The 115,343-nt window shown below is 43.3% G+C and carries 115 protein-coding genes, 1 tRNA gene and 3 pseudogenes (1 of these 119 running past the window's edge); 25 read left to right on the top strand and 94 right to left on the bottom strand.

The annotated features are described in order from the left end of the window. Positions 1–547 carry the 5' end (the start) of a ribonuclease Y gene (locus tag FZ941_RS05500; RefSeq protein WP_148887142.1) on the bottom strand. Its footprint begins 1,067 nt before the window's first position, so 547 of the gene's 1,614 nt are visible here — the first part of the coding sequence; its start codon is at positions 545–547; the stop codon falls past the left edge of the window. 276 nt (positions 548–823) lie between these two features. Between FZ941_RS05500 and FZ941_RS05490 the strand changes: the two genes are divergently transcribed. After that, entirely contained in the window at positions 824–1,306 is a 483-nt protein-coding gene (locus FZ941_RS05490; RefSeq protein WP_148887140.1) for an S-ribosylhomocysteine lyase, read from the top strand. A 96-nt stretch (positions 1,307–1,402) separates the two neighbouring features. Here the strand turns inward: FZ941_RS05490 and FZ941_RS05485 are convergent, their stop codons facing one another. The 6 genes from FZ941_RS05485 to FZ941_RS05460 all read right to left on the bottom strand — a co-directional run bounded on the left by FZ941_RS05485 (position 1,403) and on the right by FZ941_RS05460 (position 7,313). Beyond that, positions 1,403–2,092: a response regulator transcription factor gene (locus FZ941_RS05485; protein WP_148887139.1), complete on the bottom strand. Its 690-nt coding sequence runs from the start codon at positions 2,090–2,092 to the stop codon at positions 1,403–1,405. Positions 2,093–2,101: 9 nt separating this feature from the next. After that, positions 2,102–3,526 carry an NADP-dependent phosphogluconate dehydrogenase gene (gene gndA, locus FZ941_RS05480; RefSeq protein WP_148887138.1) on the bottom strand — a complete coding sequence of 475 codons (1,425 nt, stop codon included), beginning with the start codon at positions 3,524–3,526 and terminating at the stop codon, positions 2,102–2,104. A gap of 162 nt (positions 3,527–3,688) precedes the next feature. Further along, the gene (locus tag FZ941_RS05475; protein ID WP_005592424.1) at positions 3,689–5,152 is read right to left on the bottom strand and encodes a flotillin family protein; all 1,464 of its coding nucleotides are present in this window, start codon (positions 5,150–5,152) and stop codon (positions 3,689–3,691) included. Positions 5,153–5,333: 181 nt separating this feature from the next. Further along, a complete protein-coding gene (locus FZ941_RS05470; protein ID WP_148887137.1) occupies positions 5,334–6,017 on the bottom strand; it encodes a Bax inhibitor-1/YccA family protein in 684 nt (227 codons plus the stop codon). 19 nt (positions 6,018–6,036) lie between these two features. Then, complete coding sequence (locus FZ941_RS05465) at positions 6,037–6,528, bottom strand: HD domain-containing protein (protein ID WP_148887136.1); 492 nt, start codon at positions 6,526–6,528, stop codon at positions 6,037–6,039. Positions 6,529–6,572: 44 nt separating this feature from the next. Further along, positions 6,573–7,313 (bottom strand): RNA methyltransferase, encoded by a 741-nt coding sequence (locus FZ941_RS05460; protein ID WP_148887135.1) that lies wholly within the window; start codon positions 7,311–7,313, stop codon positions 6,573–6,575. Positions 7,314–7,454: 141 nt separating this feature from the next. Here FZ941_RS05460 and FZ941_RS05455 point away from each other — a divergent pair, with 141 nt between their 5' ends. Beyond that, the gene (locus FZ941_RS05455; RefSeq protein ID WP_148887134.1) at positions 7,455–7,733 is read left to right on the top strand and encodes an acylphosphatase; all 279 of its coding nucleotides are present in this window, start codon (positions 7,455–7,457) and stop codon (positions 7,731–7,733) included. 81 nt (positions 7,734–7,814) lie between these two features. Continuing rightward, complete coding sequence (yidC, locus tag FZ941_RS05450; protein WP_148887133.1) at positions 7,815–8,735, top strand: membrane protein insertase YidC; 921 nt, start codon at positions 7,815–7,817, stop codon at positions 8,733–8,735. A gap of 270 nt (positions 8,736–9,005) precedes the next feature. Here yidC and FZ941_RS05440 read toward each other — a convergent pair whose 3' ends face one another. After that, positions 9,006–9,941: a dihydroorotate oxidase gene (locus tag FZ941_RS05440; protein WP_148887132.1), complete on the bottom strand. Its 936-nt coding sequence runs from the start codon at positions 9,939–9,941 to the stop codon at positions 9,006–9,008. Between the two features lie 222 nt (positions 9,942–10,163). On the opposite strand from FZ941_RS05440, the gene gdhA reads away from it, so the two are divergent. Beyond that, positions 10,164–11,510, top strand: coding sequence for an NADP-specific glutamate dehydrogenase (gdhA, locus tag FZ941_RS05435; RefSeq protein ID WP_148887131.1), 1,347 nt, complete (start codon positions 10,164–10,166; stop codon positions 11,508–11,510). Positions 11,511–11,606: 96 nt separating this feature from the next. On the opposite strand, the gene FZ941_RS05430 is transcribed toward gdhA, so the two are convergent. From FZ941_RS05430 to FZ941_RS05395, 8 genes are all read right to left on the bottom strand, one after another. Further along, a complete protein-coding gene (locus tag FZ941_RS05430) occupies positions 11,607–12,251 on the bottom strand; it encodes a TetR/AcrR family transcriptional regulator (protein WP_148887130.1) in 645 nt (214 codons plus the stop codon). 16 nt (positions 12,252–12,267) lie between these two features. Beyond that, complete coding sequence (locus tag FZ941_RS05425; RefSeq protein WP_148887129.1) at positions 12,268–13,272, bottom strand: NADP-dependent oxidoreductase; 1,005 nt, start codon at positions 13,270–13,272, stop codon at positions 12,268–12,270. Between the two features lie 209 nt (positions 13,273–13,481). Further along, positions 13,482–13,850, bottom strand: a complete 369-nt coding sequence (locus tag FZ941_RS05420; protein ID WP_148887128.1) for an EXLDI protein — start codon at positions 13,848–13,850, stop codon at positions 13,482–13,484. A gap of 311 nt (positions 13,851–14,161) precedes the next feature. Then, positions 14,162–14,902, bottom strand: a complete 741-nt coding sequence (locus FZ941_RS05415; RefSeq protein WP_187418387.1) for a D-alanyl-D-alanine carboxypeptidase family protein — start codon at positions 14,900–14,902, stop codon at positions 14,162–14,164. Beyond that, positions 14,899–15,588, bottom strand: coding sequence for a histidine phosphatase family protein (locus tag FZ941_RS05410; RefSeq protein WP_148887127.1), 690 nt, complete (start codon positions 15,586–15,588; stop codon positions 14,899–14,901). The genes FZ941_RS05415 and FZ941_RS05410 overlap by 4 nt, the downstream gene beginning before the upstream one ends. A 116-nt stretch (positions 15,589–15,704) precedes the next feature. Further along, positions 15,705–16,397, bottom strand: a complete 693-nt coding sequence (locus tag FZ941_RS05405; RefSeq protein WP_148887126.1) for a histidine phosphatase family protein — start codon at positions 16,395–16,397, stop codon at positions 15,705–15,707. A gap of 110 nt (positions 16,398–16,507) precedes the next feature. Then, the gene (locus FZ941_RS05400; RefSeq protein WP_148887125.1) at positions 16,508–17,845 is read right to left on the bottom strand and encodes a PFL family protein; all 1,338 of its coding nucleotides are present in this window, start codon (positions 17,843–17,845) and stop codon (positions 16,508–16,510) included. A gap of 11 nt (positions 17,846–17,856) precedes the next feature. After that, entirely contained in the window at positions 17,857–18,123 is a 267-nt protein-coding gene (locus FZ941_RS05395; RefSeq protein WP_005590918.1) for an ACT domain-containing protein, read from the bottom strand. A gap of 447 nt (positions 18,124–18,570) precedes the next feature. Between FZ941_RS05395 and FZ941_RS05390 the strand changes: the two genes are divergently transcribed. Further along, positions 18,571–21,690 (top strand): LPXTG-anchored zinc carboxypeptidase, encoded by a 3,120-nt coding sequence (locus FZ941_RS05390; RefSeq protein ID WP_398587558.1) that lies wholly within the window; start codon positions 18,571–18,573, stop codon positions 21,688–21,690. A gap of 162 nt (positions 21,691–21,852) precedes the next feature. Here the strand turns inward: FZ941_RS05390 and FZ941_RS05385 are convergent, their stop codons facing one another. Both FZ941_RS05385 and FZ941_RS05380 read right to left on the bottom strand, forming a co-directional pair. Next, positions 21,853–22,047 carry a hypothetical protein gene (locus FZ941_RS05385; protein ID WP_148887124.1) on the bottom strand — a complete coding sequence of 65 codons (195 nt, stop codon included), beginning with the start codon at positions 22,045–22,047 and terminating at the stop codon, positions 21,853–21,855. Positions 22,048–22,220: 173 nt separating this feature from the next. Continuing rightward, positions 22,221–22,985 carry a class I SAM-dependent methyltransferase gene (locus FZ941_RS05380; RefSeq protein ID WP_148887123.1) on the bottom strand — a complete coding sequence of 255 codons (765 nt, stop codon included), beginning with the start codon at positions 22,983–22,985 and terminating at the stop codon, positions 22,221–22,223. Between the two features lie 163 nt (positions 22,986–23,148). On the opposite strand from FZ941_RS05380, the gene FZ941_RS05370 reads away from it, so the two are divergent. Continuing rightward, positions 23,149–23,370 carry a tyrosine-type recombinase/integrase gene (locus FZ941_RS05370; protein ID WP_316246083.1) on the top strand — a complete coding sequence of 74 codons (222 nt, stop codon included), beginning with the start codon at positions 23,149–23,151 and terminating at the stop codon, positions 23,368–23,370. A gap of 87 nt (positions 23,371–23,457) precedes the next feature. Here the strand turns inward: FZ941_RS05370 and FZ941_RS05365 are convergent, their stop codons facing one another. The 26 genes and pseudogenes from FZ941_RS05365 to FZ941_RS05245 form a co-directional block, all read right to left on the bottom strand. Beyond that, positions 23,458–24,339 carry a class II fructose-bisphosphate aldolase gene (locus FZ941_RS05365; protein WP_045498845.1) on the bottom strand — a complete coding sequence of 294 codons (882 nt, stop codon included), beginning with the start codon at positions 24,337–24,339 and terminating at the stop codon, positions 23,458–23,460. 182 nt (positions 24,340–24,521) lie between these two features. Next, a tRNA-Leu gene (locus tag FZ941_RS05360) sits at positions 24,522–24,607 on the bottom strand. Positions 24,608–24,738: 131 nt separating this feature from the next. Then, positions 24,739–25,089 carry a 30S ribosome-binding factor RbfA gene (gene rbfA / locus FZ941_RS05355; RefSeq protein ID WP_005590924.1) on the bottom strand — a complete coding sequence of 117 codons (351 nt, stop codon included), beginning with the start codon at positions 25,087–25,089 and terminating at the stop codon, positions 24,739–24,741. A gap of 176 nt (positions 25,090–25,265) precedes the next feature. Beyond that, positions 25,266–28,067 (bottom strand): translation initiation factor IF-2, encoded by a 2,802-nt coding sequence (infB, locus tag FZ941_RS05350; RefSeq protein ID WP_148887121.1) that lies wholly within the window; start codon positions 28,065–28,067, stop codon positions 25,266–25,268. Between the two features lie 16 nt (positions 28,068–28,083). Beyond that, positions 28,084–28,383, bottom strand: a complete 300-nt coding sequence (locus FZ941_RS05345) for a YlxQ-related RNA-binding protein (protein ID WP_148887120.1) — start codon at positions 28,381–28,383, stop codon at positions 28,084–28,086. After that, positions 28,376–28,672: an RNase P modulator RnpM gene (rnpM, locus tag FZ941_RS05340; RefSeq protein ID WP_148887119.1), complete on the bottom strand. Its 297-nt coding sequence runs from the start codon at positions 28,670–28,672 to the stop codon at positions 28,376–28,378. Before rnpM ends, FZ941_RS05345 begins: the two co-directional genes overlap by 8 nt. Before the next feature lie 11 nt (positions 28,673–28,683). After that, positions 28,684–29,934, bottom strand: coding sequence for a transcription termination factor NusA (gene nusA / locus FZ941_RS05335; RefSeq protein WP_187418386.1), 1,251 nt, complete (start codon positions 29,932–29,934; stop codon positions 28,684–28,686). Positions 29,935–29,995: 61 nt separating this feature from the next. Further along, the gene (rimP, locus tag FZ941_RS05330) at positions 29,996–30,484 is read right to left on the bottom strand and encodes a ribosome maturation factor RimP (protein WP_187418391.1); all 489 of its coding nucleotides are present in this window, start codon (positions 30,482–30,484) and stop codon (positions 29,996–29,998) included. A 146-nt stretch (positions 30,485–30,630) separates the two neighbouring features. Next, the gene (gene pknB, locus FZ941_RS05325) at positions 30,631–32,508 is read right to left on the bottom strand and encodes a Stk1 family PASTA domain-containing Ser/Thr kinase (protein ID WP_125387445.1); all 1,878 of its coding nucleotides are present in this window, start codon (positions 32,506–32,508) and stop codon (positions 30,631–30,633) included. Next, on the bottom strand, positions 32,505–33,245 hold the full coding sequence (locus FZ941_RS05320; protein ID WP_045498827.1) for a Stp1/IreP family PP2C-type Ser/Thr phosphatase: 741 nt from the start codon (positions 33,243–33,245) through the stop codon (positions 32,505–32,507). Before FZ941_RS05320 ends, pknB begins: the two co-directional genes overlap by 4 nt. Positions 33,246–33,263: 18 nt before the next feature. After that, positions 33,264–34,580, bottom strand: coding sequence for a 16S rRNA (cytosine(967)-C(5))-methyltransferase RsmB (gene rsmB / locus FZ941_RS05315; protein WP_187418385.1), 1,317 nt, complete (start codon positions 34,578–34,580; stop codon positions 33,264–33,266). Then, positions 34,570–35,508, bottom strand: coding sequence for a methionyl-tRNA formyltransferase (fmt, locus tag FZ941_RS05310; RefSeq protein ID WP_148887115.1), 939 nt, complete (start codon positions 35,506–35,508; stop codon positions 34,570–34,572). The genes rsmB and fmt overlap by 11 nt, the downstream gene beginning before the upstream one ends. 100 nt (positions 35,509–35,608) lie before the next feature. After that, positions 35,609–38,014 carry a primosomal protein N' gene (locus tag FZ941_RS05305; RefSeq protein WP_148887114.1) on the bottom strand — a complete coding sequence of 802 codons (2,406 nt, stop codon included), beginning with the start codon at positions 38,012–38,014 and terminating at the stop codon, positions 35,609–35,611. A 65-nt stretch (positions 38,015–38,079) separates the two neighbouring features. Beyond that, positions 38,080–38,394 carry a DNA-directed RNA polymerase subunit omega gene (gene rpoZ / locus FZ941_RS05300; protein WP_005590937.1) on the bottom strand — a complete coding sequence of 105 codons (315 nt, stop codon included), beginning with the start codon at positions 38,392–38,394 and terminating at the stop codon, positions 38,080–38,082. Positions 38,395–38,420: 26 nt separating this feature from the next. Continuing rightward, positions 38,421–39,053 (bottom strand): guanylate kinase, encoded by a 633-nt coding sequence (gene gmk, locus FZ941_RS05295; protein WP_187418384.1) that lies wholly within the window; start codon positions 39,051–39,053, stop codon positions 38,421–38,423. 112 nt (positions 39,054–39,165) lie between these two features. Then, positions 39,166–39,699: a DUF177 domain-containing protein gene (locus FZ941_RS05290; protein WP_148887113.1), complete on the bottom strand. Its 534-nt coding sequence runs from the start codon at positions 39,697–39,699 to the stop codon at positions 39,166–39,168. Positions 39,700–39,843: 144 nt separating this feature from the next. Continuing rightward, positions 39,844–41,229 carry an amino acid permease gene (locus FZ941_RS05285; RefSeq protein WP_148887112.1) on the bottom strand — a complete coding sequence of 462 codons (1,386 nt, stop codon included), beginning with the start codon at positions 41,227–41,229 and terminating at the stop codon, positions 39,844–39,846. Between the two features lie 185 nt (positions 41,230–41,414). Further along, positions 41,415–41,608 (bottom strand): annotated as a pseudogene (locus tag FZ941_RS05280) (hypothetical protein); the annotation flags it as partial. After that, positions 41,605–42,348 (bottom strand): GNAT family N-acetyltransferase, encoded by a 744-nt coding sequence (locus FZ941_RS05275; RefSeq protein ID WP_148887111.1) that lies wholly within the window; start codon positions 42,346–42,348, stop codon positions 41,605–41,607. The pseudogene FZ941_RS05280 and the gene FZ941_RS05275, both read right to left, overlap by 4 nt. Continuing rightward, positions 42,345–43,037 (bottom strand): glycerophosphodiester phosphodiesterase family protein, encoded by a 693-nt coding sequence (locus FZ941_RS05270; protein ID WP_262366275.1) that lies wholly within the window; start codon positions 43,035–43,037, stop codon positions 42,345–42,347. The genes FZ941_RS05275 and FZ941_RS05270 overlap by 4 nt, the downstream gene beginning before the upstream one ends. A gap of 23 nt (positions 43,038–43,060) precedes the next feature. Further along, a complete protein-coding gene (locus FZ941_RS10755) occupies positions 43,061–43,315 on the bottom strand; it encodes a hypothetical protein (protein WP_262366274.1) in 255 nt (84 codons plus the stop codon). 9 nt (positions 43,316–43,324) lie between these two features. After that, entirely contained in the window at positions 43,325–44,023 is a 699-nt protein-coding gene (locus FZ941_RS05265; RefSeq protein WP_148887110.1) for a 3-oxoacyl-ACP reductase, read from the bottom strand. Beyond that, the gene (locus FZ941_RS05260) at positions 44,016–44,252 is read right to left on the bottom strand and encodes a DUF2829 domain-containing protein (RefSeq protein WP_002899859.1); all 237 of its coding nucleotides are present in this window, start codon (positions 44,250–44,252) and stop codon (positions 44,016–44,018) included. The genes FZ941_RS05265 and FZ941_RS05260 overlap by 8 nt, the downstream gene beginning before the upstream one ends. Positions 44,253–44,347: 95 nt before the next feature. Beyond that, positions 44,348–45,493, bottom strand: a complete 1,146-nt coding sequence (locus FZ941_RS05255; protein ID WP_148887109.1) for a site-specific integrase — start codon at positions 45,491–45,493, stop codon at positions 44,348–44,350. Positions 45,494–45,677: 184 nt separating this feature from the next. Next, positions 45,678–46,637 (bottom strand): Abi family protein, encoded by a 960-nt coding sequence (locus tag FZ941_RS05250; RefSeq protein WP_187418383.1) that lies wholly within the window; start codon positions 46,635–46,637, stop codon positions 45,678–45,680. Between the two features lie 365 nt (positions 46,638–47,002). Further along, on the bottom strand, positions 47,003–47,959 hold the full coding sequence (locus FZ941_RS05245; RefSeq protein WP_148887107.1) for a helix-turn-helix transcriptional regulator: 957 nt from the start codon (positions 47,957–47,959) through the stop codon (positions 47,003–47,005). A gap of 153 nt (positions 47,960–48,112) precedes the next feature. Here FZ941_RS05245 and FZ941_RS05240 point away from each other — a divergent pair, with 153 nt between their 5' ends. The 11 genes and pseudogenes from FZ941_RS05240 to FZ941_RS10750 all read left to right on the top strand — a co-directional run bounded on the left by FZ941_RS05240 (position 48,113) and on the right by FZ941_RS10750 (position 54,804). Then, positions 48,113–48,331 carry a helix-turn-helix domain-containing protein gene (locus FZ941_RS05240; RefSeq protein ID WP_148887106.1) on the top strand — a complete coding sequence of 73 codons (219 nt, stop codon included), beginning with the start codon at positions 48,113–48,115 and terminating at the stop codon, positions 48,329–48,331. 14 nt (positions 48,332–48,345) lie between these two features. Continuing rightward, entirely contained in the window at positions 48,346–48,972 is a 627-nt protein-coding gene (locus FZ941_RS05235) for a Rha family transcriptional regulator (protein WP_148887105.1), read from the top strand. Between the two features lie 323 nt (positions 48,973–49,295). After that, a complete protein-coding gene (locus FZ941_RS05230; RefSeq protein WP_148887104.1) occupies positions 49,296–49,727 on the top strand; it encodes a hypothetical protein in 432 nt (143 codons plus the stop codon). 163 nt (positions 49,728–49,890) lie between these two features. Further along, positions 49,891–50,106 (top strand): hypothetical protein, encoded by a 216-nt coding sequence (locus tag FZ941_RS05225; RefSeq protein ID WP_148887103.1) that lies wholly within the window; start codon positions 49,891–49,893, stop codon positions 50,104–50,106. Further along, positions 50,093–50,425 carry a DNA-binding protein gene (locus FZ941_RS05220; RefSeq protein WP_148887102.1) on the top strand — a complete coding sequence of 111 codons (333 nt, stop codon included), beginning with the start codon at positions 50,093–50,095 and terminating at the stop codon, positions 50,423–50,425. Before FZ941_RS05225 ends, FZ941_RS05220 begins: the two co-directional genes overlap by 14 nt. Then, positions 50,418–50,699, top strand: a complete 282-nt coding sequence (locus FZ941_RS05215) for an XRE family transcriptional regulator (protein ID WP_148887101.1) — start codon at positions 50,418–50,420, stop codon at positions 50,697–50,699. Before FZ941_RS05220 ends, FZ941_RS05215 begins: the two co-directional genes overlap by 8 nt. Positions 50,700–50,833: 134 nt before the next feature. After that, a pseudogene (locus FZ941_RS05210) lies at positions 50,834–51,696 on the top strand (primase alpha helix C-terminal domain-containing protein). 19 nt (positions 51,697–51,715) lie between these two features. After that, complete coding sequence (locus FZ941_RS05205; RefSeq protein WP_148887100.1) at positions 51,716–53,215, top strand: DNA primase family protein; 1,500 nt, start codon at positions 51,716–51,718, stop codon at positions 53,213–53,215. Between the two features lie 334 nt (positions 53,216–53,549). Beyond that, the gene (locus FZ941_RS10595; protein WP_187418382.1) at positions 53,550–53,726 is read left to right on the top strand and encodes a hypothetical protein; all 177 of its coding nucleotides are present in this window, start codon (positions 53,550–53,552) and stop codon (positions 53,724–53,726) included. 11 nt (positions 53,727–53,737) lie between these two features. Next, a complete protein-coding gene (locus FZ941_RS05200) occupies positions 53,738–54,196 on the top strand; it encodes a hypothetical protein (RefSeq protein WP_148887099.1) in 459 nt (152 codons plus the stop codon). A 98-nt stretch (positions 54,197–54,294) separates the two neighbouring features. Beyond that, on the top strand, positions 54,295–54,804 hold the full coding sequence (locus FZ941_RS10750) for a hypothetical protein (RefSeq protein WP_262366277.1): 510 nt from the start codon (positions 54,295–54,297) through the stop codon (positions 54,802–54,804). A gap of 252 nt (positions 54,805–55,056) precedes the next feature. On the opposite strand, the gene FZ941_RS05190 is transcribed toward FZ941_RS10750, so the two are convergent. Beyond that, the gene (locus FZ941_RS05190) at positions 55,057–55,410 is read right to left on the bottom strand and encodes a type II toxin-antitoxin system PemK/MazF family toxin (protein ID WP_148887097.1); all 354 of its coding nucleotides are present in this window, start codon (positions 55,408–55,410) and stop codon (positions 55,057–55,059) included. Continuing rightward, positions 55,394–55,609 (bottom strand): type II toxin-antitoxin system PemI/MazE family antitoxin, encoded by a 216-nt coding sequence (gene mazE / locus FZ941_RS05185; protein ID WP_148887096.1) that lies wholly within the window; start codon positions 55,607–55,609, stop codon positions 55,394–55,396. Before mazE ends, FZ941_RS05190 begins: the two co-directional genes overlap by 17 nt. 134 nt (positions 55,610–55,743) lie before the next feature. On the opposite strand from mazE, the gene FZ941_RS05180 reads away from it, so the two are divergent. After that, the gene (locus FZ941_RS05180) at positions 55,744–56,178 is read left to right on the top strand and encodes a DUF1492 domain-containing protein (protein ID WP_148887095.1); all 435 of its coding nucleotides are present in this window, start codon (positions 55,744–55,746) and stop codon (positions 56,176–56,178) included. Between the two features lie 1,082 nt (positions 56,179–57,260). Here FZ941_RS05180 and FZ941_RS05175 read toward each other — a convergent pair. The 20 genes and pseudogenes from FZ941_RS05175 to FZ941_RS05075 form a co-directional block, all read right to left on the bottom strand. After that, complete coding sequence (locus tag FZ941_RS05175; RefSeq protein WP_148887094.1) at positions 57,261–57,719, bottom strand: GNAT family N-acetyltransferase; 459 nt, start codon at positions 57,717–57,719, stop codon at positions 57,261–57,263. Between the two features lie 15 nt (positions 57,720–57,734). Next, on the bottom strand, positions 57,735–58,160 hold the full coding sequence (locus FZ941_RS05170; RefSeq protein WP_148887093.1) for a GNAT family N-acetyltransferase: 426 nt from the start codon (positions 58,158–58,160) through the stop codon (positions 57,735–57,737). Positions 58,161–58,316: 156 nt separating this feature from the next. Beyond that, positions 58,317–58,586, bottom strand: coding sequence for a hypothetical protein (locus tag FZ941_RS05165; RefSeq protein ID WP_148887092.1), 270 nt, complete (start codon positions 58,584–58,586; stop codon positions 58,317–58,319). 41 nt (positions 58,587–58,627) lie between these two features. Then, entirely contained in the window at positions 58,628–60,028 is a 1,401-nt protein-coding gene (locus tag FZ941_RS05160) for an amino acid permease (RefSeq protein WP_148887091.1), read from the bottom strand. 130 nt (positions 60,029–60,158) lie between these two features. Continuing rightward, positions 60,159–62,147, bottom strand: coding sequence for an FtsX-like permease family protein (locus tag FZ941_RS05155; protein WP_148887090.1), 1,989 nt, complete (start codon positions 62,145–62,147; stop codon positions 60,159–60,161). Further along, entirely contained in the window at positions 62,140–62,907 is a 768-nt protein-coding gene (locus tag FZ941_RS05150) for an ABC transporter ATP-binding protein (RefSeq protein WP_005590953.1), read from the bottom strand. Before FZ941_RS05150 ends, FZ941_RS05155 begins: the two co-directional genes overlap by 8 nt. Positions 62,908–63,434: 527 nt before the next feature. Further along, the gene (locus FZ941_RS10745) at positions 63,435–63,566 is read right to left on the bottom strand and encodes a hypothetical protein (RefSeq protein WP_262366273.1); all 132 of its coding nucleotides are present in this window, start codon (positions 63,564–63,566) and stop codon (positions 63,435–63,437) included. 417 nt (positions 63,567–63,983) lie between these two features. Beyond that, positions 63,984–70,766 (bottom strand): annotated as a pseudogene (bgaA, locus tag FZ941_RS05135) (LPXTG-anchored adhesin/beta-galactosidase BgaA). Between the two features lie 248 nt (positions 70,767–71,014). After that, positions 71,015–71,362, bottom strand: a complete 348-nt coding sequence (locus tag FZ941_RS05130; protein ID WP_148887089.1) for a class Ib ribonucleoside-diphosphate reductase assembly flavoprotein NrdI — start codon at positions 71,360–71,362, stop codon at positions 71,015–71,017. Between the two features lie 9 nt (positions 71,363–71,371). Then, positions 71,372–71,719 (bottom strand): hypothetical protein, encoded by a 348-nt coding sequence (locus FZ941_RS05125; protein ID WP_187418381.1) that lies wholly within the window; start codon positions 71,717–71,719, stop codon positions 71,372–71,374. A gap of 175 nt (positions 71,720–71,894) precedes the next feature. Then, positions 71,895–72,461 (bottom strand): TetR/AcrR family transcriptional regulator, encoded by a 567-nt coding sequence (locus FZ941_RS05120; protein ID WP_148887088.1) that lies wholly within the window; start codon positions 72,459–72,461, stop codon positions 71,895–71,897. Positions 72,462–72,644: 183 nt separating this feature from the next. Next, positions 72,645–73,046 carry a DUF3021 domain-containing protein gene (locus FZ941_RS05115; RefSeq protein WP_148887087.1) on the bottom strand — a complete coding sequence of 134 codons (402 nt, stop codon included), beginning with the start codon at positions 73,044–73,046 and terminating at the stop codon, positions 72,645–72,647. Between the two features lie 10 nt (positions 73,047–73,056). Further along, a complete protein-coding gene (locus FZ941_RS05110; protein ID WP_148887086.1) occupies positions 73,057–73,512 on the bottom strand; it encodes a LytTR family DNA-binding domain-containing protein in 456 nt (151 codons plus the stop codon). Between the two features lie 20 nt (positions 73,513–73,532). Further along, positions 73,533–74,396, bottom strand: coding sequence for an ABC transporter permease (locus FZ941_RS05105; RefSeq protein ID WP_148887085.1), 864 nt, complete (start codon positions 74,394–74,396; stop codon positions 73,533–73,535). Further along, positions 74,397–75,263, bottom strand: a complete 867-nt coding sequence (locus FZ941_RS05100) for an ABC transporter ATP-binding protein (RefSeq protein ID WP_148887084.1) — start codon at positions 75,261–75,263, stop codon at positions 74,397–74,399. It abuts the gene before it with no gap. A 149-nt stretch (positions 75,264–75,412) separates the two neighbouring features. Continuing rightward, positions 75,413–77,413, bottom strand: a complete 2,001-nt coding sequence (locus tag FZ941_RS05095) for an ABC transporter permease (RefSeq protein WP_148887083.1) — start codon at positions 77,411–77,413, stop codon at positions 75,413–75,415. Then, positions 77,394–78,173, bottom strand: a complete 780-nt coding sequence (locus tag FZ941_RS05090; protein WP_148887219.1) for an ABC transporter ATP-binding protein — start codon at positions 78,171–78,173, stop codon at positions 77,394–77,396. The genes FZ941_RS05095 and FZ941_RS05090 overlap by 20 nt, the downstream gene beginning before the upstream one ends. An 83-nt stretch (positions 78,174–78,256) precedes the next feature. Further along, entirely contained in the window at positions 78,257–79,015 is a 759-nt protein-coding gene (locus FZ941_RS05085; protein ID WP_148887082.1) for a TraX family protein, read from the bottom strand. A 111-nt stretch (positions 79,016–79,126) separates the two neighbouring features. Continuing rightward, complete coding sequence (locus tag FZ941_RS05080) at positions 79,127–80,107, bottom strand: sensor histidine kinase (RefSeq protein WP_148887081.1); 981 nt, start codon at positions 80,105–80,107, stop codon at positions 79,127–79,129. After that, complete coding sequence (locus FZ941_RS05075) at positions 80,091–80,777, bottom strand: response regulator transcription factor (RefSeq protein WP_037615348.1); 687 nt, start codon at positions 80,775–80,777, stop codon at positions 80,091–80,093. The genes FZ941_RS05080 and FZ941_RS05075 overlap by 17 nt, the downstream gene beginning before the upstream one ends. 205 nt (positions 80,778–80,982) lie before the next feature. On the opposite strand from FZ941_RS05075, the gene FZ941_RS05070 reads away from it, so the two are divergent. Both FZ941_RS05070 and FZ941_RS05065 read left to right on the top strand, forming a co-directional pair. After that, the gene (locus FZ941_RS05070; RefSeq protein WP_148887080.1) at positions 80,983–82,242 is read left to right on the top strand and encodes an NRAMP family divalent metal transporter; all 1,260 of its coding nucleotides are present in this window, start codon (positions 80,983–80,985) and stop codon (positions 82,240–82,242) included. A gap of 119 nt (positions 82,243–82,361) precedes the next feature. After that, positions 82,362–83,588 (top strand): DUF2974 domain-containing protein, encoded by a 1,227-nt coding sequence (locus FZ941_RS05065; protein ID WP_148887079.1) that lies wholly within the window; start codon positions 82,362–82,364, stop codon positions 83,586–83,588. Positions 83,589–83,790: 202 nt separating this feature from the next. On the opposite strand, the gene FZ941_RS10740 is transcribed toward FZ941_RS05065, so the two are convergent. Continuing rightward, entirely contained in the window at positions 83,791–84,918 is a 1,128-nt protein-coding gene (locus FZ941_RS10740) for a hypothetical protein (protein WP_262366272.1), read from the bottom strand. 163 nt (positions 84,919–85,081) lie between these two features. Beyond that, complete coding sequence (gene metG / locus FZ941_RS05055; protein WP_148887078.1) at positions 85,082–87,079, bottom strand: methionine--tRNA ligase; 1,998 nt, start codon at positions 87,077–87,079, stop codon at positions 85,082–85,084. Between the two features lie 190 nt (positions 87,080–87,269). Here metG and FZ941_RS05050 point away from each other — a divergent pair, with 190 nt between their 5' ends. Both FZ941_RS05050 and FZ941_RS05045 read left to right on the top strand, forming a co-directional pair. After that, positions 87,270–88,097 carry an exodeoxyribonuclease III gene (locus tag FZ941_RS05050; protein WP_148887077.1) on the top strand — a complete coding sequence of 276 codons (828 nt, stop codon included), beginning with the start codon at positions 87,270–87,272 and terminating at the stop codon, positions 88,095–88,097. An 11-nt stretch (positions 88,098–88,108) separates the two neighbouring features. Further along, complete coding sequence (locus FZ941_RS05045) at positions 88,109–88,495, top strand: VOC family protein (RefSeq protein WP_148887076.1); 387 nt, start codon at positions 88,109–88,111, stop codon at positions 88,493–88,495. Between the two features lie 65 nt (positions 88,496–88,560). On the opposite strand, the gene FZ941_RS05040 is transcribed toward FZ941_RS05045, so the two are convergent. From FZ941_RS05040 to FZ941_RS04995, 10 genes are all read right to left on the bottom strand, one after another. Further along, on the bottom strand, positions 88,561–89,655 hold the full coding sequence (locus FZ941_RS05040) for a nucleotidyltransferase (RefSeq protein WP_148887075.1): 1,095 nt from the start codon (positions 89,653–89,655) through the stop codon (positions 88,561–88,563). A 1-nt stretch (position 89,656) separates the two neighbouring features. Beyond that, complete coding sequence (locus FZ941_RS05035; RefSeq protein WP_148887074.1) at positions 89,657–90,391, bottom strand: class I SAM-dependent methyltransferase; 735 nt, start codon at positions 90,389–90,391, stop codon at positions 89,657–89,659. 74 nt (positions 90,392–90,465) lie between these two features. Next, the gene (gene rsfS, locus FZ941_RS05030) at positions 90,466–90,831 is read right to left on the bottom strand and encodes a ribosome silencing factor (RefSeq protein WP_148887073.1); all 366 of its coding nucleotides are present in this window, start codon (positions 90,829–90,831) and stop codon (positions 90,466–90,468) included. A gap of 9 nt (positions 90,832–90,840) precedes the next feature. Next, positions 90,841–91,344 carry a cysteine hydrolase family protein gene (locus tag FZ941_RS05025; protein ID WP_148887072.1) on the bottom strand — a complete coding sequence of 168 codons (504 nt, stop codon included), beginning with the start codon at positions 91,342–91,344 and terminating at the stop codon, positions 90,841–90,843. Next, complete coding sequence (gene yqeK, locus FZ941_RS05020; RefSeq protein ID WP_148887071.1) at positions 91,341–91,940, bottom strand: bis(5'-nucleosyl)-tetraphosphatase (symmetrical) YqeK; 600 nt, start codon at positions 91,938–91,940, stop codon at positions 91,341–91,343. The genes FZ941_RS05025 and yqeK overlap by 4 nt, the downstream gene beginning before the upstream one ends. Continuing rightward, positions 91,937–92,569, bottom strand: coding sequence for a nicotinate-nucleotide adenylyltransferase (locus FZ941_RS05015; RefSeq protein ID WP_125382135.1), 633 nt, complete (start codon positions 92,567–92,569; stop codon positions 91,937–91,939). Before FZ941_RS05015 ends, yqeK begins: the two co-directional genes overlap by 4 nt. Before the next feature lie 28 nt (positions 92,570–92,597). After that, positions 92,598–92,909, bottom strand: a complete 312-nt coding sequence (yhbY, locus tag FZ941_RS05010; protein ID WP_002896287.1) for a ribosome assembly RNA-binding protein YhbY — start codon at positions 92,907–92,909, stop codon at positions 92,598–92,600. 98 nt (positions 92,910–93,007) lie between these two features. Continuing rightward, positions 93,008–94,114, bottom strand: a complete 1,107-nt coding sequence (gene yqeH / locus FZ941_RS05005) for a ribosome biogenesis GTPase YqeH (RefSeq protein WP_148887070.1) — start codon at positions 94,112–94,114, stop codon at positions 93,008–93,010. Positions 94,115–94,116: 2 nt separating this feature from the next. Then, the gene (locus FZ941_RS05000; RefSeq protein ID WP_187418380.1) at positions 94,117–94,644 is read right to left on the bottom strand and encodes a YqeG family HAD IIIA-type phosphatase; all 528 of its coding nucleotides are present in this window, start codon (positions 94,642–94,644) and stop codon (positions 94,117–94,119) included. Positions 94,645–94,828: 184 nt separating this feature from the next. Beyond that, positions 94,829–95,488, bottom strand: coding sequence for a hypothetical protein (locus FZ941_RS04995; protein ID WP_262366271.1), 660 nt, complete (start codon positions 95,486–95,488; stop codon positions 94,829–94,831). Positions 95,489–95,684: 196 nt separating this feature from the next. Here FZ941_RS04995 and FZ941_RS04990 point away from each other — a divergent pair, with 196 nt between their 5' ends. Next, the gene (locus FZ941_RS04990; RefSeq protein WP_148887069.1) at positions 95,685–96,311 is read left to right on the top strand and encodes a TVP38/TMEM64 family protein; all 627 of its coding nucleotides are present in this window, start codon (positions 95,685–95,687) and stop codon (positions 96,309–96,311) included. A 203-nt stretch (positions 96,312–96,514) separates the two neighbouring features. Here FZ941_RS04990 and brpA read toward each other — a convergent pair whose 3' ends face one another. From brpA to FZ941_RS04955, 5 genes are all read right to left on the bottom strand, one after another. Beyond that, on the bottom strand, positions 96,515–97,747 hold the full coding sequence (brpA, locus tag FZ941_RS04980) for a biofilm formation/cell division transcriptional regulator BrpA (RefSeq protein ID WP_148887068.1): 1,233 nt from the start codon (positions 97,745–97,747) through the stop codon (positions 96,515–96,517). 6 nt (positions 97,748–97,753) lie between these two features. After that, the gene (locus FZ941_RS04975; RefSeq protein ID WP_148887067.1) at positions 97,754–98,275 is read right to left on the bottom strand and encodes a GNAT family N-acetyltransferase; all 522 of its coding nucleotides are present in this window, start codon (positions 98,273–98,275) and stop codon (positions 97,754–97,756) included. Next, positions 98,268–98,708 (bottom strand): tRNA (adenosine(37)-N6)-threonylcarbamoyltransferase complex ATPase subunit type 1 TsaE, encoded by a 441-nt coding sequence (tsaE, locus tag FZ941_RS04970; protein ID WP_015605349.1) that lies wholly within the window; start codon positions 98,706–98,708, stop codon positions 98,268–98,270. Before tsaE ends, FZ941_RS04975 begins: the two co-directional genes overlap by 8 nt. Before the next feature lie 197 nt (positions 98,709–98,905). Further along, entirely contained in the window at positions 98,906–100,327 is a 1,422-nt protein-coding gene (locus FZ941_RS04960; RefSeq protein ID WP_148887066.1) for an NCS2 family permease, read from the bottom strand. A 164-nt stretch (positions 100,328–100,491) separates the two neighbouring features. Further along, positions 100,492–101,094 carry a DUF1361 domain-containing protein gene (locus FZ941_RS04955; RefSeq protein WP_148887065.1) on the bottom strand — a complete coding sequence of 201 codons (603 nt, stop codon included), beginning with the start codon at positions 101,092–101,094 and terminating at the stop codon, positions 100,492–100,494. Between the two features lie 162 nt (positions 101,095–101,256). Here FZ941_RS04955 and FZ941_RS04950 point away from each other — a divergent pair, with 162 nt between their 5' ends. Beyond that, positions 101,257–102,069 carry a Cof-type HAD-IIB family hydrolase gene (locus tag FZ941_RS04950; RefSeq protein WP_148887064.1) on the top strand — a complete coding sequence of 271 codons (813 nt, stop codon included), beginning with the start codon at positions 101,257–101,259 and terminating at the stop codon, positions 102,067–102,069. 119 nt (positions 102,070–102,188) lie between these two features. On the opposite strand, the gene FZ941_RS04945 is transcribed toward FZ941_RS04950, so the two are convergent. From FZ941_RS04945 to FZ941_RS04930, 4 genes are read right to left on the bottom strand one after another with little or no spacing between them, the layout of a single operon-like run. Further along, positions 102,189–103,055 carry a cysteine ABC transporter substrate-binding protein gene (locus FZ941_RS04945; RefSeq protein WP_125372023.1) on the bottom strand — a complete coding sequence of 289 codons (867 nt, stop codon included), beginning with the start codon at positions 103,053–103,055 and terminating at the stop codon, positions 102,189–102,191. An 11-nt stretch (positions 103,056–103,066) separates the two neighbouring features. Beyond that, the gene (locus tag FZ941_RS04940) at positions 103,067–103,825 is read right to left on the bottom strand and encodes an amino acid ABC transporter ATP-binding protein (protein ID WP_005591017.1); all 759 of its coding nucleotides are present in this window, start codon (positions 103,823–103,825) and stop codon (positions 103,067–103,069) included. Next, positions 103,826–104,503 carry an amino acid ABC transporter permease gene (locus tag FZ941_RS04935; RefSeq protein ID WP_005592385.1) on the bottom strand — a complete coding sequence of 226 codons (678 nt, stop codon included), beginning with the start codon at positions 104,501–104,503 and terminating at the stop codon, positions 103,826–103,828. Beyond that, a complete protein-coding gene (locus FZ941_RS04930; RefSeq protein ID WP_148887063.1) occupies positions 104,463–105,143 on the bottom strand; it encodes an amino acid ABC transporter permease in 681 nt (226 codons plus the stop codon). Before FZ941_RS04930 ends, FZ941_RS04935 begins: the two co-directional genes overlap by 41 nt. Positions 105,144–105,360: 217 nt before the next feature. On the opposite strand from FZ941_RS04930, the gene lctO reads away from it, so the two are divergent. Beyond that, complete coding sequence (gene lctO, locus FZ941_RS04925) at positions 105,361–106,497, top strand: L-lactate oxidase (RefSeq protein ID WP_148887062.1); 1,137 nt, start codon at positions 105,361–105,363, stop codon at positions 106,495–106,497. Positions 106,498–106,667: 170 nt separating this feature from the next. Here lctO and FZ941_RS04920 read toward each other — a convergent pair whose 3' ends face one another. From FZ941_RS04920 to FZ941_RS04885, 7 genes are all read right to left on the bottom strand, one after another. After that, complete coding sequence (locus FZ941_RS04920; RefSeq protein WP_148887061.1) at positions 106,668–106,961, bottom strand: helix-turn-helix domain-containing protein; 294 nt, start codon at positions 106,959–106,961, stop codon at positions 106,668–106,670. Further along, positions 106,951–107,316: a type II toxin-antitoxin system RelE/ParE family toxin gene (locus FZ941_RS04915; RefSeq protein WP_148887060.1), complete on the bottom strand. Its 366-nt coding sequence runs from the start codon at positions 107,314–107,316 to the stop codon at positions 106,951–106,953. Before FZ941_RS04915 ends, FZ941_RS04920 begins: the two co-directional genes overlap by 11 nt. 537 nt (positions 107,317–107,853) lie before the next feature. Continuing rightward, a complete protein-coding gene (locus tag FZ941_RS04910) occupies positions 107,854–108,699 on the bottom strand; it encodes an aldo/keto reductase (protein WP_148887059.1) in 846 nt (281 codons plus the stop codon). Between the two features lie 11 nt (positions 108,700–108,710). Then, a complete protein-coding gene (locus tag FZ941_RS04905) occupies positions 108,711–108,899 on the bottom strand; it encodes a hypothetical protein (RefSeq protein ID WP_005591029.1) in 189 nt (62 codons plus the stop codon). 217 nt (positions 108,900–109,116) lie between these two features. Further along, positions 109,117–110,283 (bottom strand): N-acetylglucosamine-6-phosphate deacetylase, encoded by a 1,167-nt coding sequence (nagA, locus tag FZ941_RS04900; protein WP_148887058.1) that lies wholly within the window; start codon positions 110,281–110,283, stop codon positions 109,117–109,119. Positions 110,284–110,584: 301 nt separating this feature from the next. After that, positions 110,585–112,216, bottom strand: a complete 1,632-nt coding sequence (locus FZ941_RS04890) for a Na/Pi cotransporter family protein (RefSeq protein WP_148887057.1) — start codon at positions 112,214–112,216, stop codon at positions 110,585–110,587. 396 nt (positions 112,217–112,612) lie between these two features. Beyond that, positions 112,613–115,343: LPXTG cell wall anchor domain-containing protein (locus FZ941_RS04885; protein WP_148887056.1), on the bottom strand; the 2,731-nt coding region annotated here is incomplete at its 5' end.

The following is a 115,343-nucleotide window of genomic DNA, read 5'->3' as shown; positions in this document are numbered from 1 at the left end:
TGTCCTCGGTCTTGGTCAAGATAATCTCACGCGCTTCCGTCTGAGTCAGGGATGCTACCCGCTCAAGCTCAGCTTCTTTTTGCTGCTCTAGCTCAGCTACTTGTGCTTCACGCGCATCAATGTGTTTAGCTTTATCAGTAAGACTTTGTTCTTTGTGCTTCAAAGTCTTTTCCTTGTTGGTTAAATTGTCATCTTTGCGGTCAAGACTAGTTGCGCGCTCTGTTAAGCGGCTTTCAATTTGTTTTAACTCTTGACGCTCAGACTTAAATTCTGCATCAACCTCTTCACGATATTTTCTGGCTTCTTCTTTTGCCTCCAAAAGTGCTTCTTTTTTAAGCGAACTGGTTTCGCGCATCGCTTCTTTGACAATCAAATCCGCTTCGCGTTCTGCCTGACCGCGTAAATTGGTTGCTTCTTGTTCAGCATTTAAAAGAGTAAGTTCCGCGGCTTCTTTAGATGCTTTCATCTTAACCGCAATCCCTACATACCCAATCACTAAACCAAAGATGGCAGCAAAAACAAAAGCAGCTATCGTATATAAGCCCATGTTTTTACTCCAAATCTATTTAATTATTGAATTCAAAATTCCTTATTATTCTATCATAAATAGCAGAAATTCACAAATCAATTTTTTGAAAAAGAAGACCGTTTTTTGCCTATTATTGGGCGAAAAGGCGCTAAATCAAAGAATTTAATATATAAAATTTTTTTATTTCCTAACTCTTATTTTTTTATGCTATAATCAAAAGGAAGTGTTTGAAATGTCGCTTTTAATTTTGAACTCGATTTTGGGTTCCAATTTTAAAATTTTAAGGGAGAAATCATGTCTAAAGAAGTTATCGTTGAAAGTTTTGAGCTTGACCATACAATCGTAAAAGCACCCTATGTTCGTCTCATTGGCGAGGAAACTGGTCCAAAAGGAGATATTATCTCTAACTTTGATATTCGCTTGGTGCAGCCAAATGAAGACTCTATTCCGACGGCTGGCCTGCATACCATCGAGCATTTACTAGCTATGCTCATTCGCAAGCGGATTGACGGTATGATTGACTGCTCACCTTTCGGTTGCCGAACAGGCTTCCATATGATTATGTGGGGACAGCACTCAACAACCGAGATTGCCCAAGTCATCAAATCTTGCTTAGAAGAAATCGCTGAGACAACTACTTGGGAGGATGTCCCTGGCACCACCATCGAATCTTGCGGTAATTACAAGGATCACAGTCTTTTTTCTGCCAAAGAATGGGCGAAACTCATTCTCAGCCAAGGAATCTCTGACAATGCTTTCGAGCGCCATGTCCTCTAAGCAGAGGGATTTTAATCTTCTAGGATTTTATTATTTGCGCTAAAAGCGGAAAAAATCAACCCGCCCTTCTGAAAACAGAGGGCGGATTTGTTCTTTTTATTCCTGCATAGCATAGCCAATGCCACGGACAGTTTTGATATAGCTAGTCTGACCAGCAATATCGATCTTACTACGTAGATAGCGAATATAGACATCGACTACGTTGGTTTCAGTGGCGCCTTCATACTTCCAGACACGTTCCAGAAGCTGCTCACGGCTCATGACCTTTTGGTTGCTCATCAGCGTCACTAGTAGATCATATTCCCGTCGTGTCAAGGCAATCACTTCCTCTCCACGATAGACGATATGATTTTTCAAATCAACTCGTAGATTGCGGTAAGCAGTCGGTGTTTTCAGTTTGCTACAATGCTGGTCGATAAAGTCCCGACCTCGAAAAATATCGGAGACTTTCTCAACCAAATCACTGATAATAAAAGGCTTGATGGTATAGGAGACAGCAAAGCGCTGAATCTCATCTGCATGTTCTTTGATTTCTTCACGGCTGGCTAAGACGATAATGACCAAAGCTGGTTTGAGCAGGCTCAGTTGCTTGGCAAAGTCACTAGCAGTCATATCCTGCAAATCATAATTAAGCAAGAGCAGATCGTAGTCATTTTCTCTGGCTAATGCCAAACCTTGACTTCCTGTCTCAACTACATCCAGAAGATAAGCTTCCTTTTGCAGTTCCAAAGTCACAAATCGTGCAAGATTCTTTTCATTTTCTACTAATAAAATTTGCTTTGCCATAGGCCTATCCTATTTTTCGTCATACCAAGAGTAGTGGAAGGTTCCTTCTTTGTCTTTACGTTGGTAAGTGTGAGCACCAAAGTAGTCACGTTGTGCTTGGATCAAGTTAGCTGGAAGATCCGCTGAACGATAGCTGTCAAAGTAAGTAATGGCAGCTGAGAAGGTTGGTACTGGTACACCTGCTTGAACAGCAAGAGCTACGATATCACGCACTGCTTGTTGGTATTTAGCAGTAACATCCAAGAAGTACTCATCCAAGAGAAGGTTAGCAAGGTCTGCATCACGGTTGTAGGCATCTGTGATCTTTTGCAAGAAACGTGAGCGGATGATACAGCCATCACGCCAGATAGATGCGATGTCCGCAAATGGCAAGTTCCAATTGTTTTCTTTAGAAGCCACACGCAATTGGGCAAAACCTTGTGCGTATGAAATGATTTTTGAGAAGTAAAGGGCTTGACGGATCTTTTCGATCAACTCAGCCTTGTCTCCTTCAAACTTAAAGGCAGCTGGTTTTGGAAGCACCTTGCTAGCATGTACACGCTCTTCTTTGTAAGTAGAGATGTAACGTGCAAATACGGACTCAGTGATGAGTGACAATGGCACACCAAGGTCAAGAGCTGATTGGCTAGTCCATTTACCAGTTCCCTTATTTCCTGCAGCATCAAGGATGTAGTCTACGATTGGGCCATTTTGACCTTCATCGTCTTTACGGCTCAAGATATCAGCTGTGATTTCGATTAAGTAGCTATCCAATTCACCCTTGTTCCACTCAGTAAAGATTTCAGCCATGTCTTCTGCAGAAAGACCAAGCAAGTGTTGCATGAGGTCATAGCTTTCTGCGATTAATTGCATGTCACCGTACTCGATACCGTTGTGGACCATCTTCACATAGTGACCAGCTCCATCAGGACCGATGTAAGTCACACATGGTTTTCCATCTTCAGGTGCTTTAGCCGAGATTTCTTCAAGAACGTCAGCTACCAATTCATAGGCTTCTTTTTGGCCACCAGGCATGATAGAAGGTCCTTCAAGGGCACCTTTTTCACCACCAGAAACACCAGTTCCGATAAAGTTGATGCCTGAGTTTGCCAATTCTTCATTACGACGGATCGTATCTTTGTAGAAAGTATTTCCTCCGTCGATCAAGATATCACCCTTGTCAAGGTGTGGAAGAAGGGCTTGGATGGTTGCATCTGTACCAGGTCCAGCTTGAACCATAAGCATGATACGGCGAGGTTTTTCGATCGATTGAACGAAAGACTCTACATCGTAGCTAGGTACAAATTTCTTTTCTGGATGGCAAGCAATCACGTCTTCTGTTTTTTCTTTGCTACGGTTGTAAATGGCAACTGTATAACCACGAGATTCGATATTTAGGGCAAGGTTACGACCCATTACGGCCATACCGACAACACCAAAGTTTGCTTTTGTCATTTTCTACTCCTATAGACTTAGTTGTTTAATCTGTTATATTTTAACATTTTTACAAGGTAATGAAAAGTATTTAGCTGATTGAAATGCTTTTCTGGGGGAGGACAAACAAACAGCCAGAAGTTCCAACTCCCAGCTGTTTGTATATCTTAGACACATTTAGGTTTATTTCTCATCAACTTCGATGACCGCTTGTTCATCTTGTTTGAGCTTGTTAACAGTCATATTGACGCCAAGTGCTCCAGCTAACAGTTGACGAATGTCAAAGCCTGCACCTTGGGAAACTTGGTCAATGCTCTGCATGATGTCGCCGACCATTTTAGAAGCGTTGCCTTCACCATACATGGTAATCTTGTCTACCTTGGTCAATGGCTCTGCTACCGCGCGAGCGATTTCTGGCAATTTATCGACAATCATTTCCGTAATCGCAGCTTCCTGCATCTTCTTCATGGCTTCGGCTTTCTTGTCCAAACCTTCTGCTTCCGCTTCTAGTTTAAGACGAATAGCTTCCGCCTCCGCACGTCCCTTAGCTTCAATAGCTTCAGCTTCTTGCAGTTGCGCAAATTTTTCAGCCTCAGCTTGAGCCTTGCGGGCTTCCGCTTCTTTCTGCGTTTCAAAGAGTTCTGCTTCGGCCTGACGTTGACGCTCAATCAATTGGGCTTCTGCGGCCTGTTGACGGGCATATTTTTCAGCTTCGGCTTGCTTGCGGATATTGGCATCCAATTCTTGCTCACGAACCTTAACTTCCCGTTCTTTGACTTCAGCTTCTTTTTCCTGCTTCATGATGTTGGCTTCTGCGGCCACACGTTCTTGTTCACGACGCTGGATTTCAGCCTCAATCCCTTTAGCCGCGTCCGCTTTAGCTTGCGCAATATCCGCTTCCTGCTTGAGGGCAGCTTGTTTCAGTTTCAGTTCATTTTGCTTTTGAGCAATTTCCAAGTCAGCAGCTACTCGCTTGTCGTTAGCTAACTTGTCTTGCTCCGCTTCTACTTCCTTGCGCTCACGTTCAGCTTTAGCCTTTGCAATTAGGGCATCTTTTTTGATCGTTTCGACATTTTCAATACCGAGATTGTCAATGACGCCGCCTTCATCAGAGAAGGATTGAACGGTAAAGGCAATGACTTCCAGACCCATCTTAGCCAAATCTGGCGCTACGTTATCTTGCACTTTAGAAGCAAATTCCTGACGGTCATTGACCATCTTGCGCAATTCCATCTGACCGATTACTTCACGAAGGTTCCCCTCTAGGACATCTTGGACAGAGTTAGAAATATCAGTGGTATTCCAATTAAGGAAGTTCTCTGCCGCACGGTCAATCATTTCATCCGTAGTACCAATCTTCAACTTAACAGCCGCATCAGCACGAACGTTGATAAAGTCAAGTGTCGGTACAGACTCAGAAGTACGGACATCGGTAGAAAACTGCTCAATATCCAGATAAGAGCGCTGCTCTACAAAAGGAATCATGAAGCCAGCCTTACCTCGCAAATGGCGTTGCTTACGCAGACCAGTAATAACGACTACTTCATTTGGCTTAGCATTGACATACCCCTTAGCCAAAAGAATAATAAGCACGATGGCTGCAACGATTGCAAAAATCAACCAGCCTGGGATAAATAACATATCCATAGAAACTTCCTTTCTTTTTCCAGAGCAATAGACGAATGCATTGCCCAAATATATTTTTAGTTAGTATATCAAAAAATTAACAGTTTGCAAAACTTTTACTGCTAATCCTATTCAACTTCCCAAATGCCCCTTAAAACAAAAAGACAGCTCCCCATTTATCGAGGAAGCTATCCGTCTTTTATTAGTCATTTCTTCCAAAGATACGAAGGATGCTGAGGAAGAGGTTGATAAAGTCGAGATAAAGGCTCAAAGCCAGAGAAAGGGCCCATCCAAGTCCAGCTTGTCCACCTGTCTGCTCATAGACATAGCGAATTTTTTGATTGTCCCAAGCAATTAAACCAGCGAAAATGACGACGCTGACATAGCTGACAATATAGTCTATCATGTCGCTACCCAGGAAAATATTGACAAAACTCGCAATCACAATCCCAATCAGACCTGCAATCATAGCACGACCCATACCAGACAAATCTTTTTTAATGATAACGCCCATGGCTGCCATGACGAGGAAAACGGCCGCACTAACTGCAAATGCTTTAAAGACCACGCCTCCTGTGTACATGGCTACAATGAAACTCATGGTAAATCCGTTTAGGGCTGAGTAGCTCAAAAAGAGGGGAAGAGCAGCTGGACTATTGCGGAGTCCTCTGCTGGAAGCTGACCAAACCAAGGCCAGCTCAATAAAGATAGCTCCATAGTAAATCCAGCTATAATGGAGCAAAATCTCAACTAGAGCTGTCTGGAAGGTCGTCAGCATTAAGCCTGAAACCAGAGCAGAGATGGCAATTCCCATCCCGACAAATCCGTAGACCTTAGAATAAAAACTAGAAAGTCCACTGTTTTCTTGAATAATTGTATTGTTCATAATGTCTCCTTTTTACATTTTAACTTTTCATCATCTTTCGATGATACTTTTTACGCCTACTCAGCTTTTGTCGCCAAGGCGCCGTCGCTTCTTTGATCGCCCAATACTTGTCCACCATGGTCACAACGAAGGACTCCTTGTAGCGGGGTGGTGCTAAGGTCGCTCCCCACATGTGCTTGATGATAATATCTTCCTCAACTCGATTGAGCTTGGTAATCTTACGGGCATTTCGGACTGCTAGGCGGGGATGTACCCAGGCATGACTCTTTTTAAACTTAGTTTCACGCCAGTCATAATAAAATAAATCATGCAATAGAGCGCCCCGTGCTGTACTACGGGCATTCCAGCCAAATTTTTTAGCAATCTTATAACTAGTATAACTGACATTGATTGAATGTTCAAGCCGATTGGAATGAATATGATGCGTAATTCCTTTTAAGCGTTGAACGCTGGGCTTCTCAATCAAATGCCCCACATAGGCCATAAATTCATCATCTTCTCTGTAAGGCATGTCATCACCTCCATTTAGTTTTATTATAGAGAGATTTCTAAAAGCTAGCTTAAAGCAAACATCAGGATGCCAGCTGCCACAGCGACATTTAGACTCTCTGCTTGGCCTTTCATCGAAATATGAACCAAAACATCAGCCGCATCCGTCATTTCTTGGCTGATTCCCTGACCTTCATTGCCCATGACTAGGAGAAAATTCTCATTTTTTTCGACTTTTTGATAATCAAGGGAGTCCTCTGATAAAGTCGAAGCCAAAATTTGTAAGTCATTCTGACGAGCTAGAATCAGCATATCCTCTCTGCTCACGCGATAAATGGGCAGATGAAAATGGCTGCCCTGCATCGAACGCAAGGTTTTGAGATTGTAAATGTCAGCAGACTGGCTAGAAATGAACACTCCCTGATAGCCTGCCGCATCCGCTGTTCGGATGATGGTTCCGACATTGCCAGGATCCTGTACATCTTCTAAAAAAAGGTAGGCTCCTTCCAGCTTTTCTGGAATCATTTGCTCCTCAAAGGCTAATTCTGCAACGATTCCCTGAGGGGTCTTGCTGTCTGCCAAATCACTGAGAATCTCTGGACTGACAAAAATCGTCTGAGAAAAGGATGCCAAACGCTCTTCGTACTCTGCTAAAGCAAAAATTCGCAGAATCCGTGCCTGACTGGCCAGAGCCTCCTCAAAAAGATGCCAGCCCTCAATCAAATAAGACTCGCTACGATATTTTTTTTGATGCAGCTTTTTAGCTTTTTTCACCACATTATTGGCTTTTGAGGTTATAATATTCATAAATACATTATAACACAATCTAGCAGTTTTGAACTCATCCTCTAGACTTATCCTCAGAGAAAATCTTGTCTCCAGCATGCTGCTGCTCGCTGCGCTATGGGCTGAGAAGCGAGTTTCAAACCGCTACAAAAGGAGGTAACTATGCAAAAAGTAAGAATGATTGCGCAAGGACGAGTCCAGGGCGTCGGCTTTCGTTGGGGCGTTTACTCCCTCGCTCTGCAAATCGGCGGGATTACCGGCCGCGTCTGGAATAATGACGACGGTACAGTCGAAATTTTGGCTCAAGCTGAAAACTCTGCTCTCATGGCCAAGTTCATTCAAGAAATCCGCAAGGGTCCAACTCCTTTTTCAAAAGTCAGCTATTTAGATGTCACCATGGCCAATTTTGATTCCTATACCGACTTTAAAATTGCAAATTAGGTCTGCAGAACTATTGTATATTTCCTTAAAAAACAGTAGAATAGATAGGTATTATTTTTTAGAAACAAAGGAAATGAACTCGTGAAAACATTTAAACGTATTTTATTCTCTGGAATGAGCTTGTCCCTCCTTCTATTATTGACAGGGTGTGTCGGACGAGACAAGGCTGGCAATCCTTCTGGCCCCATTTGGGACCTGCTTGGTCACCCTATGGCTGATAGCATCCAATTCTTTGCCAAAAACTCAGGTCTTGGTTATGGTCTAGCGATTATTATCGTTACTCTTATCGTGAGGGTGATCATTTTCCCACTAGGAATCTATCAGTCTTGGAAGGCTACTCTTCATTCAGAAAAGATGAACTACTTCAAGCCCATCTTTGCCCCTATCCAAGAACGAATCAATAATGCCAAAACCCAAGAAGAAAAACTAGAGGCGCAGCAAGAACTTATGGCTGCTCAAAGAGAAAATGGTCTGAGTATGTTTGGCGGTATCGGTTGCCTGCCTCTACTCATTCAGATGCCTTTCTTCTCAGCTCTCTTCTTCGCTGCCCAATACACAAACGGCGTAGCAAGCAGTACATTCCTTGGCATCAATCTTGGAAAACCTAGTCTGGCCTTGACTCTCATTGTCGGTGTACTCTACTACATCCAGTCACTTCTCTCCCTACATGGGATCGAAGATGAGACTCAAAAAGCGCAGATGAAGAGTGCAACTTACATGAGCCCGATTATGATTGTTGTCTTCTCCTTCATGTCACCAGCGGCTGTAACCCTCTACTGGGTAGTCGGTGGTTTCATCCAAATTATCCAACAATTCATCATTAACTACTTAATGCGTCCTCGGATCAGAAAGCAAGTAGCAGAAGAATACAAAAAGAATCCTCCGAAAGCCATGAGCAATGCAGGCCGCATCAAGGATGTGACGCCCAAAGCGAGCCAAGCAATCTCTCAAAACAATAAAAAGAAAAAGAATCGCAACGCTGGTAAACAACGTTCTAGATAAATAAATTATCCATGTCCCTCCAAGATTTCCTATCTAATCTTGGAGGGCTTTTTTTCTACTCGCCCTAAAAATACTAAAAGAGAGGCTGGGACAAAAGTCCTAGCCTCTCAATTGTCTTTGGATTGTCGAGCAAGACGCAGTGGTTGAGTGGGCTCTACTACGCTGATTTCATCAGCTTTTACAGCCCTACTCAACTGTGCGGAGGTGGGACGACAAAATCGAATTCTAACGAATTAGCGATTTCTGTCCCACTCTCTCTTTCTTAAACTTTTAATCAATATACTTCAATTTTCCCCGGAAATCTTCCAGGCTTTCATAGCCTTTTTCTTCCATAATCGCCTTTAGTTCGGCGGTGATACGCTCGAAAGCTGCCACTCCTTCCTTATGAAGGGTTGTTCCTATCTGCACCATGCTGGCACCACAGAGGATATGCTCAAAGGCATCGCGCCCAGTCAGGACACCACCTGTTCCGATGATTTCGATTTCTGGTTTCAGGCGTTGGTAAAAGGCATGAACATTAGCCAGAGCCGTCGGTTTGATGTACTGGCCGCCAATACCGCCAAAACCATTTTTAGGACGAATGACCACTGACTCATCTTCTATATAAAGACCATTTCCGATCGAGTTGACACAATTGACAAACTTGAGCGGATAGTTGTTGAAAATCGCAGCGGCCTGATCAAAATGCACAATATCAAAATAAGGAGGCAGCTTGATACCCAGCGGCTTGGTGAAATAAGCAAAAACCTCTGATAAGATACGATCAGTTGTTTCAAAATCATAGGCAATCTGCGGCTTACCTGGAACGTTTGGGCAGGAGAGATTGAGCTCAGTAATCCCTTTAAAGTCGCTTGCCTGCACTTTCTTGAGAATGGTCTGGGTTTCTTCTGGCGACATACCGACCAAAGAGAGGAAGAAAGTGCGATTTGGTTCGCTTTCTTGCAGTTCTAGCAAGTAGTCAAGATAATAATCTAAACCATTATTGGGCAGGCCCATGGAGTTGATAGAGCCCAGTGGCACATCCTGATAGCGAGGTTCTGGATTACCTTGACGAAAGTCCAGCGTTGCCGTCTTAGTCACAAATGTTCCTGCAGCAGAGTTTTTAACTTCTTCTAGCTCTTCGACTGTCATACAAGCCACTCCCGCTGCATTCATCAGGCAGTTGTCAAATTCAAAACCCGCAATTTTTGTCTTGGTTGTCGTCATTATCTTGACCTCATATTCCTTATTTTCTTCTATTATAGCATTAAAGCTCTTCCTATAAAAAAGTTATCCCATTTTTCCAATAAAAGGTTCGGTATTTACACCTAGAATCTTCAAAAAATATTATGGAAATTTTCAGAAAATTCAACTTTTTTCTTTACACCCTAAAAAAATTCTGCTATAATGGCTCGTGTAATAAAATATAACAACAAAAAGGAGAACGATATGACATCTGCTAAAGAATATATCCAAAGCGTGTTTGCAACTGTAAAAGCTCGTAATGGGCACGAGGCTGAGTTCCTCCAGGCGGTTGAAGAATTCTTCAGCACTTTGGAACCTGTATTTGAAAAACACCCTGAGTATATCGAAGAAAACATCTTGGCACGTATCACTGAGCCTGAGCGCGTAATTTCTTTCCGTGTTCCTTGGGTTGACCGTGATGGAAAGGTGCAAGTCAACCGTGGTTACCGTGTTCAATTCAACTCAGCTGTTGGACCATATAAAGGCGGACTTCGTTTCCACCCAACTGTAAACCAAGGGATCTTGAAATTCCTCGGTTTCGAACAAATCTTTAAAAACGTCTTGACTGGACTTCCAATTGGTGGAGGTAAAGGGGGATCAGACTTCGATCCTAAAGGAAAGACTGATGCTGAAGTTATGCGCTTCTGCCAAAGCTTCATGACTGAATTGCAAAAATACATCGGACCATCTCTTGACGTTCCAGCCGGTGATATCGGTGTTGGTGGACGTGAAATCGGCTACCTCTACGGTCAATACAAACGCCTGAACCAATTTGATGCGGGTGTCTTGACTGGTAAACCTCTTGGATTCGGTGGTAGCTTGATTCGTCCAGAAGCAACTGGTTACGGTTTGGTTTACTACACTGAAGAAATGCTCAAAGCTAACGGTAACAGCTTTGCTGGTAAAAAAGTGGTTATTTCAGGTTCTGGTAACGTAGCTCAATATGCACTTCAAAAAGCAACTGAACTTGGTGCTACTGTCATCTCTGTATCTGACTCAAACGGCTATGTCATTGATGAAAATGGTATCGACTTTGATCTTTTGGTTGATGTTAAAGAAAAACGTCGCGCTCGTTTGACTGAGTATGCAGCTGAGAAAGCAACTGCTACTTATCATGAAGGTTCTGTATGGACTTACGCTGGTAACTACGATATCGCCCTTCCATGTGCGACTCAAAACGAAATCAATGGTGAAGCTGCCAAACGTTTGGTTGCCCAAGGCGTTATCTGCGTCTCTGAGGGTGCCAACATGCCTAGCGACCTTGATGCGATTAAAGTCTACAAAGAAAACGGACTCCTTTACGGACCTGCCAAAGCTGCCAACGCTGGTGGTGTAGCTGTATCTGCCCTTGAAATGAGCCAAAACAGCCTTCGCCTCTCATGGACTCGTGAAGAAGTTGACGGCCGTCTCAAAGACATCATGACCAACATCTTCAACACAGCTAAAACAACTGCTGAAACATACGGGCTTGGTACTGACTACCTTGCAGGTGCCAATATCGCTGCCTTTGAAAACGTAGCCAATGCTATGATTGCACAAGGTATTGTTTAAAATTCATTTGCTCAATCCTCAATCATTATGATTGGGGATTTTTATGTTGGCTTCAAAAAAGCTCACTATTTAAAATAGTAAGCTTAAAATCAAGATTTATTTTACCTCTACTAAGGCAAAAGATAGGCATTCAACTATTTCATTTACTGCCTCATCTATATCTAGGTCCTCATTATCATTCAACATCATTGGAAGAACATAAGAAAGACTCAAGGCTAAAATATAGCGAACGATTCTTTCGTTTGACCAATTTCTGATGAGGCCCTTTTCTTTAAACTGATTCAGAACTGGACTAATTGGCCTAATGATAGAGTGAACAATAACATTCCCTAACTGGTTAGAAATAGTATTATCAATAAAAGAACGACTCAAGAGAATTTTAACTTGCATTTGATTTTCCCAAATGAAAATCAGTCTATCCCGAACAATACTTCTCAAAAACTCTGAAAAAGTCTCTTGGTTTGCTGTAAATTTCTTCTTAGAAAAATCAGCAATGACATCTGGAATAACTTGCTCAAGAAAAGTCGATAAAATTGCTTCTAAGATCCCTTCCTTGGTCTTAAAGTAACTAAAAACCGTTCCTTCTGAAACTCCAGCTTCCTTGGCGATAAGACTGGCTGTTGTGTTTTCAAAACCAATTTCTGAAAATAACTTTAGACTTGATAATAATACTTGACGTTGTTTTAAACTCAAATTGCTATTTTCTAATGTCTGGGCATACTTTTGTTCTAAACTTTCCATCACTAGCACCTCTCTGCTACTCTCTTACTTTTACGACTTTCTTACCTCGAGTGTGTCCCAATTTCAGACTACGATATGCTTCTCTAACTGACTTTAGAGAAAAGTCATACACTTGATCAATATTTAGCTGAACCCTCCCATCTGAGACCATCTCCGCTAGAGTCTTAAAATCATCATATGTGGAATGTCTCGGACCCGTGAACTGAGCTCCTCTTATCATAACATATGGTAAAGGTACTAGCGTTCCAATATCCGTGCCTTTCAATCCCAAACTGAAAGCCAATTTAACATAATCACTTCCATAGCAATCCAAGAATTTTGTAATCGGCTTTGGACTTGCTGATAGAAGAGCATTCTGGATGTTCTCTTCGTAAGCTACTGGTATAGCACCTAAGGACTTGAGATATTCTGAATTTTTCTTACTTGCAATTCCGATAACTGTTGCACCCTTAGCAACTGCATACTGTACTGCAATACTTCCAATACCACCTGTCGCCGCTGAAATAACTACAACATCTTTAGAATTTAACTCAATTTTTCTAAAAGCACCACCCACTGTTAGAGAGGCTACCCCCATAGTAGCAGCATGATTCATATCAATCATATCTGGTTTCGATACGATTTCCGATTCATTGACACAAATTTCTGTTGCCAAAGCTCCCCTCTTGGTTCCCAATCCAGGGTCACTGATCATTGTTCCAAAAACCTTATCGCCTACTGCAAACCGACTTACTCCTTCACCGATTTCTGTGATAACTCCAGCAAAATCCCGACCAACACCTCTTGGAAAAAGAGATGACCTTGACTCAAACCAACGACTTGGCTGCCTTAGTTTCGCCATAAAAGATAGAAATCGGAGTGGCTTTGCACCCTCAAAAGTCTTATAATCAATAGGATTTAAACCAACTGCATGAACTTCTATCCTAACTTGATTCACTTTCAAAGAATCAGATTTAATGTTCACTAAATCTAACACTTCTTCATCACCGAAACGACTATATTGTATTGCTTGAACAACCATTTTATGAACTCCTTTACCCATCTACTAATTGAGTGAGCACTCAATCATTTTTTGATTATATGCTTATTCTCCATAGATGTCAACTATACTGTTTCCAAAACTTCTAACTAAGTGAGCTGTTCATGATAAAAATAGATCTATTTTTATCATGAAAGATTATCAAACTATAACTCAAAGAAATCCGACTGCTTATGAAAGCAGCCGGATTTTTATATATCTAATTTTTCAAAAAACTTGCCTGCTGACTGCTTTTCCTTTAGCTTCTCAAGCAGCTCATTTTCCAGAAAAGGACTTAGTTCGTCAAAATCTTGACAAACCTTAAAGACAATTTCTCTGTCCAACTGGTCATAAGCCAGTTCGTAATAGTCCTTATTATGCTGCCAGTTCTGGTCATAATTGACATCTGTTCGCTGATAGTAAACGATGTTTTGCTTCGGAGTCAGGTAAATCTTCTGCGTTAGAATACTTTTCTGATCTTTGGACAGCGTGCTGCGGCTAAAAATTTTAACACCTTGAAAAATCTTGCGCTCATGAATTCCTTGATCTGTCACCTTCAATTCAATTCTTTTATAGTGCATACTATCACCTCCTGAAATCACCTACATTATATCATGTTCTGGCAAATTTTCAAACAAAAGTGTCATTTCCAAAAGTCTTCAGTCGCCTCTAAAATTGCTTCTTCTGAACGAATCATATTGATTTGCATAATATTCTCCTTTCTTATCTTGTATTAGTATCCCCCTTCCCCAAGGTTAGGGTCAATAAGAAAATTGAATTTATATCAAAATTCTAGTAACTTTTTGAAACTCACCACAGTTGACAAAGAGCCTTAAAACCAGCTTGCTCACTTGAGCAGCTGATTTTTTGTCTATCAATGGATTGTGACGCTTTACCGAGCTGACTCTTTCAAAAGAGTCAGATACTCCTCTAAAACTAGATGATGTTTTTGCATGTATTGGGCCGACTCTACGCCAACATAACGATAGTGCCAATTTTCAAAATTCACACCAGTAATATCGCTTTTCCCTTCAGGATAGCGCAGAATAAAGCCGTATTTAGGGGCAATTTCTGCAATCTTATGGGCTACTTCATCATTCTGACCTTCTGGCTCGCTCATATCAATCGCCAAGCCTGTCTGATGCTCACTGGCACCTGGCAGCTGGATCTGCTTTTGCACTTCTTGCTCCGCTTCTTGCCGAGACAAGCCTTCTTCTTCGGCCAAAGCTAGGGCTTCTTCATAGAGCTCTGTCTGCTCCGCTCGGCTACGATAGCCCGAAATCAAGGTTTCTCCTGGTGCAATGATCCGAGCCGCAGCCAAAAATTGTCTAGTGTTTTCAGCAATCCGACTATCTACCTGAATATCATCAATTTGGCTCAACCTAGGATGAGATTCTTCCTGTAAATGACTACGATTAATCAAAATCAATTCCCAATCATCAACTGACACCTTGGGTAAGTCAGAACTCTGGACTCCAAAACCATGATTAATAAAAGTTGGCAAGTCTTCATCCATATCTTGCACTCGCAATAGAACAAAAAACAAGCTAATAGCAATTCCTAGAAATAAAAGCCTATTTATCAGTCGAAATAGGAAGAGTTTTCTCCTTCTTTCGCGGCGACGTCTTTTCAAGCCTTGTCCTCCAGCTCTTTCGCTCCAACTTCACGATAGGACATATCGCCGATAGAAACGACTGAAAATTGACCATCTTCATAATCTACGATTGTCACACTACCATTGCCTAGACCATGAGGTTGCATGCGATTAATCAGGTAGACAAAGGTTCCGATGGTCATGCCATGACTAACCACCAACGCATTGCCACCACCCGCAGCCTCCAGCTCCTCAGCAATCTCTGAGAAGCCTTGCCAAATTCGGCCGCTGAGTTTTTCCCAGTTCTCAGCCCAGCCAGCCGTATCGACTTCCACCAAACCTTCTGCCAATTCAGCATAGCTTAGTTGATGGACATGGTCGATATTAAAGACTCTAGGCATGACTCCCATAAAGAGCTCGCCATCATAGCCACCATCAAAGCTGCCAAAACACCACTCTCGAATGCGCTTGTCAAACCGGTAAGGAATCTTTCCCGTCAAGCCCAGCTCTTCCAGAATAATTCCCATGGTCTGAATGGTCCGACCCGAATCACTAGATCTAGCAATCTTAAAGTCAATTCCTGCTTGTCGCAGGCCAATTCCTAATTCATGGATGCCACGTTCACCTTCTGCTGTCAATGGACTATCACTCCAGCCCTGAGCTCGTCCGATTGTATTAAACATCGTTTTGCCGTGCCGGATCAGGTATAATCTTGTTTTTGCCATACACTTACCCCCTTATTCTCCTCCATTATATCACTTTTCTGAAAAAAATCGGTCTATAAGATAGCAAGAAAACAGCGCAACAATCCTCCATCATTGCCCTGCTTTCTTTTAACGATTTATCTAGCGTCCAAAATTTTAGCACCAACCTTACGGTAAGACACATCTCCCAAAATCTGAATCGTAAATTGTCCCTTTTCATATTCGACGACTGTCACACTGCCGTTGTCAACCTCAGGATTTTTGCTAATGGCTTTATCAATCAGATAAGCAAAAGTCCCGATGGTCATACTATGGCTGACAACCAAAGCATTGCCTCCACCAGCAGCTTCCACTTCTTGAGCAATAGCTGTAAATCCAGCTAAAATCCGTCCACTGAGTTGCTCCCATGGCTCAGCCCAGCCAGCCGTATCCACTTCAACCAAGCCGTCTGCCAATTCTGGGAACGTCAGCTCTTTATAATTATCGGTGTCACTTACCCTCGGAATCACTCCACGGAAAAGATCGCCACCATAAGCCCCGTCAAAGCTCCCGAAGCACCACTCTCGGATGCGCTTATCAAACTTATAAGGAATCTTCCCAACCAAATCCAGCTCTTCTAGGATAATCCCCATGGTCTGAATGGTTCGGCCAGAGTCGCTCGAGAAAGCCTTGGTAAATTCCAAGCCAGACTCTCTTAGCCCAATCCCTAGCTCACGGATACCACGTTCGCCTTCTTCAGTTAAGGGAGTGTCCGACCAGCCCTGAGCTCGACCAATGGTATTAAACATAGTCTTACCATGCCGGATAATGTATAATTTCGTTTTTGCCATGAATATCTCCTTTTCTCATCAAGGCCACCCGTCTAAGAGTGGCTTATTTGTCTCACACTTGACTGAGCGAGACAGAGGGAAAGGGTCTGTTTAGACAGACCCCTATATACTTAGTTTTTAAAACTGTGAATCGGTGCTGGAATCTGACCACCACGGGCGATAAAGGCGGCTGACGAAGCCTGATTGACCTTCATGACTGGAGCTGTTCCCAAGAGTCCACCAAATTCAATCATATCGCCTTCCTTGCCCTTCGGAATAATCCGCACAGCTGTCGTCTTTTGATTGATGACACCAATCGCTGCTTCATCCGCAATCATGGCCGCAATGGTTTCAGCAGGTGTCGCTTCTGGAATGGCAATCATATCCAAACCTACCGAGCAAATAGCTGTCATAGCTTCTAGCTTTTCTAGATTGAGCGAGCCATTCTGCACAGCCGCAATCATGCCCTCGTCCTCTGACACAGGAATGAAAGCACCAGACAGACCGCCGACCTGGTTGCAGGCCATGACACCGCCTTTTTTGACTTGGTCATTGAGCAGGGCAAGCGCCGCTGTCGTACCATGAGTGCCGACTGTTTCCAAGCCCATTTCTTCCAAGACACGAGCCACTGAGTCTCCGACCGCTGGTGTTGGAGCCAGACTCAAGTCAACAATCCCGAATTTGACGCCCAGACGCTCGCTGGCCATCTGGCCGACCAACTGGCCGATACGGGTGATTTTGAAGGCTGTTTTCTTGACTGTTTCAGCTACCACATCAAAGCTCTCACCACGGACCTTTTCCAGAGCCCGCTTGACAACGCCTGGCCCAGAAACACCGACATTGATGACCACATCTGCTTCACCGACACCATGAAAGGCGCCTGCCATGAAAGGATTGTCCTCTACTGCATTGGCAAAGACGACCAACTTGGCCGCACCCATATCAGATAACTGAGCGGTTTCCTTAATAATGCGCCCCATATCCGCAACTGCCCTCATGTTGATGCCGGTCTTGGTTGAGCCGATATTGACAGAGGAGCAGACCTTGTCTGTCTCCGCCAAAGCGCGCGGAATGGAATTGATGAGGATTTCATCGCCTTTTTGATAGCCTTTTTGTACCAAGGCAGAAAAGCCACCGATAAAGTCCACACCGATTTCTTTTGCTGCCCGATCCAGAGCATGAGCCAGAGGCAGATAGTCCGTAGCATCCGTCGCTGCCCCAATCAGAGAAATTGGAGTCACTGAGACCCTCTTGTTGACGATAGGAATCCCAAGCTCGGCAGCAATTTCATCCCCAACTACCACCAGGTCTTTCGCTTTGGTCGTGATTTTTTTGTAAACCTTATCCGCCGCCCTCTCAATATTTGAGTCAATACAATCTAAGAGTGAAATTCCCATGGTGATGGTCCGAATATCAAAATTCTGCTCCTCAATCATGGCAATGGTTTCTGTAACTTGTCTAATATCCATGCGCCCTCTCCTTAGATATTGTACATAGCATCAAAAATGGCTGCGCTTTGAATATTGATTTTGACATTGAGGGTCTGACCAAAGGCCTCAAATTCACTACGAAGTGCTGCAAAATCTTGCTTTTCATCGCTAGAAACGACAGCCATCATGGTAAAAAACTCGTCCAAAACAGTTTGAGAAATATCGTCAATATTGAGCCCCAGCTCGGCAATTTTACTAGCTACACCAGCCACAATCCCTGCCTTATCTTTTCCAACAACCGTAATAATCGCTTTCATCGTTTGCTCCAATCATCTTTATTGCTAATATTGTAGCATAAATGCTTGGTTTTTGCATGAATTTGCAGAAACCCAAGCTGTGAATCCTGCAAGCCATTTTTAAAAAATAATTGATTCAAATATTGGCAACATCCCACTAAAAATGGCTCTCTCGATATCAGGTTCAGATGCTCTTCAGAAATTACACACATCTCTCTTTTTTGTTAGAAGTTTGTTTTTTATCTATGCTTTTATTTGTAAACGGTTTCAAACTCTGCTATACTAAACTTAAGAACACATTAAAAAGGAGGTTTCTTATGAAAAACTCATATAAGAAACGCTTATATACACAAGCCCTCAGCCTATCCGCTGCGGGTTCTCTTAGCCGTTTTAGCTCAAGGAAATGCGGCGGCTGATACGCTTAACTCTGCTGAACCTCCGCAAGACAGCAGCAAAATCAGTTCTCTTGTGGAACAGCCTAAACCTGCAAGTACAGAGAAAGCAGAAGAAATTTCGGCTACTCCACAAGCTGATTCACTAGAGAAAAGCAGCTCATCTGAAGCTGCCGACAGCAAGGCTCCAAGTCTTCCTTCCACAGCCCTAGAGGAAAAAGCAGCTAATGCAACACAAAAATCGGACACTACGACTAACACAGAAGTCCGCGCAGCTAGCACCCAAGAAAACAAGGTTCAGCTTGCTGACAGTAAAGTTTATATGTCCGAAAAAGCCAGCATTGAAGAAACTATTCAAGAGCAAGGAGCTCAAGCTGGTAAAATCACTTGGACACTAGACAACAAGCCGATTAGCGAGTGGAAAACTTGGAAGATGGATGAGGGCACCTTCTCTGGCGACCCATTTGTGACTGTCGAAGAAAAAGCTGATGGAAATGACCTAAAAGTTTCCCTCAAATTTAATGAACTATTTGGTCAAGACTTAAGCCTGCGAACACCGAACAATATTCGCAGAACCTACCGCAACTTTATGGGAAGTCATGAATTAGTCGGAACCAGCGAAGATCTTGGCCTGACTATTCGCAAGAATATTGTCCTTCGTCCTTACGAAGATTTCCATACCCACGATGAAATGTTGGCAGCTATCGAAAAGAGTCGACAAGATGCTAAAACGGATCGCTTGGTACAGATTGAGAACATCGGAAAGAGTGCTCAGGGTCGCGATATCAAATTGGGTATCATCAGCTCCAACCAAAAGAGCATTGACGACTATCTCAATACAACCAATAAAGTCGCCCTTACTAAACCAGCTGAAATGTTAGCTGCTCTAAAAAATGGTAGACTGGACTACAAACTTCCAGTCCTGATCAATAACACCCACGCTGACGAACAGCCAGCTATCGACATCATCACTGGACTCTTCAATACTTTTGCAACTAAGGAGCAAATTTCTTTCCAAACAACTGATTCCAACGGTGCGGCTAAAAATATCACCCTCAATGTCAAAGAACTCCTCAAGAAATTCATTTTCCTCTTTGACTTTACTGAAAATCCTGACGGAGATGTTGCCAATACGCGTGCTCTTGCCAACGGAATCGATCCAAACCGCGATACTAGCTATCAGGCCAACCCAGAAACCCGTACTGTAGCTGGACTCATTAACAAATGGAATCCAATTGCACTTTATGACATTCATGGATTCGTTAAAGAATTCTTGATTGAGCCAGCGACACCGCCGCACGATCCAAACTTTGAATACGACCTTCTGTCTGAAAATATGCTGGAAAATGCTCACCATATGGGACGTGCTGGCGTTGCCAACTCTAAGTATGATAGCTACATCATCCCTAAACTAGACTGGGGCGATGGTTGGGATGACTCCTTCTCTGGCTACACTGGTGTCTATGCTATGTACCATGGTATCTTAGGACATACAATCGAAATACCTGAAGGAAATCAGGAATCCTACAAGGCTGGCTATCACGCTGTCCTCGGAGGCATCTCTTACCTGTCCCAAGATCCTGACAAGCTCATGGAAATGCGCCTCAACTTCTATCTCCGTGGCATCAACAAGGTTGAAGATCCAAAAGCTGAAAATGAGTTGGTCGGACCTGACGGCAAGGTTGTTGGACGGGTAAAAAATGGTCAGAAAAAATTCTTCCCTGACTATTATGTCATCCCTATGGGTCTCGACAAAGACAATGATTCCCAACAAGCCTTTAATATGATTGAATACTTCAAGAGAAATGGTGTTGTCATTCAAGAATTGAAGGAAGATGTTGGCAACTATAAGAAGGGTGACCTAGTTGTCGATATGGCTCAAGCTAAACGTGGCTATGCCAACCATATCCTCTACAAAGGATCAAACGAATCTGCTTGGGCCGCCATGTATGCTGAACTTTTGGTAAACTTCCCAGATATGAGAGGCTTTAAAGCTGAGCCGATCTTTAAAGATAAACTCTTTGATGGCAAACTCGGTGAAGTCACTGCTCTCCGTGCTACTCGGACGCGCGATATCAACTACTCAGCACCTTACTATGTCATCGCTAATACATCTGACAGCGCAGTCAAAGCTGTTAACCAAGCCATTCGCCAAGGTAAGAAAGTCTATCTGACAGAAGATGGCTATATCGTTGATACATCAACCTTTGCAAATCTCTTAGGTGATTATGCTATTTATGGAGATGCCTTGTATAAGATTCCAGAAGGACCAAGCTTGAAAGCACTGAAGGTCTATGCACCTCCTCATCAATTCTACTGGGCAGGAGTGGACTCACCTACTCATACCGCTCTGGCATTGAAAAATCTAGGTTTTGATATTGTCAATACGCCTGAGGAAGCTGATGTCATCGTCCTTGAAAGCAACAAGTTTGACAAGTCTATCCTTGGTCGCAAACCAACCATTGTAGTGGGAGGCTCTGCTATGCAACGCCTTGAAAAACTCGGTGTTCTAGATGGATTTGATGTGGAAAGATTCTCTGGCGGCAGCGATTTTGAAGGGCTGATGAAAGCTATTATAGACGATAAGGATCCATTGACTAGCGGCTATAAGAAGAATGATCTCTTCTATTCTAATTCTGGAAACTGGATCGCAAAAGCTCCTGCCAACTTCAAGACTTTGGCGACTATTGCAGACAGTGACTACTACATTGCAGGCTGGTGGCCAGGCAATGAAAAATTAGCCAATAAAATCGTTGCTATTTCTGGTAATTACAAGGAACATCCGCTCTTCATTTATGCTGGAAATCCAACTAATCGTCTGCATACCATTCACTTCTACCGTTGGGTATCGAACGCTGTCTTTGGCAATCAATTGGCTGAGCTGAAAGATATGCCTGTCACTCACAAACCAAGTGTCGAAATTGTAGAAATTCTGAACCAAAAACCTCAGCCAAAACAAGCAGGCAAAACAGGCGACAAACCGACTGCTCCAAAAGCAAAAGAAGAGCAATTAGAAGGCCTAGCTCAGAAAACAAGCGAAGCACAGCCTAGCGCTACAGCTCAAAAAGCAACAAATACACAGCAGGCTCAGCTCCCACAAACAGGAAGCAAAGAAAACTCTGCTCTCTTTACAGTCGCAACGATTCTTCTAGCTACAAGTGGTGGTCTCTTCTTACTCAAAAAGAAAGAAGCGTAAGCATTTCTAGTCTACTAGATAAACCTTTGCTTACAATAGCCTCTTAAATACAAAAATCGCATGGACAAATCATTTCAGATTCATCCATGCGATTTTTTTCGTGACTTATCATTTTGTAGTATTAAGCCGACATAGACTTCGCTGTTTTTCCTGTTGCTCTTGTCAAGGATTTTTAATCAAAATCATCTTTTTTTCGTCTGATTTTCTCCTAAGCTCCCTCAGCATTATTCTTGTAAGTTTATCTTGCATTATTTCAGTTGTATTTTCATTGAAATGGTCAACAACCTCATAGGTGGTCTTTCCAGTCTTTCTCTTTGTGCTACTGCCTTGTTTATCTGTGTTCTTCAGTTCTTCCATAAATTCTCCTTTCCGTTTTTGAATTTTTGACAATAAAAAGTAAGTATCGGCTATTTGCTTTTACTTCCTCTCTATAATTTTATTTAATTGTTTTACTTCGACAAACTGGGATTTAGATTTTAACCCTTACGTAAAATAAAACGGGCTATTCTCCTGAAGTATGTTCTATAATATTATGGTTTGATGCAAAGTGTAGCTATATAGTCATTTCCATAACGTGATAATCTATTTCTTTCGTCACAGGACTCATAAAAATCTATCATAGCGAGACCATTTTTAAGTTGTCCTCTAATCTGAGTTTCTAAGGTATGGCTAAATTCATATCCATATTCTGGATTTATGGTTATTTTGCCTTCCTCTTCAAGCTCTTTTGAATTAAAAGGTATTGAAAACTTTAAAAGTAATTCGTCATCAGGCTTGTCCCATACAATGTCAGCATCATACATGTATATCCAAGGGTTCATAAATCCGACCATTAACAATCCACCCTTTTTCAATACTCGAGAGGCTTCTTTATACATGTTTTCTAAATCTTCTATATATACATTTGAAACCGGATTAAAAATAATATCAAAAGTTTCATTTTCAAATGGGAATGGTTTTGTCAGATCGCCTTGAATCGTCTTGATTTTTAAGCCTTCTCTTTTAGCAACCATCTCGTCTCTTTCTAATTGTGATTTAGAAAAATCCATGATGGTGACATCATAACCTTTTAGAGCAAAAACTGGACCCTGCTGGCCACCACCACAAGCTAACCCTAATATCTTTTTTCCCTTAGCTTTTTCAAACCATTCTGTCGGAACTTTTTTCCCAACAGTTAATGCAACAGCAATAGGATTATTTCTAGCTTCTTCTAATTCTTCATGTGTCAATGGCTCAGTATAGTCATTTTTGACATTATTCCACCTATCTTGATTTAATTTTATATAATTGTTCATCTCATAATCTCCTCGTATTTTTATATTATTTCGATTTAAGTTGGATATATTGCCATTACTTGATTTCATTTTATTATACCATATGTTTAATTACTATTTTTTATGCCTTCTTTAAAATATTTGAAGCTATTGCACTAGCTATTCCTGCCATTCTAATTCAAATATTAAACGTCATCGCTCAAACTCTCGTACTAATGATGATTCTATTTCAACTCACATTTTTCGTCACACACATATCAGCTTTTTAGCTGAGCAAGGAATTCCACTTGAAGCAATTCAAGATCGTGTTGGACACACACGAGGAAGTCGTGGCACAGATATCTATTTGTACCTTACACAAAAAAACAAAAGATCTCATTATTCCTGTATTAGATTCGTTAACTAAATAAGTGTGGCAAATTTGTGGCCAAACAAAGAAAAAAGGCTTATCCAAATTGGATAAACCCTGTTATATTAAGCTTTTACAAACTTCTTATGCTTTACCTTCTGAACCGAAGACATCAATACGTTCTTCAACAGATGCTTGGATAGCTTTGACACCGTCAGCCAAGAATTTACGTGGGTCGAAGAGTTTCTTCTTGTCGTATTCTGCTTCGTTTGCTTCGTAGTCACGAGCAAATTTACGAGTTGCGTTAGCAAATGCGATTTGGCATTCAGTGTTAACGTTAACTTTCGCAACACCAAGTTTGATTGCTGCTTGGATTTGGTCATCAGGAATACCTGAACCACCGTGCAATACGATTGGGAAACCTGGAACTGCTTCTGTCAATTTTTGCAAGTGATCAAGGTGAAGACCTTTCCAGTTTTCTGGGTAAGGACCGTGGATGTTACCGATACCAGCTGCCAAGAAGTCAATACCAGTTTCAACCATTGCTTTAGCGTCTTCGATTGGAGCCAATTCACCATCACCGATGATTCCATCTTCTTCACCACCGATAGTACCAACTTCAGCTTCTACTGACACGCCGTTTGCATGAGCAAATTCTACAACTTTACGTGCTTTTTCAAGGTTTTCTTCAACTGGAAGGTGTGAACCGTCAAACATAACTGAAGTATAGCCAACTCGGATACACTCAAGTGCATCTTCGTAGTGACCATGGTCAAGGTGGATCGCTACTGGTACAGTGATACCCATTGATTCAACAAGGTTAGCGATCAAGTTGCGAGCAACTTTGTAACCACCCATATATTTAGCAGCACCCATTGAAGTTTGGATCAAAACTGGTGCTTTTTTAGCTTCTGCTGCACGCAAGATAGCTTGAGTCCACTCAAGGTTATTTGTGTTAAATCCACCAACTGCATAACCATTGTCACGAGCTGCTTGGACAAATTTTTCTGCTGAAACGATTGCCATTTGTAATAGGCCTCCTCTAATTTTTTGTGGAATGAACCACTTACATTGTTTATTTTATCACTTTTTCATTAAAATTGCTAGTTTTTCCTGAAATTTTAAGTAATTCCCAAGCAATTTTTGAATTCAGGCATCTTTAGCTTCTTTGAGAAAACAAAAAAACTGACCGAAGTCAGCTAATCCTATGCGGAGAGAGGGACTTGAACCCTCACGACCTAAAGCGGTCACAGGATCCTTAGTCCTGCGCGTCTGCCAATTCCGCCATCCCCGCGATTGAGTACTTTACTAGTATAACAGGATAATCTCCCCTTGTCAACACCTTTTTTTCAAAACTTTTAAAAAGTCTTTTCAAAAATAGAAATGAGACAGGCTCAAAAACAAAAGCCTATCTCACTCTTTTCATTAATGTTTTTCCAAATTGCGCAACATCTGATCAATCTTATTACCGTACTCAATAGACTCGTCTTTGACGAAGGTCAAATCTGGAATCTTATACATCTTGAGGTTTCGACCCAGTTCACGCTTAATAGTACCAGTTGCCTTTTCCAAGCCCAGCTGCGCCTTTTGATTGTCCGAAGCCAAGTCACTCATGATACTATAGTAGACCTTGGCCATAGACAGATCACCCAGCATTTGGACATCGGTAATGGTCACACCCTGCACCCGTGGGTCACGGACTTTCTTCTGCAAGATTTCATTGACTTCGCGCTTGATTTCCATTCCTACACGGTCGGTACGAAAATGATTTGCCATAGGATTTCCTTTCTAAATTTTTTCTTCTGCAATATAAGCTAGGCCTAGCCTAGCTTATATGTTTAGTTTTAGTTGAATGAAATTCGCTCTAAGCTCTTTGCGAAAAAGGAACTTGGCCTAGAAGTATCGACTTCCATCAAATATGCTTTTCACTGAGAGTTTTCGACGGATTTCTCTTACTTCTTAATTTCTTCCATGATGTAGGCTTCAATCGTATCATCCACTTGGATATCGTTGTAGCCATCAATCATGAGACCACCTTCGCGGCCGTTAGTGATTTCTTTGACATCATCCTTGAAGTGCTTCAAGCTCGCCAATTGACCGTCATAAATCACAACGCCGTCACGGATGACACGAACCTTGGAATCACGCGTAACTTTACCGTTGATAACCATGAATCCACCGATAGTACCAACCTTGGAAACCTTGAAAGTTTCGCGGATAAGGGCTTCCCCGATGATTTTTTCTTGGTATTCTGGGTCCAGCATTCCTTTCATGGCATCTTCCATTTCTTCGATAACCTTATAGATAATGCTGTGAAGACGGATTTCTACATCATCAGCTTCTGCTTGCTGGCGAGCTTGCGGTGTAGGGCGAACGTTAAATCCAATGATAAAGGCATTTGAAGCTTCTGCCAAAGTTACATCGGATTCATTGATAGCACCAACTGCTGAGTGGACAATGGTAATCTTAACGCCTTCCACTTCAATCTTCTGCAAGGAAGCAGCCAAGGCTTCTACAGAACCTTGTACATCGGCTTTGATAATGACGTTAACAGACTTAACTTCACCGGCTTTGAGGGTATCAAAGAGATTTTCCAGACTGACACGATGAGTAGCTTGACGTTGCTTGAGAAGGGCACGTTTAGCACGTTCTTCACCAGCTGCACGCGCAGCTTTTTCATCTTCATAGACGGCAAAGTGGTCACCTGCCATCGGAGTTTCATTCAAACCTGTGATAGAAACCGGCGTAGATGGACCTGCTACTTTGACACGACGGCCCAGGTCATTGGTCATAGCACGGACACGTCCGAAGGTATTTCCGACAACGATTGGATCTTGAACATTCAGCGTACCTTGTTGGACAAGAAGAGTTGCAACTGCACCTTTTCCTTTATCCAAACGGGCTTCGATAACAGTACCGATAGCACGAACAGTCGGATCTGCCTTGAGTTCTTGAATTTCTGCTACAAGCAGAACTGTTTCCAAAAGCTCATCGATGTTTTGGTTGAATTTCGCAGAGATTTCAACAAACTCAGAATCTCCACCCCAAGCAGTAGACATGACACCATGCTCAGCCAATTCACCAATTACGCGCTCAGGATTGGCACCTGGCTTATCAATCTTGTTGATAGCCACAATAATTGGCACATTAGCGGCTTTAGAGTGGTTGATCGCTTCAATAGTCTGAGGCATAACACCGTCATCAGCTGCTACGACCAAGATGGTAATATCGGTAACAGATGCACCACGCGCACGCATCGAAGTAAAGGCCGCGTGTCCAGGCGTATCCAAGAAAGTAATCTTCTTGCCATTTTCCTCAATCTGGTAGGCACCGATATGCTGAGTGATACCACCCGCTTCACCTGTCGCAATGCGAGAGTTACGTAGAGTATCCAAGAGGGTTGTTTTACCATGGTCAACGTGTCCCATGATAGTTACAACCGGCGGACGCTCTACCAATTCATCTGGATTGATATAGCCTTCTTCGACAAAGAAGCGCTCAATATCAGCTGTATCCACTTCTACCTTCTTCTTAGCTTCGATACCGTAGTCCACCATGAGGAGCTCAATAGTATCACCGTCAAGAGATTGGTTTTGCGTTGCCATCACGCCCATCATAAAGAGCTTCTTAACGATTTCAGCTGGCTCGCGCTTGATCCGTTTTGCGATTTCCGCAACGGTCATACCATCTGTGTATTCGAATTCGCTTGGCAACTCATGGAACTTGCGTTCTGTAACAGGTTTTGGAACCTGATTCTGGTTACCTTTTCCTTTTTTATTTTTCTTATTGTTATTCCAGTTACTGTTTCTTTGATTTCTCACTTGATTTTGACTATTTCGATTCTTTTGTTGTTTTCTTGGACCTTCTTCTTCGCGATCAAAATCATCGCGCTTCTTATCTGGTCGAGCTTGTTTTTTACGACGGTTATCTACCGCAGCTTGTGCTGGTGCAGGAGCAGCCGGTTGGACTGTTTCAGCCGGAGTAGGTTTAAATACTTCAGCAGTTGTTGTCTCTGCTTGGACTGGCTCTTTTCGTCTATTCTGACGTTCCTGTGCCTCTTTAGCTGCTTGAGCCTGCTTGAAACGCTCCTCACTAGAACGAGCGTACTCCGCATTTTGCTCTGCTTTCAGAGCTGCTGCCCGAGCCTTAAAGTCAATTTTCGGACCTTGAGGCTGTTGGCGGTTTTGACCGTTAAATCCTTGATGATTCTGACCATTCCGACGACCATCTTGACCACGATTATCATGACGGTCATTGCGACGCTCTTGGCGATCATTATTGGCCTTGCGGTTATGACGATCACGCTCATTGCCTTCCTTCTGGTCAGAATTTTGTGATTTCCGATTTTGTTGCTGCTTACGTCGCTCTGCTTGTTCCTTGGCACGTGCTTCACGCTCTGCCTTAAAATTTCGACTTTGTGGTCGCGCTGGAGCCGGTTTAGCTGGAGCTTCAGTTGTCACTGCTTCGGCAACTTTCGGCTCTTCTTTTTTAGCCGGAGCAGCTTCCTTTTGAACTGGAGCAGCTGGTTTTTTAGCTACTTTTTTTGGTGCGGGCTGGACAGCCGCTTCTTTCTCTGGAAGGGGTTTAGCAACTTCTTTAGCTGCGAAGCTAGCCTTGATACGCTGACCTGCTTCTTCTTCTACGCTGGACGAGTGGCTTTTAACTTCTAGACCTAATTCCTTGGCCCGAGCTACTACCTCTTTACTTTCCTTCCCCAGTTCTTTTGCGATTTCGTACAATCTAATTCTAGACAATTCTTGTCCTCCTCTTCTATTGCATAAGAGACCTCATTTTCTTTGTAAAACCAGCATCTGTGACGGCAGCTACTTTACGAGCCTTGCCAATCGCAGTGCTTAATTCCAGTGTTGAAAACACGGTTGACACTTCTATCTTGTAATAATGGCTTTTATCAGTCATTTTTTTTGTCAGATTTGGTCCGGCATCCTCAGCTAGAAAGATCAGATGAACCTTTCCTTCTTGGATGGCTTTGATGACCAATTCTTCTCCTGAAATGATGCGACCAGCCCGCTGGGCCAAACCCAGCAAGTTTGCTAGTTTTTCTTTATTCAAGACCCAACTCTCTTCTCTTGACCTTGTGATCGACATAAGCAATCAGCTCGTCGTAGAAGCTTTCTTCTACTTCCATACTGAAACTACGGTTAAAGACCCGTTTTTTCTTGGCCTGCTTAGCTTCTTCATTATCTAGCTTGATATAAGCGCCCCGCCCATTGGCCTTGCCTGTCGGATCAATGAATACCTGACCTTCTTTATTCTTGACGATACGCAACAGATCACGCTTGTCAATCACTTCATTTGATACAACTGATTTTCTTAAAGGGATTTTTCTTGTTTTTGCCATATCTGCCTCCCTTATTCTGCGGCTACTGCTTCACTTTCTTCGAGTTCGATTTCAGTTGCCACTTCTGTACCATCTACCAGCTCTTCCGCTTCAAATTCTGCTGAAAGGGCATCTACTTCGGCTGGTACTTCTTCTGCTACGTAATCTTGGCCAAATCCACCAAGCTCATTGGCTGCTTCCATTGCTTCAAATTCGCTGGCTGACTTGATATCAATTCTAAAGCCAGTCAAATGAGCTGCCAAGCGAACGTTTTGTCCACGACGGCCGATAGCCAGTGAAAGCTTGTTATCTGGTACGACAACCAAAGCTCGCTTATTGTCTTCTGCATGGAAGATAACTTGATCTACCTCTGCTGGAGCAATGGCATTGTAGATGTACTCGGCTGGATCAGCAACCCACTCGATAACATCGATATTTTCCTCAGTCGGAATCATACGACCACTTTTGGCATCGTATTTGGCTGGGTGGAATTTACTGGTAATCTTCTTGATATTGGCACCACCACGTCCGACGATGGTTCCGATCGCATCTACGTTTGGATTGTGGCTGCGAACCGCAACCTTGGTCCGATCGCCCGCTTCCCGAGACACGCTCATGATTTCCACAGTTCCGTCGTAAACTTCAGGAATTTCCTGCTCCATCAAGCGCTTGATCATTTCTGGATGACTACGGCTAACGAAAACATTGACACCACGAGGATTGTCTTCTACTTTGTAAACAAAAACTTCGATGCGGTCATGAGAGGCAAAGACCTCACCAGGAATCTGGTCTTGTTTAGATAATTGTGCTTCAATAGTGCCCAGATTGACATAGATAAAGCGATTATCAAAGCGCTCCACAGTTCCTGACATGATTTCATTTTCATGTTCTTTATAGGTGTTGTATGTGATAGCACGGGTTTGCTTACGCATCTTTTCCATGATGGTCTGCTTGGCAGATTGAGCTGCCACGCGGCCAAATTCGGCTGGTGCTTCTTCAAACTTGATCTTGTCTCCTAGCTCATAGGCAGAGCTGATCGCCAAGGCATCCTTGAGGCTGATTTCCAAGCGGCTGTCAAAGACTTCATCCACGACTTCGCGGACAGTATAGACACGGAAATCACCTGTTTTTTCATTAAACTCAATGGATGCGCTGTCTGCCTGACCGTAGCGACGACGATAAGCAGAGCGAAGGGATTCTGTCACTGCTTCGATAATATCTTCTTTTTTAATACCTTTGTCCTCTTCCAAAATACGGAAGGCCTCTAGCATTTCTTTACTCATCTTCATGTAACTTTTGCCGAAACAAAAGTATTCCTTTCTTCATTAATATTGCGATTTGTTATTAAAATTTAACAGCCAATCTTGCTTTTGACACTAGACTATATGGAATTTCAACTTCTTTTTTGCGTGTTTTGTCCATATATTCCATAAGCAAGACATCATCTTCAAATCCAAGTAAAGTTCCTTCAAAAACCTTGTTTCTATCCAGAGCTTTATAAAGGCTGACATGGATATAACTGCCGACTGCAGCTGCCACAGCTTCCTTGGTCTTCAGCGGACGCTCCAAGCCTGGGCTAGTCACTTCCAGAAAATACTGGTCAGGAAAAGGATCGGGCTTGATAGAGTCCAACAGAGGACTGATTATATCAGTCAAATCTGCTGTATCATTGACCGTAATCCCCTCGGGCTTGTCTACAAAAACACTGAGAACATGGTCACCGCCCATCTTGCCGTACTCAATATCTACTAATTCATAGGGTTCTTGGATGGCTGGCTCAATGACTTCTCTTACTAATTCAACAATTGTTGCGATAAGACTGCACCTCCTCACAGACAAGAGGCGAAGATACTTCCTCGCCTCTCTTTTATATTCACTAAAATGATTATAGCATAGTCTGCCTTGAAAATCAAGGGATATACTTCTAATTCTCTACAAAGTCTAAAATAGACTAGATAGAATAACTGTAGCTAGACGCCTTATTGATGGTCCGTCGATGCTGTTGTAGAGCTGCTGGAAGAGCTAGAATGACTTTCACTCTCACTCGTGGTGCTGCTGGAAGGCGATGACGACGATGAACGTTCGCTTGTACTAGAAGAACTTGTTACCGTACCGTCTGTCACGTAGAAAGTAATCTTGGTATTTGATTTCAATTTAATACCTTGACCAGCTGCTGGAGACTGGGATGTCACCAAATCAGCTTGACTGGACTCCACGGAGCGATCAATCACTCGCTCAATACGAGACGAAGCGATTCCCATCTCCATCAGATAGGACCGCGCATAAGCATACGAAACTTGGAGATGACCAAAGTCCGGCATTGGAACAGTAGTCACTGTTTTAGCAACTGTCAGAGTAATCTGTTTATTTGACGTCACATCATAAGAAGAGCCTGCAGCTGGGGTTTGGCTGATGACCACTCCTTCTTCAACATCAGAACTTTCTTCTTCTACAATCTTGATCAGCTTCTCAGGAATATTGTAAGTGCTTTTCAGATCTTCAATCGCCTCTGAGGACTTCTTACCAACGTAATTTTCTATTGTAAAGGTTTTTGCTCCTTTGGAGACAATCAAATCCACTTTACTGTTTTCACGGCGTTGACTATTAGCTGGTGGATCTGTCTTGATGATCTTACCTTCCGCCACTTTATCACTGTAGTCCTCCTTGATTTCTCCTACCTCAAGACCCTTAGCAGTAATGGTCGAACGGGCTTCTGCCACTGTTTGCCCTGCTACATCTGGAACCGTAGTATTGGCAGGACTCTTGTAGATCAGAAAGAAGAAGGCTGCAAAAACTAAGAGAATAGCTAAGAACAGAACTTTGTATCTAGCTCTTAAATGACGTTTTTTCGTTTTTTTGACTGGAGCTTTTAAAACAGGGGTCTCTCTCTTCACATCAGCTGCAGCTTTAGGAGCCACTGCTTCTGCAACAGGACTTGGAGCTGACTGAGGAATTGGAGGAACTTTTGGCAAAGTTTTAGTATCTGCCTTGGCCCCATCATCAAAGACCAGTTTCTTTTCATTTCGGCGGTCATAGGATAAGCTGCTAGACAAGTCAACATACATCTCTGCAACGGATTGATAGCGATCGCTCAACTTTTTAGCCGTTGCCTTAATGACCACATTTTCCAAGGCCTGAGGAACATTCGGATTTTCTGCGATGATTGAAGGCAGGGGCTTTTGGAAATGCTGCAAAGCTATCGTCACAGCACTATCTCCATCATAAGGGATATGCCCTGTCAACATCTCATAGAAAATAATCCCCATGGCATAAATATCGCTCTGAACAGTGGCTTTGGAACCCCGTGCCTGCTCTGGCGAGAGATAATGCACCGAGCCCAGCATCGAATTGGTTTGAGTCAGACTGGTCTCAGCGAAAGCCACGGCAATCCCAAAATCTGTTACCTTAGCATCGCCATCTGGTGTCAAGAGGACATTTTGTGGTTTTAGATCACGGTGGACAATCCCGCGTGTATGCGCCAGGCGCATAGCCAGTAGGATTTGCCCCATGATTCTGACTGCTTCTTCGTTTGAAAGTGGAGAATTTTCTTTGATATAGCGCTTAAGGTCAAGCCCAGACACATATTCCATGGCCAAATATTGCTGACCATCTTCTTCTCCAATATCGGAAATCCGGACAATGTAAGGATGATCCAAGTCCGCCATTGCTTTGGCTTCTCTTTGGAAGCGGGCAACTGCAATAGGATCTGTCTGGTAATTGGTTCTAAGAACCTTTACAGCAACCTCTTCACCATCAAGTATCAGATCTCGGGCTAGATAGACATCTGCCATGCCTCCACGACCAATCTGTTTGATGATTTTATATCGCCCGGCAAAGATCTTGCCGATTTGAATCATTCCTGTTCCTCCTTGTCAAAACGAACCAGAGCAACTGTGATATTATCCAGCCCTCCAGCATTGTTGGCAAAGCGAATTAAGGTTTCAGTTTTTTCAGATAGGCTGATATCGCTGGTGACAATATCATAAATTTCGCTGTCTGAAATCATATTGGTCAGACCGTCACTGTTGAGCAAAAGGTAATCACCATCTTCTAACGTGATCATGCCATAGTCAGGCTGCACTTCGTCTTTTTGACCGATAGATTGAGTGATAATATTCTTCTGCGGATGGCGTTCCGCCTCTTCTTGTGTAATCTGTCCAGCCTTGAGCAAAGCATTAACAAGTGAATGGTCACTGGTTAATTGGCTATATTCCTCACCGCGAATCAAGCCAATGCGAGAATCACCAATATGAGCATAGATAGCTTGATTATCAATAATGGCTAAGGCTTCTAGCGTCGTGCCCATGCCCTTGTATTCTTCGTCCTGACCAAATTGGTGGATGCGCTGATTTTCTTGTTCCAAATGCTCTGCAAACCATTCACGGACTTGGTTCACTGAGTCAATCTGAGTATCAACCCATGCGGCACCCAGGTCTGTTACTGCCATTTCACTGGCAATATTGCCAGCTCTGTGACCACCCATACCATCAGCCAAGATAATCATGGTCTTGCCAGCCCGATTTACAAAAAGATTGGCATAATCTTGATTATTTGTCCGCTTTTGACCAACATCTGTTAATATTGAAATTTCCATACTATCAGTTTCCTCCTCTTAGTCCGATATCTTCCTAAATTGACTGATAAAAAATCCATCGCTTCCGTATAATTCCGGCGTAATCAAGATACAGCCGTCTTTCACGATATCTTCTCTTTCATGTTCTAGTCTAACTTGCTCAAAATTTGGATGTCTTTCTAGAAAATTCTTAACTACTTCAAAATTCTCTGTAGACACAATCGTGCAAGTACTATAAGTTATTATACCACCTTTACGTAGACTTTGACAAACGCTGTCTAATATATCCAGCTGAATTTTTTGTAAATTTTCAAAATCGGCGTTTGCCTTATTGTACTTAATGTCTGGTTTGCGGCGAATTAAGCCGATACCAGAGCAGGGAGCGTCCACTAGGATTTTATCAAATGCATTTGAACCAAAAGTCTCAAATACCTTGATCGCATCCAGTTTTTTAGTCGTGATTTTATCTGCCAAGCCTAGACGTTCTGCATTTTGACGAATCAAGTCCAGCTTATGGTCGTAAAGATCCAAGGCTGTAATCTGACCAGTCGTCAGATAGGAAGCCATATGCCCAGCCTTGCCACCCGGCGCACTGCAGGCATCCAAAATCTGCTCATGTCCCTCAATTTGCAAGGTTGGAGCCACCAGCTGGCTAGACTCATCTTGAATCGTTATCAGACCTTTTTCAAAGAACTCATGACCAGCAAAATAGCCCTGTTTCTTGACCAAGGCTGAAGGGGCTAAGAACGAATCCTCCGCATCCAAAACTGCTTTAATTTCTTCCTTTCGAGCCAAATCCGTCACTCGGATGCTGGCCTTGTTGCGCTCAAAGAGACTAACAAAGATAGCTTCCGCGCGTTCCTCCCCGTATTCGTCAATCAAAACCTTGACCAGCCAGACCGGCAGAGAATACTGGACTGAGTAGCGCTTGTTCTTGCGGTTGATACTGGTCGGATCAGCTGCGCCTTCCCGCTCGATTTTCCGCAGGATGGCATTGACATATTTTTCACTGCCACGCTTGCGGCCTTTTGCAATCTCAACAGCTTCATTGACGACAGCATGCTGGGGGATTTTATCTAGATAGAGCATCTGGTAGAGGCTGAGCTCAAGCAGGATATAAAGCCAAGCATCCAGCTTGTCTCTGTCCTCCACCCAATGAGCCAGCTGCCATTCTAGAGTAATTTTGCGAGCGACCGTTCCATAGACCAGCTCCGTAACCAAGCTTTTATCAGCTGAACTGAGGCTACTTTGTTTCAGAGCCTTATTAAGGGCAATATTGGAATAAGCTCCCTCTTCAAAGACTTCTTCCAGAATTTGCAGAGCAAGCTCTCGGGCTCTGTTTTGCTTACTTTCCAAATTCATCACCTACTGCTAAACTCCGACCTAGACCGTTGAGAAAGTCCTTAATATCCATTTTGGGCTTGCCGAATGGCTGCACCGTCTTTAGAGAAAGGGCTCCCTGACCCGCTGCGACCACTAATTCTTTCTTGCTGATTGTCAAGATTTCACCTGGACGACCACTGCCTTCCGCTTGGCTAACCTCATAAATCTTGAAGCGCTGGCCAGCTAGCAGGGTATGGGCCACCGGCCAAGGATTCATGCCCCGAACCTGATTGAAAATCTGACGACTGGTCTTTGTCCAATCAATCCGCTCTTGCTCTGGGCTGATATTCGGTGAAAAAGTCACCAACTCTGGATCCTGAGGCTGAGCTTGAATCTCTCCCGCTACATAGGCTGGTAAGACTTCTAAAAGAAGATCGCGGCCAATCACTGCTAATTTTTCAAAGAGAGTCCCGACATTATCAGACTCTTCAATGGCTGTTGCTCGACTGGCAATCATATCACCAGCATCCATCTCCTTGACCATCTCCATAACGGTCACACCCGCTTCTTGGTCGCCATTTATCAAGGCATAATGAATAGGCGCTCCGCCACGGTATTTGGGCAAGAGAGAGGCATGGACATTCACTGCGAAGTTAACGCTGTCCAGCAAACGGCTAGGCAGAAATTGACCAAAGGCTGCTGTCACGATGCCGTCAGCTCCTAAGTTCATAAGCTCTTCCAAGTCAGCGCTTTTAGCTAACTTTTCTGGTTGGTAAACTGGCAAGTCATTAGCTAAAGCCACTTCCTTGACTGGTGTCATGCGGATTTCCTTTTTGCGCCCCACCGCTCGGTCTGGTTGAGTAACCACCGCTAAAATGTCATATTGTTCGCTCTCCAACAGGCCTTTTAAGACCGTTGCTGAAAAGTCAGGCGTTCCCATAAAAATTAATTTCACTGTCATTTCCTCAAATCTGTCGCAGAAACCTGTCACCTGCGACTATTTTTCTTTCTATTATATCAAAAAAGCGAGCAAAGCTGACAGCTCTCGCTCACTTTTGCCATCAGATAAAATTCTGGGGCTCGTTATCAATACTGAGCCTCAGGTCCTTGTTTTCCGCTTGCTGCGTTAGTTCCAAGACCCGATTGAGCGTAGTTTGTAGGTCATCCTCAAAGCGATACTTAAGTAAAATCTGATAGTGGTAGAGATTGTGAGTTCGAGCAATGGGCTTGGGTGTGGGGCCCAAAATTTGCACCTTGTCCGACAGGCCACCCCGTAAAATATCCATGACCTGATAAGATTTCTTGACCACCGTTTCCTCATCCTTGTGGGATAGGGTCAGCCCGACTGTATAGTAATACGGCGGATAGCCTAACTGCCGTCGAATTCCCATTTCATAAGCGTAGAAGCCTTCATAGTCCTGCTTTCTGGAAAAGTCAATGGCATAGTGATGCGGGTTGTAAGACTGGATGAAGACTTGCCCTGCTTTTTCTGCCCGACCTGCCCGACCGGCTACCTGAGTCAGTAGCTGGAAGGTCCGTTCTGAAGAGCGAAAATCTGGCAGATTCAGAGCTGTATCCGCATTGAGGACACCGACCAAGGTCACATTAGGAAAATCCAAGCCCTTGGCAATCATCTGAGTTCCCAGCAGAATATCTGCCTGCCCCTGACCAAAGGCCTCTAGGATTTCTTCGTGGCTCCCCTTCTTACGGGTCGTATCCACATCCATGCGCAGAATGCGAGCTTCTGGAAAGAGAGTCGTCAGCTCATCATAGGCCTTCTGCGTTCCCGTACCATAGTAGCGGATGCTGTGACTGGCACAATTAGGACAGGTTTGCGGAATGTCCTTGGTAAAGCCACAGTAGTGACAGTTCATGGTCTTGGTATCCATATGCAGGGTCAGAGAAATATCACAATTAGGACAGGTGTCTACCGTGCCGCATTCCCGACACATGACAAAACTAGAATAACCTCGCCTATTGAGCATGAGAACCGTCTGCTCACCCTTATTCAGACGATCCTGAATAGCTTCTAGCAGGACTGGTGTGAAATTGCTAGCTTCATTTTGCCCGATATAATCTCGAAAGTCCACCACCTGAACCTGAGGAATCTGTGCCAGCGGATTAGCCCGCTTGGTCAGCTGCAAAAAGTCATAGACGCCACGGCTGGCTCTGGCCCTGCTTTCCAAACTCGGAGTCGCCGAACCCAGCACCAAGACAGCTTGATTGTAACGAGCTCGCAGGAGAGCCACCTCTCTGGCATGGTAGCGAGGATTGGAATCCTGCTTGTAGGAGGACTCATGCTCCTCATCAATGATGATAGCTCCGATATTTGTCAGCGGAGCAAAGATGGCTGAGCGCGCACCAACAACGACCTGAGCTTCTCCCCGCTCCACCTTGCGCCATTCATCGTACTTCTCACCGTCAGATAGACCGGAATGCAAAATAGCCACCTTGTCACCAAAGCGCGAGATAAAACGGTCGGTCACCTGAGGAGTCAAAGAAATTTCCGGAACCAGCATAATCGCGGTCTTTCCTTGAATTAGAGCCTCCTCAATCACCTTGAGATAAACTTCGGTCTTGCCACTCCCCGTCACTCCTTCTAGCAAAACAGGCTGAGCGTCAGCTTGGCCGATTTTTTCACAAATCGTAGCGACCGCGGCTGCCTGCTCCTCATTGAGAACCAGCTTTTTATCCTGTCGCTCCTTTTGGAAATGCGCCGCAGACCGGCTGACCTCTCTCTCCTCTGTATGAAGAAGCTCCTTTTCTAAGAAAATATTAACGACTGCAGATGAAAAGAGTTTTCGTAAGTCTTTGAGAAGACCTGATTGCGGATTTTCCAGCAGATAAGTCTGAAGTTCCTGCTGCTTTTTCGCTCGGGTAGAAGGCAGGAACTGAGTCAATTGCTCTCTATCCACCTGATACCAAGTTTCTGTCTTGATATGCTTACGGTCCGTCGCTTGGTATTCCAAGCGAATCTTACCAGCCTGAGTCAACCGCATGAGCTTGGACTGACTTTTCTTGTCCAAATCAGAAAAACGAAAACTAGCTTCCTGACCAAAAATGGCCTGCCGCTCCTCATCTGAAAGCTGCTCCGTTGGATAAAGCAACTTGTCATAGCTGGAATTAAGAAGACTTGGCAACATGGCCTTCAGGATGGAAATTTTATAAGAAAAGACAGACTGGCGCAACTGGTCAGCTAGCCAGAGTTGCTCCACATTGAGAACCGGTCTAAAGTCCAGAACTTCTGCAATATCTTTCAATTCTCCAATCTGTCCAGCCAAATCTTCAGCTTTCTCATCAGCCAAGCCAACAATCAATCCTTGAATCAACCGACCGCCCTTACCAAAAGGCACATGCACCCGCATCCCAGCTTCTAGCATTCCAGAAAACTCCTCTGGAACCGCATAGCTGTATGGTTTGTCCGTCTGCATCAGAGGAACATCAACAATAATCTTGGCAATTTTCACACTCTCACCCCGCTTTCCCTAAACGCCATATTCATAGAAAAAAATAAGATTGAGTAGCCCCAACCTTAAATTTTCTCACCCTCTTCTTTTTCTTTGGCAATTTGTTCTTTGATCTTGCGCTCTTCTTCTTCTTTGCGAAGGCGTTCTTCTTCCGCACGTCGACGAACTGCTTCGCGTTTTCCTTCTGGATCTGGGTGAATCACAACATTACCAGATTCAATTTCTTCCAAAGCACGTAGCGTTGATTTCACTGACTTGAAATCCTGAGTTGGCTTAGCACCAGCCTCTAGCTCATGGGCACGCTTAGCTTCTAAAATAACCAAAGAATATTTTGACGGTACCTTGTCCAACAAGGTGTCAATAGACGGTTTTAACATCATAATTATTTACCTAATTTCTAACTTTATTAACGGACGACTGCTTCATCCATAGGAAGCATGTCTTGATAGTGACCGATGACACGGTCTACACGAAAATGCTCGGCTTCAATCACACGTTTCACACGTTCGGCTGCCAAAGGTACTTGGTCATTGACAATGGCATAATCATACTCACGCATCAAGGCAATTTCTTCTTTTGCTTTCTCAATCCGCTGAGCAATCACTTCTGCACTGTCTGTACCACGACCAACCAAACGGTCTTTCAACTCTTCCAAGTCTGGCGGAGTTAGAAAGATAAACACAGCATCGGGCACTTTCTTCTTGACTTGGAGTGCTCCTTGGACTTCAATTTCCAAGAATACATCTATCCCCTTATCCAAGGTCTCATTGACATAAGTGAGCGGAGTCCCGTAATAATTGCCGACATACTCTGCATACTCGAGCATCTGCCCTTGACGGATCAACTCCTCAAACTCTTCACGAGTGCGAAAGAAATAATCAACACCATCAACTTCTCCAGGACGCTGCGGACGAGTCGTCATAGATACAGAATACTGAAACTGATTGTCCGTACTCTCAAAAATTTCCCGTCTTACTGTTCCTTTTCCAACGCCTGAGGGACCAGAAAAGACAATTAACAAGCCTCGTTCTGTCATCATATCTCCTTCACAATCTTTCTATCTAGTGTAACAAAATTGCGCTCATATTTCAAGAAGATTCAAAGAGATTTCCTTGATAATACTCTAGAATTCTACTAGATTTTAGACGCTTTTATTCATCAAATAAACCTTGAAGGCTGGCAAAAGGACTATTGGCTTCTTTCTTTTCCATTTGCTGCTTTTGATAGTCTTCCTCCGTCAGCACCTGCCAGTCAATTCCCATAGGCATGGTCTCACCGGCTTCCTCTCCAGGAGTCAAAACTTTCAGCGGAATATGGAGCAAAATATTGTCCGCCACACTCGCTGCCAAATCGATCGTATCCCCCTCAAATGGCAGAACCAAATCATCTTCCAGCAAATCTTTTTGCACAGAGCCATCTTCGACAGTGGCAAAGACTTCATGAACCATGTAGTCTTCCACTATATCAACTGGAGCCATGCTGCGACTAGAAGCGAGGGTAATCTGGTAGGTCAAGGTGTAATCCAAAAAATAAAGCCCATTTTCATACTGAGCCAGACCCCTAGCCACGATGTTCTGGATATCTAACACTTCACGATTACGCTCTTGTAGCTCTTGTGCCAAATCAAATTCTTGGTCAAACTGCAAGCCGCCAGCATTCTTCTTAATTTCTTGAATATTTAACATTTCAGCCTCGTTTTACATTATTTTTTTCTTCATTATATCATTTTCTCAGCCAAATACCTATACCCCAAACAGCCAATGAAACAAGAAAAACAAAATCTCTCAGCCAGCTAGACTGAGAGAAAACATGTTTTTCCTACAAAGGGGTTATTTTCGGAATTTGAACTGGCTGTAAAGACCAAAGACGATGATCCAGACAGCTGATCCGATTGCTCCCACTACCGTTGACTTTTGTAAGAAAAGAGTGACAAAGACAAAGGCAAAGAAGAGCATGGTCAAGGGATTGAGAAACTTGTAAGCTGGCATGAGATAACCATCTGCCATAAAATCTGGTGACTTGCGATATTTGAGGTGGGCCAGCATGGTCAGACCATAGATGGCGATGTAGACACCAGATGAGGAAGCCGTAATCAGGGCAAAGGAATCTGATACTCCCGGCAGAATCTTGATAAAGGCCGCAAAGGCAATGACAGCCGCTGACGCCAAAATCGCATTCTGCGGAACATTTTGTCGCGACAGCTTCCCAGCTCCTATTTTCTTTAGAAAACGATTTGGCGTATCGTGGGCAATCTGATACAAATGGCGACCCGTTGAGTAAAGGGTCGAGTTCAGTGCTGAAGCCGCTGAAGTCAGAACCACGAAGTTAATCAAGGCCGCCGCCCATTTGAGACCAGCTAACTGAAAAACGATAACAAAGGGAGAGTCAGCTGTTGCCAGCTCTTTCCAAGGAATGATAGCCATAATGGCAAGGAGAGAACCCCCGTAGAACAAGACAATCCGCAAAGGAATTTCTTTGATGGCCTTTGGCAATACCGCTCGTGGATTAGCCGTTTCAGAAGTAGTAATCCCGATAAATTCAATGGCTTGATAGGCAAAGAAAACCATCTGAAAAGCCATAACAAAACTTACAAAGCCATTAGGGAAAAGCTGAAAACCGCGACCAATATTCCCAAGACTGGCTACTCCGTGAGGCGTTTCAAAGCCTGTCAATATCATAAAGACAGCCGTTGCAATCAAGGCGATGATAGCCACAATTTTTATCATGGCAAACCAAAATTCGACCTCGCCGAAAACTCGAACCGCTATCAGATTGACCAAGCTAAGAAGGGCTAGAAAGACGAGCTGAATCAGCCAAGCTGGCCAGTCAGGAAACCAGTACTGCACATACTGGGCAACAGCCGTAATCTCAGCCATTCCGATAAAAATCAGAGAAATCCAGTAGGACCAGCCGGAAAAATACCCCCAGCCAGTTCCCAAATATTTGGTAATAAAGTTGATAAAAGTATGCTGGTCAGGGTCGTAATAGAGCATTTCCCCAATCGCCCGCATCATCAGATACATGAAAAGCCCCGTCAGCATATAAATCAAGATAATGGATGGTCCCGTCAGGCTAATCGAACGCCCCGCCCCCAAGAAAAGACCCGTGCCGATGGTTCCAGCAATGGCTATAATCTGAACATGTCGATTTTGTAAACCACGTTCCATCCCATTCTTTTCTGTTTTTTCGTTATTTTTCAAATCACTTTCACTCATTCAATCATTTCCTTTCACAGATCGCTTTATTGTATCACAATTCAGACAATTCTGCTAGATTTTTTTATTTTATCTAAACATTTACTCTAGAAAGTTTATGTAAAAAAGCCAGATTCATAGTCTAGTAGAATCATTTATAACAGATAGGATAAAAACATTGTGTGTTGTTCTTATAAAGAGACTCCTAGCTCTAACTCCCTTACTTGTCTAGGATAAACATCCCTGTCATCCACACTTGTCGATAATCAGCAAACAAATTGCTGGCTTGGAAATTCCGTTCTCCCGTATCCTTATCATACAAACAAAAATCATCATCTAGATCTTCCGATTTTACAGCCTCAACGATGTCTTTTAAGAAATAGGTTTGGTTTTTCTTCATTGGTCAAAAGTCCCTTTCCATTCATAAGCTGGATAAGCTCCTAGGCACTGATAGCCCAAGCTTTCTGCGACCTTTTTGGAGGCTTCATTGTGCGCATCCCATAGTAGAAAGAGTGAGCGTTTTTGAGCTTCTAAAATCATCCGGGCTCCCAAGATTTTGGCCAAGCCCTGCCTTTGGTAGGCTGGCTTGGTAGCAATTTCAATCTCAAGAGCTCCATGATAGACCAATCCTGTCGATACAGCAGCGATGATTTCCTTATCTGAATAGAGTAAAAAACCAAAGCCACCCGACGCTTTAAAATGGTCAAAATCAGAAAAATCACCCCGCAAATCCTGAGACCAGACTTCCTCAGCCAAACGCTCATAACTCTCCTTATCAATCGGACAAAGGTGGTAGTTTACTGGTAGACTGTTCTGCCATTTCTCCAAAGCCTCTGTGTCAAAGTCTGCTCTGTCAGCAAAAGCGTAGCGAGTAAACCGTTGCAACTCACTCTGACTATCCAGAAACTCTTGCCAACTGGGCTCCTCAGAGATAATGACCTTGTCAACCAAGCTGTATTTTGTGCTATAGTCCTGCCACAAATCCGGATCCACCTGACCAGCTGGAAAAAGAAAGTTCCCTAGTTGGTAAAAACAGGATGTCTCAGGAGCGTTCATAAAGAACTGCCCTAGACCAGCATCCAAACCATAAAGTACCATATTTTTGGTCCAAAATTGGAAAAAAGTATTCTTTACCTTCATTCTTTGTCTCCTTTCAGATTCAGTTCATTGATTTTATTCGTCCATATATAGCCGTCAAAGCCTTCGGGAATATCTTTTAGACTATGGATATGATCGAAACCTTCTGATAAGTCGCTGCCACCAGCTGTTAGCTCAACCCGTGTATTGACTGCTTCCATTCTTTCCATGAATTTATTTGGACAACCCCATAAAAATCTGGCATATTTCAAAGGAATGCACAGCTCTGCATTTTTTATTTCCTCAGGAATGTAGCCGGTAAAGCCCAATAATTCATATTGGATAAGAATGCGCTTTTTGGACAAGAGCTTGAGACTGCTGCTCTGACTGCGCAACCAATGAACGCCTTCCTCGCTTGCCCCACAAATACTGAGTTCATCTATCCTTTCGGGCGAGAGCGTTTTTAGCTTTTCCCACAAGACTTTATAGGTTTCTAATTTCCCGTCTTTGACCTCAATCACAAACTCCTTGTCGGGAAAGAACTCAAAAACCTCATCTATTGTGGGCATCTGACCGACTCCTTTTCCTCTAAAAGGATAGGTTTTTCCGCCATCAACCGTATAACCGTAACCGATATCCATCTTTTTGAGCTCAGCCATCATGTAGTCCTGAATTTCTCCCTTAATACCAGTTTTGAATTTCAGAATTGCATCATGAAAAACTGATAGTTGCTTGTCTTTGGACAACTTCACATCAAACTCCACTGCATCTGCTCCTAGGTCAAAGGCCGCCTGCATTTAAGAAATGGTGTTCTCAGGATAGAGATGTGTAGGGGGTCAATCATGGCTGATGTATTGCTATCCCAGTCCGCTTTAGATTCATCAAAGGTCTGTGCAAGCCCTCGATGGGGCAGAATTTTATATTCCTTCCCATCTTTATTAGAAAAGAGGCTTGTATTGTTTAACCAGATAAGAAATAGCAGAGCTAGACAAATCATATAAGTCTTTTTGCGTTTTTCCCATTTAAACATTTTATTTCCTTACTTCAAACTCCAACCGCCGTCGATTTTGATAATCTCACCTTGCATAGCAGCTGCCTTACCGCTTGCCAGAAAAAGACTAACATCAGCCACTTCTTGAGGGTCCAGCCAGCGCTTAATCGGCGTTTCCTCAGCAACCCAGTCTGCCAGTCCGCCTAGCTCAAAATCTGCGGCAGTCATGGCTGTCTTGACAGCGCCTGGTGCTAGGCCAAAGACTTGGATATTTTGATCCGCATAGTCCAGGGCTATCTGCTTGGTCAGACCAGCCAGAGCATGCTTAGAGGCTGTATAGGCAGCACCGCCACCGCCAGCAAGAAAGCTAGCAATCGAGCACATATTAATGATGACACCAGACTCTTTCTCCAGCATTTTCTGCAGGTAAAAGCGGGTGATTTTCATTGTCGCAGTCAGATTTAGCGCAAAAATCTGCTCCCAGCCCTCGTCGCTGGTCTCGTGCAAGGGACGATAATCGTCCAAAATACCGGCCGTATTACAGAGAATGTCCACTTCAGGTAAGCTAGTGAAAAGTGGTGTCAAATCATCTGTCAAATCCATTTTAAAAAAACGTAGTTCATTTAGAAACCCCGGATTTTCACCCTTATCTACCCCATAAACGCGGTAGCCATTTTCCAAAAAGGTCAGAGCCTGAGCTCGGCCGATGCCCGAGCTAGCTCCCGTCACCAATACTGTCTTAGTCATCCACTTCTACCCAATCTGTCGCGAGCACATCACAAGGAGTCGGACTCCACATAGAGAAGCCCTCCCCTTCGCCTGAAACATTGATGAGGAAATACGGTGTCACTTCGAGAGCCACCCCATTCTGCTCAATCGTGTCAAAGAGCTGGACGTAGTTTTCCGCCCCGCCCCAGCCTGTACGAACATATTTTTTCTTGGCCTTAAGGCCTGGTAAAATTTCTTCAAATGTCATGGTTTTCTCCTTTATCATCTATAAACCTTGATTTGATAAGATTTTTGAACCTCTGAAATGAGGTGGTTTTTAAATTTGTTCACCTTTTTGTGGACTTACAGGTCATTTATGGCTTTTTCGTAGTATGAAACAGCCTCTTTTTCTTTGTCCTTAGATAGGTGACTGTAGATGTCCATGGTCATAGCCAAGGTAGCATGGCCTAACCGGTATTGTAATTCTTTATAGCTGATACCAGCATTGAGCAATAAACTAGCGTGAGCGTGGCGGAAAGCGTGGAAGGTAAAGCGGGGTATTCCAATTTCTTTGCAACGCCTATCCAGGGAATCTTGCCTTGTGGCCATATTCTGATATTCTTTGGTCTGGATAGCAAATACTACAGACGGAGCACGCGCCCCATCTTCTACGAATAATTGCCGCTGCCTATTTTTGTAGAGCTTAAGCATATTGACTGTTTTCCGGTCAATACTAATCACTCTGACCCCTGCTTTACTTTTAGGCGGGCCTACTAGATCCACCAGCCTATTATAATTCTTTGATATGCTGATAGTCGCATTCTCCAAGTCAATATCAGACCACTCCAGAGCCACTGCTTCCCCAAAGCGGCAACCAGTCGCAAGCAGTAGGCTATATAGCACATAATCAAAATAATGACTGTATTTTTTGAATGCCAGCTTCTCCATATAGCCTAAAAGAGACTTCAAGTCCTCCGGAGCGATAAACTTGATTGCTTTACTCTCTCGCTTTGGCTTCCTGGGCAGGATAATATCCCTCGCTGGGTTGAATGGCAAGAGCTGCAGTGAAACGCCATATTTTAAGATACGGCTGTTTATCGAGTGAACCACACCAAAGTGAACTAAGCGACCTGATAAGTCATTGATGAAACTCTGGATATAACTAGCGGCAAGCTTATCCAGTTTCATCTTTCCAAAAACTGGGACTAGGTGGCTATTCACCATTCTTTCTGTCGCTATGAAGGTTTGGGGTTTGACAGTCAGCCGGTAACTTTCTAGCCACAGTTCAGCCAATTCTTGATAATTCTTCACCCGCACAGTTTTATGAACCGTTGACCCGTTCGCCTTGAAGTCAAGCTGCGCGTGCTGGGCTTTGCTCTTGACCTCTTTTCTTGTCCGTCCGGTGATGCTGGTTTTTACTTTTTTCCCTGTTACCTGATCCACTCCCAGATAGACACTTGCGCGGTACACATTGCTACCGTCTTTCTTTTTGACTTCTGTTATTTTCATGATATACCTTTCCATCAGCAGGCAAGCTGTTATTAAAAAGATTTTAGGTTGAATTAGGTTTATATCATGCTAGGTGTTACGAGAACCCCTCTATTTTCGATTTTAACGAGTTGAACGGTCAAATATACCAGAAAAGAAAACAAGGCGGATATGGGGCTTATATGAGGCTTGAAATAAGAGTAGATTATTGATTTTTTTGGGATAAATTAGCTACATTCCTATTCCAATCATTTGGAAAACCTAAAAGATTTAATATCTTGTTGTGTGATATTGAAGTCAATTTATTTTCTAAGCTATTCATGCGCTTTTTAATGGTATTGTGTAAAATAGCGTACTCCATTTTAGATAGGAAGCATTGGAGAACAATGAATATATGATAGATTGATTGTTTAGGGTCGGTGGATTGAATATTATACAGTGAGTGTAATGGTTGATAATAGACAACATTATTCTTGCATTTAAAATCTAATAAGCGATTCCCGTGGGCGCATAAATTCCGTAATTCGTAGATGTTATACATGAAACTCAATAGTTCTTTCTCGGTATAAGGTTTGGTGATAGAAAACTTTTCTTTTAAAAAACTTTTCATTCCTTTTGCAACTTTATTTTGAATTTCTGGAACATTCTCTAATATTTTATAAAGATCGTTAAACGAAAGATAATTTACGATAACCCAGAATGGTACTTCGCCATGTTTTTCATGGTGATTTTTGATTGGATTGTTATTTCTGGAATTTATATTTTTATCAATAGTTTCCCAGATTTTTTTCCTTACAAAGAGAATATCTTTAGAATAAAAGCTTTTATCCCTATAAGCCTCTGCTTTTTTTAATATATGGCAACGTTCGCTTATATAATAAGCTATTACTCCTCGTAGATGTTTTTCTGCGCTAAGAGTAGCAGAAAAGAGAGAGTTTCTTATTGCAGTATCAAATTCATAGAGATGAGTCAATTCATCAAATGTTGTATCTTGGTATAAATTAGTATTGATCCAAAAAAACCGACCATATCCGTTTACAAGATTGTAGTAATTATTTGTTAATAAATATTGTTTAGTATATCTGTACTTTGATAGTATATCTATCTTAATCCCTCTATTATGAAGAGTACGTATTTGTTCTTTTATTTGGTTAAATGGCCTCAAAAAAAGCACCTCCTTACTAAGAGATGCTTTCCGCAAATGGGTCCCGGAGGATTGCCATAGCTATACTTCATCTCTAATTCTATTATTATTTTTGGAACTTGTCAACCAAAACAGCTATATTTGTCAAATTTGTCGTTTTTGCGTTTTTGTCTGTAAAATCAGCTTTCTATTCTTCAACTTCCTATGTTTTTGCACTTTAGCAAGTAAAACCGGGGATTTCTTTGCCGTTTGCGTTGATTTTAACCATGCTAGTCCTTTCTAAAAAATTATGAGCAGTTGAGTTACGAGCCTAGTATGGCGTTGAACTCCGAGCGAACGCCGAGAAATCACGCACTTCAGGATTGTTGGACATTGTGGCAAGTGGGTTAGTTGCTAAAGTGTTCCTCAATATTTTTTCTTAGATCATTTAAGTGATTTTGAATATCCTTATAATAATCATATTCAATAGTATCGATAATATCATTTTTTTCAATATATATATGATTTTTAGAGATACCTATGCCACCGTTATCATGATTGTAAATAAGCTGATTAATTTTAGATTGAGCAGAAGCGATTTTTTTTCGTAAACTATACCCCAAGATATTACGATCTTTTGTACCTATTTTTTCAATTATTTCATTTACCTCAAGAATAACATTACCGTAACTATCAATTTTATTATTAAGGCTATTAATGAGGTTAGAGATTTCTGAATGAATATACGAGGTATTCAATGATTTTTCACGAAAAATAACATTTTTTAAGCGAGATATATACTCATGCGTGATTAAAGATAGTACGTTTTTATAAGCGTATTCTCTTGCTTCTCGTTGTTTTGTTGTCAATAGCATTTCATTCTTTTCTGAACTGTCAGAAAGATCGAGATCTTTGAAAATTTCAACAATTCCAGGGTTTATAATCGATGACTGGAGAACACGACCAAAAACACTTTGATTAAATGCTAACATCCCCTCAATATATTCAATATCCATCTGGTCATTGTCAAAATTGAGTATTTCATCAATCTTATTGAAAATCATTTCAAATACTTCAGATTCTTTATCGTTATCTAGTAATTCACTTAAAGAACTGGTAGATATAGTATCGATAAATCTAAGATCCAAAAAAGATTTTTTGACATTAAAAAAGTCCGCTATTTTTTGTAAATTTCCAGCAGTAGGTAATGATTTCCCTTTAACATATCCAGTGATTGTGCTTTTTGGAATATTTAGAGAGTTGTGGAGGTCAATTTGTCTAATCCCTTTTTGTTCCAAAAGTAGGTTTAACCTACTAGAGAAATACTCTCTATTTTTAATATCTTGAGGACTGTTTTTAGCCATCTTTTCTAACTCCTTAACTCTAAGTTATACATAGATTATAACACAAACAGAGATATAAAGTACGAAAAAAATAAAACTTTTTTGAAATTTGTTGACAAAGTACGAATAAAATAGTACAATCAAGATAACAAAGATTAGGAGGAAATGTTTTTCATGAAACAAATAACCTTAAGAGGCGCACGTATATCAGCAGGTTTCACACTTCGCGAGGTAGGCAAAAAGACTAACAGAAGTTTTCAGACTATAGCAAAGTACGAAAAATATAGCACTAAAATTCCGCTAGATTTATTACAGGAGTTGAGCACTCTTTATAATGTGCCGATGGATTTTATTTTTTTAGGTAAAAGTACGAAAAAAATAGTACTAGATTAGAAAGGAGCCAAACCATGGAACTAGTCTACATGGACGGTAAGAAAAATCCGTATACATTGAGCAGTATCGTTGCAGAATGTGCAGAAATTAAACACAGACATTTGAAGATCTTGCTGAACAAGCACCGAGAAGACTTCGAAAGGTTCGGAAAGGTGACATTTAAAATTTCACCTTCAGAGAGCGGGCAAAATGTACGGGACTATATTTTGAACGAGCAACAAGCAACTTTGCTAATCACTTACTTACGAAACACCGAACCCGTTAGAAACTTCAAGACAAACCTTGTCAAAGCATTCTTTGAAATGCGGGACGAGCTAGCAAAGTTTAAGCTGCAGCGTGCTTTAGAAAAGCCAAAGCGTAAGACTTTGCATGACAGCATTAAGAACTGGGAACAAAAACCAAAGCACGCGCATAGCACTATCACAAATCTTTTGCTAAAAGGTACTAGCGGCATGAATAAAAAGCAACTGATGGCAGCGCGTGGCGGTCTGACAGGTATCGATAGCTTGACCAGTACCGAGCTTGTCAGATACCAAGCCTTGGAAGATATGGCTATCGCTATGATTAACCTAGGCATGACCTATCAGGATATTAAGTCTATGATCTTCAGACCAAAAGAAAACGCACCACAAGGCGCGTGAGAGCAACAAAAAAGGCTTTGAGAGCGACCAAACTATCAAGCCTTTCACACTATCACTAAAACATAATAAACAAGCAGGCAAGCTGTTATTAAAAGGGTTTTAGTAAAGATTTATAACTAGATTATAGCACATCTGGGACACTTTGACCATACGGAGAGCGCCAACTCTTAAAACTGGTATCACCTCACGCTTTCAAACTTTTGCGAGTCTGAGCGTGGGAATTAACTAGTATAGTAAAAGGCAAGAAAGACATTAAAAAGCTGTCGAAACAGGAACAAGCCCATCAGGGCAATTATACAAACACAGAAACAGAGGTAAAAAACATGGAACAATATTTTAAAGATTTTGAAAAAAAGTTGGGACTTGTAGAGGAAAAGCTAGATATTTTATCAGAGTGGCATTTATCCAAGAAACACCACGGGGCAACAGAGATTGCTGAAGATTGTAGGTCAGCAATTAGTCAGTTATGGATTCAGTTTTACGAATTATCTGAAGCATATAAAAAGCAAGAGGCAAGTCATGAGGATTTCTTTAATAGGAATGTTGAGAACCTGCTTGGGGAATTAAAAAAATATGACGATGAATGCACAGAAAGACATGGCAAAGCCCCTGACTGGTTGCTATTCAGTTTCTTAGATCAAGCAATAAAAGAAAATAATTTAAGTGATGGGATCATTCACACAACTGCTTCAACCTGGACGTATTTACGTAGTTTAGTAGTTGCTGATCTGCGAAAAAGAGGGCTATTAAAATGAGCGAACTACTAGGCGCAATTTTAACACTACTACTTTTCTTTCTAGCTGGCGTATGTGCTGAGCTGTTTCACTCCTGGGCTATTGCTTACAGACGCCGAGGATATATCACAAAACAGCAACTAAGAAAGATGGAAAAATGGCTTGAAACAGTGGAGGGCAGAGGATGACAAATAAAACAAATGATATTCTAGTCGACTATGAAGGGCTTTGCGGACAGTTAAAGGACATTCTAGAGGTCTTAGAGTTAGCTAGTGCAGAAGAGGGGCAGAGAACTTTTCCCCTACTCCACACAGCTAACCACGCTCTAAAACAACTTATTTCAGAACATGACGCTCAAGCCGAGACATACCGGAAGGAGGGCAGCTATGACAGAGCTTGAAGAAAGAATTCTAAGACTGATACCCGTAGGGGCGGACGAGCCACGCGCAGGGCGGGATATAGCCAATGTGCTAGGGCTGGAGATGAGAGCCTTACGAGATCATATTCTCCGGCTTATCGTTCGCTATGGTATCCCTATTGTGGCCAAACGTGGGGCAGGTAACGGCTACTATATTCCTGCTAACGATACCGAACGCCTAGCAGGGGTCAGGGAGCTAAAGGCTCAGTATGACACAGAGGGAAAGCGTCTAGATGTGCTAATTAAAGCTGATTTAGAAAGCTATAAAGAGCTGCTGAAGGGAGCTGATCAGAATGTTTAGTCTCAGCAAAGGAAGTGAATATGAGCTAACTCATGGCGTTCTGGAGCTTGTGGAGAACTATCTAGAAGCGCGTGAGAAGACCAAACCATGCTTAACGGGTTTAATCTCAGCCCAGCAAGCCATGGACGAACTGGATATAAAATACAAGACACTGCAACGGTGGGAAAAGGCGGGACTAAGACGATACAAGCCACCGCTAGAGGACGCTAGAAAAGTGTATTACAGGGTTAGCGAACTTTTAAAATTTTTGGGGGTGGAAAATGGCAAGGTATAACATACATCCCGCCCAAGGTGGCGGCAAGTATCATGATATGAAAATCTATAAAGATAGGCAGCCTAAACCTCTTACACACGAGGAACAAAAACGCTTAAAACGCCTGAAAAAGAAACGGAGAAAGGGGCGATAGGATGGCCATCTATGAAAGCCGAGGATTTGGATCACTACTCCGGCCATATAAAGGCAAGCTAGAGCCGTTTGAGTATGTCGCACAGTTTAAACCCATGTCAGTCCCAGAAGGTGCAGATATTGAGGAATACAAACGAACTGCAGCGCCCTACTGCTTAAGCGGAAAAGTAATCGCAGAAAAAAATGGCAGCTATCGCAGAAGTAATCAAAGTTTAGTGTATCGTGATTTGATTTTCCTTGACTATGACGAGATACTGAGCACGTCTGAGAGCTTCGTAGAAGCTGTTTCTGGCGCTTTGTTTGGCTACTCCTATATCTTTTATACCCCACCATCAAACACACCCCAAAAAGCCCCCGTTTTCGCCTTGTGGTGAAGCCTGACAACGTGATGAATGAGGCAAACTATAAGCAGGTAGTCAAAGAGATTGCTGACAAGATAGGGCTACCCTTTGACATAGCCAGTCTGACCTGGTCACAACTCCAAGGGCTACCAGTCACAACAGGCGACCCAGCAGACTATCAAAAAATCGTAGAGCATGGGATAGATTATCCAGTCCTCAAGGTTGAACCAAGAGCGAAGCAAGAAACTACTGAGCTTTACAAACCTAGAGCAAGTGGCCAGAGGTCTATGACCATGAGGATCATTGACACGCTTTTCAACGGATTTGGAGACGAGGGAGGGCGTAACGTAGCACTCACGCGCTTTGTAGGCTTACTCTTTAACAAGTGGGTTGATTGTGACCTAGAGACTGCCTACGAGCTTACAAAGATAGCCAATAGCGTGACGGCTGAACCTTTACCAATCGAGGAGCTTGACCGCACTTTCAGCAGCATATCACGGGCAGAATATAGAAAGAGAGGGTAGAACCATAGAACTAGAAGAATTGGAAAATCTAAAAAGCGAAATCTTAGAGGCGAGAGAGCAAGAACAACCCCCTAGGACGATGAAGGAGCTTGAAAATCGTATCTTTCATGCTGGTGAAGAATGGCGAACCGAACATACCGAAACCAAGGTAAACGAGTCCACAGGGGACGTTACCGAGAAGGTAGCCATGCCCCAAACCTTCACCGTTGCTAAAATACTAAGCGATATTGTCACGTTTACTTTTATCAGTAAAAGCAACATAGCCGATTATAGCCTACTCTATATCTATGATTTAGACGAGGGTATCTATACCGCGAGTAATGACCTGTTTAACCTTTTCTGTAAAACTTTTGACGTAAGAATTAAGCCCAGAGAGTGGTCACAGATTAAGTTAATGGTTAGGACATTGACCAAGATAAAGAAACCGCTGGAGAGTGCTAACCTTGTCCCCGTCAAGAATGGCATTATTGACCTAAGAACTAAGGAGCTACTACCATTTAGCCCTGATTACGTTATTACAAGCAAGATCAGCACAGCTTACCACGCGCCTAAACGAGTCCCAACAGATCGAGAGGGCAAAACTTTTGACGATTGGCTAAACTCAATCGCTTGTAATGATAGTGAACTGGTAACACTGTTTTGGCAAATTATCCTAGAGGCTATCAATCCTAACCACACCCGAAACAAGTTCGCGATCTTCTACGGGGACGGTAACAACGGTAAAGGGACATTTCAGCGCTTCCTTATCAATCTGATAGGAGAAAGCAATATATCAGCGTTAAAACCTGCACAATTTGCTGAAAAGCATAACCTTGAAACCTTGGTGGGTAAAGTTTGTAATATTGGAGACGAAACCCCAAACGAATACTTAAAAAATCCGTCTGATTTAATGAGTATCACTAGCGGGGACACCGTGCTAGTCAACCCTAAAGGACGCCCAGCCTTTGAAGCTACTTTCAAGTTATTCAATATCTTTTCAGGGAATTATATTCCCAACGGTGGGAATAAGACAAAGGGCTGGTATCGCAGAATTATGATCGTACCTTTTAATGCAGACTTTAACGGTGAGAAGGAAAAGCCTTGGATAAAAAACGAGTTTTTGGCAAATAAGGAAGTCCTAGAATATGCCCTATACAAAGCTATCAATCAAGAGCCTTTTACACACTTTATCGAACCCAAAGCGGTCAAAGGCCTCCTAGAAGAATACCAGGAAGATAATGACTACTTGCTTTCATGGGTTAAGCATGAATACATGGAAAAAGGTTGGCATGAGCTGGACGTGGTGCCTGTTTTTATAATGACCAGATCGCTGAAACATTATGCTGAAGATATGGGAATACCTAAGCCCAATGTTTACGGGGCAGGTAAAGAAACTATTAGACACTTACAACAGTTGACGCCTAATAAGTACCAACTTAAGCGGGCGAGGGTTAAAGTTGAGGACTTCGATAAGTTAGACCCTTTCGATTTTGAAAGAACAAAACTGGCTAAAACTAATCACGCTGTCGTTAAAGACTAAAATGTTACCTTCTTTTTATGCCCTAAACCCTTGGTATATCTACGTTTTCACCCCAAAATGTTACCTTCTTGTTACCTTGTTTAGAAAGAAGGTAACGTTGTTAAACCCTTGATACTACTGACTTTTTTGAAAAAATGTTACCTTGTTACCTTCTTTTTAACTCTCTATATAGGGAAAAAATAGTATTTTTATATATAAGGGCTATGACTTCAAAAGAAGGTAACATGGTAACAAAACGACCTAAAGCCTTGTGGCAGTAAGTCCGAACTATGTTACCTAGAAGGTAACAAAATCACTAAAGAAGGTAACAAATTGAAGAAAAGGAGCTAAAAAAATGAAAATCAAGCTATTTTATCAGAAGCATAAGCAAAGCCTGCAGGAATTTGAATCTCAAGTCAACGACTTTATGGCAAGTGTTGAAGTTGTGGATGTGCAATGCACTGAAGCAACTGAGGGTGACTATGAAAATTTGAGTGCAACATTGGGGCTACTGGTCCTATATAAAGGATAAGGAGGAAGCCCATGACAGAACCAGCATACTTTGAACAGGCAGATCAGGAACTAGAGGAACTCAACCGTAAGCGTGACGATTTTATGACGGATGCAACACCAGTATGTCTTGAAGATACGCCTAAACTGATTGAACTAGGTGAGAAGCTCCGGACAGAAGACACCAGCATAAACGCCTATGAGTTATACAGACACCCTGAAGCGCGTGCAAAGTTATTCGCCCAAATCGTGGAAGCCTGCTTCTTGCTGATTGCAGATAGTTCACTAGTACCAGTGCAGCCAACACAAGCACAGCGGATCCATTTTTGCGAGTACCTAGAAGGGCAGTTCCAGAATATCATTAAGAAGTTGATTGCAAGCACAGACAAGCAAGCTCTGGAGTCTTTATTTGAAGCTTTGCAACTGCCCAAAGAAAAACAAGCTCAGTTTGTCCGTGATGTGGTAGTAAGTGGCTTACTCAGTGAAGAATAGCAGCAAAGGGGCATTGCCTCTTTTTGCGGCTTAATTGCTACTTATCCCAATAGATTTGGGTTTTTCTGTATATAGGTATTTTTGAACGGATGAAAACTATAAAATCAATAGCTATTGAGACATTTATAAAGCCATTGAAAATAAAAAATCTAACCCATGGCATAGCTGAGTTAGACGACAGGAAACTAGAAATAGACTTAGATAATTTATATATCACCCTTGGCAAAGATTACTTTGATTTAGATAGAATACCAGGGACTAAGGGAGGCTATCGCTACTTCTTTCTATGCCCTATCTGTGGCAAGCGGTGCAGAATACTCTTTAAACGACATATACTTTATGGTTGCGGATTATGCCAGAAAATACATAAGTCAACCCTGAACCGCAGCAAGACGGATTGTCAATACTATTGGGAGAGAGCACTGAGAGAGGCTAGAAAGGTAGACACGGGTTGGAGTCCTAAACGTGGCGGATATATGTTTGACGCTTTTCCTGAACGACCAAAGTATATGAAGCGCGCTAGGTACTATAAGCACTATCAAAAGTTCCTGAACTATACTAGAAAAGGGGATAGGCTTTGGCTGACTGGCTTGGGTAGATTGAGGTAGCTTCTTGGCCACTAAACGGAATAGCTAAAGCCCTAAAAAAGTACCAAGTTTTGAGTTAGGCTGCGCGTGCTCAAAGCTCGAGCGAAGGTAGAGAAAATGCAAAATATCCCCTACCATTTATCAAGCAGAGAAGGAACAAATAACTTGCCTTATCTGCCTACAACATGTTGGCAGGTATGGAAAAGTATGTACATATTCCACCAGTCGTTGAAAATACAAAAAGCCAAGGCGCTCCGCCTCAGCTTGATCGATTCATGCTTCAAAGATGAAGTTATAGAGTTGAACAACCTTCTGAAAGCTCGGTGTGTCCATGGTGGTGATTTTTTGCGCCTGGCGTTCTCGAAAGTCGAAGGTGTAGAGCTGGAGCGGATTCACTGAACCGTCTACCTCAGAGGATAGGACAGGAACCAGCAAGCCTAGCTTTTCTAGTTTCTTCTGACCATGCGTGATAGGGCAGACCGCAACGAAGCCAGTGCGTTCTGAGTATTCCTTACGAGATACCACCACGGCAGGGCGGCGCTTCTGTATCTCACGCCCGACAGATGGATCAAAGTCTATCCAGATGATATCCTGCTTTTCTGGGATATAGTTAGATTTCACTGTCAAGTAGTTTCACCCCTTCAAAGTCATTTTCCATACGGAGATCAACCGCTTCAACGAATGGATCTGCAATCTTTGGAGCTAGGACGATCACATTATCAGCACCTTTGTAAACGACCATTTCTTGACCTTCCGGGACATCTAGCGCCTTGGGAATGGTCACAGTCAGAGAGTTCCCAACTTTACGGGTTTTTACTGTATTCATTTCTTTACTCCTTTGTTTGTATATATCAAGTATATACTTAATAAGAGAGAAAAGCAAGCAAAAAGCCAGCCTTGCGACTGACTCCTTGGTTATAGATTAGATAGATTTATTATACCACAAGAGGAGGCCAAAGCGTGACACCAGAGCAAGTAAAAGCAAAGTTAGAAGGTATTAGATGGTTAGATAAAGAGATTCAGAGTTTGCAGTTAGAACTTCAATATCTAGAACAAGGTCTATTTAAAAAATCAACTCTGACACAAACCAAAGTTCAGACTAGTAGAGTGAACAATACAGAGAATGAACTTGTCTATGTTTTGAAGTTGAAAGAAGATATACAAAACAGACTTTCCAATCTAATCAAGGAACGTTCAGAAACTTCTAAACTCATTGACAAGCTGAGTGATCCTCTTGAAAGGTCAGTATTGCGGATGTCCTATGTCAATCACTTGGAAATATGGAATATCGAAGACAAGATAGAAAAGTCAAAAACAACAATTTACAGGATAAAGAGTTCAGGAATAAAGAAGCTTGCTAAGCTCATGGATGATAGAGCTTCTAAACTCACTTAACAAAGTGGCTTCTTCCGCTGCTTGCCTTCTGGCCAAATGCTTCAGGCTATCACTTATACTGTTCAACGTTCGGAAACTACCCCCTATTTTTTTGAACGGGGCTATATTGTTTCGGTTTTAAAGGACGCGGCCTTTTCCGTGCGAAAAATTCCCTTTTTGAAAATTTTAAAGCAGAAAGAAATGCGGTATTATTAGGCTTTTAAGTTGATTTTTTAGCCATAAGGCTACCCATTGACTAAGGATATTTATAAAAACAACCTAGTACTAACAAGTTCTTACACATTCCACCAGTTATCGTGAGGATTAAGTTACGCATGATCGAGCCGAGAGTGAATCAAGAAAGATTTTCATTTTTTAATTGAACAAGGAGCGAACAAAGAGGACTGCAAATATCGAGAGTAATAAAAGATTAATAATATCAAAGGCAGAGACCATGGCCTACCCTCTACTCTTTACGGCCTTCAGACCGTCACTATACATTTTTTCTCACGGAACAATTAAGAAAAGGAGTATGCTTTTTACGTCCGATATGGACATAAGGATAAGAATAATCCTTCACAGATTTAGATTAAGAGGAAATATGATATAATCAAGATATAAAGGATAGAGGTTGAAAAGTATCCGCCTCCAACGCGCCACTTAGCTAGTGGGTCGAGAAATGCGGGCGACATTCGGCGGTCTCGCCTATCCTTTCTTATAGCTAGCCCTTAGAAAAAAATCTAGGGGCTTTTGTGAGGTTATAACTCTACAAAGCATGCGCCTCATGATATAATATATCTATCCGCAACTCCACAAGTAATTAAAAAAAGCACCTTGTGGGGGTGCTAGTTCTTGCCTGCTGAACTCATCAAATTTTATGCCCTTTTGAGGGCTTTTTTTGTTCACCTTTTTGTGGACTTCTGAAGAATATCAAAGATGAACTAATAGGGGTATTCTTGCTATAAACCGCTATAAATCACTGTAAAGAGACACTAAAGAATATATAAAATCATGGTTTTTTTAAATTTCTTCAAATGTCATGGTTTTCTCCTTTTGTTTATTAATACTCTTATCAAAATATGCTACTAGCAGTCATAGGGATTTTAGACTTTCTTCTCCATCTCCACAAAGAGGTGAATATCGCCATTGCTTTCCTGCGGAATGCGTCTCACCACTTCAAAGCCCATGTTGAGATACAGCTGCTGGGCTCGGTGATTGAAGTCAGCAACGGATAGCCTTAGGGTTTGTGGTGCAAAATTTTCCATGATAAAGTCCAGAATTTCCTGCAAAAATGCAGCGCCTTGACCTTTTCCACAGTGCTCCGGCTTCATCCCCAAACCAAGCTCCAAACTTCGCTCTCCTTTCTGCTCCAAGCAGAAAAATCCATAGAGTTTCCCATCGCGCATAACTTGATAATAACGGTCTCCACGCGCTTCTTGGGAGACTATTTCTTCATAATCCTCCAGGTCATTTTTCATATCATAAAAATCATAAGGTGCCTCGTAATGCCAGGCGTTAGCAATTTCCAAAGCATGCTGCTGGCTTAATTGTTCGATCATCATCTACTCCTCTTTTCTCTAAAATTCCCAATAAAATCGTTTCTGGTCAGCTTTTTCGCTGCAGCCGAGACTGCGATAAAATTCATGGGCTGCGGAGCGGGAAATGCCTGAATTAATCCGAATTCCTGTGTAGCCTGCTGCTTTTCCCTCTTCACGCAAAGCTTGCATCAGCGCTCTGCCATGTCCCTGCCCTTGAAAATCCTGAGCGACGGCCAAAGCCAAGAGATTGAGCAAGGACGGGAAATAGAGACAGTCGTAGCTAGCCGCATGAGCGTAACCTATGACCTGACCATCTTCTTCAGCTACCAAAATCAAATGCTGGTCATTCTCTAGCAGCCTCTTCAGTTGAGCCTCTGTCGCTTCCCTATCGAAATCATAACCCAGGCACTCAGCATTAAGCCGCTGAATAGCTGCGGCGTCTTCTAGTTTTACCTTACGAATCATCTGTCACCTCGTTCTTCTCTTTATTATAGCAGAAAAGCAGTCTCTTTGACTGCTTTCAATGAACTATTCTCCCATCTGCCCCTTCAACCAAGATTCCGCCTCTTCTAAAGGCTGGTCTGTTAGGACATCGGGCTGGATTGCCACATTTTCAAAAGCTTATTTCCATCTTTCACTCTTGGAAAACGCAATCATGAGACCAGAACCAGCTAGAACCGCTAAAATGACAAGACAGATATTTTTCAGAGGATAGAGCCAGTCTTTATTTTCCTCATGCCATCTTGACTTCCAAAGGCCAACATAGTCAGCGCTCATATGTTCGGGTTGATTCAGCTGGATATTGATTACAATGGCTAGTAAGATAAGGGCAAGCAAAACAAACGCAAACAACCAAACTTTCTTCTTTTTCGTTAGGTTAAAACTCTTCATTCTTTTCTCTTTCTACTCTCTATTTAAAACAACTTTTTACACTACTTTTCTTTCACTTCTATTTCCGAATGACGGTAGCCGTAGCCAAAGTAAATCAAAATTCCCAAAAGTAGAGCGATTCCAAAGGCCAACCAAGTGTCCAAAGTGTACTGAGTCATAAAGGAAAGGCAGATGACAATGGACAAAATCGGAGTTAGAGGCACCAGCGGAGTTTTAAACTCTCCTGCCTTGGGCTGTCCCTTTTCCTTCCGCAATTTCAAAATGGCAAAGGCCAGCATAATCAGATAAGTCAAGGTACAGATATTGAGGAAAGAGGCGATGCTAGCAAGAGGAAAGATACCCGCACAAATAGCTGAGGCAATCCCCACTAAGATGGTAGCATTTTGAGGCACACGGCTAGTAGCAGTTAATTCCTTGAAAGACCGCGGTAAAAGTCCGTCACGCGCTATACTGTAAATCATCCGAGACAAGGCATAGGTCATGGAGATGCAGACGGTAATCAGGGTCAAAATCGCTACGATAGAAACATAATTGGCAGCCCAATCTAGTCCAATACTGCGAAGTGAGAAAGCTACTGCATCTGGAACATTTAGCTTGGTATAGTGTACCAAGCCTGTCAAGACCAAGGTTACTAAGATATAGAGGATGGTCACAATCCCAAGGGAAAGGACAATGCCGCGTGGCACATTTTTTTGCGGTTCTTTGATCTCATCCACAGACATAGAAATCGACTCAAAGCCCAGAAAAGCAAAGAACATCAGAGAAGCTCCAGCCATAATCCCCGTCTGACCGCCATAGATCTGACCAAAACCGAAAGGTGCAAAGTTAGACCAATTCTCAGGTCGAAGATGGAAAAGCCCAACGAGAATAAAGAGAGCCAAGGCTGAGAATTTGAGGACAACCAAGGCTGAATTAAAGCGCAGGGCTGCTTTTGAGTTTAGAAGTACCACGCCTGTCACAAAGACCAAAACCAGAATAGGCAACAAATCTACATAAGTCCCCGCTTTTGGATTGAATGTGCCATTCAAGGCTGTCGGTAGCTGGATATGAAAGCCGCTCAAAAGCCCTTTCAAGTAAGAACCCCAGCCAGAAGCTACACCTGATATAGCTGTCATAAATTCCATGATGGTCAGCCAACCAGCCAGCCAAGCCGGAAATTCCCCTAAAACAGCGTAAATATAGCTGTAAGCTCCGCCATTAGCCGGAACTCGAGAGGCAAACTCCGCATAAAATAGGGCAGAGATGCTGACACACAGGGCAGAAATCACGATCGACACAATCAGAGCTGGACCAGCATAAGTCGCCGCCCCAATTCCTGTAACCGTGAAAATCCCTGTACCAACCATGGCACCGATCCCTAAAAGAATCAAATCCATCAGTTTCAGGTGCCGCCGCATTCCCGTCCTGTTTTTACTGGCATCTTTTTTTCGAAAAATATTCATAAAATCTCCCTCCAAAGCATAGATGGTTTATTATATCATAGATTATTGGATTTACCAAAATCTCTTTTAAAATGCCACTTTATCGTTTGGCAAAGAAATGCAAAATAAGAAGCTGGGAAATCCCAACTTCTTACATAGAAACAATTTTACGATAACTGCGGGAAGTAATCATGAAGACAATCACATAGCTGATAAAGAAGATTGCACAAACACCCAGTGTCACAGCCAGCATGAGAGCTGAGTTAAGAACACCAAGAGCAGACAAGATCAAGCTCAGCATATGATAGGCAAAGGTCAGATGGATAAAGGCAAAGGCCAGTGGTAGGAAGAAAACAATCAAGATCTGTTTCCGAATGGTTTGCCTGATTTGCTTCTCATCCAGACCGACCTTTTGTAGAATCACAAAGCGATCCCGATCTTCGTACCCTTCTGAAATCTGCTTGTAGTAGATGATGAGGATGGTTCCCAGCATAAAGACGATTGACAAGAAGATGCCGATGAAGAACATCCCACCTAGCATGCCTTTGATTTCTTGCTTATCAAAAGCTGTTACCGAACCATAGACTGCTTGATTTTCAGGCAAGGTCTGATTAAACTGATTCAATTTTTCTTGGTAAGCATCCCTCAGATTACGCTGTTCTTCCGTTGACAGCTTTGTATCAAGCCAGCCATAATAATTAAGGTTTACAGCATATTTATCTGTCATTGCAGAGAAGATTTGGTCAGGATTTTTAAGAACCATGTAGATTTTCTCTGGAACGATCATGTTCATCTGATCAGGTAAATGACCAAAGATAAAGTCTTCTTTGAGTTCCTCTTTGATTTTAAAGGTCTGACCAGCTAGCTGCAAGTCTTGCTTAGAATCTAACTTCACACCTTGCTGATAGAGAGCCACTTCATCATCCCCAAGATCAAGACTTTTCCCCGTCATACTCTGATAATCCGCTTCTGAAATAGCCAAAATATACGTTTTCGGTGTGACAAATTTTTGAGCGGCAGCATTGATATCGAGCTGGTTGTCAGCACGACTTGTCACTCCCATCGTATAGTATGGATAGACACCTTTCTTAGTGACTGGCAACTGCTGCTCATTCACAAACTCTGTCAGCGCTTGCTCCATCTGCTCACCCGTGACTCCTTTTCCTTGAATACTAAAATCATGAGGAAACATAGCTTTCTGCATGTAGTCACCACCGGCATAGATATTAGCTCCGCCAGATAAGGTTACCAAAACCATGGTTGATAGGATAGCAATTGTCGCCAGTCCCACCGCATTTTTCTTCATGCGGAAAATCAGGTTGGAAACGGAAATCATGTTATTGGGTTGGTAATAATAGGACTTCCTCTTTTTCAAAAATTGCAGAAAGACTGTAATTCCAGCATTAAAGAGCAGATAGGTGCCTAGAATCACAAAGAGCACTGCGACAAAGAATGTAAAGACTGCTGACAAGGGATTGGTCACTCCTAGTGCAAGGAAATAACCGTATGCCAAGGCTGCAAGCCCAAGTAGCGTTTGTAGGAATAAAAAGCGACTTTTCTTTTCTCCACTATTCTTCTCTTTGACCAATTGCAACGCATCAAGCTTTCTCAGGCGCAAACCATTGCTAATCATCAGGCAGAAAAAGACAAAGGCATAGAAAACAGCAACCGCGATAACGACAGCAGGCTGAAAAGTTGACACCAAGACGACCTTTATCGCCATGATTTTTAGCAAGAGGGCATAGATCAACTGGTCAAACAAGAGTCCGATCCCTAGTCCGAGGATAAGGGTTACCAGACCAAATACCAGTAATTCAATTACCACCATGACAAAGAGGTGGAATTTATTGAGCCCTAGCACACTGTAAAGGCCCAGTTCTTTGGAGCGATTCTTGAAAACAAAGCTATTAGCATAAAAGACGATAATGCTGGTCGTGATGCTGACAATAACCATCCCCAAAGATAGCACTATGGAAACAGCACTTGCCCCCGTCATCTTTACTAAATTAGGATTAAAAGTCAGGGAGAAAAAGATGTAGGAGATGGCGATGGATAGACAGGTCGCCAGAGCGAAAGGATAATAAAGCTTACGATTTTTGATTAAATTAGAAAGCGCAAGCTTACTAGTTAATCTAAGCATGAGCTTCCACCTCACTTGCCATAACTGTCAGAGTATCAGAAATCTCTTGGAACATCTGCCGCTCGGTCTTGTTGCCGCGAAAGATTTGGTTATAAAGAATCCCGTCCTTGATAAAGAGCACCCGCTTGGCCCGACTGGCTGCTGAAGTCGAGTGGGTCACCATGAGAATAGTCTGGCCGCGGTCATTGATATCGTCAAAGACATCCAAGAGAGCAGCTGAAGACTTGGAATCCAAAGCCCCTGTTGGTTCATCTGCCAGCAAAATCTCAGGCTCTGTGATGATGGCCCGAGCCACTGCCACCCGTTGCTTCTGACCACCAGAAATTTCATAAGGGAACTTCTCTTGGAGTTTGTTAATCCCCAGCTCATTGCAGGTCGTGACCAGCTTTTGCATCATCTCAGTAATGGGACGACGAGAGAGCACCAAAGGTAAAAGGATATTATCCTTGACCGACAAAGTATCCAGCAGGTTGAAATCCTGGAAGACAAAGCCTAATTTCTCCCGGCGGAAGCTGGAAGCCTGGCTGTTCTTGATGGTAGCCGTGTCAGTTCCGTTGAGAAAGACGCGTCCCTCAGTCGGCTTGTCCAACATAGCTAGGATATTAAGCAGGGTGGACTTTCCAGAGCCCGACTCTCCCATGATGGCGACATATTCTCCCTTTTCTACAGTAAAGTGAATGTCCTTCAGCGCCTCTACTTGGCTGCCCTGAAAGCGGGTTTTATAAATCTTTTTCACATGTTGTACGTCTAATAATGTCATACTTGATCCTCTTTTTTTATTTATGTGTAAAATGGTTATTTAGCTTATCTTTCAATACTTTATTAGCTAGCTCTGCTCTAAGATTAGCTGAGCTTCTGCCCCCTACCGAAAGCAAACTAAAAACGATACTATTATCATACCGAAAAGCCCGATAAGTTTCCATAAGCTAATCTTTCATTTTGGACGCTAATCTTACATTTTTGTCACTTAGCGATCTTCAAGTTATATAAAAATCTGATGTTCATTAGAGGGAGCTGGCTGTATGATTTGGCTTGCTTTGCAAGTGTGCCTATCTGAACTTTCAGTTCCATTTGGGCAAAAGGTGGTGAGGCTGGGACAAAAAGTCCTAACCTCTCAATTGTCTTTGGATTGTCGAGCAAGACGCAGTGGTTGAGTGGGCTCTACTAAGCTGATTTTATCAGCTTTTACAGCCCTACTCAACTGTGCAGAGGTGGGACGACGAAATCGAATTCTAACGAATTACCGATTTCTGTCCCACTCTCCAGCCCCTTCACTGCATCTACTTCTTAATGACTATATTGTAGCCAGAAATAATACTGGCTTGATGCACAGCCCAGTCTGGTTTTTTCGATTTCTTCTTTGGAAAGCTTCTGCGCCATTGGTGTTTTTTGTTTATGGTTGAAGAGATTTGTTCTCATAGTGGGCCTCCTTTTATTTGAATATTATTTTTGATTTTTTTCTTTACACCTATATGATATAAAATTCCCCGTCCCGCTACCATCGAATAACCTTTCATTTTAAGCTTTAAACTTACATTTTTGTCATCTTAAACAGAAAGTTCGCGATTGATAGTTCAGTTGCTCTATTTCTACAATTACCTATAAAAAAACGGCAAAAGAGGCTAGGACAAAAGTCCTAGCCTCTCAATTGTCTTTGGATTGTCGAGCAAGACGCAGTGGCTGAATGGGCTCTACTAGGCTGATTTCATCAGCTTTTACAGCCCTACTCAATTGTGCGGAGGTGGGACTACGAAATCGAATTCTAACGAATGACCGATTTCTGTCCCACTCTCCTCATTCGACAGCTTTCGTTGTCAAGATTCATCTTCTAGAGACTTAATCTTCTTTTTTCTTTAGTTTTGCTACAAGACTAGCTACTAAGCCTAACAATCCCATTCCTGCCAGTGCTGCTACCTGCGCAGAACGGTTTCCTGTATTTGGCAAACGATCACTGTCTGTTTGACTTGCTGTTCTAGCTTCCGATTTTGTTTCTTCAGCTTTTGCTGGTGCTTGAGCAGGTCTTTCTGCTGCTGGCTGAGTCGGACTTTGATCTTTCTCAACTTCTACAATCCGAGTTTCGCCCTTACCAGTCTCTTCTGGTTTTTGAGGAGTCACATGGTGAGTTTCAGGTGATGGCTGAGAATCTTCTTTCTTCGTTCCAACCAGTACGATTCGATCTGTCGGAGCTTGAAGAACTTCTCGTAGCTTCTCTTCTCGCTTGCCATCTGGATAAACCTCTGTGAGAACTCGTTCCTGACCATTTTAGCCTTCTTGAGCCACACGCTTTTCTCCTAGTTTGAGCGTCGGATCCTCTTTTTCAACTGTTTGGAAGTTGAGCTCTTGTTCGAAGACTTCTAGACTTGGAAGTTCCTCTTGGACAGCAGCTGTAGTTTTCCCAGTCACTGGTTTTTCATTGGTCAATTGGATGCGGTATTCCTTGACCTGCTTACCATTTTCTGAAACAAGGCGCACCAAGACTGGCAAATGGTCATCTCCACTATCCACAACCGTTGAAGCTACTTGGTCGCTTTCTGCTACTGTAATCTTCGGACGTTGACCTGTATAAGTCACTTGATAATTCTGACGCTCTTGAGAGAAGTCTGGCAGTTCTTTTCCATCTACTAGAATCTTAGAATTTGTACTTTCCTTAGCCAATTCACTTGGCGCCAAGAAGGTCATCTCCGTCAGAGCAACCCCATTCTTGTCATCTTTTCTTTCCATCCGCCATCTCATCGCTTTAGACCGAACAGCGTTAAAGCTTGCTGTGAGCTCCGTACCTGCCTGGATTTCCTGATTGATGTTATATGGGACAGCCTCCCAGTTGTCAGGGTTGTTAAACGGATGATTTGGTTCGTAGGCTTGATAGTTTGAGTAATAGACAGGAGCATCAAAATCTGGTCCAACATAGCGCTCTAAAACAAGTTTAGATGGTGCATCTGTTCCGCTATCGGCAAAGAAGCGCAGTTTGGCTTGTACGACCGTCCGTTCAACAATCCTACCTTGGTCCTTGAAGATGACACCTGCTGAGACTTCTGGATTTGCTGACGGAGTAGCGGACCAGTTGATCCAACGACGACTGTCATCATGATCCCCATCATTGATATAGTCCACACGGTCATGAGAATCTGGGTCAATATCATTGGTTGCTGAAGCAAAGGCTTGATTGCTATTTTCATCATAATATGGATTGTCTGACACAGACGCGCCCTGCTTGTCGGTCACTCGAACAGATAGCTCGACAGGTAGGCCACTACCTAGCAGGCGACCTCGAACAGTAAATTCGCCAGCTTTTGCCAGATTTTCAGCTGGAACTGGCTCCCATTCAACAGTCATGTCTTTGACTTCATAGTCTGATTTACCAGTGGAGTAAACAGGAACCTTGTTTGGCAAGTCTAGGCTTTGACCTAGGTGAAGCAAGCGAGACTGTTTCACTGCTGCTACCGGTTTGCGAGCCAGCAAGTCTTTATCATTTGTAAAGTGGAGACGGTATTCTCCGAGGATATCTCCATTCTCAGCCTTCACTACAACACGGACAGGATCTCCCTCATGGACACTTGGCACGACTGTTGCCAGACCATTATTGCTGACACTAGCAGTTACTGCTGGTACTTTTCCGTCGTTAGCTGGGAGATAATAGTCAGTCAAGCTTGGGTTAAAGTTTGGCAAGTCTTGACCAGCCACTTGTATACGAGTTTCTGCCTCTTTCGCTGCAGCCACTTGTTTCGAGAAGATTTGGACTTCTGTGATCGAGGTTCCCCACTTGTCATCCGCTCTCACCATACGAATCCGAAGGGCATAAGTATCAACTTTATCAAAGTTAAAGTGATTCATTTCCCCAGCTTTGAGCTGATCAGGAGCTTTAAGATTGGTCACCGGTTTCCAGTTTGCTTCATCGTTGAAGACATGCTCTTCGCTTTCGACAAAGCTAGGATTTTTAGGCGCAGTCGGCACGGTCTTGCCAGCATAATACTCGATCACGTAGGATTTCGGAGCACCAACGCCGTGATCTTCGTGGAAGGCTACGTTTAGATTGTCTACTGCCCGCTTGGTCATAATACCGGAATCTCCAAAGAGAACGCCCACTGAAGCCTCATCTTGACGGTTCCAGTTTGTCCAACGATTCGCTGGTTGGTCATTGTAAGAAATCACCTTATCATTGACATAAGATACTAGATCACTTGGATTAGAGTCCGAAGCAAAGGCCAGTGGCAACTCTGAACCTGTCCATTGGTCAGAAATATTGACTCCATTTTCAGTCTTAGCAGAGACACGGATATGGAGTTTGGTTGGCAACTGACTACCTTCTACCTGACCAGTGACCGTAAAGACGCCCTCTTTTTGATATTGACTTGGCGAGATAGCATCCCAAGTAACTTTTGCTGAGGAAACTTGACCATTTGAATGATAAGTTCGGACACTCTCTGGCAGGTGTGGTGCTTCCGCAAGCGGAGTTGTCACGCTGACTTCCTCTACTGCGATAATGCCTTCCACAGACACCTTAGCACGCGCTTCCTGCTCAATACCTTCAACTTTTCCGACTACTTCAAAAGTGTGATAGCGATCAAGGTTTTCTTTTTCGACAGCCTGCCAAGTAACCTTGTGAGCTTTAGGGAAGCCTTTATCGTACTCAACCGTCACAGTTGTTGGCAGTTTTGGTTCCTGATGCAAGTCTGTTACCACATGGACTGGGCGGACTGCTTGAACCACTTTCTTCTCCGTATTGGCTTGAATCGTTAACTCCACTTGCCCTTCAGCACCGTCATACTCTGCTTTCAAAATCACATTTCCTGGTTTGTGTAATTCTAAGCTTCCTTTACCAACGGCAACTTCTCCTTCACCTTTCGTAGAGAAGGCCACCTTATCTGCCTGTAAAACTGCCTGAGTGCCATCTTGATAGTGAGTCAAAACAGTTAATTGGACAGTCTGGTCTTCTTTGAGCTTATCAGCTTCTGCCACTTGGAGACTCAAATGATCAATTTTCGGTGCTTCTTCTAAGAATTGCACAGCATAAGTTTGCAGGGTTCCGCCATCTTTCGGCTGGACATAAATATTTGCGCGCATACCGTTTGAAGCACTAGCTTGAACCACTGTCACATCCGCATTTTCAGCTGTAGCTGCCACTGAAGGGAGCTGCTCTCCATAGGCAAGGCTCTGATAATGGACTGGTTTTTGACTAGTCAGGTCCGATACTGCCTCACCACCCACAGTCACTAGTGGCGTCACAGGTCCAGCTGCTTGCCCTTCTTCAACGAACAAGGTAGCAGAAATGGTATCACCTGCTAGATGACCTGTCATCGGAATACGAGAACCTACCACAGACAGTTTAGCTTGATCTTCTGGCGCGATTTCCCATTTATCTACATCATAATGTTCGACACTGCCGTCTGTTAGAGCAAGTGGGATCGACTTGTCTACACTGCTCAAGTCCGTTCCAGGAGCTACTCGTTTGATAACTGGCAATTCTCTTTCAACGGCTAAAACTTCCACACGTGCTTCTACTTGGCGGCCGTCTGCCTCTCCTTTAACGGTTACAATACCTGAATGGCTAACGTCTGCTTGTGACCAAGTCACAGGACGTTCTGTACGACTACCGTCACTGTACACAAAAGGAACTGTCGCTGGCAAGCTTGGAGCTTGTCCCAAAACTGTACGAACTTTTGGCACTTCTGTACCTAAAACAGTCTTTTCTTTCTGCTCTTCCTTACCAGTAAAGACCGTCACTTGATCTGATTTTAATAAACCAGAATGAGCCGTTAAGGTGAATTTACCGGCTTGGTCTGTTGATTTGACAATGGCAACTCCCTTACCGTTAAAGGCTTTGCGGATCCAAGAGCCGTCTGCTTGTTCCTTGTAACGTTCACGGCTGGCTTGCTCACCATTGTCCACACCGACAAGCTGGCCTTGTCCATGTAACTGGAAGCGAACGAGATTATTGGCAGTTGGCACGACATTGCCGTCACGGTCAACGATTTCATAGTAGATATAGGTCAAGTCTTTTCCGTCTGCTGCGATAGCATGCTCTTCCTTGACCAATCGTACCCCTGCAGGCTGACCTGCTGTGACAATCTTGTCGCGGGCAATCTCTTTACCTTGATCGTCACGAGCTACAGCTTCCAAAGTGCCTGGCTGATAAGCCACTTTCCACTCAAGGTAAAGTTCTTGAGGATTTGCCCCTTCTTGATAGCTGCGGCCGTCGCTGGTTTCTTTTTTATTAAATTTCTTGACGCCCAAAGATTGGTTGTTCAAGTACAATTCAACGCTAACAGCATTGGAGTATGCACGGACTGGTATTTTATTTTCAGCATCTGCAACATTGTCTGCCAAGTCTTGATCTTCCCAGTTCCAGTGAGGAAGCAGATGAACCATAGGTTTCTTCTTAGCTGAAACCCACTGACTTTGGTAAAGGTAATAGTCATTTTTCGGAATGCCCGCCGTGTCCACTATTCCAAAATAAGAGCTCTTCACAGGTGTGTTATTTTGGTTGTGCCAAGGAGTTGGTTCGCCAATATAGTCTGTACCTGTCCAGATAAATTGTCCTGCGTAGCCCGCATTGTCTCGGTCAAAAGTCCAAGAAGCAGTTGCCGTTTTTCCCCAACCGACACGGTCATTTCCATAGTCAGACTGCTCATAGTTACGCCAAGACTGATTGCTTCCAATCCATTCTTGCTCTGGATGGAAATAGCTGCCACGCGTACGAGTTGCCGAAGACGTTTCAGAACCATAAATCAACCAGTTTGGATGTTTGGCACGTAAGGCCTTGTAATTATCTTCTGAGTAGTTAAAGCCAACCGCATCCAGTTCATCTGCGATTTTTTCATGACCACCACTACCATCACCAAAGCGGAATTTGTCAGCTCCCATCGTGACATAGCGGGTCTTATCAACTGACTTGATGATCTTGACTAAGCGTTTAACCGTCGCTAACGAATGAGCATCGCCGTTTGCTTCACCGATTTCATTTCCGATCGACCACATAACGATGGCAGGGTTACTTTTGCCTCTTTCAACCATGGTCCGCAGGTCATAGTCAGACCATTTTTCACCCTTTTTAGCTTCTGGGTGAGTCGCATCTTTTTCAAAGAAACGACCGTAGTCATAAGGCTTCTTGCCTCCATACCAAGTATCAAAAGCCTCTTCTTGGACCATCAGCCCCAGCTCTGCCGCAATCTGCAAAGTCTGTTCGCTGGCAGGATTGTGGGTCGTACGAATGGAGTTGACCCCCATTTCCTTCATTTGCTTGAGGCGACGATACTCAGCCTTATAGTTTTCTTCTGCTCCTAGAGCCCCGTGATCATGGTGCAAGGATACTCCGTGGAACTTGACCTTCTGGCCATTGAGAGAGAAGCCTTCGTTTGGAGTCCAATTGTAATAACGATAGCCAAACAAGTCTTTCTTAGCATCAACTAGCTGCCCATCACGATACACCCGTGTTACCAATTCATACAAGGCAGGCTTGTCTTTAAACACAGTCCACAATTCCGGCTTTTCTACTTCTAAGCTTGCCTGGATAGTACTGCTTTCGTGGGCTTTTATTTTTTGGCTAGCAGTACGAATAAGGTCTGTGACTGCCTCACCACCACGTCTGACAATCTGATATTCCGCTGTGATTTCATGGTCTTTATCGTCTGTATTGACAATCTTACTCGTCACATGAGTTGCAACCTTACCGTCTTGCTGCTTCTCAAGTTCTGGCGTTAAGATAGTTGTACCATTTTTCTCAACATGAACCTTATCTGTCACTTGCAAACTCACATCACGGTAGATACCACTTCCTGAATACCAACGGCTACTTGGTTGCTTGTTGACAACATGCACAGCGATGACATTTTCCCGACCATCTTTGTGGAGGTATTTAGTAATATCGTATGAAAATTGGTTGTAGCCATTTGGATAATGCCCGACCAGCTGGCCATTGACAAAGACCTGCGAATCCATGTAGACACCATCAAATGTAAGACGAACATTTTTATCCAGATCTTTTTCGTCTAATTTCAGAGGATTACGATACCAAGCATCTCCACCATTGAGCTGGCCACCTTCGTTTTGTGCTGGTGATTCATGGTCAAAATCAAAGTGGATACTCCAGTCATGAGGCAAATCCAATTTTTTCCATGATGTGACATCCGTCTCAGCTTGGACAGCTTCCTTAGCATTAGCGTTTAATTTAAAGTGCCAATTCTGATTAAAATTCACTTTTCTATCTTCGATCATTTGGCTCACTTCTTCCTTCGTCGCAGATTTTATCTCAGGCTGAGCAGCTTTTTCTTGAGTAGCTTCTTGGCCATTCTCTTTTGATCCATTTTGAGATGCTGCTGAAATGTCCTCCGCCACTTTAGAAAGCTGAGGATTTTCTTCTTTTTTCTCCTCCTGAAAATGTTCAATAGTCTCAACTGCCTGACTTGTCACTGGTTCAGCAGTTACTTCTTCCTCAACGGGATTTTCCTCCACAGGCTTTTCTGCAGCAACTAGCACCGTTGTTTCCTCGGCATAAACTGGAGTCGCTCCCGCCACACTTGCTCCAAATAAGAGGAAGCAAATCCCAATAACTATCGAGCAAACACCAATAGAAAACTTTCTTATGCTATAAACTCTCTTTCGATTCCAATGATCCTTTCCCATAGGATCATCCTTCTTTTTTTAGTAATCGCTTCCATTTTTCGAGGAAACGCTTTACTTTTTATAATCGTTTCCCTCCTATTTTATAAAACAAGCTAGCTTATCTCAATAAGCCAAGAACCTTTTTTATATTTTTGAGCGTTTTTCCTAAAATTAGGAGAAAAACAAACTTTCTCGAACATTCCTATAAAAAGGATGAGTCATTATCACCCATCCTTTTCCCATATATTTATCATATAAATCATCCGCTCTTAGAGTTTAGCCAGGTATTCCTGTACAAGTTTGATGTCTTCTTCCTTGCCACCTCGGTCAATATCGCAGATATGCGGCAGTCCATATCTTTCGATAATCAAAGCTGTCGCCCCGCAGAAGGTCCGACCATGCTTCACCGAATCTCCATTATTAACAAAACCTTTAATCAGGCTTGAGTGTTTCTTGATGAAGTGTTTGCTTGACCAAGGAATTTTCCCAGCACCTGCGTTTCTCGTAATAAGAATACAGGGTTCTTCCAGCTTTTCCTTGATGCTTTGTGTCGAATAGCCCAGCGATTCTGCAAATCGCTTCCCAACTCCCGTTACTGAATCATAAACTATAATCATTTCCTCTCCCTACTTTCTCAAAAGAAGCACTGCCAGAAAAGCAGCAAAGCCTATAACAGCCACATCCGCTATCAGTTGTAAGAGAATTTCCAAATCAGGCATACTGTGAATATAGAGCAAGATACTGATCACCGTCAAGGCCAAGACCACCAACTTGATAGCCACCGCCACGCCTGACATCACAAACAATCCAACCAAGATACAAATAAGACCACCAATCAGAAAAGACTGAAAGCCCAAACTTAGACCAAAGCCAAATTCCACCCCACCATAACCAAGGGCCAAAAGACCAATCACAACTAGGCAAAACCCAAAAATAGCCCTTCCACTCAACAGATTTCCACCTTGTTTCATCATTATTTCCTCACTTTTTCGTTTGAATGAATAGATTTTTATATTCATTCACACCTTTTCAAAAATATTTTTTCCAATTCATTTCCACCTAAGACTCTATATCACACAAATCCACCTCCTTTATTGAATGAATATTTTTATAAATTCATTCACATTATCTTCTAAGAAAAGGAAATTTTTATTTATCAAAAATTCCCTTTAAAAAATATTTCACCAAGGTCTCGATACTCTCAAAATAGCCTGGAAAATCCTGCTCTGTCACATGCATGTCAATGTAGTAGAGCAAATCGTAAGCCTTCATGATTTGGGCGACTTCCTCTTGAGAAAAGCCCTTCTCCTGCAAGCGCTGGCTGAATGTCTGAATCAGAAACTGGTGAAAGACATTGGCCGCGCGGCCAGCATCTTGATTATAGTAGTCATGCAAGATCTGAGAAATACCCGGCTTGCTCCACTCCGCCAAAATTTTATTAGGCGAGATCAACTCAAAAGTGACTGCAAAAAGCTGTTCAACGACTGCCTCAGGTTCACCTTGCCAATCCACGCGCTGCATGGTTTCCTCACGTATGCGGTTATTCTCCGCCACATAGACCTCTAAAAAAATAGCTTCTTTGGAGTCATAATACTTATAAAAGGAGCCAACAGCCATGCCGGCACGCTTGGTAATATCTGAAATATTCGTCTTTTTATAGCCTTTCTCAGCAAACACCTGCCTAGCCTCAGCCAATAATTCAGCTTTTTTGTCCATGACCTTCTCCTTTTGTGAATGAATTAGATTTTTTATTCATTCATATTATAACACTTTAAAAATCTTTGTCAAGAAGGGTCGAAATAGTATTTTGAACGGAAGACGACAATTTGAGATAACAGCACCTTTGTTAAATAAAAAAACAAACAAGTTCTCGTTAAACTTGCTTGCGTCTTGGATACATTAGTGTTTTCTACGATTTTTCAAGGCCTCATTGATTCTCTTGGTTTTAATCATAGAATCAATAGAGATAAGAAACCAAACCAAGAGGTAAATCAAAACAAAGTTTAGCCAGAAGAACCAGCCGAAAAGCATATTTCCCCAGCCATTGCAGATCACGGCCAGACAAACGATGGTCGCTGTCACTACAAAGTGGCAGAAAAGTAGGAAAGGAAATGGAAAGCGATCTGTCACATCAAAGATATAGCTTGCAACTCCAATCAAGGCGCTGACAAGGAGAACATTGAGAATAGAACGTGGAGTCAAGAGACTTGTTTTTCCTGAAATAAGGCTTACCAGCAGAAAGACCAAGCTACCTGTTCTCAGACCATCCTGCATGCCGATCAGAATTTTTTTAAAGGTCATGATTTTCCTCCTAAATTCCCAAATAGTCCATAAGTAGCTTGACATAGCGGCGACTGACATCGGTTTTGAGCTGATTGGTTAGCTTGGCAGTCATATTGCCCGAAAAGCTATCCGACAAGGATTCCAGATGATCGATGTTAATGACTGCATGCCGCGACACCTGAATGAAATTGCGACTATTGAGACGATTTTGAAAACGAGTCAGGGTTTCTGTCGTTGTGTAAACGCCCTCGGTACTGTAAATCATCAGGGTTGTCTGATTAATATCGGCCAGGATAATATCCTCTGTCTTGAGCATGACCAGCTTATCATCCGACTTAATAGGCAGGACACCACTTGGACCAGCCTTGAAGTTTTCCAGATAGTCTAGGACGGTCTTTGCCTCACCAGCCAGCTGATCCGCTCTCACGACCACCAGCGGGTCTTGGGAGGAAATCTGAGCATCTTCTTCAAATCTTGTCTGCAAACCTAAGCCTCCTACTTTCTTTACTTGAAGCTCATCCGTCGATTCAGCAGCCAATTTTGACCTAGCCAGAACAGGGCTGCTGCCGTGAGCACTACCCCAACTATATAGTATGTTTCTTGGCTTGTCAAGAGTTTTTGCCATTCAATACGGATACCTAGGAGCTTCTCAAATTCTTGCTGGAGCTGATCCTGGTCCGCAAAAACTTCAGTCAGAGAATCCTTCATCAGGACTTGTCTGAAAAGGGAAGCCATGTAGGTTGAGGGAGTCAGTTTCATGAGATTTTGAGCCAGGCTGGGCAGAGTCCCAATCGGAATATAAGTTCCTACTAGAAAACCAGAGGCCGCACCGATTACCGTTGCGTATTGCCCCAAGGAATTCACCGATTTGAAATAAGGAACAACTAGCGCATTGAGGAGACTAGCCAGCAAGCTATTGAGTAACATAAGGCAGAGCAGCTGGGGAAGCAGCGACCAGTCAAAGGAAATCTTATCCGCTAGAATAAAGTAGGTCAGCATGACAGCAAACATGAAAACTTGCATGACAAAGCCAATCACAAAGGCACTGATTAAGTAGCTAAACCGCAAGCCCCATTGCCCCAAATCTGTGATAAAGAGGTCAGCGGTTACCTTTCTTTCCCGGTCTTCAGTTTGTTGTGAAAAAGCTGATAGGGTGGTTGTCAAGGCGGTGACTGCCAGCGTTCCGCTAATCAACCAGAAATCGAGCAACTCCGTCGCATGGCTACTGTCTGACCAAGATCCTTTCATGTTGTTCTTTAGAAAAACCAGATATAAAACAAAGGGAATAATGGCTCCAAAGAGAGATAGAATCACCCCACTATGATTGCGAAAATAGAGTAAAAAATTTCGTTTGATCAACATTAACATTTAACGTACCTCTCTTCCTGTCAGAGCCATAAAGGCATCATCCATCGTCCCTGCTTGAAATTCAAATTGTTCAATATAAGGGCCAAGCTGGCTCAGTAAAGTCAAGGCTTCCTTCGTCGTCTCAGGATAAAAGAAAAACTCATTTTCCTTGCCTTGCTCCCATTCACAGCTAGTCGGCAAAGTAGCCTTCAAGTCCTCTGAATCTGAGGTCAAAAGCCGCAAAACATTGCGGGCATAGCGCTCCTTGATCTGGTCAGCAGAGCCTTGCGCAATGACTTGACCATGGTCTACGATATAAATCTTATCTGCATCGTCGGCTTCATTGAGATAGTGGGTGGTCAGGACTACGGTCATGTTTTCCGTCTGCTGCAAGTCTTTGAGCAGCTTCCAGATGCTTTCTCTGGTCTGGATATCCAAGCCTGTCGTTGGCTCATCCAGAAAAAGTAGGTCAGGGCTATTGAGCAGGGCTCGCGCAATGTCCACCCGTCGCTTTTGTCCGCCAGAAAGTGTACCATAGCGCTGTTTGGCAAAGTTAGTCAGATCCAGTTGCTCGATCAACTGCTCAAGCTTGCCTGCTTCCACCTGCTTGTACTGCTTGGCACGGATTTGCAGATTTTCAACTACTGTCAAATTGGCATCCAGTACACTGTTTTGGAAAACCACACCCAGCTTGGCTTGTTCTGCATAAATGATTTGTCCTGATGTTGGCTGTAAAAGTCCAATCAACATCTGAATCGTTGTCGACTTGCCAGCTCCATTAGGACCCAGAATTGCTGTAAAACTACCTGCCTCAATTTCTAAATTCAAGCCGTTAACCGCTACCTTATCGCCATAAACTTTGGTTAGATTTTTCGTTTCTACTAACATGATATTTTCTCCTGTCCTTAACTTCTGAAACTATGATAGCAAGTCTTTTTTGAAAAATCTCAGCTTTTTGGATAAGCGGTAAAATGAGGGAGATGAGAGGTAAAAATCCAGAAACCAAAAAATCCCCGACCAGAGGTCAGGGAAACTTATTAGCGGGCGACAATCTTGCGGTAACTGCGGGAAGTTAGTAAGAATACTAAAATATAGGTCAGGAGGAAGACGCCGCAAGTTGCAAGTGTTGTCTGAATTAAGAGAGGAATATTGGTCACACCTAGTAGAGCAACTATCAAGCGCAGCATATGAAAGACTGCTGCTATATGTAGAAAAGCAAAGATAAGAGGTAGGAAGAAAACAGTCAAAATCTGCTTGCGAATGGTACTTCTGGTCTGCTTTTCATCTAAACCAACTTTTTGTAAGATAATAAAACCATCACGGTCTTCATAGCCTTCAGAGATTTGCTTGTAGTAAATCACGAGAACAGCTCCTAGGAGGAAGATAACGGAGAGGAAGACACCGATGAAGAGCAAGGTTCCGGTAAGTTCCTGATAACTCTTTTCTGCGCTATGACGGTCACTGGCCATTGCGTAGCTACCATCTTGGGCCTGTTCCTGATCCAAAGTGTCTCTCAACGCCAGCTGGACTTGCTCGACAAATTTCTTACTGTCCTTAGTCTCCGAAGCAATTCCAATGTAGTAATAGTGTGCAACATTTAGCCCAACTTCTTTACTATCATTGACCACCATATAGAGACCCTGTTCCATGGCCACGTCGTTTGGATTAGGGATTTCCCCATGCGTGAAATTCGACGGTAAAATCTGCTTAATCTTCCAGTCCTTGCCATTCACTCGGAGAGGCTTATCCTTATTTAAGGAAACATTTTTTCCATAGACAAGAGTTTCATCATCTGCCAAGTCTATCTTTTTCCCTGTCATTTTTTCATAATCCTGGCGATTGATAACTGTAATCGTGCCGGCAGACTTGGTCAAGATACTTGGATCCGAATCCAGCTCGCTTTGCATTGGAACCGTCACATCATTACCAGCTAATTTCATGATGAAGGCTGATTGATAGAGATAGGTAGTAAATCTTGGCTTCTTCAGGCCTGTGTCCTGAGCGACTTGCTGAACCTTGTCCAACAGTGTTTCCGTCTGATCAGTTGATGTTGGCAGGACGACGCTGACATTGTAATCCTTTGGATGCAAGGTAGTAATATAATCCTGACCTCCAACATAGATATTGATTGTACCAACTAGAGTCACGAGGAGCATGGTGGACAAGATGGAAATAGTTGCCAAGCCCGCTGCATTTTTACGCATTCGCGAGATAAGATTGGAAACAGAAATGAAATTTTGGGTCCTGTAATAGTAGCTTTTTCTCTTTTTGAGAAATTGCAATAGTGTAATCGAGCCCGCATTAAAAAGAAGATAAGTTGCTAGGATAACCATAATCACGGCTATAAAGAAATTGCCGATAGCAGCGACAGGTTTGGTAACGGTCAAAGCCATGTAATAAGCCACACCCATGAGCAGGAGCCCCAGCAAGGTTTGCAGAAAAAGGAAGCGCCCCTTCTTCTCGCCAGCTTTCCTTTCTTTCATTAGGTTAAGAGAGCTATAGCGTAGAAGGCGGGTCGAGTTGAGCAACAAAATCACCGCAAAAGCGACCCCTAGACTGGCCAGAGTCAACCAAACATTCTGCCATTGGAAGGTCGAGGCAAGAACTGCTGGCATTCCCATCAATTTCAAAAGAACGGCGTAGAGCATCTTATCTAAAGCTAGTCCAGACAAGACTCCCAGACCGACCGTGCCCAGATAAAAGACACAGAGCTCAAAGAAGGTCATAAGTAGCAGGTGGCGTTTTTCCATCCCCAGCACGCTATAAACACCGAGCTCCCGCGAACGGTTCTTCATAACGAAGCTATTGGCATAGGTGATGAGGATGAGCACTGCAATCTGAATGACTTGGATACCAAACTGCAAGGTCATCCGAGCTGCTGTACCACCATAAGAAGTCTCCATATTTGGACTGTGAGCCAGTGAGACAAAACTATACAAAATCGCTGTTGCCAGTACCGTCGCCAAAGCAAATGGATAATACAAACTGCGATTTTTGATCAGATTTGATAAAGCCAGTTTACTCGTTAGTTTGAACATAATCACCCACCTCACTTGCCATGACTGTCAGCGTATCAGAAATTTCTTGGAACATCTGCCGCTCGGTCTTGTTGCCGCGAAAGATTTGGTTATAAAGAATTCCGTCCTTGATAAAGAGCACCCGCTTGGCCCGACTAGCTGCTGAAGTCGAGTGAGTTACCATGAGAATGGTTTGGCCGCGGTCGTTGATATCGTCAAAGACATCTAGGAGAGCAGCCGAAGACTTAGAATCCAAGGCTCCTGTTGGCTCATCCGCCAGTAAAATCTCAGGCTCTGTGATGATGGCCCGAGCAACTGCCACCCGCTGCTTCTGACCACCAGAAATTTCATAAGGAAACTTCTCTTGTAGCTTGTTAATCCCCAACTCATTGCAGGTGGCAACCAGCTTTTGCATCATCTCGGTAATGGGGCGGCGAGAGAGGACCAAAGGCAGTAGAATATTATCCTTGACCGACAGAGTATCCAACAGATTGAAATCCTGAAAGACAAAGCCTAATTTTTCTCGGCGGAAGCTGGAAGCCTGGCTGTTTTTGATGGTTGCTGTGTCAGTTCCGTTGAGAAAGACGCGGCCCTCAGTCGGCTTGTCCAGCATGGCTAAGATGTTGAGCAGGGTGGATTTCCCAGAGCCCGACTCCCCCATGATAGCGACATACTCGCCTTTTTCTACCGTAAAGTGAATGTCTTTCAACGCCTCTACTTGGCTGCCCTGAAAGCGAGTTTTATAAATCTTTTTCACGTGTTGTACATCTAATAAGGTCATCATGATCTCCTTTTCTATAATTCCATTTTAATACAGAAACAGCTTTATTTCCATATTTTACTAATTTTTAAATGCCAATATTTTTATATCTGCACTAGATATGCAATCAGTGCGATGATCCAGAGATGGGCTGGGTAAAAGATATAGAAGAAATACTTGCCCCACTTGCCATTATAGCCTCGCTCGCCATTATAGAGATGGAGGAAGGGCAAGACGGTAATAAAGGCCCAGTCTGAATTGTAGAGCATCATCGAAATGGTGGCTCCCATGGTTGGGTAAATTTCAATGCTCAGACAGAAGAGCAGAAAAGCCAAGACCATGTAAGAAAAAGTTCTGAGAGCAGGCTGATTGCGGAAGATATAGCTAATCAGCATCAAAGGAATAATGGTCATGCCGCCTTCTGTCAAAAAGACTCCTGCCAAACCAATTAAGACTGCCGCTCCAATCCGCAAATAGCGCTTCTCATCCATAATCTTTTCACTATTTTTGGAGAGACCAAACACAAGATTAAGCACCAGAACGCCACAGGCTAAGCTGAGAAAGATATTATTCTCAAGATGAATCCCCTTGCTATGAAAAAGCATGGTCAAGATGCTATTGCCCAGCTGCATAATAGCCGCCCAGATAAACAAGCGTGCATTGTAGGCCAAGCGGTTGCGCGTATGCAGAAAGCCTTCTACTGCGCTAAAAGCAAACCAGGCAGCTACACAGCGAGTCAGCAGGTGAAAAATCCCGTCCCAGCCCGTCGGCAAAAGCCCTGGAATCTTACCAATATGATCAAAAACCATTAAAAAGGCCATGAAAAGCTTGAGTTGGAAAGCATTGAATCCTCTTGTTTTCATTTCATATCTCCTTGTCTTCTTTATACATCTATCTTACAAAAAAAGAAAGGTCGGTACCATAACCTAACCTTTCAATTTCACTTGCCAACCTTACAAATTTGTAAGAATGCCCTATTCAAATATCATTTTCTTTTCTGAAAAGCTAATCATGACAGTCGTTCCCTGACCGACCTGCGAAGCGATGCTGATCTGATGCCCCAGCTCATCTGCGATTTTCTTGGACAGATAAAGTCCCAAGCCAGACGATTGCTGGGTCAAACGACCATTATAGCCCGAAAAGCCTCGCTCGAAAACCCGCAGCAAATCCGCATCTTGAATACCCAAACCGCTGTCTTTGATATAAAGCGTTTCCTCCTGAAAATAAATCTCAATCCCGCCTTGACTGGTGTATTTCAGACTATTTGACAGTACTTGCTCCAAAATAACGACGAACCACTTTTTATCTGTGATGATGGTTCGGTCCAGATCATGCAGGTTGAGGCTCAAGCCCTTTTGGATAAAGAAAATCGCATACTTCTTGACAATCTCCTTGACCAAATCTTCAACATTTTCCTTTTTCAATACCAAATCCTCGTGGAAACTCTCCAAACGAAGATACTGCAAGACGATATTGACATAGGACTCGATCTTAAAAAGCTCTTGCTCCAGCTGATTCTTGACCTTCTTGTCCTCAATCTCTCCGACCAGCAAGGAACTAGCCGCAATAGGCGTCTTGATCTGATGAGCCCAGAGCGTATAATAATCCATCAGGTCATTTAACTTCTCCCTCTCCTCAATCGCACGGTTCTTCTTGTCCATTTCCAAAAGAGCCAGTTTCTCAAAAAGGAGAACCTCTAAGGCAGTCTGAGGCCGACCTGAGGCATAGAAGAGCTGGTTGCGGTATTCCTTATAGGCACTAGCTAGATCCATTCCCAAGAAAAAGCTAGCGAGGAGAAAGGCTAAGAGCAACTGATACTCTAGCAGACTGCGCCCATCTTCGAAAATAAAGGCAAACATCCCCATAATCGAAAATACAATCAGCAAGAGTAACAAGATGAAGCGACGGGAATACAGATGATGCTTCAAAAAGAAAAATTTATCCTGCATGTCCATTGGTCAAACCATATCCTATCCCTTTTTTCGTCTCAATGAAATGCTTCAGACCGTGCTCTTCCAGCTTCTTGCGCAGGCGGGCAACATTGACGGACAAGGTATTGTCGTCGATAAAGAAATCGCTGTTCCAGAGCTCCTTCATCAAATCATCACGCGCCACGATACTACCAGAATGCTCAAAGAGCACCCGCAAGATCTGAAATTCATTCTTGGTCAGCGTCACAAGCTCGCCCTCATAAACCAAATCCATGGATTTAAGATTTAAAATCACGCCCTGATATTCCAAAAGACTTTGATCCGTCCCAAACTCATACGATCGCCGCAGCAGGCCTTGAACTTTTGCCAGAAAGACATTATTGTCAAAAGGCTTGGTCACATAGTCATCTGCGCCCATATTGATGGCCATGACGATATCCATAGACTGGTCGCGCGAAGACAGAAACATAATGGGCACTGTTGAAATCTTTCGAATTTCCTGGCACCAATGGTAGCCGTTAAAGAGGGGCAGACCAATATCCATCAGCACCAGCTGGGGCTCCTCCTTGACGAAGGTCGTCAAAACCTGCATGAAGTCTTCAATCGCCACAACCTGATAGCCCCACTGCTCCAGCATTTTTTTGATCATTTGACGGATAACCGCATCATCCTCGACCAGTAAAATCTTGTGCATTCCATTTCCTCACTCATTTTTCTTACTGCTATTATATCAAATTCTCCCTTAAATCACAGAGACTTTTTTAGTTTGAAATTCATATTGTTTTCAGAAAGTTCCAAGAAATCATTCAAGAAGTGTTGACAAAGACAGAGTAAAAAGATAAAATAACACTACATTCAGAATTGTCTGAAAATTCATTTTTTATAATAAGGAGATTATTATGCTAGAACAAACTCAGACATCTACCTGGCAGTCTAAACTAAAAGCCCTAGGTCCTGGGATCCTCATGGCTTCTGCTGCTGTTGGTGGCTCTCACATTGTTTCCTCTGCTCAAGCAGGCGCCAAGTACGGCTGGGCTTTGATGGGACTGGTCATCTTGGCCAACCTCTTCAAATATCCCTTCTTTCGCTTCGGTGCTGAGTACACCTTAGAAACTGGTCACAGCTTGGTTGAAGGCTATGCCCAAAAAGGAAAAGTCTACTTAGGCATCTTCTTCGTTTTAAATGTATTCTCCGCCTTGGTCAATACAGCAGGGGTCGGGATTCTCTGTGCTGCCATTGTCGCCAGCGCCTTTCCAAATGCCCTTGGACTCAGCATTACTCAATGGTCTCTGATCCTCATCATCCTGATCTGGGCAATGCTACTCTTTGGTGGCTACAAGTTCTTGGATGGCCTTGCCAAATGGATCATGTCTGCTCTAACCTTTGCAACGGTTATTGCGGTCATCGTTGCTATTATCAAGCATCCTGAGTACGGAGCAGACTTCGTTGAAAAGACACCTTGGCAGATGGCTGCCTTACCTTTCATCGTTTCTCTGATGGGCTGGATGCCAGCTCCAATCGAGATTTCAGCCATCAACTCCCTCTGGACTGCTGAGAAAGGAAAATCTGTCAATATCTCTGTCACGGACGGACTTTTTGACTTTAACGTTGGCTATATCGGTACGGCCATTCTGGCCATCTTCTTCGTCGCTATGGGGGCTCTCGTCCAGTATCCAACTGGTCAACCAGTTCAAGATGCTGGCGCTGCCTACATCCAGCAATTCGTTGGGATGTACGCATCTGTTCTTGGTGATTGGACACGGATTCTGATTACTTTCATTGCCTTTCTCTGTATCTTCGGTACCGTTATTACCGTTATTGATGGCTATTCTCGTGTAAACGCTGAATCCCTACGCCTCCTTCTCAACGAAAAGAAGACTTCTCAGAAAACTCTACATATCTGGATGACAGCTACAGCCATTATCGGTGGCATTATCATCTACTTCTTCCAAGGTAGTGTAGCCCTCATGCTTCGTTTTGCCATGATTGCTTCCTTCCTGACGACTCCATTTTTTGCTCTCCTAAACTATCTCCTCGTTACGAGCGAGAATAAACATCTGAGCAAATGGCTCAAAGGTCTTTCCATCCTTGGTTTGATCTTCCTCTTTGGCTTCGCCTTATTCTTTATCTACGCCATCCTCATCGGTAAAGCTTACTAGATCAAAAGAGCTGGAAAAACTGAAGAATATCTTCAGCTTTCCGCTCTTTTCTTTTTTCCTTTCTGACAACCAGCCCCTACTTATGCTATACTGTAAGAAGATAGAATATGGAGATCGATATGGGAATAATTTTTGATTACCTAGACCAAGTAGCTTACGACAGTATCTACGACACCCCCTTTAATGAACTGGATATGCTGATGCTGACAGAAATAACTTATCTGCCTTTTGACCAGATTGTATCTGATCAGATATCCCCTGATTATACTTGCCGCTTGTTTGAAGCTGCTGAAAAGATGCCCCAAGATTTGTCCATGTTAGTGACTAAAAATCGGCTGAAACTTTTAGAAAAGCTAGCTAGCTCAACCCGCTTCAAAAATATCAAGCTCATGGGCTATGTCAATGATATTGATCCTGATGTCCAAAAGCAGTTTGCAGCTATGATTTGCAAAATCAAGCCTGAGACCTATGTCCTGACCTTCCGAGGAACTGATGATTCCATTATTGGCTGGAAAGAGGACTTCCACATGACTTATATGGATCAGGTACCAGCTCAAAAAACGGCGGTCAATTATCTGCGAAAAGCCATGGATGCTCTGCCTGGTCAGTTCATCCTGACTGGTCACTCAAAGGGCGGAAATCTAGCCTCCTACGCTGCTAGTCAGATCGAGCCAGAATATCAAGAGCGGATTCAGAGCATTTACAGCTATGATGCCCCTGGACTGAATCACTCGGTCATCACCAGTCAAGGCTACCAAACTATTTCAGACAAGATAAAGCGCTACATTCCGCAAGGCTCTATCGTCGGAATGATGCTCGAAACACCTAAGCAGGCTCAGATTGTCAAAAGTACAGCTATCGGCGGTCTGGCCCAGCACGATACCTTCACTTGGCAGATCAGTGACCAGACTTTTGTCCTACTGGACAACCTCAATCCAGACAGCCTTCAAGTAGATAAAACTCTGAAAAACTGGGTAGATAGCGTTTCTGATGAGGAATTAAAAGACTTTTTCGACCTCTTTTTCGGCCTCATCTTGGATGCCGGCATCAGCTCTATCAATGACCTCACCAAGCTGGAAAATTTCAACAAAATCCTTGCTGTTTTTGAAAATGCCAACGCCCTCACAGATGAGGAGCGGGATATGCTGACGCGCCTCGCCAAACTACTGGTAGACATGCGCTACCAATCTTGGAAAGACGACATGAATCTGCTGACGCCTGCAGAAATCCAGAAAGAAATCCGAGAAAACATTTCTCAGTTGGTCAATCAGCTCCCTTTTGTCAATACTGAAAAGCCAAAGGAAGAGACCCCTGACACTACTGAAGAAGATACTTTGCTCTCTTGAATATGGGTATATCAAAGCCTAGCTAATTATAACCACCCTCCTACTGAACCGCATCCCAAAAGTTAGATTTTTTATGTCTAACTTTTGGGGTGCGGCTCAGTGGGAGGGTATTTTTCTCGAACTTAGCGGTGCAAGATGGATTAATAGTCACATAAATATAAAAATTCGAGAGTAAAATTAATTTTTATTCTCGAATTTTATCTTACTGAAGGGCATTAGAAAAATTTTCCACAAACTCTTTTAAGTCATCTCTATAATTTTTCAAAAATTGAATCAAGTCTGATTTACCAACTATTTTCATATCTTTTATTTTATTGTATTGCTTTCTCTGCTCTTCAAAACCTTGTTCATACTGTTTTCTCATCATTTGAAATGTAGTCTCGTCATATAAAACAGTACCTTTGATAGCATTTTCATATTGAGCCATATAGTCATCTAAAATTTTTTGGTACATAGTCAAATAATCTCCATAGGTTTGAATTGACTCAATTGTCTCATCAGAGACATCTTGTGGTGAAAACACCTGATTTGACTCAGACGAACCATTTGTAGTAACTGATGATGGAGAGGTTAGAAGACCAGTTGCATTCTTATCGGGCAGTTTTACAGAAGAGATAATATTCTCAAATATTTTTGAATATTCTTTATCAAAAGATTTTGAAGTTGCAAGAACAAAAGTAATCAGTAAATCGTTATGAGTTAGCGATACAAGTTTTCCCTCTTTTTTACCTTTTACATTCATAATAATATCCCAAGAAAATGCAGGATGGCCATTAACCATCATCTTACTTTCACTAGTTTCTATGACATCCGTATTATTATTTTCGAATCCTTCAATGAAATCTTTTCTGATTTCTGTATTTTCCAAAGAAATATTATCCCTAGAATCAACTGATACTAGAAATAAACTTCCCTCTTCAGGATAAAAATATATAATCTTTTCATTACTATTCGAGGTTGCCCTCTTCCAAGTGCTCGGAACAGAAAAATTAATGTCCTTAAAAGTCTGCTCTGTCATTTCTTCTTGACTAGAAGATTCTTTATTCCCTTCGTCCTCATTTGTTTGGCTCTGAATTACTTGATGTTTTTCTTGATGATAAACATCGCCCATTAAGTAAGCCATAGGGATAGAGACGATGGAAAGGATAAGACCTATAACAGCTAGAAGTTTTTGCGATACCGTTTTCTGTGACAGGTATAAAATCCCGCATACAAATCCCAGAAGGGCTAGAAGAAGAGATAAAGTACGCATGCTATTTAGACAAGCTATTAACAAAGCCATAGCTCCTAAAATTGTCGATACCAAAGCCAATTTTTCTTTTTTCATCATTTAACTCCTAGAACCTTTTCATTAGGTATTATATATATATATGAATTGTCAAGTGTTTTTTAAAAATTATTCACAAAAAATCCCAGCATCTTGCTGGGATTCATTACTTTTAGGTTGTTTTGCTAATCAACATTTCCTATTATAGAAATTGTTCTAAATAACATTACCCAATCAAACTTCCATTTGGCACTTTCTCGTCCACAGTTAGGAGAGTCAGTTGGTCGCCGTGCTCGGCTGATAGAATCATACCTTGGCTGATGCGGCCCATCATTTTGCGCGGTTTGAGGTTGGCCACGATTTGGACTTTCTTACCGACCAGCTCTTGCTCGTTTGGATAGTATTTAGCAATACCAGAGAGGATTTGGCGGTCCTCACCGTCTCCTGCGTCCAAGCGGAACTGAAGAAGCTTGTCAGAACCTTCAACTTTAGAAACTTCTTTGACTTCTGCGACACGGATTTCCACCTTATCAAAGTCGTCAAATTTGATCGCTTCACGGTTAAGTTTTAGCTCGACATCTTCTGGATTCCATTCTTTTTCAACTGCAGGTTTGTTGCCTTCCATTTGTTCTTTGATATAAGCGATTTCTTCTTCCATATCCAGACGTGGGAAGATTGGTGTCCCTTTTTCTACAACTGTCAGACCTGCTGGGAGCTGGTCAATTGCTAGGTTTTCCAGAGAAGCAGCTTGAGGCAAGCCCAGTTGGCCGAGGACAGCCTTGCTGGTTGCCATCATGAAAGGCTCAATCATATGGGCTACAACACGGAGGCTAGCTGCCAAATGGCTCATGACTGCTGCCAGTTCTTTGACCTTGGCTTCATCCTTAGCCAGAACCCAAGGAGCGGTTTCATCGATATATTTATTGGTGCGGGAGATGAGCGCCCAGACTGCTTCTAGCGCGCGTGGGTAGTCTACTGCATCCATGTGTTTGTAGTAGTCAGCGATGGAATCAGCTGCTACCTGAGCCAGAGCTCCATCAAAGTCTGTCACATTTTCTTCATAGGCTGGCACCTGACCGTCAAAGTATTTGTTAATCATGGAAACAGTACGGTTGAGGAGATTTCCAAGGTCATTGGCCAATTCATAGTTGATACGACCTACGTAGTCCTCAGGTGTGAATGTCCCATCAGATCCCACCGGAAGACTGCGCATAAGGTAATAACGCAGGGCATCCAAACCGTAGCGTTCTACCAGCATTTCCGGATAGACTACATTGCCCTTAGACTTAGACATCTTGCCATCTTTCATGACAAACCAGCCATGACCAATCAAACGTTCAGGCAATTTGATATCCAACATCATCAGAAGGATTGGCCAGTAGATGGAGTGGAAACGCAGAATGTCCTTGCCCACCATGTGGAAGACTGTTCCGTTCCAGAATTTGTCAAAGTTCCCGTGCTCATCTTGACCGTAGCCAAGAGCTGTCACATAGTTGAGCAGGGCATCAAACCAAACATAGACAACGTGTTTAGGATTTGATGGGACTGGTACTCCCCATGTAAAGGTTGTACGAGAAACTGCCAAATCTTCCAAACCTGGCTCGATGAAGTTTTTCAGCATTTCATTGAGTCGACCATCAGGTGTGATAAAGTCTGGCTGAGATTTGAAAAATTCTACCAAGCGGTCTTGGTACTTGCTGAGACGCAGGAAATAAGACTCTTCTGACACCCACTCCACTTCATGTCCAGATGGCGCAATTCCGCCCGTTACATTCCCAGCTTCGTCACGGAAAACTTCCGTCAACTGGCTTTCAGTGAAGAATTCCTCATCAGATACAGAATACCAGCCTGAATATTCACCCAAGTAGATATCATCTTGGGCCAAGAGTTTTTCAAAAACATCAGCTACAACCTTTTCATGGTAATCATCGGTCGTCCGGATAAATTTATCGTAAGAAATATCCAAGAGCTGCCAGAGCTCCTTACCCCCAACCGCCATGCCATCGACATAAGCTTGTGGGCTGATCCCAGCTTCCTCAGCTTTTTGCTGGATTTTTTGACCGTGCTCATCAAGACCAGTCAGATAGAAAACATCATGGCCCATGAGGCGCTTGTAACGAGCCAGAACATCACAGGCAATGGTCGTATAGGCAGACCCGATATGGAGTTTGCCAGACGGGTAATAAATAGGTGTCGTAATATAAAACGGTTGTTTTGTAGTCATTTTTTAATCCTTTCAAGGCTAATGAAACCTTTTTTGATAACACTTCATTATATCATATTTCCAAGCGATTGAAAGAGGGGACTTCTCCATCCTCTAACCTTTTTTATAGCCTTACAATCACTTTGCTATAAATCAACTCTATCTTTTGGTATAATAAACTCAGGAAATTTCTACTAGAAAAGGACATTTTATGAAACTCATCTCTTGGAACATTGACTCTCTCAACGCTGCCTTGACCAGCGATTCTGCCCGTGCTCAGCTCTCTCAGGCTGTCCTTCAGACCTTGCAAGCAGAAAATGCGGATATCATCGCTATTCAGGAAACAAAGCTATCTGCTAAAGGCCCGACTAAAAAACATCTTGAAATTTTAAAAGAACTCTTCCCAGGCTATGAAAACACTTGGCGCTCCTCTCAAGAGCCAGCTCGCAAAGGCTATGCAGGAACCATGTTCCTTTACAAAAAAGAACTGACACCCATCGTGACCTTCCCAGAAATCGGCGCTCCTTCAACTATGGATGTTGAAGGCCGCATTATTACACTGGAGTTTGACAATTTCTTCGTCACTCAGGTCTACACACCCAATGCTGGCGATGGTCTTAAACGCTTGGAAGAACGTCAGGTCTGGGATGTCAAATACGCTGAATACTTGGCAACACTAGATGAACAAAAACCAGTTCTCGCAACTGGCGATTATAATGTAGCTCACAAGGAAATCGACCTTGCTAATCCAGCCAGCAACCGCCGTTCACCAGGCTTTACCGACGAAGAACGTGCTGGCTTCACCAACCTACTGGCTAAAGGCTTCACCGATACCTTCCGCCACTTGCACGGTGATATCCCTAACCAATATACTTGGTGGGCACAGCGCAGCAAAACTTCTAAAATCAACAACACCGGCTGGAGAATCGACTACTGGCTGACCAGCAACCGCGTAGCTGACAAGGTAACCAAGTCTGATATGATCGACTCTGGTGCACGTCAAGACCATACGCCGATTGTCATGGAAATTGAACTTTAAGGAGGAATCCGATGGACTATCAGCCTGTAATTCCCGAATTTATAGTATCTGACCTCGAACAGTCGCGTCACTTCTACTGCGACTTACTGGGCTTCTCTGTCGAATACGAGCGTCCCGAGGAGAAATTTCTTTTCCTATCGCTTGAAGACTGCCAGCTCATGTTAGAAGAAGGCAGCGCCGAAGAATTAGCCCGACTGACCTATCCTTTCGGGCGCGGTGTCAATATTTCCTTTGGCATCGAGGATGTCCCCCAGCTCTACCAAAAACTGCTGGAAGCTGACTATCCCATCCATCGTCCGCTGACAAAAAGAGAATTTCGCGTAGGAAATAGCTTTATTTATCCTCATGAATTTGCAATTTTGGATCCAGATGGATATTTTCTACGATTTAGTGAATAAGAAAAAGGAGGCTGCTAGCCTCTTTTTTCTATTTACAAATAGGTTGCTCGAATCCGCTCATACTATCAGAGAGTATTTTGTAGTGGAAAGCGTCCAAAATTCTGCTCCGTCAGTGCAGGATTGCCCAGCTGATAAACCTTGTCAGCCTGCTGGGTCAAACTATCCCATGGCTCCTTGCCGATTCGGCTGACCAAGTCAACTTTTCCCTTAAGCTTGGACAAATGCTGACGTCCCTGCTCGGAAAAGCCTAAAATATGGATGCCAGACGGAAGCTCTTCTTGTCTAGCTCCGACCAGGATATAGGTCAGCAGACGTCGAACCCGAGCCTTGGTATAGCGCTTGGTCGCTACCTGCTCGACCAGCTCTTCTATGGTCTCACTGCTTTTCAGAGCCTCTCTAATCCGAACAGCCAATTCCTGATTAACCTGATAAAAGTCTGTCAAATCCGGACTTGTCACTATCTGGTAACGAAGGTAAGGAAAGAGATCCGACCAAGTCACCTTTGCTGCCGTCTCGAGTAAGTCATAGGCTGGAGTGAATTTTTTGAGAAAGTCTGGCTGATCCAGATTCCGACGAAGGGCAGTTGCGGAAGCAAATTCCTGATTAGCTGACAAGGAATGATAGCCGGCTCCCTGACGTTGAATCGGACACAGCTTTATAGCCTTTCCCGCCACAGCCTTGGCATAGGCCAAGCCCAAGATATGGTTGGGAGTAGAGCCTGAGAAATTGAGCTCTGCAAATTCCTGCCACATGGCCTGAGTCTTTTGAGGATAGGATAGGGAGTCAGGCAAGCCAGCCAGATAAGCCTCCATCTGCTCTGCCTTTTCACCATAGACCTTGGAAATACTCTCATAATCCAGCACTTCCTCGGTCCCAAAAGTCAGCTGTTCGATGCCCAATCTCTCTAAGATGTCCACCGCCCCCTTAGCGAAAAAATCTGCCGCCTGAACGCTGACCAAGAAAGGCAGCTCAAGGACCAAATCCGCTCCAGCTTCTAAAGCCATCTGCGCCCGGGTCCACTTGTCTACGATAGCAGGCTCCCCTCGCTGAACAAAATTGCCACTCATAGCGATAATTTTCAGACCAGAAGCCTGCTCCAGCAGATATTTGTGCCCATTATGAAAAGGATTAAACTCTGCGATAATACCGGTGACTGTCATCTCATTTCTCCGCCACAAAGAACCAGCGAGCGCTCTTGTCAGTTGGCTCCTTATCCTCAAAGTCCGCGTACACCTTGACATTCTTAAAGCCAGCCTGCTCCAGCAAAATATCATAGGTCAAAATCTCATAGGTCCGCTCCTCATGCACCTCGTCATGGCGCGTGAATCGACCATCTTCGTCTTGGACAAAGAAGGTCAACTCATGCACGATAGAATGAGGCGGTTCGTCCGCATAGGAATCCCAGACCATGGCAAAGGTTTCAGCATTTTCATGATAAGAATAGCCCGGAAAAACCTCGTCAATCTGGTAAATCGAGTGCACGTCAAAGATAAAGCGACCACCCTCATTTAAATGCTGGTAAACTTGAGTGAAGACCTGACCAACATCAACTTCATCCTCCATATAGCAAATCGAGTCCGAATAACAAGTCACCAAATCAAACTGACCAACGCCACTCAAATCCAGCATATTGCCTTGAATAAAAGGAATATCCAAACCGGCCTCTCTGCTGCGCTTCTCTGCCAAATCCAGCATTTCCTGACTCAGATCCAGCCCCGTTACATCAAAACCAGCCTGCTTAAAATAAATAGACTGAATGCCCGTACCACAGGCCAGCTCCAGCAGCTTTTTCTTATCCTTTGGAAAATGACGCAGGCTGAACTCCGTCCACTTCTCATACAAAGAATCATCCATAATCGCATCGTAAACCGACGCGAAGGTTTCATAAGTTGCCATACTTTTCCTTTCAAAAATAGCCCAGCCAGCAGGCTGACTGAGCCGAATTCCGCTTTCTGCCTAAGGGCAAAAAATCACTTGTTTTTTTCTTCCAATAAGGCTGCAACATCCACACCCGTTGCTTCGTGCCAAAGTTTTTCCAGATTGTAATGCGCCCGCATTTCCTCAGAAAAGACATGGACGACCACGCCACCCAGGTCCAAGAGAACCCAGCCACCAGCTGCGTCTCCCTCTACATGACCAGCAGAAACCCCAGCCGCTGCAGCTTTCTCACGGATATTTTCAGCTACCGCATCCAGCTGACGGCTATTCATAGAGCTGACGACAACAAAGTAATCTGTCACAGTAGTCAGGCCTTGCAAGTCCAAAGCCACAATATCTTCTGCACGCTTTTCATCGGCCGCCTTCACGACCAGTTCCAATAATTCTTGTTCTTTCATAGTTCCTCTTTAATTAAAAATGTTTTTGTGATCTCGAACATCCGCAAAACGTCCGTCCCAAATTTTTTGGTAAAAAGTATTTATTTTTTCTGCCGAAGCATCTTCTCCATCAAAAGTTGTAAAAGCACCTTCTGGAATGACAAGTTTATAATCAAATTCAAATCCAACTTTAACTGATGCATCTACACAATATTCCGTCTGCATTCCACATAAAACTAGACGACCAATATCTTGTTTCTCCAAGTAATCCTTCAAACCTGTCTCTTTAAAAATACTATTATACTTCTTCTGAAAGACCTTTTCGTCTGACTTTCGATTCAAGAGAGGAGATAACTGCCAATCTTCCAATACACTGTCTTCTGGATTTTCCACATGCTGAATATAGATAATTTCGACACCTTTACTCCTAGCCTGATGCTGCAGAAAGGAAATTTTATCCATCATTTTATCAGACTGAAAACCTGTCTTCACTAAGATATTTTGTACATCTATAATGATTAGAGCTGTTTTCATTCTTCTATTTCCTTCAAATATCCTACAAAGGCATTGTAAGTCTCCAAGGTCTGCGGATAGATAGGGATTCCCTTATGGGCTAGATGCTCCACTGTCCTTGCTGTTTCGTAGGCCACAGCCTGATTGAGCGACTGCTGGGCCAGCTCTCTTGCCTTGTCCACTCCCGGAAAGTCCCGGTTGTGCTCAATGTAGTCAGCGACGTAGACGACCTTGTCCAGCTCAGACATGGTGCTACTGCCCACTGTATGAATCTCGATTGCTCGGAGAATCTCAGCGTCTTTCACACCTAAATCTTCCTGAATCTTGTAAATACCCACCATGCCATGCCAGACATTATTGCCCCAGTTTTTCAGGTCAGGATCCAGCTGATATTTGTCAATCAAGGCCAGAAATTCCTCATCCGAAACCTTCTTAGCATAGTCGTGCAGGAGGCCTGCCAGACCAGCCTTTTCGACATCAAGACCGAAGCGCTCCGCCAATTCACGGGCAGCCTTTTCCACACCTAGACAATGCCGTAGGCGCTTCTCGGGCATGACTGTTTCCATCTTAGCCAGCAAGGCCTCGCGGCTCATGCGGACATAGCTTTCATAGGTCATAGGTAAAGCCCTTCTTTCTCAATATAGTCTAAAACTGGCTGAGGCAGCAGGAAATTAGGAGTCCGTCCCTGAGCCAGAAAATCCCGCACCATGCTGGAGGAAATATCCATAAGCGGCACATCCACCCAGATGACAGGGTAAGAAGTCCCCGCCTTGTAGCGTGGCCGCTGAACACCGACAAACTGAACCAGCTCAACTAGCTCATCAATCCGGTACCACTTGGGCAGATAGTCCACCATATCCGCACCGATGATAAAGTAATAGTCCGTATCAGGATGTTGCTCTGTCAGGAGTTTCATAGTGTCGTAGGTGTAGGAAATTCCCTTGCGCTCCAGTTCAATGGTTTCAATCCCTAGGCCTTCAATACCCTCGATAGCCAGCTCCAGCATTTTCAGTCGATGCTTCTCATCGATGGTCTCTTTCTTATCCACATGGGGCGGCTCGTACTCTGGCATGAGCAAGACCTGATCCAATCCCAACTGTTGACGGACCTGATCCGCCACGACCAAATGAGCATGGTGGACAGGATTGAAATTCCCACCTAAAATGCCAATCTGCTTGCGTTTTTTATCTTTAACTTCTGGTTCTAATTCCACCTTGGTAAAAGGGGTCAGTAATTCAATAGCCATAGGCTGACATCTCCACAGAAATTTTTCCTTAAATTTGCTTGACTTTGACAGAGAGTTTGCGATTTTCCTTCTTGCTGGACTGCTTGTAGAGAATTAAGATCCGACCAATCTTCTGCACCGTATCCACTCCGATTTCCTCTTCCAGAATCTCCGCAACTTCATGGATATTTTCATCTGTATTCTGCAAAAGAGTGACCTTAATCAGTTCTCGCGCATCCAGTGCCTGACGGACGCTGGTTTTGATTTGATCGTTGAGTCCATTTTTCCCAATCTGAATGATGGGTTTGAGACTATGTGCCTGACTGTTGAGAAAGGCGCGTTGTTTTGATGTTAGTGTCATGTTCTTCTATAAGGCTTGATACAGTTGGGACCTTCTTGTCTCCCCACTGCTCATAGCCTTTTCCTTCCTTGTTTTAAGGAGATTAATTCTCCTGAGTATTATATAATAGCTTTCCGAGTGACAACCGCCACACCCTCTGGTGCCCAGCCAGCTACGCGAGCAGGACCACTGACGCGAATCCAGCCCAAACCTGAGAAGACGATATCCGTCTTATCCTTGATGGTAAATTCATGCTTGACCAAGGCTGGAAATTCTTCCTTTTCCTTACCAACTGGCGGCACCAAGAGACTGCCGACATGCTTATCATAAAAATCGCTAGCACCTTCCAACTTAGTCCGGTGGAGCTTAAGCTCATTGTCAAAATAAGCTGTGAAGCCCTGCTTGTCACCTGCCACAAAGTCGAAACGGCCTAGGCCACCCAAAAAGAGGGTTTGCTCAGGATTGAGCTGGTAGGTTTTGGGTTTGATTTCCTTTTTGGGGCTGACATATTTAAGATTCTTAGCAGAAAGATAGTGAGCCATCTGGTGACGATGGATAATGCCCGGTGTATCATAGATATGACTGCCGTCTGCCAAAGGAATCTCAATTTTATCAAGAGTTGTTCCCGGGAAGCGCGAAGTCGTAATAATATCCTTGTCGCCCGTGATTTCCTGAATAATGGCGTTAATCAAAGTAGACTTGCCCACATTGGTCACGCCGACCACATAAACATCACGCCCTTTACGACAGTGCTCAATCTTGTCAATCAAGTCCTTGATGGCCTGCTTGTTCTGAGCAGAGGTCAGAATGACATCAACTGGACGCAGGCCTTCTTCGTGAGCCCGCTCCGTCAGCCATTGAGTCACCTTGCCATCCTTGACCGACTTAGGCAGAATGTCCTTTTTATTCCCGACCAAGAGAACATCATTTCCTGCGACAAAGCGAGGCAGGCCAGGGATGACCGAGCCATTAAAGTCGAAAATATCGACAACATTGACGACCAAGGCGTCGCTATCTCCAACCTCATGCAGAAGCCGCAGAAAGTCATCATCCGTCAGCTGGACGTCGCTGATTTCATTATAATGGCGCAGGCGGAAACAGCGCTGGCAATAGAGTTCGCCTGTCTCCAAGCCTTTTTCTAGAGCTGACTGGGGCGTGTAGCCTAGCTGGCTCTTGTCTTCTGTCTGAATAGGGACTCCGCAGCCGATACAGAGAAGTTCTTCCATGCTTAAATTCCTTTTTTGTATTGAATTGGGCCGTATTTTTCATTGATTTTCTTGAGCACACGGCGTTCACGCGCCCGATTGATCTGAGTCTTGATAGAGTCATGCTCGACCAGTGGCTTCACCAAAATCGAACGAATCCCGGCCCGATGAGCAGCCCGAATATCCGTCATGAGCTGGTCGCCCACCATGACCACTTCATTTTTTTCAAAATGAAAAAGCTTGAGCGCCCGGTCAATTCCCCAAGTGAAGGGTTTCATCGCCCAGTAGATATAGTCAATTTCAAACTTTTCAACAGCCCGCTTGACCCGTTTTTGGTTATTATTGGACACCACGATAATCCGAATGCCTGCATCCCGCAAATCATGGAGCCACTTCTTCATCTCTGGGGTTCCGTCAGGATTATTCCAAGCAATCAGGGTATTATCCAAATCCACCAAAACCGCTTTGATCCCCTGCCTTTTCAAACTCTCTACTGTCAAATCGTAAACCGCCTCGACCGCAAAGTCGGGCATGTAATCTTCAATCGCCACATCTCTCTCCAAAAATCGTATTCGCACTATTATAGCATAAAATAGGCTTTTTGGCACCTATAACCCCATTTCTTCCAAGAGCCATCGGGAGACTTCCCCTTCTCTATTCTCCAAACAAATGAAAACAGCTTCCCAAGCGGGAAGCTTCATTTTAAAATGGGCAAAATTCATGCTCATAAGACCACTATCTATTTTTTTCGCTCTCTAACTTTTTTTCATAAAATTTTTGAAGTTTAGAAATAATACCGGTAGCACCCTCTGCTTCATCTTTTTTTATGTGAAGAACCTTAGAAAATTTCTGAAGATCCTTCTCCTCAACACCTGGGGCAATGCGAATGTCAACAGATTGCCATTCACCATCTTTCTCTTCGTAGCCTACTAAAGCAACTAGAAATAATTTCCCCTCTATATGACCACGTGAAAAAAAATACGCTGTAGCACTAAAAAGACCATCGTGATATTGAGGATTAGCTTCTGCAAACAGTATAACATCCTCTTTCTTAAGTTCTCCATCAACACTAGATAAGGGTTGCTCATCTTCAATCTGTAAGCTCATTTCTACTGGAAATAACCAAAAGGATTGGTTATAACTTGAATCTGGACTCATAATTTTGCCATAGCTATTCACAAACTCTGCGACTCCTCCCAAAAGGAACAAGGAGAAATAACTAACTATAAATAGTAAAGTACATTTTTTTTCGAAATATACGTTACAGATTAAGGAAGAAATAATTAAAAATAATACAAAGAAAATAATTGTATGAGGGTGAAAAAATGTTCTTATGAGATTCTCATATGCAATCTCCCACAATTTTTGATGATATAAGTTTAGAAATTCTTCCACTATAACTCTCCTAACTCTTAGAATTTTTAGTCCGAGCACAAGCACTCTCCCTGATTTTTGAATGCTCATAGATGATTGCACACCAGTCATATCATTATATCATCTTTTATACTTTTTAGCACCTATAGCTTCAAAGCTTACAAAAATGGCAAAAGATGCTATAGTAGATATAAGAATAATTCTCTTGGAGGTGCCTATGGCAAGCAAGGATCGAGAAATGAAAGCTGTTTCTCCCTTTTTGCAAAAAATCATCAACTGGTCGTCCATCGTCGGAGCTGTGGGGACAGTAGCCTTTTGCATCTGGGCCTACTATGCAGGAATCCTCCAGTCCAAGGAAACCTTGTCTGCCTTTATCAAACAAGCAGGCATCTGGGGGCCACCTCTGTTTATCTTCCTGCAGATCTTGCAGACTGTCGTGCCCATTATCCCTGGTGCCTTGACCTCTGTTGCAGGCATCTTTATCTACGGGCATATCGTCGGCACCATCTACAACTATGTCGGCATCGTCATCGGCTGCGCCATCATCTTCTATCTGGCTCGTACCTATGGACCAGCCTTTGTCCAGTCCGTCGTCAGTAAGCGGACCTATGACAAGTATGTAGGCTGGCTGGATGAGGGCAATCGCTTTGAGCGTTTCTTTATCTTTATGATGATTTGGCCCATCAGTCCCGCTGATTTCCTCTGTATGCTAGCCGCCCTGACCAAGATGACCTTCAAAAAGTACATGCTGATTATCCTTCTCTGCAAGCCTATCACTCTCGTCATCTATACTTATGGCCTGACCTATATCATTGATTTCTTCTGGAAATTGCTAACAAAATAAAACTCAAAAACATTAAAAAACGAGAGTGGAACAGAAATCGCTAATTCGTTAGAATTCGATTTCGTCGTCCCACCTCCGCACAGTTGAGTAGGGCTGTAAAAGCTGATGAAATCAGCCTAGTAGAGCCCACTCAACCACTGCGTCTTGCTCGACAATCCAAAGACAATTGAGAGGCTAGGACTTTTGTCCCAGCCTCGATTTGTTTATTCTGAAGATCCTGATGTTGTGGGGTGATCGGCAGATGATGCTGACGGTGTCGGAGCTGGCGTAGATGCAGGCGCAGAACTTGCTGGCGGTTCACTACTAGCACTAGGCTCAGGAGGGGTCGGTGTCGAACTACTATAGTTGGCACCACCATAATTGCTCTCCGTTGGTTGATTGTAAATTGGCTGCTCGTCATGCTGATAAGTTGTTGAAGAGCTAGAATTAGAAGAGCGCAAGCTCCGGCCTCCCATCAAGTCTTCATACAGTACGGCATTGGTTTTCAGAGTCTTAACTGAAGACAAGCCCAACGTTTTCCGAATCAAATTTTGCATTTCCAGCAAATGATCAGACGTAACCAGCTGGTAGCTACCACCATCTGCCAAGGTCGCATCTTCTCCACGCAATTGTTCAGACTGAATGCTTCTAAAGGCATCTTTGTAACCTAATAACTGAGGAATACTTCTCGAATCCAGCGCTACATTGGTCTGCATATTCTTGCTGACTGCTCGCAAAATAGCTTGATAATGACTGATACTATTAAAACTGAGCACCTTCTCAACGACCTTTCGGATCACCTCACGCTGGCGTTTTTGGCGGCCATAGTCGCCTTCTGGATCCTGATAACGCATACGGGCATAGACTAAAGCCTGGTCTCCGTTGATCAAATGCTTGCCTGGCTCGACAGTTGCAGTGTATTCTGGTTCATTTTCTTCGATGGAAATTGGGAAATCAAAGGTATTATTGACCTCAATGCCACCAACTGCGTCCACCAGCTGAACCAGTCCTTGCATATTGATCATCATATAACGGTCAATATGGATATTCATCATTTTCTCAATGGTCGCGATGGCTAATTCTGCGCCACCATAAGCATAGGCTGCGTTTAGCTTGGCTTCTGTCGTTTCGCCATTTTCATCGATTTGAGTCAGAATGTCCCGCTCCAGACTCATCATGACCGTCTTTTTTGTCTGAGGATTGACGGATAGGAGGAGCATGGAGTCACTATTTCCCTTCCAAGTATCAGACCGCGAGCCACTCCCTGTATCGACCCCCATCAACAAGATTGTCAGGGGCTTGGTTTCGGCAATAACGTTCGTTTCATTCCCAAAACCTTTGTAGGTACGGGACAAGGCATCCGTTGACTGATTGTAAATGGTCCAAGCATAGCCTCCTACTCCAATGGCTGTTACAAGGAACAGACTCAAAAACATTCGTACAATTTTTTTAAACATATTTCATCAATCTATCAGTTTTCCCATCAGGTAAACATCCAGAAATATCCCTTCTCTTAAATAGGCCCCTCTTTTTTGCAGGCCTTCGATTTCAAATCCTAATTCTTTATAGAGATGAACAGCTCGTTCATTTCTGACCTGAACAGTCAACTCCAAACGGCGGAGACTGCTCCCATTCTCTGCCCAATCCACAGCCTCTTCTAGCAGGATACGACCGAGGCCTTTATTCCAAAAGGCTTTTTTGACAACGATAAAGACTTGCCCAATGTGGCGAATCCGCTCATGAAAATCCGCTGTGATACTGACAATCCCAGCGATTTCATTATCAAGTAAGGCCAAGAGATAAAGCTGATTATCCGACTCAGCTTGGCGCTGAATAAACTGAGCCATCTGCTCTTCATCCATCAAAATCCCCGCCTCATCCAAGGTCATGTAGTCCGACTCAGATCCGACTTGATTTAGGAAGCGAATCAAGTCAGCAGCATCCGTCTTTTCCGCCTCCCGCAAGGCCAATTCAAACTCAGCCATGCAGCAATTCCTCCAGTAGTTCCTGAGAACGGCGCCCCTGACTTTCAAAAACTAGCTCGCGGCCGTCTTCTTTCTTCAGAAGAGTCAGCTTCAGATAATCATCTGGTAAACTTTCACCTAGCAATTCTCCCCACTCGATGACCGTAACTCCCTCACCAAAGAGAAAATCATCCAAGTCAATCGAGTCTGGATCTTCACCAATCCGATAGACATCTAAGTGATAAAGTGGCAAACGTCCTTCATACTCGCGAACAATGGTATAGGTCGGACTTTTGATCATCTGCTTGATGCCCAGACCTTGAGCCAAGCCCTTGGTAAAGGTCGTCTTACCCGCACCCAAGTCTCCTGTCAAAACCAAAACATCTTGCTCCTGAAGCAAGCTGCCGAGACGCTGGCCCCAGTTGATTAATTCTTCTTCATTATGACTAAACATTCTTTTATTATACCAGAAGATTTGCGTTTGCGCTCAATTTTCTAATAGAGAGAGCAAAATGTTTGAAAAAAATTAGATGAGCCCTCCAAATCCTCCAATCAAAGCAGGTTACTCGCTTTTATTTAGAAGTAAACTAGGACTTTTCCTAAATTTTTCCTGCAAAAAAGAAGCTGGAAGATTCCAACTTCTTAGTGTTCTTAAGATAAAGCTAGGCTGATAAAGTTAAGGATGAAGAGTAGATTTAAGATCCAAATCATCGGATGCACATCCTTAGCTTGACCTTTGATAACTTTCACAAGAGCATACATGATAAAGCCTGCTGCAATCCCGTTTGTGATGCTGTAAGTGAAGCCCATGAAGATGGAGGTAAAGAAAGCTGGAATAGCTTCTGCCATATCATCCCACTGTATATTTTTCAAGCTGCTCAGCATCATGATCCCTACGACAATCAAAATTGGCGCAGTTGCTGCTGTCGGAACGATGGCCAACAGCGGGCTAAAGAAGCTAGATACCGCAAAGCAGACCGCTACAACCAAGGCTGTCAAACCGGTCCGTCCGCCAGCTCCGATACCAGCTGCAGACTCTACATAAGTAGTAACGTTAGATGTTCCGGCAATCGCACCGATAGTTGTACCGATCAAGTCAGAGTACAAAGCCTTGTCCAAACCTTCTGACTCATGGTTTTCACCAGAAGTCGCTACGATACCCACTTTTTCACCCGTTCCGATCAAGGTACCGATGGTGTCAAAAATATCCGTCAGAGAGAAGGCTAGGATAGCCATAAATGTCTGAGGTAGACGAGCCGTATCAGCAAAGAGAGCTCCCAAACCTTCTGGTCCAACTGCCACCCCAAAAACTTGTCCAAGTTCTTTCAGAGCTGTTGACAGATTGTTTTTACCAAAGTCAATAGCAGATAGATTCACCAAACCAACAGCAATCGCTACGACTGTCGTCGCGAAGATGGACAAGATAATGCCACCCTTGATACCCTTGATAACAAAGAAAATCGTGATTGCTAGACCCAGCAAGGCAAGTAAAACTGCTGGATTATTGAAATCAACCAGTCCTGGAGTTGCAGCTGAGTTTGCTGTAATAGCAGCTTTGGCTTGGTCAGCTCCCTTACCAGCTACTACATAGTTGCCTGGATCGATTGAGAACTTCAACAATCCGGCATTTTTAATCCCTACATAAGCTAGAAAGACACCGATACCAGCAGAAATAGCTGAACGCAGAGCTGATGGAATAGACTCGATAATAGCCTTCCGAATCTTGGTCAAAGTGATAAAGAGCGAGATTAGACCACAGATGAAGACCATGCCCAAAGCTTCTTGCCAAGTGTAACCCAAACTAAAGACAACCGTGAAAGTAAAGAAGGCATTGAGCCCCATACCTGGCGCCTGTGCGTAAGGGAGGTTGGCATAAAAGGCCATCATGAGCGTTCCAGCAACGGAACCGATGATCGTAGCCAGAAAGACACCTTGAGCCGGCATACCCGTTTGCGACAGCATGGCTGGATTGACAAAGAGGATGTAGCTCATAGCAAAGAAAGTTGTTAACCCAGCGAGAACTTCCGTACGAACATCCGTACCGTGCTCTTTGAGTTTAAATAATTTATCCATTATAGATAATCTCCTAAATTGTTTTATGGCAACTGATTAAAAGAGAACTCCTGATTTTCTTTAAAACAGCGCTGCTTATTCGTTATTTACGAACAATACTATGATTATACTCAAAAACATTCACTTTTTCAAGCCCATTGCTCCAAAAAATACTTTAAAGCGTCTTATTTTTTATTTTCTCTGCTTAAAAAGAGCAGAGTCATGATTTGGATAAAGGTAAATCCAAGGATAAATACTAGACGATCCTTCTGAAAGGTTTCCAGTAGCTTTTGGACAACTAGCTGAGGCCGCGTCACCAGATCCCAAGAGTTGAGTCGGTCATAACGGCCGATATAAATGGCCAGACTCGACAGATAAGACAGAGCCGCAACCGCAAGCATATCCAGCCACCAAGTCAACTTCCAGCGCTCACGCAAAATATTCCAGCTTTCAATCCCGCAGTAGACGCCAAATAGAATGCTCGGCACGAAAGCCATAAATAGACGCATGCTGACAGGGTTCCACAGGGTATCTCCCACCCAAGTCATGTGCACCAAGTCCGTCAGCATATAAAAAGTATTAGGATAAAAGGCCAGCCAAACCACCAACAAAAGTGGATAAAGCCACTTCTGCTTCTTAAATATCGTCGTCAAGATGGCAGCGTCATAGGCAATCAAGGCCAGAATCATATTCCAGATCAAGTCTGGTCCTTGGGTCGTAATCCCCTGAATATACACGACAAATGCAATGAGTAGGAAAAAAATATGAATCAAAATTGGTTTACGCATACAAGATTTCCCCCTTTACTCCATTCTCTTCACTCATAGACATCAAACGACCTAACTCGTTTTAGCTATTGAGGAAACATTATACCACAACTTGTGGCATTTATTCTTAATTCTGTTATAATAGACTTTACGATACTTAGCGAGACTATACGAGGAAAAAGAATGACAAAAAAAATTATTGCTGTAGATTTGGACGGAACCTTGCTCAATTCTGAGAGTAAGCTGTCTGATTTTACCAAAGAAACCATCAAAAAAATATCGGCGAAAGGACACAAGGTCATCATCACTACTGGCCGTCCTTATCGCATGGCTCTGGACTTCTATAAGGAATTAGAGCTGAATACCCCCATGATAAACTTCAACGGATCTTTGACCCATATCCCTGAGAAAAAGTGGGAATTTGAGCAATCCTTGACCGTAGACAAGTCTTTCTTGCTGGATATGGTCCAACGAAAAGAAGAAATCGAGGCTGACTTCATCGCTGGTGAATACCGCAAGAAATTCTATATCACAAATACGAACGAAGAAATCGCAGATCCTAAGCTCTTTGGCATTGATAACTTTAAGCCAGAAAATCAATTTCAAGCGCAGCTGGTGACCAAAAATCCAAATGCCATTTTGCTGCAAACACATGCCACGGACAAATACGCTCTGGCTGAAGAGATGAATGCCTTTTACCAGCACGAACTCTCCATAAATACTTGGGGCGGCCCACTCAATATTCTAGAGTGCGGCCCTAAAGGTGTCAACAAGGCCTTCGCCCTCCAGTACCTGCTCAATATCCTCAATGCCGATCGTAAAGACCTGATTGCTTTTGGTGACGAGCACAATGATACCGAAATGCTGGAATTTGCAGGAACAGGCTATGCCATGAAAAACGCCAGCGAAACCCTGCTGCCTTATGCCGACCAACAGCTTGAACTCACTAATGACCAAGACGGTGTAGCCCATAAACTAACTGAGCTCTACTTGTAGAAATCAAATAAATCAAACAAATATAATTTGAACCGCATCTCGACAGTCAGACTTTTTCTGTCTAACTGTTGAGATGCGGTTCATTTTTTAAGGTAAATTTTTCTACTTAACCAACGCTTCTATTCTACTTTTCCACCTTCAACAACGAGGTCATCTGCTTTTGCAGCATCACCGTAGGTTGGGTGAAGAGTCTTTTCATAAGCTTTGTGGAAGAAGTTTTCCTTGCCCAATTTTTCAATGTCTTTATTGATGAAATCAAGCAACTCTTTGTTTCCTTTTTGGACTGCTGGCGCGATAGTATCTGGGTCACCAAGCGAAGTAATTCCCACTTCATATCCTTTATTTTCAAGAGCCCAAGCTAGAACTTCAGTATTGTCAGTCGAGAAGGCATCTCCACGTCCATCCAAAAGAGCTTGGTAGGCATCACTGTATTGGTCATATTTTTGAAGTTTGACTTCTGGATGATTTTTCTCAAAGTATGTTTCAGCGGTAGTTCCTTTGGTTACAATCAAGGTCTTGCCTTCAAGCTGTTTAACATCTGTGATGACACCTTTCTTAGGAGACACAACACCCAGTGAAACCTTCATATAGGGAAGGGCAAAGTCAACTTGTTTCTTACGTTCGTCTGTGACGGTAAAGTTAGCAAGGGTGATGTCCACCTTGTTAGAAATCAAGTATTCCGCACGGTTGGCAGCATCAACAGAGACGTATTTTACTTTGACGCCGAGGTCTTTAGCCAGCTGATTTCCCAGTTCGATGTCATAACCTTGGTAAGAACCGTCGTTGTCTACATAACCAAAAGGTTTCTTATCTCCAAATACAGCAATTCGAAGTTCACCACTTTTTTTGATTTCCTCAATAGTGCGAGCTTTGGCAGTAGTTTTGCCAGATGAGGAAGTAGCATTTCCGCCTGAGCCACAAGCTGTGACAAAGATAAGGGCAAAGGCAAGTGCAAAAAGAGTTAAGAGGGGTTTGAGTAGTTTCATAAGAATCTCCTTTATAAATATGAGCCAAACTGGCTAAAGTCAAAAACGTTTAAAAATTCTTGTGCTCGTTTGGTTTGTGGATTGGTAAAGAAGGACTGAGCCGTTCCTTCTTCGGCAATCTTCCCTTGGTCGAGGAAGATAATCCGGTCCGCAATGGCTTGAGCAAACTGCATTTCGTGGGTCACCAAGATCATGGTACGACCTTCTTGAGCTAGGTCGTTGATGAGTTCGAGGACCTCACGCACCATTTCTGGATCAAGCGAAGCCGTCACCTCGTCAAAGAGGATAATTTCTGGATGCATGAGCAGGGCACGGACAATGGCAACCCGTTGTTTCTGACCACCAGATAATTGGCGAGCGAAACTGTGTTTTTTATCGAGCAGTCCGACGCGTTCCAATAATTGTAGGGCTTCTTCCGTCACTTCTTTCTTATCCCGTCCTTGTGCTTTGATAGGACCTAAGATAAGGTTCTGCAAAACGTCCAGATGGGGAAAGAGTTCGTAACTTTGAAAGACCATGCCAATCTTTTGACGAACCAAGTGAAAGTCTTTCTGGTTTCCAATAATGGACTGGCCATCCAGAAGAATATCTCCACCCTGAATGGTTTCCAAGCCATTGAGACAGCGAAGGAGGGTGCTTTTCCCACAACCAGATGGTCCTAGAATAACCACTACTTCCCCTTTTTTGATTTCTAGGGAAAGTCCTTGGAGGATGGGATTGTCTCCGAAGGATTTTTTTAGATCCTTGATTTCTAATATGGTATCAGACATTTAGTTCCTCCAGTGTTTTTCTAAGTGAGTGGATAATTTGGAAATAGGGAAGCAAACTGCGAAATACAGAACCAGTATGGTGCCGTAAATCCAAAAGGATGCTGTTGGAATGGTCAAACGATTGCTATCGATGATTTGCTGTCCCACCTTTGTAACTTCAACGACTCCAATCAAAACAACCAGAGAAGTCGTTTTGATCATCCGAGTGACGAGATTGATGGCCTGCGGAAGTAGTCTTCTCAAGACCTGTGGAATGATGATGTGGTAGTAAAGTTGGAAATTCGTTAAGCCCAGCGCCTGTCCGCTTTCAAACTGATGTTTAGGAAGGGAAGTGATGGCTCCACGAACCAAATCTCCCATCTCAGCCGTTCCCCAGAGGGTAAAAACGATAACAGCGGAAGTTTCTCCCGATATATTGATATTAAAGTTTCGAGCTAAGCCGAAATAAACAATGAAGAGCAACACCAGTTGGGGCATGATGCGGATAAATTCTAGATAAAAGCGTGTCAGGAAGCGAACGACTCTAGAATGAGAGGTCATGATGATTCCCATGACCGTACCGAAAATCATAGACAAGAGGACAGAGAGGATGGAAATACCAATCGTGACTCCCAATCCCTGTAAAATCCGCAGGAGATTATTTCCCTGAAAGAGTACTTGTATTCCCGAATCCTGCATGGCGGAGCCTCCTTTCTATCCAACTAAAAAGCAACGATATAGGTAGGAGCATGATAAGATAGGCCACTACCAACATAGCCAGTGCAATGTCTGTCTCATAGTAAAGTCCGATCAAGTCCTTGGCGACATACATGAGGTCAGCTAGGGCAACTACCGAAAAGACAGAGGTTTCCTTGATTAGGAAAATCACATTAGCACTGAAGGACGGCAGAGCAACTGCTGCGGCTTGTGGAAGAACCACGTAACGAAAGACCTGCAGTGGTGTCAGACCAATAGCTAAGCCAATCTCATGCTGAGTTTGACTAACTGCTTCTAGCCCGCTTCGGAAGGATTCCGCCATATAAGACCCACCTAAGAAGATGAGCCCCAGCGTTGCACAGACCTCCGAGGAAAGGACAATCCCTATTCGGGGAAGCCCGAAGTAGAGAAAGAAGAGTTGAATCAAAAGAGGCGTATTTCGAGACAATTCAATATAAGCTGTGGCTAGCTGTGCCAAAACAGGGATGCGATAATATCGGATGATACTAACAAGTAAACCAACTAGAAAAGCTCCTAAAATGCCCCAAACTGCGATATGCAGGGTTAGAAAAAATGCCTTTTGATATAAGGGTAGATATTGTTCAACAATGGACCAATCCAAAAAGAGAACCTCCCATCAAGGAATAATACAGCTATTGTAGCACTAAAAGACATGTTTGGATAATATGTATTTTCTATCACAATGATAGAAAATATTTATCATGCCAACTACAATCTGAAACTTCCAGACAAAATTTTTGAAAATGACATGAAAAAGAGTTAAGATGTTCCTGTAAATCAAAAAAGTAAACGTTTACTTTTATCAAGGAGGACATTTTATGTCATACAAAACAAGTAATGCCGAAGGACCTGTGGATTTTATTAATACCTATGATCTGGAGCCCATGGCGCAGCAAGTCATTCCTAAAGCTGCTTTTGGCTACATCGCGAGTGGAGCTGAGGACACGTTCACTTTACGCGAGAACATTCGAGCTTTTAATCATAAACTCATTGTTCCTCATACACTCTGTGATGTGGAAAATCCAAGCACTGAGATTGAATTTGCTGGAGAAAAACTATCTTCACCAATCATCATGGCGCCTGTCGCAGCCCATAAATTAGCAAATGAGCAAGGGGAAGTGGCTACTGCGCGTGGTGTACACGAGTTTGGCTCTCTTTATACAACCAGCTCCTACTCTACAGTTGATCTTCCAGAAATTTCTCAAGCCCTTCAAGGGACACCGCACTGGTTCCAATTTTACTTCAGTAAAGATGATGGGATTAACCGCCATATCATGGATCGTGTCAAGGCAGAAGGCTACACAGCCATTGTCTTAACTGCGGATGCGACTGTAGGTGGCAATCGTGAAGTTGATAAGCGTAATGGTTTTGTCTTCCCAGTTGGCATGCCTATCGTTGAAGAATACTTACCAGAAGGTGCTGGTAAGTCCATGGACTTTGTCTACAAATCAGCTAAGCAACGCTTGTCGCCACGAGATGTAGAATTTATCGCCGAATACTCAGGTCTGCCTGTGTATGTCAAAGGCCCTCAATGCCGTGAGGACGTTGAACGTTCGCTTGCTGCAGGAGCTTCTGGTATCTGGGTAACCAACCACGGTGGCCGCCAAATCGACGGTGGACCAGCTGCCTTTGACTCGCTTCAAGAAGTCGCTGAAGCAGTTGATAAACGTGTACCAATTGTCTTTGACTCTGGTGTTCGTCGCGGTCAGCACGTCTTTAAAGCCTTGGCTTCAGGAGCAGACTTGGTAGCTATTGGTCGCCCTGTTATTTATGGCCTAGCCCTTGGTGGTAGCGTCGGTGTTCGCCAAGTCTTTGAGCACCTAAATGCCGAATTAAAAACCGTCATGCAACTATCTGGAACTCAAACCATCGAAGATGTCAAACACTTCAAACTACGTCACAACCCATACAACCCAACCTTCCCAGTTGACCCTCGTGATTTGAAATTGTATTGATAAATAAAACAGATTAAAATAAAAACCACACCCCAAAAGTTAGACTTAAAATCTAACGATTGGGGTGTGGTTATTTATCAGAATGCATCTAAGTTGGCTCTATGACAGGGATTGGTCAAACCTTCTGGTAAGTTTGACTTGTTTCTCTAATATTTATTTCTTACTTTCTATTAGACCTTTTCTTGCTCTAGTGGGACGACGACTAGGGTCTTGCCAAGGCTTGCTAATACTTTCAATACCGTATCCAATTGAGGGTTGGTCTTTCCTGTCTCCATTCGAGCGATGACAGGTTGACTGACCCCACTGAGTTCTTCAAGCTTCTTTTGACTAATGCCTTTTTCATGTCTGGCCTCGATCAGCTCTGTCATAATCGCTACTCGCAGATCACTTTCTAGGATTTCTTCCTTGGTGAAAAGCTCTGCTCTCACTTCTTTCCAATTACTACCGATGGCACTATTCCTCATCTTTTAGCCCTCTTTCTTTCAAATCTTGCAACTCTCGTTTGGCCTTCTCAATCTCCCGTCTAGGTGTCTTCTGCGTCTTTTTGACAAAGTGGTGCAGCAAGACAAAGCTTCCATCTATCCAAGCCACAAACAAAATCCGATCCCGTAATGGTCGTAATTCCCAAATCTCTGCCTCTAGATGCTTGATGTAGGGCTCACCAGCACGAGTTCCCTGTTGACTCAAGAGCTCGATATAGTCATTGAGCTTGTTGAGTTTAATCCGGCTATCCTTGCTGTTGAGTCTAGCCAGCTCCTTCATATAGTCCAAAACTGGTTGATTCCCATGTTTATCTTTATAAAAATAAATAGTGTGCACAAAGCATCCTCTTTTTGAATTTATTATAACTCAAAAGCTATTGAAAGTAAATACTTTTAAGTTATCAAATACTGATAAGCCCCTTTTGAAATATTCAAAAGGGACTCATTTATATGATTCGAAAATAGCGCCCTTATTGGTGCCAATGAGGACAGTTTTTATCTTTGTGAGAACTAATAAGATTAGCAAGGTTAGCGAAATAGACAACTATGCTTTATAACCATATTTTATCAATACTTTTGTTTTAAACCTATGATAAAAAATCATAACTTCCGATTCGGTATAACTGCAATAGCAATACCCTTAGAATCTTCAAAAGAACCTATAAAACTAATTCTTCTTTTCAAGAAACTATAGTCTCTTGAGAGACCCTCATCTAGCACTTGTTTTTGACGACAAATAAGCGAGGGGCGTTGGGTCTTATAAATAGAAATGAAAAGAGGGTTCGAGGCCTAGGTCACTATAAAACTTCATTAAAGACTAATAACTAAGATATCAAGTAGCTTGATTTCAATTAAAAAGATGTCCGTCTATCGATTAAAAATCCACTCCATCTGGATTAGGTGCTCCGCCTTCCAAACCACTGATATTTTTGAGAATTTCCAGGTCAGCTGGACTCAGTTCGATGTCAAAGCAATCCAGATTGCTAGCAATCCGACTTGGAGTGACTGATTTAGGCAGGGGCAGGAAGCCTTCTTGTAAGCTCCAAGCTAGAGCAATTTGGGCAATGGTCTTGCCATACTTATCTGCTATCGCCTGCACAGCTGGATTTTGAAAGAGTTCGCCCTGGCCAAATGGTCCCCAAGCTTCAAGTAGGATATCATGGGCACGGCAGAAGTCCACCGCCTCTGTCTGATAGACACCTGGCGCTAGGCGGATTTGATTGACAGCCGGAATGATGCGCGCTGTTTCCAGCAGAGCCTCTAGGTGGTGAGGCAGGAAATTGCTGACGCCGATCGCTCGGATCTTACCAGCTTGATAAAGGTCTTCCATAGCCCGCCAAACTTCTGCATTGCGCTTTTGCCAAGCTCCATCTTCTCGTAAAGGCTTAGGATTTGGCCAGTGGATAAGGTAGAGATCCAGATAATCCAACCCCAACCGCTCCATAGAGCTGTCAAAGGCTGCCATGGCCTCTTCATAAGTATGCTTGCTATTCCAGAGCTTGGTGGTGATGAAGAGCTCCTCACGCGGAATGCCGCTGTCTTTAATTGCCCGACCGACACTCTCTTCATTCTTATAGATAGCTGCTGTATCAATGTGGCGATAGCCAGCCTTAAGGGCAGCCAAGACTGCCTGATAAGCCTCTTCTCCGTCCTGAGCCTTCCAAGTACCAAAGCCCAAGACTGGGATCTTGACGCCATTGTTAAGTGTATAATTTTTCATATCTGTTCTCCTTATTTTTTCTTTCTTTTGGCTAATTTTGGCTTAAAGATATTTTCCTTGGTTGGAGCCATACCTCGGCTGAAAAAGCTGTAAATGATAAAGGCCAGCCCAGCAATAAATATCAAGAAACGATGCAGTAGCAGTCCAAAGAAGAGGAACACCAAGCCCATTCCCATAAATTTATAATCAATCTTTTTCATCCTGTCCTCCTCGTCTGTGATAACCCTATTATAACATCTTCTCTTTCATTGAGAAAGCCCTACCATCTGTTAAGAAAAATATCTCAGAGACTTTTTAATTGCGCCAACCATTCTAGCTTTGCCTAAGTCCCTCTAGCAAATCCTAGGGAAAAGTCAGTAACTCCACATTAAAAAGGACAGGTTACCCCATCCTTTCTAAAAATATAAGGAGACTCAATTAAAGAACACTGGAGGCAGCTTCAAAGCGCTTTTCGCCATCCAGATAAGTAGCAACCAGCTCCAAATCCTTGTCCAGAACGATAAAGTCAGCATCGTAGCCTTCCTTGATCTGGCCACAGACATCGTCGATGTGGACGGATTTTGCTGGGATAAGACTGGCCATCATGACTGCTTGATGAGGGTTAGCAATACCCCACTCAACCACATTTTTCAGACCATCCTTGAGCTGTAAGATAGATCCTGCCAAGTTGCCAGTCGATTTGAGACGAGCTGTGCCATTGGCTACCACCACTGGAAATTCCCCCAGCATATAGTCGCCGTCTTCCAGCCCACCTGCAGTCATACAGTCTGTGATGAGGGCTACATGTTCATGGCCCTTTTGCTTGAGCAAAATATCACAGGCCTTGGGATCTACATGGTGACCATCACAAATCAGCTCTGCATAGGTGTGGGGCAACTCGTACATAGCTCCAACCATGCCTAGCTCCCGGTGGGTCAAGCCTCGCATACCATTGTAGGCATGCACCCAGACACTAGCTCCTGCTTCTACTGCCGCCTTAGCTTCATCATAGGTCGCATCAGAGTGCCCCAGAGCAACTGTCACACCTTCATCAGTGATGGTGCGGACAAATTCTTCCACGCCCTCACGCTCAGGTGCCAAAGCAATCTTATTTAACAGACCATTGGCTGCCTTTTTCCAAGCACGAAATTCATCCATACGAGGATCCTTCATGTAGGCTGGGTTTTGGGCACCCTTGTACTTTTCAGTGAAGTAAGGCCCTTCAAAGTATAGACCACGAATCTTAGCACCACTTGCTTCTTGATAGCGCGCACCGATATTTTCTGTCACAGCTAGGAGTTGCTCGTAAGATGATGTCAGCGTGGTCGGCAGGAAACTGGTCACCCCAGTCGTCAAAAGTCCTTCGCTCATGGTATGAAGGGTACCTTCGATGTTATTGTCCATGACATCGACCCCACCAAAACCATGGATATGGGTATCCACCAGACCCGGTGCGACAGAGTAGCCTGTGTAATCCACCACTTCCGCATCCGCAGGGACTTCCTGTACTAATTTTCCAAATTTTCCATCAATCACTTCCAAAAATCCACCCTTGCGAATTCCTTGAGGATAGAAGAACTGATCGGCTTTTATATATTTAGGCATCTGACTGCCTCCCCTTGTTCTATTTCTATTGACTCTATTATAACGCTTTCTATTTTATTTGTAAATGGTCTATACCTCTTTTTTGAAAAAATTTATTATATTATTTAAATCAAGAAAAGAGAGTGGAACAGAAATCGGTAATTCGTTAGAATTCGATTTCGTCGTTCCACCTCCGCACAGTTGAGTAGGACTGTAAAAGCTGATGAAATCAGCGTAGTAGAGCCCACTCAACCACTGCGCCTTGCTCGACAATCCAAAGACAATTGAGAGGCTAGGACTTTTGTCCCAGCCTCTTTCTGTTTTAAATTTGTTCCATCTGTACTTTCTCAGCCAAATTCATGGCGTGGTCAGCAACTCTGGTATAGTGGGAAATAATATCGATGAAGTTGACCCCAGCCTGAGGTGTACATTCTCCCTTGTTGAGACGGGCAATGTGAGTCTTGCGCAAGCTGCGTTCTAGCTTGTCAATAGCTGCATGCTTGGCTTCTAAAGTGTTGGCCAATTCCACATCATTTGTTTCCACAGAAGTCAAAGCTTCTTTGATAAAGTCCAAGGTCAGTTGATAAATGTTTTCCAACTCTGCTAAGGCAGCTGGTGAAAATTCCACTTTCTTACGGTGCAAGTAGTCTGTCAAATTCAGCAAAGCTTCTGAGTGGTCACCGATTCTCTCCAAATCACGACTAGAGTCCAGAATGCTGGTCAAGACTTCACTCTCTTTTGGATTGAGCTGCTGACCAGATAGGACAATCAGGTAGCGAGTCAATTCATCATCAATGGCATTGATGGCTTCCTCAGTCTTATGGCCCTTCTCAGCTGATTTTTCTTCGTAGTTAATAATATAATCATAGGCCAATTCGAAAGATTTAGCCGCGTAGCCACCCAAGTGAAGGAGTTCCTTTTTAGCATTTCCCAAAGCCAATGATGGCGCTTGGTCAATCAAGATCGTATCAAGGTAGAGAGATTCGTATTTAACAGTTTCATCTTCACCCGGAATCAGCTTGGTAACCAAATAAGCTAAGAGGCCGATAAAAGGAAACTGGATAATGGTATTGGTAATATTAAAGGTTCCATGGGCAAAGGCAATCGTCATTTCTGGTGACAAATGCAAGGCTGTCTGAAACCACTGAATCAGTGATGTGAAAGGTAGCAGGAAGATCATACAGATGACTGTTCCCACAACGTTAAAGGCCACATGGGCTCCAGCGACACGCTTGGCTGCGATATTAGCCCCCAAGGAAGCAATGATCGCTGTAATCGTCGTTCCGATATTGTCACCAAAGAGGACTGGTAAAGCTCCTTGTAGATCAATGAGATTACTGGCATAGAGATTTTGCAGAATCCCAATGGTCGCCGAAGATGCTTGAATGAGCAGGGTCAAGCCCGTTCCGACAAAGACACCTAAGACTGGATTTTTGCTCAGCTGAACCATATAGTCTCGAAAGACTTGCAAGTCTTTGAGAGGCTCCATGGCTCCGCTCATGAGATTGAGGGCAAAAAAGATCCCGCCGACACCAAAGAGGATGCGCCCGACATTGTTCACTGAGCGATTCTTTGTGAAAAAGAGGCAAACCGCACCGACAAAGAGCAAGGGCAGGGCGTAATCACCCAACTTAAAACCAATGATGAAGGAAGTCACGGTCGTACCAATATTGGCCCCCATGACAATCCCGATAGCCTGACGCAGGGTCAACAGCCCCGCACTCACCAGACCAACTGTGATCACTGTCACACCTGAACTAGACTGGATCAGGGCTGTCATTCCAATCCCAACTAGCACACCTAAAAAAGGATTGCTTGTGTATTTATCAATGAAATAGCGCAGACGGTCTCCCGCTGCCTGCTGCAAGCCGTCTCCCATCATACGAATACTGTATAGGAACAGCCCCAAGCCTCCTAAAAAGCTAAATATAATTTCTTGCCAATTAATGGACATTTCTTTTCCTCCGAAAAATAAATAGCGGATAATCTCCTATACTATTTTAAAACATCCAGCCTAATCTCACAAGCCTTTTCTGAAAAAGAATCGAATTATTTTTGCTAATTTTAAAACTTTTATTTTCTTCATACTCAAGAGCAAACTAGAACAGGCGGCAAGGCCCTCTCACCACAATAAAAGACAAGCAGGAAGAGCTAAATTTCAAAATATTTAGCTTCATTCACCGCTTTCTAGGATCAGGCTCAAAACATCTAAATTGCCCAGTTTATCTTTTATCTCAGCATAACTCACATTCTATACATGCAAAGAGCAAAAATCCCAGATAGCCATAGGCTATCTGGGATTTACGTTCCATCGCTAAAGTGCTGGTATCATTTTAGCTAGGTTTTAAGATTAGTCTTCCAAATTGACATCAGATGCGGATTCTTTCTTCTTTTTGTTCTTGAGAAAGGCTGATGCCCAAGTTGCTATTCCCAATCCAAGAGCTGCTAATGGATTATTGGCAGTTCCTGTATTTGGTAAAGCTTTAGCATTTGGAGTAACCTTAACTTTTTCTGGTTGTGCAGGCTGTGGCTTAGGTGCTTGAGAATGATTTGTAGCACTAGATACAGATGCACTTTCAAACAGACTAGTAGAGATGCTTGCGCTATCACTCAGTGACACACTTGCGGATGTGCTCAATGAAGCAGAGACACTCATGCTCAAGTAAGCACTTGCTGAAAGTGAATCGTCAGCAATAGCATGACTGGCACTGATTGATCCTGAAATGCTTGCACTTGTACTCAATGAAATAGAGATAGACTGACTATCACTTACAGAAGCTGAAGTACTTGCACTTACAGATGCTAGGTAGCTTGGCAAGTTAAACTCTGGCTTAGACTCGCTGGTTGGATCACCCTTACTATAGCTGAATGAGTTTGACTCCTGTGACATACTTGTACTCAAGCTGCTTGAAAGGCTATTGCTAAGTGATGTAGAGGTACTTACACTTACGCTTGCTGAATCTGACGCACTGACTGAAGCCGATACGCTGGTGCTTAAGCTTGCGCTTGATGATAGAGATTCGCTTACGCTCAGTGATGCCAAATCATTTTCACTTGCAAGAGCTGACGCACTAGCGCTCAATGACACTGAAGTGCTCTCGTTCGCTGAGACGGATTGACTACTGCTTACAGAAGACGATGCGCTCTCGCTTGCTGAGATTGAAGCACTTAGACTAGTACTCAAGCTACTTGAAAGGCTATCACTAAGCGATGTAGATGTACTTACACTTACGCTTGCTGAATCTGACGCACTGAGTGAGGCACTGAGGCTCGTGCTCAGGCTGGTGCTTGTTGAATCTGAGGCACTAATTGAGGCACTGAGGCTCGTACTCAAGCTGGTGCTTGCTGAATCTGAAGCGCTAATTGAGGCACTGAGGCTCGTGCTCAGGCTTGTGCTTGCTGAGTCTGACGCGCTGAGTGAGGCACTGAGACTCGTACTCAAACTTGTGCTTGCTGAATCAGAAGCGCTAATTGAGGCACTTAGACTTGTGCTTGCTGAATCTGAAGCACTAATTGAGGCACTTAGACTTGTGCTCAGGCTAGTGCTTGTTGAAACTGATTGATTCAAGCTCATTGACGCTGAGGCACTTACGCTTGCTGAAACTGATTGACTCAAGCTCATTGACGCTGAAGCTGACTCGCTTGTTGAGACAGACTGGCTTGCGCTCAATGAAGCTGAGGCACTTGCACTTGTTGAAACTGATTGACTCAGGCTCAATGACGCTGAAGCTGAGGCACTTGCTGAGACTGACTGGCTCAAGCTTACTGATGCTGAAGCACTTACGCTTGCTGATACAGACTGGCTGGTGCTCAATGAGGTTGAAGCTGAGGCACTTGCTGAGACTGACTGGCTCAAGCTCATTGACGCTGAGGCACTTGTGCTTACTGATACAGACTGGCTGGTGCTCAATGACGTTGAAGCTGAGGCACTTGCTGAGACTGACTGGCTCAAGCTTACTGATGCTGAAGCACTTGCACTTGCTGAAACGGACTGGCTCAAGCTCATTGACGCTGAAGCTGACTCGCTTGTTGAAACTGATTGGCTCAAGCTCATTGACGCTGAAGCTGACTCACTTGTTGAGACAGACTGGCTCAAGCTCAATGATGCTGAAGCGCTTGTGCTTGCTGATACAGACTGGCTCAAGCTCAATGAGGTTGAGGCACTTGCACTTGTTGAAACTGATTGACTCAAGCTCAACGAAGCTGAGGCACTTGCTGAGACTGACTGGCTCAAGCTTACTGATGCTGAAGCACTTGCACTTACTGAGACTGACTGGCTTGCGCTCATTGACGCTGAAGCAGACTCGCTTGTTGAAACTGACTGGCTCAGACTTACTGATGCTGAGGCACTTGCGCTTAATGAGACAGATTGACTCAAGCTCAGTGACGCTGAGGCACTGTTGCTCACTGAGACAGATTGACTCAAACTCAACGAAGCTGAAGCACTGGCACTTACTGAGACTGACTGGCTCAAGCTCAATGACGTTGAAGCTGATTCACTTGTTGAAACTGACTGGCTGGTGCTCAATGAGGTTGAAGCTGATTCACTTGCTGAAACGGATTGACTCAGGCTTACTGATGCTGAGGCACTTGCACTCACTGAGACTGACTGGCTACCGCTCAATGACGTTGAAGCTGATTCACTTGTTGAGACTGATTGACTCAAGCTCATTGACGCTGAAGCACTGGCACTTACTGATACAGACTGGCTTGCGCTCATTGAGGTTGAAGCTGATTCACTTGTTGAAACTGACTGGCTCAAGCTCAATGATGCTGAAGCACTTGCACTTGTTGAAGCCGATTGACTCAAGCTCAACAAAGCTGAAGCACTGGCACTTACTGAGACTGACTGGCTCAAGCTCAATGACGTTGAAGCTGATTCACTTGTTGAAACTGACTGGCTGGTGCTCAATGAGGCTGAAGCTGATTCACTTGCTGAAACGGATTGACTCAGGCTTACGGATGCTGAAGCACTTGCACTTACTGAGACAGATTGGCTTGCGCTCACTGACGCAGAGGTGCTCGCACTTACTGAGACAGATTGGCTTGTGCTCACTGACGCAGATGTGCTTGCACTTGTT

Origin of the sequence: Streptococcus sp. Marseille-P6264 (assembly GCF_902460355.1) — a bacterium.
GTDB lineage: Bacteria > Bacillota > Bacilli > Lactobacillales > Streptococcaceae > Streptococcus.
Note: the sequence above shows the minus strand (reverse complement) of the source record. Positions and strands in the feature narration are given on the sequence as shown.

Bases quoted from the DNA above. Each gene is read 5' to 3' on its own strand.
- FZ941_RS05490 (WP_148887140.1), top strand. From the start codon at position 824: ATGTCTAAAGAAGTTATCGTTGAAAGTTTTGAGCTTGACCATACAATC.
- FZ941_RS05485 (WP_148887139.1), bottom strand. From the start codon at position 2,092: ATGGCAAAGCAAATTTTATTAGTAGAAAATGAAAAGAATCTTGCACGA.
- gndA (WP_148887138.1), bottom strand. From the start codon at position 3,526: ATGACAAAAGCAAACTTTGGTGTTGTCGGTATGGCCGTAATGGGTCGT.
- FZ941_RS05475 (WP_005592424.1), bottom strand. From the start codon at position 5,152: ATGGATATGTTATTTATCCCAGGCTGGTTGATTTTTGCAATCGTTGCA.
- FZ941_RS05470 (WP_148887137.1), bottom strand. From the start codon at position 6,017: ATGAACAATACAATTATTCAAGAAAACAGTGGACTTTCTAGTTTTTAT.
- FZ941_RS05465 (WP_148887136.1), bottom strand. From the start codon at position 6,528: ATGCCTTACAGAGAAGATGATGAATTTATGGCCTATGTGGGGCATTTG.
- FZ941_RS05460 (WP_148887135.1), bottom strand. From the start codon at position 7,313: ATGAATATTATAACCTCAAAAGCCAATAATGTGGTGAAAAAAGCTAAA.
- FZ941_RS05455 (WP_148887134.1), top strand. From the start codon at position 7,455: ATGCAAAAAGTAAGAATGATTGCGCAAGGACGAGTCCAGGGCGTCGGC.
- FZ941_RS05440 (WP_148887132.1), bottom strand. From the start codon at position 9,941: ATGACGACAACCAAGACAAAAATTGCGGGTTTTGAATTTGACAACTGC.
- gdhA (WP_148887131.1), top strand. From the start codon at position 10,164: ATGACATCTGCTAAAGAATATATCCAAAGCGTGTTTGCAACTGTAAAA.
- FZ941_RS05430 (WP_148887130.1), bottom strand. From the start codon at position 12,251: ATGGAAAGTTTAGAACAAAAGTATGCCCAGACATTAGAAAATAGCAAT.
- FZ941_RS05425 (WP_148887129.1), bottom strand. From the start codon at position 13,272: ATGGTTGTTCAAGCAATACAATATAGTCGTTTCGGTGATGAAGAAGTG.
- FZ941_RS05420 (WP_148887128.1), bottom strand. From the start codon at position 13,850: ATGCACTATAAAAGAATTGAATTGAAGGTGACAGATCAAGGAATTCAT.
- FZ941_RS05410 (WP_148887127.1), bottom strand. From the start codon at position 15,588: ATGGCAAAAACAAGATTATACCTGATCCGGCACGGCAAAACGATGTTT.
- FZ941_RS05405 (WP_148887126.1), bottom strand. From the start codon at position 16,397: ATGGCAAAAACGAAATTATACATTATCCGGCATGGTAAGACTATGTTT.
- FZ941_RS05400 (WP_148887125.1), bottom strand. From the start codon at position 17,845: ATGGATATTAGACAAGTTACAGAAACCATTGCCATGATTGAGGAGCAG.
- FZ941_RS05395 (WP_005590918.1), bottom strand. From the start codon at position 18,123: ATGAAAGCGATTATTACGGTTGTTGGAAAAGATAAGGCAGGGATTGTG.
- FZ941_RS05385 (WP_148887124.1), bottom strand. From the start codon at position 22,047: ATGGAAGAACTGAAGAACACAGATAAACAAGGCAGTAGCACAAAGAGA.
- FZ941_RS05380 (WP_148887123.1), bottom strand. From the start codon at position 22,985: ATGAACAATTATATAAAATTAAATCAAGATAGGTGGAATAATGTCAAA.
- FZ941_RS05365 (WP_045498845.1), bottom strand. From the start codon at position 24,339: ATGGCAATCGTTTCAGCAGAAAAATTTGTCCAAGCAGCTCGTGACAAT.
- rbfA (WP_005590924.1), bottom strand. From the start codon at position 25,089: ATGGCAAATCATTTTCGTACCGACCGTGTAGGAATGGAAATCAAGCGC.
- rnpM (WP_148887119.1), bottom strand. From the start codon at position 28,672: ATGGCAAAAACAAGAAAAATCCCTTTAAGAAAATCAGTTGTATCAAAT.
- nusA (WP_187418386.1), bottom strand. From the start codon at position 29,934: ATGAGTAAAGAAATGCTAGAGGCCTTCCGTATTTTGGAAGAGGACAAA.
- pknB (WP_125387445.1), bottom strand. From the start codon at position 32,508: ATGATTCAAATCGGCAAGATCTTTGCCGGGCGATATAAAATCATCAAA.
- FZ941_RS05320 (WP_045498827.1), bottom strand. From the start codon at position 33,245: ATGGAAATTTCAATATTAACAGATGTTGGTCAAAAGCGGACAAATAAT.
- fmt (WP_148887115.1), bottom strand. From the start codon at position 35,508: ATGACAGTGAAATTAATTTTTATGGGAACGCCTGACTTTTCAGCAACG.
- rpoZ (WP_005590937.1), bottom strand. From the start codon at position 38,394: ATGATGTTAAAACCGTCTATTGACACCTTGTTGGACAAGGTACCGTCA.
- gmk (WP_187418384.1), bottom strand. From the start codon at position 39,053: ATGATGACAGAACGAGGCTTGTTAATTGTCTTTTCTGGTCCCTCAGGC.
- FZ941_RS05290 (WP_148887113.1), bottom strand. From the start codon at position 39,699: ATGTTAAATATTCAAGAAATTAAGAAGAATGCTGGCGGCTTGCAGTTT.
- FZ941_RS05285 (WP_148887112.1), bottom strand. From the start codon at position 41,229: ATGAGTGAAAGTGATTTGAAAAATAACGAAAAAACAGAAAAGAATGGG.
- FZ941_RS05275 (WP_148887111.1), bottom strand. From the start codon at position 42,348: ATGAAGGTAAAGAATACTTTTTTCCAATTTTGGACCAAAAATATGGTA.
- FZ941_RS10755 (WP_262366274.1), bottom strand. From the start codon at position 43,315: ATGTTTAAATGGGAAAAACGCAAAAAGACTTATATGATTTGTCTAGCT.
- FZ941_RS05265 (WP_148887110.1), bottom strand. From the start codon at position 44,023: ATGACTAAGACAGTATTGGTGACGGGAGCTAGCTCGGGCATCGGCCGA.
- FZ941_RS05260 (WP_002899859.1), bottom strand. From the start codon at position 44,252: ATGACATTTGAAGAAATTTTACCAGGCCTTAAGGCCAAGAAAAAATAT.
- FZ941_RS05255 (WP_148887109.1), bottom strand. From the start codon at position 45,493: ATGAAAATAACAGAAGTCAAAAAGAAAGACGGTAGCAATGTGTACCGC.
- FZ941_RS05245 (WP_148887107.1), bottom strand. From the start codon at position 47,959: ATGGCTAAAAACAGTCCTCAAGATATTAAAAATAGAGAGTATTTCTCT.
- FZ941_RS05240 (WP_148887106.1), top strand. From the start codon at position 48,113: ATGAAACAAATAACCTTAAGAGGCGCACGTATATCAGCAGGTTTCACA.
- FZ941_RS05235 (WP_148887105.1), top strand. From the start codon at position 48,346: ATGGAACTAGTCTACATGGACGGTAAGAAAAATCCGTATACATTGAGC.
- FZ941_RS05230 (WP_148887104.1), top strand. From the start codon at position 49,296: ATGGAACAATATTTTAAAGATTTTGAAAAAAAGTTGGGACTTGTAGAG.
- FZ941_RS05225 (WP_148887103.1), top strand. From the start codon at position 49,891: ATGACAAATAAAACAAATGATATTCTAGTCGACTATGAAGGGCTTTGC.
- FZ941_RS05220 (WP_148887102.1), top strand. From the start codon at position 50,093: ATGACAGAGCTTGAAGAAAGAATTCTAAGACTGATACCCGTAGGGGCG.
- FZ941_RS05215 (WP_148887101.1), top strand. From the start codon at position 50,418: ATGTTTAGTCTCAGCAAAGGAAGTGAATATGAGCTAACTCATGGCGTT.
- FZ941_RS10595 (WP_187418382.1), top strand. From the start codon at position 53,550: ATGAAAATCAAGCTATTTTATCAGAAGCATAAGCAAAGCCTGCAGGAA.
- FZ941_RS05200 (WP_148887099.1), top strand. From the start codon at position 53,738: ATGACAGAACCAGCATACTTTGAACAGGCAGATCAGGAACTAGAGGAA.
- mazE (WP_148887096.1), bottom strand. From the start codon at position 55,609: ATGAATACAGTAAAAACCCGTAAAGTTGGGAACTCTCTGACTGTGACC.
- FZ941_RS05175 (WP_148887094.1), bottom strand. From the start codon at position 57,719: ATGATGATCGAACAATTAAGCCAGCAGCATGCTTTGGAAATTGCTAAC.
- FZ941_RS05170 (WP_148887093.1), bottom strand. From the start codon at position 58,160: ATGATTCGTAAGGTAAAACTAGAAGACGCCGCAGCTATTCAGCGGCTT.
- FZ941_RS05165 (WP_148887092.1), bottom strand. From the start codon at position 58,586: ATGAAGAGTTTTAACCTAACGAAAAAGAAGAAAGTTTGGTTGTTTGCG.
- FZ941_RS05160 (WP_148887091.1), bottom strand. From the start codon at position 60,028: ATGAATATTTTTCGAAAAAAAGATGCCAGTAAAAACAGGACGGGAATG.
- FZ941_RS05155 (WP_148887090.1), bottom strand. From the start codon at position 62,147: ATGCTTAGATTAACTAGTAAGCTTGCGCTTTCTAATTTAATCAAAAAT.
- FZ941_RS05150 (WP_005590953.1), bottom strand. From the start codon at position 62,907: ATGACATTATTAGACGTACAACATGTGAAAAAGATTTATAAAACCCGC.
- FZ941_RS10745 (WP_262366273.1), bottom strand. From the start codon at position 63,566: ATGAGAACAAATCTCTTCAACCATAAACAAAAAACACCAATGGCGCAG.
- FZ941_RS05130 (WP_148887089.1), bottom strand. From the start codon at position 71,362: ATGATTATAGTTTATGATTCAGTAACGGGAGTTGGGAAGCGATTTGCA.
- FZ941_RS05125 (WP_187418381.1), bottom strand. From the start codon at position 71,719: ATGATGAAACAAGGTGGAAATCTGTTGAGTGGAAGGGCTATTTTTGGG.
- FZ941_RS05120 (WP_148887088.1), bottom strand. From the start codon at position 72,461: ATGGACAAAAAAGCTGAATTATTGGCTGAGGCTAGGCAGGTGTTTGCT.
- FZ941_RS05115 (WP_148887087.1), bottom strand. From the start codon at position 73,046: ATGACCTTTAAAAAAATTCTGATCGGCATGCAGGATGGTCTGAGAACA.
- FZ941_RS05105 (WP_148887085.1), bottom strand. From the start codon at position 74,396: ATGTTAATGTTGATCAAACGAAATTTTTTACTCTATTTTCGCAATCAT.
- FZ941_RS05100 (WP_148887084.1), bottom strand. From the start codon at position 75,263: ATGTTAGTAGAAACGAAAAATCTAACCAAAGTTTATGGCGATAAGGTA.
- FZ941_RS05095 (WP_148887083.1), bottom strand. From the start codon at position 77,413: ATGTTCAAACTAACGAGTAAACTGGCTTTATCAAATCTGATCAAAAAT.
- FZ941_RS05090 (WP_148887219.1), bottom strand. From the start codon at position 78,173: ATGACCTTATTAGATGTACAACACGTGAAAAAGATTTATAAAACTCGC.
- FZ941_RS05085 (WP_148887082.1), bottom strand. From the start codon at position 79,015: ATGAAAACAAGAGGATTCAATGCTTTCCAACTCAAGCTTTTCATGGCC.
- FZ941_RS05080 (WP_148887081.1), bottom strand. From the start codon at position 80,107: ATGGACATGCAGGATAAATTTTTCTTTTTGAAGCATCATCTGTATTCC.
- FZ941_RS05075 (WP_037615348.1), bottom strand. From the start codon at position 80,777: ATGCACAAGATTTTACTGGTCGAGGATGATGCGGTTATCCGTCAAATG.
- FZ941_RS05070 (WP_148887080.1), top strand. From the start codon at position 80,983: ATGCTAGAACAAACTCAGACATCTACCTGGCAGTCTAAACTAAAAGCC.
- FZ941_RS05065 (WP_148887079.1), top strand. From the start codon at position 82,362: ATGGGAATAATTTTTGATTACCTAGACCAAGTAGCTTACGACAGTATC.
- FZ941_RS10740 (WP_262366272.1), bottom strand. From the start codon at position 84,918: ATGATGAAAAAAGAAAAATTGGCTTTGGTATCGACAATTTTAGGAGCT.
- metG (WP_148887078.1), bottom strand. From the start codon at position 87,079: ATGACTACAAAACAACCGTTTTATATTACGACACCTATTTATTACCCG.
- FZ941_RS05050 (WP_148887077.1), top strand. From the start codon at position 87,270: ATGAAACTCATCTCTTGGAACATTGACTCTCTCAACGCTGCCTTGACC.
- FZ941_RS05045 (WP_148887076.1), top strand. From the start codon at position 88,109: ATGGACTATCAGCCTGTAATTCCCGAATTTATAGTATCTGACCTCGAA.
- FZ941_RS05040 (WP_148887075.1), bottom strand. From the start codon at position 89,655: ATGACAGTCACCGGTATTATCGCAGAGTTTAATCCTTTTCATAATGGG.
- FZ941_RS05035 (WP_148887074.1), bottom strand. From the start codon at position 90,391: ATGGCAACTTATGAAACCTTCGCGTCGGTTTACGATGCGATTATGGAT.
- rsfS (WP_148887073.1), bottom strand. From the start codon at position 90,831: ATGAAAGAACAAGAATTATTGGAACTGGTCGTGAAGGCGGCCGATGAA.
- FZ941_RS05025 (WP_148887072.1), bottom strand. From the start codon at position 91,344: ATGAAAACAGCTCTAATCATTATAGATGTACAAAATATCTTAGTGAAG.
- yqeK (WP_148887071.1), bottom strand. From the start codon at position 91,940: ATGACCTATGAAAGCTATGTCCGCATGAGCCGCGAGGCCTTGCTGGCT.
- FZ941_RS05015 (WP_125382135.1), bottom strand. From the start codon at position 92,569: ATGGCTATTGAATTACTGACCCCTTTTACCAAGGTGGAATTAGAACCA.
- yhbY (WP_002896287.1), bottom strand. From the start codon at position 92,909: ATGACACTAACATCAAAACAACGCGCCTTTCTCAACAGTCAGGCACAT.
- yqeH (WP_148887070.1), bottom strand. From the start codon at position 94,114: ATGGAAGAACTTCTCTGTATCGGCTGCGGAGTCCCTATTCAGACAGAA.
- FZ941_RS04990 (WP_148887069.1), top strand. From the start codon at position 95,685: ATGGCAAGCAAGGATCGAGAAATGAAAGCTGTTTCTCCCTTTTTGCAA.
- brpA (WP_148887068.1), bottom strand. From the start codon at position 97,747: ATGTTTAAAAAAATTGTACGAATGTTTTTGAGTCTGTTCCTTGTAACA.
- FZ941_RS04975 (WP_148887067.1), bottom strand. From the start codon at position 98,275: ATGGCTGAGTTTGAATTGGCCTTGCGGGAGGCGGAAAAGACGGATGCT.
- tsaE (WP_015605349.1), bottom strand. From the start codon at position 98,708: ATGTTTAGTCATAATGAAGAAGAATTAATCAACTGGGGCCAGCGTCTC.
- FZ941_RS04960 (WP_148887066.1), bottom strand. From the start codon at position 100,327: ATGGATAAATTATTTAAACTCAAAGAGCACGGTACGGATGTTCGTACG.
- FZ941_RS04955 (WP_148887065.1), bottom strand. From the start codon at position 101,094: ATGCGTAAACCAATTTTGATTCATATTTTTTTCCTACTCATTGCATTT.
- FZ941_RS04950 (WP_148887064.1), top strand. From the start codon at position 101,257: ATGACAAAAAAAATTATTGCTGTAGATTTGGACGGAACCTTGCTCAAT.
- FZ941_RS04945 (WP_125372023.1), bottom strand. From the start codon at position 103,055: ATGAAACTACTCAAACCCCTCTTAACTCTTTTTGCACTTGCCTTTGCC.
- FZ941_RS04940 (WP_005591017.1), bottom strand. From the start codon at position 103,825: ATGTCTGATACCATATTAGAAATCAAGGATCTAAAAAAATCCTTCGGA.
- FZ941_RS04935 (WP_005592385.1), bottom strand. From the start codon at position 104,503: ATGCAGGATTCGGGAATACAAGTACTCTTTCAGGGAAATAATCTCCTG.
- lctO (WP_148887062.1), top strand. From the start codon at position 105,361: ATGTCATACAAAACAAGTAATGCCGAAGGACCTGTGGATTTTATTAAT.
- FZ941_RS04920 (WP_148887061.1), bottom strand. From the start codon at position 106,961: ATGAGGAATAGTGCCATCGGTAGTAATTGGAAAGAAGTGAGAGCAGAG.
- FZ941_RS04910 (WP_148887059.1), bottom strand. From the start codon at position 108,699: ATGAAAAATTATACACTTAACAATGGCGTCAAGATCCCAGTCTTGGGC.
- FZ941_RS04905 (WP_005591029.1), bottom strand. From the start codon at position 108,899: ATGAAAAAGATTGATTATAAATTTATGGGAATGGGCTTGGTGTTCCTC.
- nagA (WP_148887058.1), bottom strand. From the start codon at position 110,283: ATGCCTAAATATATAAAAGCCGATCAGTTCTTCTATCCTCAAGGAATT.
- FZ941_RS04890 (WP_148887057.1), bottom strand. From the start codon at position 112,216: ATGTCCATTAATTGGCAAGAAATTATATTTAGCTTTTTAGGAGGCTTG.